This is a genomic window from Cedecea sp. AS113, assembly GCF_037152415.1.
GTDB lineage: Bacteria > Pseudomonadota > Gammaproteobacteria > Enterobacterales > Enterobacteriaceae > Cedecea.
This window is the reverse complement of the sequence record NZ_JBBCMI010000001.1, coordinates 56788-168666: the sequence shown is the minus strand read 5'-3', so window position 1 is coordinate 168666 and position 111879 is coordinate 56788. Positions and strand designations below refer to the sequence as shown.

General features: G+C 55.5%; 109 protein-coding genes, 4 tRNA genes, 2 pseudogenes and 1 riboswitch (2 of these 116 cut by a window edge). Of the genes and pseudogenes, 58 read left to right on the top strand and 57 right to left on the bottom strand.

The annotated features are described in order from the left end of the window. The 4 genes from WFN87_RS00875 to puuD all read right to left on the bottom strand — a co-directional run. Positions 1-679, bottom strand: partial view of an NAD(P)/FAD-dependent oxidoreductase gene (locus WFN87_RS00875; protein ID WP_008454965.1) — the 5' portion only. The gene continues 602 nt to the left of window position 1, outside the view; the window shows 679 of its 1281 coding nt (coding positions 1-679); the start codon lies at positions 677-679; its stop codon lies off the left edge, out of view. Then, a complete protein-coding gene (gene puuC / locus WFN87_RS00870) occupies positions 676-2169 on the bottom strand; it encodes an aldehyde dehydrogenase PuuC (RefSeq protein ID WP_336981440.1) in 1494 nt (497 codons plus the stop codon). Before puuC ends, WFN87_RS00875 begins: the two co-directional genes overlap by 4 nt. Positions 2170-2306: 137 nt before the next feature. After that, positions 2307-2864, bottom strand: a complete 558-nt coding sequence (puuR, locus tag WFN87_RS00865) for an HTH-type transcriptional regulator PuuR (protein ID WP_008454961.1) — start codon at positions 2862-2864, stop codon at positions 2307-2309. 25 nt (positions 2865-2889) lie between these two features. Then, positions 2890-3654 (bottom strand): gamma-glutamyl-gamma-aminobutyrate hydrolase, encoded by a 765-nt coding sequence (gene puuD / locus WFN87_RS00860; RefSeq protein ID WP_336981720.1) that lies wholly within the window; start codon positions 3652-3654, stop codon positions 2890-2892. A gap of 212 nt (positions 3655-3866) precedes the next feature. Here puuD and WFN87_RS00855 point away from each other — a divergent pair, with 212 nt between their 5' ends. The 3 genes from WFN87_RS00855 (at position 3867) to WFN87_RS00845 (ending at position 7052) form a co-directional block, all read left to right on the top strand. Beyond that, on the top strand, positions 3867-5285 hold the full coding sequence (locus tag WFN87_RS00855) for a glutamine synthetase family protein (RefSeq protein WP_008454958.1): 1419 nt from the start codon (positions 3867-3869) through the stop codon (positions 5283-5285). A gap of 185 nt (positions 5286-5470) precedes the next feature. Beyond that, on the top strand, positions 5471-5674 hold the full coding sequence (locus tag WFN87_RS00850) for a hypothetical protein (RefSeq protein ID WP_157141374.1): 204 nt from the start codon (positions 5471-5473) through the stop codon (positions 5672-5674). Then, the gene (locus tag WFN87_RS00845; protein ID WP_008454957.1) at positions 5664-7052 is read left to right on the top strand and encodes an APC family permease; all 1389 of its coding nucleotides are present in this window, start codon (positions 5664-5666) and stop codon (positions 7050-7052) included. Before WFN87_RS00850 ends, WFN87_RS00845 begins: the two co-directional genes overlap by 11 nt. A 125-nt stretch (positions 7053-7177) precedes the next feature. Here the strand turns inward: WFN87_RS00845 and WFN87_RS00840 are convergent. From WFN87_RS00840 to WFN87_RS00830, 3 genes are all read right to left on the bottom strand, one after another. Then, a tRNA-Asn gene (locus tag WFN87_RS00840) sits at positions 7178-7253 on the bottom strand. Between the two features lie 131 nt (positions 7254-7384). Next, positions 7385-9163 carry an aminopeptidase P family protein gene (locus tag WFN87_RS00835; RefSeq protein ID WP_336981437.1) on the bottom strand — a complete coding sequence of 593 codons (1779 nt, stop codon included), beginning with the start codon at positions 9161-9163 and terminating at the stop codon, positions 7385-7387. A 21-nt stretch (positions 9164-9184) separates the two neighbouring features. Then, complete coding sequence (locus WFN87_RS00830; RefSeq protein ID WP_008457975.1) at positions 9185-10639, bottom strand: AMP nucleosidase; 1455 nt, start codon at positions 10637-10639, stop codon at positions 9185-9187. A gap of 200 nt (positions 10640-10839) precedes the next feature. Between WFN87_RS00830 and WFN87_RS00825 the strand changes: the two genes are divergently transcribed. Next, entirely contained in the window at positions 10840-12477 is a 1638-nt protein-coding gene (locus tag WFN87_RS00825) for a methyl-accepting chemotaxis protein (protein WP_336981435.1), read from the top strand. Here the strand turns inward: WFN87_RS00825 and WFN87_RS00820 are convergent. Continuing rightward, the gene (locus WFN87_RS00820) at positions 12474-13394 is read right to left on the bottom strand and encodes a LysR family transcriptional regulator (RefSeq protein ID WP_336981433.1); all 921 of its coding nucleotides are present in this window, start codon (positions 13392-13394) and stop codon (positions 12474-12476) included. The genes WFN87_RS00825 and WFN87_RS00820 overlap by 4 nt on opposite strands. Before the next feature lie 111 nt (positions 13395-13505). Here WFN87_RS00820 and WFN87_RS00815 point away from each other — a divergent pair, with 111 nt between their 5' ends. From WFN87_RS00815 to WFN87_RS00800, 4 genes are all read left to right on the top strand, one after another. Beyond that, entirely contained in the window at positions 13506-14513 is a 1008-nt protein-coding gene (locus tag WFN87_RS00815; RefSeq protein ID WP_336709874.1) for a zinc-binding alcohol dehydrogenase family protein, read from the top strand. 1 nt (position 14514) lies between these two features. Next, the gene (locus WFN87_RS00810; protein WP_336981431.1) at positions 14515-14820 is read left to right on the top strand and encodes a putative quinol monooxygenase; all 306 of its coding nucleotides are present in this window, start codon (positions 14515-14517) and stop codon (positions 14818-14820) included. Positions 14821-14882: 62 nt separating this feature from the next. After that, positions 14883-15536: an oxygen-insensitive NAD(P)H nitroreductase gene (gene nfsB, locus WFN87_RS00805; RefSeq protein WP_166991387.1), complete on the top strand. Its 654-nt coding sequence runs from the start codon at positions 14883-14885 to the stop codon at positions 15534-15536. A gap of 151 nt (positions 15537-15687) precedes the next feature. Continuing rightward, positions 15688-16392 carry a helix-turn-helix transcriptional regulator gene (locus WFN87_RS00800; RefSeq protein ID WP_336818010.1) on the top strand — a complete coding sequence of 235 codons (705 nt, stop codon included), beginning with the start codon at positions 15688-15690 and terminating at the stop codon, positions 16390-16392. A 9-nt stretch (positions 16393-16401) separates the two neighbouring features. Here WFN87_RS00800 and WFN87_RS00795 read toward each other — a convergent pair whose 3' ends face one another. Further along, a complete protein-coding gene (locus WFN87_RS00795) occupies positions 16402-17037 on the bottom strand; it encodes an acyl-homoserine-lactone synthase (RefSeq protein WP_008457988.1) in 636 nt (211 codons plus the stop codon). Positions 17038-17595: 558 nt separating this feature from the next. Beyond that, positions 17596-17671, bottom strand: a tRNA-Asn gene (locus WFN87_RS00790). 191 nt (positions 17672-17862) lie between these two features. On the opposite strand from WFN87_RS00790, the gene WFN87_RS00785 reads away from it, so the two are divergent. The 8 genes from WFN87_RS00785 to zigA all read left to right on the top strand — a co-directional run bounded on the left by WFN87_RS00785 (position 17863) and on the right by zigA (position 26794). Beyond that, complete coding sequence (locus WFN87_RS00785; RefSeq protein ID WP_034808929.1) at positions 17863-18228, top strand: hypothetical protein; 366 nt, start codon at positions 17863-17865, stop codon at positions 18226-18228. A 48-nt stretch (positions 18229-18276) separates the two neighbouring features. Next, positions 18277-20163, top strand: coding sequence for a protein-disulfide reductase DsbD family protein (locus tag WFN87_RS00780; protein WP_336981427.1), 1887 nt, complete (start codon positions 18277-18279; stop codon positions 20161-20163). Beyond that, positions 20160-20789 (top strand): DsbA family protein, encoded by a 630-nt coding sequence (locus WFN87_RS00775; protein ID WP_008457994.1) that lies wholly within the window; start codon positions 20160-20162, stop codon positions 20787-20789. Before WFN87_RS00780 ends, WFN87_RS00775 begins: the two co-directional genes overlap by 4 nt. Further along, positions 20779-21282 carry a protein disulfide oxidoreductase gene (locus tag WFN87_RS00770; protein ID WP_008457996.1) on the top strand — a complete coding sequence of 168 codons (504 nt, stop codon included), beginning with the start codon at positions 20779-20781 and terminating at the stop codon, positions 21280-21282. Before WFN87_RS00775 ends, WFN87_RS00770 begins: the two co-directional genes overlap by 11 nt. Positions 21283-21533: 251 nt before the next feature. After that, positions 21534-22451, top strand: a complete 918-nt coding sequence (gene nac, locus WFN87_RS00765; protein ID WP_008458002.1) for a nitrogen assimilation transcriptional regulator NAC — start codon at positions 21534-21536, stop codon at positions 22449-22451. Between the two features lie 106 nt (positions 22452-22557). Continuing rightward, complete coding sequence (cbl, locus tag WFN87_RS00760; RefSeq protein WP_336981424.1) at positions 22558-23502, top strand: HTH-type transcriptional regulator Cbl; 945 nt, start codon at positions 22558-22560, stop codon at positions 23500-23502. Between the two features lie 385 nt (positions 23503-23887). Continuing rightward, positions 23888-25432 (top strand): methyl-accepting chemotaxis protein, encoded by a 1545-nt coding sequence (locus tag WFN87_RS00755; RefSeq protein WP_336981422.1) that lies wholly within the window; start codon positions 23888-23890, stop codon positions 25430-25432. A gap of 141 nt (positions 25433-25573) precedes the next feature. Beyond that, positions 25574-26794: a zinc metallochaperone GTPase ZigA gene (zigA, locus tag WFN87_RS00750; RefSeq protein WP_008458009.1), complete on the top strand. Its 1221-nt coding sequence runs from the start codon at positions 25574-25576 to the stop codon at positions 26792-26794. A gap of 43 nt (positions 26795-26837) precedes the next feature. Here zigA and WFN87_RS00745 read toward each other — a convergent pair whose 3' ends face one another. From WFN87_RS00745 to WFN87_RS00730, 4 genes are read right to left on the bottom strand one after another with little or no spacing between them, the layout of a single operon-like run. Then, the gene (locus WFN87_RS00745) at positions 26838-27770 is read right to left on the bottom strand and encodes an ABC transporter substrate-binding protein (protein WP_166991404.1); all 933 of its coding nucleotides are present in this window, start codon (positions 27768-27770) and stop codon (positions 26838-26840) included. A 25-nt stretch (positions 27771-27795) separates the two neighbouring features. Further along, the gene (locus tag WFN87_RS00740; protein WP_336981418.1) at positions 27796-28566 is read right to left on the bottom strand and encodes an ABC transporter permease; all 771 of its coding nucleotides are present in this window, start codon (positions 28564-28566) and stop codon (positions 27796-27798) included. Next, on the bottom strand, positions 28563-29303 hold the full coding sequence (locus tag WFN87_RS00735; protein ID WP_336981416.1) for an ABC transporter ATP-binding protein: 741 nt from the start codon (positions 29301-29303) through the stop codon (positions 28563-28565). Before WFN87_RS00735 ends, WFN87_RS00740 begins: the two co-directional genes overlap by 4 nt. After that, positions 29300-29980, bottom strand: coding sequence for a TenA family protein (locus WFN87_RS00730; protein ID WP_008458016.1), 681 nt, complete (start codon positions 29978-29980; stop codon positions 29300-29302). The genes WFN87_RS00735 and WFN87_RS00730 overlap by 4 nt, the downstream gene beginning before the upstream one ends. Positions 29981-30039: 59 nt before the next feature. Next, positions 30040-30141, bottom strand: a riboswitch (TPP riboswitch). Between the two features lie 163 nt (positions 30142-30304). Between WFN87_RS00730 and WFN87_RS00725 the strand changes: the two genes are divergently transcribed. From WFN87_RS00725 to WFN87_RS00675, 11 genes are all read left to right on the top strand, one after another. Further along, positions 30305-31327 carry an LLM class flavin-dependent oxidoreductase gene (locus WFN87_RS00725; RefSeq protein WP_166991413.1) on the top strand — a complete coding sequence of 341 codons (1023 nt, stop codon included), beginning with the start codon at positions 30305-30307 and terminating at the stop codon, positions 31325-31327. A gap of 24 nt (positions 31328-31351) precedes the next feature. After that, complete coding sequence (locus WFN87_RS00720; RefSeq protein WP_166991416.1) at positions 31352-31927, top strand: DUF1349 domain-containing protein; 576 nt, start codon at positions 31352-31354, stop codon at positions 31925-31927. A gap of 192 nt (positions 31928-32119) precedes the next feature. Further along, positions 32120-32848 carry a MerR family transcriptional regulator gene (locus WFN87_RS00715; protein ID WP_166991419.1) on the top strand — a complete coding sequence of 243 codons (729 nt, stop codon included), beginning with the start codon at positions 32120-32122 and terminating at the stop codon, positions 32846-32848. Positions 32849-33076: 228 nt separating this feature from the next. Further along, positions 33077-33511, top strand: a complete 435-nt coding sequence (locus WFN87_RS00710; RefSeq protein ID WP_166991422.1) for a nuclear transport factor 2 family protein — start codon at positions 33077-33079, stop codon at positions 33509-33511. Further along, positions 33508-34227 (top strand): SDR family NAD(P)-dependent oxidoreductase, encoded by a 720-nt coding sequence (locus WFN87_RS00705; protein ID WP_336981412.1) that lies wholly within the window; start codon positions 33508-33510, stop codon positions 34225-34227. The genes WFN87_RS00710 and WFN87_RS00705 overlap by 4 nt, the downstream gene beginning before the upstream one ends. Next, the gene (locus WFN87_RS00700) at positions 34224-35483 is read left to right on the top strand and encodes an NAD(P)/FAD-dependent oxidoreductase (RefSeq protein ID WP_336981411.1); all 1260 of its coding nucleotides are present in this window, start codon (positions 34224-34226) and stop codon (positions 35481-35483) included. The genes WFN87_RS00705 and WFN87_RS00700 overlap by 4 nt, the downstream gene beginning before the upstream one ends. 1 nt (position 35484) lies before the next feature. Further along, complete coding sequence (locus WFN87_RS00695; RefSeq protein ID WP_336981409.1) at positions 35485-36207, top strand: DUF1365 domain-containing protein; 723 nt, start codon at positions 35485-35487, stop codon at positions 36205-36207. Then, positions 36204-37424 (top strand): cyclopropane-fatty-acyl-phospholipid synthase family protein, encoded by a 1221-nt coding sequence (locus WFN87_RS00690; protein ID WP_336981407.1) that lies wholly within the window; start codon positions 36204-36206, stop codon positions 37422-37424. Before WFN87_RS00695 ends, WFN87_RS00690 begins: the two co-directional genes overlap by 4 nt. Next, positions 37421-37954 carry a hypothetical protein gene (locus tag WFN87_RS00685; protein ID WP_336981405.1) on the top strand — a complete coding sequence of 178 codons (534 nt, stop codon included), beginning with the start codon at positions 37421-37423 and terminating at the stop codon, positions 37952-37954. Before WFN87_RS00690 ends, WFN87_RS00685 begins: the two co-directional genes overlap by 4 nt. Next, a complete protein-coding gene (locus tag WFN87_RS00680) occupies positions 37951-38478 on the top strand; it encodes a DUF3833 domain-containing protein (RefSeq protein WP_008458041.1) in 528 nt (175 codons plus the stop codon). The genes WFN87_RS00685 and WFN87_RS00680 overlap by 4 nt, the downstream gene beginning before the upstream one ends. A 17-nt stretch (positions 38479-38495) precedes the next feature. Beyond that, positions 38496-39455 (top strand): DUF1722 domain-containing protein, encoded by a 960-nt coding sequence (locus WFN87_RS00675; protein WP_166991441.1) that lies wholly within the window; start codon positions 38496-38498, stop codon positions 39453-39455. 42 nt (positions 39456-39497) lie between these two features. Here WFN87_RS00675 and WFN87_RS00670 read toward each other — a convergent pair whose 3' ends face one another. Beyond that, positions 39498-39827 carry a gamma-glutamylcyclotransferase family protein gene (locus WFN87_RS00670; protein WP_336981403.1) on the bottom strand — a complete coding sequence of 110 codons (330 nt, stop codon included), beginning with the start codon at positions 39825-39827 and terminating at the stop codon, positions 39498-39500. Between the two features lie 688 nt (positions 39828-40515). Here WFN87_RS00670 and WFN87_RS00665 point away from each other — a divergent pair. Together WFN87_RS00665 and WFN87_RS00660 are read left to right on the top strand one after the other, a co-directional pair. After that, positions 40516-41436 (top strand): peptidoglycan-binding protein, encoded by a 921-nt coding sequence (locus WFN87_RS00665; protein WP_336981401.1) that lies wholly within the window; start codon positions 40516-40518, stop codon positions 41434-41436. Further along, complete coding sequence (locus WFN87_RS00660; RefSeq protein ID WP_336981399.1) at positions 41433-41885, top strand: lysozyme inhibitor LprI family protein; 453 nt, start codon at positions 41433-41435, stop codon at positions 41883-41885. The genes WFN87_RS00665 and WFN87_RS00660 overlap by 4 nt, the downstream gene beginning before the upstream one ends. 31 nt (positions 41886-41916) lie before the next feature. On the opposite strand, the pseudogene WFN87_RS00655 reads toward WFN87_RS00660, so the two are convergent. The 3 genes and pseudogenes from WFN87_RS00655 to mtfA form a co-directional block, all read right to left on the bottom strand. Then, positions 41917-42229, bottom strand: a pseudogene (locus WFN87_RS00655) (Arm DNA-binding domain-containing protein); the annotation flags it as partial. A 179-nt stretch (positions 42230-42408) separates the two neighbouring features. Next, a tRNA-Asn gene (locus WFN87_RS00650) sits at positions 42409-42484 on the bottom strand. A gap of 100 nt (positions 42485-42584) precedes the next feature. Then, the gene (mtfA, locus tag WFN87_RS00645) at positions 42585-43382 is read right to left on the bottom strand and encodes a DgsA anti-repressor MtfA (protein ID WP_008458051.1); all 798 of its coding nucleotides are present in this window, start codon (positions 43380-43382) and stop codon (positions 42585-42587) included. A 94-nt stretch (positions 43383-43476) separates the two neighbouring features. On the opposite strand from mtfA, the gene WFN87_RS00640 reads away from it, so the two are divergent. Both WFN87_RS00640 and WFN87_RS00635 read left to right on the top strand, forming a co-directional pair. Further along, positions 43477-43566: transfer RNA gene (locus WFN87_RS00640), tRNA-Ser, on the top strand. 175 nt (positions 43567-43741) lie between these two features. Further along, positions 43742-44077 carry an SMR family transporter gene (locus WFN87_RS00635; RefSeq protein WP_336981396.1) on the top strand — a complete coding sequence of 112 codons (336 nt, stop codon included), beginning with the start codon at positions 43742-43744 and terminating at the stop codon, positions 44075-44077. A 16-nt stretch (positions 44078-44093) separates the two neighbouring features. Here the strand turns inward: WFN87_RS00635 and WFN87_RS00630 are convergent, their stop codons facing one another. The 8 genes from WFN87_RS00630 to WFN87_RS00595 all read right to left on the bottom strand — a co-directional run bounded on the left by WFN87_RS00630 (position 44094) and on the right by WFN87_RS00595 (position 52424). Beyond that, positions 44094-45419 carry an HdeD family acid-resistance protein gene (locus WFN87_RS00630; protein ID WP_336981718.1) on the bottom strand — a complete coding sequence of 442 codons (1326 nt, stop codon included), beginning with the start codon at positions 45417-45419 and terminating at the stop codon, positions 44094-44096. Positions 45420-45456: 37 nt separating this feature from the next. Beyond that, positions 45457-46725, bottom strand: a complete 1269-nt coding sequence (locus WFN87_RS00625) for an MASE1 domain-containing protein (protein WP_336707565.1) — start codon at positions 46723-46725, stop codon at positions 45457-45459. 114 nt (positions 46726-46839) lie between these two features. Next, the gene (locus WFN87_RS00620; protein ID WP_286184347.1) at positions 46840-47472 is read right to left on the bottom strand and encodes a hypothetical protein; all 633 of its coding nucleotides are present in this window, start codon (positions 47470-47472) and stop codon (positions 46840-46842) included. A gap of 319 nt (positions 47473-47791) precedes the next feature. Beyond that, positions 47792-48940, bottom strand: coding sequence for an acetylornithine deacetylase (argE, locus tag WFN87_RS00615; RefSeq protein WP_336983405.1), 1149 nt, complete (start codon positions 48938-48940; stop codon positions 47792-47794). Further along, entirely contained in the window at positions 48933-49607 is a 675-nt protein-coding gene (locus tag WFN87_RS00610; protein WP_336983404.1) for a DUF1028 domain-containing protein, read from the bottom strand. Before WFN87_RS00610 ends, argE begins: the two co-directional genes overlap by 8 nt. Continuing rightward, positions 49604-50032, bottom strand: a complete 429-nt coding sequence (locus WFN87_RS00605; protein ID WP_008458066.1) for a RidA family protein — start codon at positions 50030-50032, stop codon at positions 49604-49606. The genes WFN87_RS00610 and WFN87_RS00605 overlap by 4 nt, the downstream gene beginning before the upstream one ends. Before the next feature lie 26 nt (positions 50033-50058). Continuing rightward, on the bottom strand, positions 50059-51324 hold the full coding sequence (locus tag WFN87_RS00600; RefSeq protein ID WP_336983403.1) for a flavin-containing monooxygenase: 1266 nt from the start codon (positions 51322-51324) through the stop codon (positions 50059-50061). Between the two features lie 176 nt (positions 51325-51500). Beyond that, positions 51501-52424, bottom strand: coding sequence for a LysR substrate-binding domain-containing protein (locus tag WFN87_RS00595; RefSeq protein WP_166872829.1), 924 nt, complete (start codon positions 52422-52424; stop codon positions 51501-51503). Between the two features lie 530 nt (positions 52425-52954). On the opposite strand from WFN87_RS00595, the gene WFN87_RS00590 reads away from it, so the two are divergent. Together WFN87_RS00590 and WFN87_RS00585 are read left to right on the top strand one after the other, a co-directional pair. Continuing rightward, positions 52955-53782 (top strand): ABC transporter substrate-binding protein, encoded by an 828-nt coding sequence (locus WFN87_RS00590; RefSeq protein ID WP_336983402.1) that lies wholly within the window; start codon positions 52955-52957, stop codon positions 53780-53782. Between the two features lie 24 nt (positions 53783-53806). Beyond that, positions 53807-55339: an amino acid ABC transporter permease/ATP-binding protein gene (locus WFN87_RS00585; RefSeq protein WP_008458074.1), complete on the top strand. Its 1533-nt coding sequence runs from the start codon at positions 53807-53809 to the stop codon at positions 55337-55339. 44 nt (positions 55340-55383) lie between these two features. On the opposite strand, the gene WFN87_RS00580 is transcribed toward WFN87_RS00585, so the two are convergent. The 4 genes from WFN87_RS00580 to mgtA form a co-directional block, all read right to left on the bottom strand. Next, positions 55384-55725, bottom strand: coding sequence for a DUF2493 domain-containing protein (locus WFN87_RS00580; RefSeq protein WP_008458076.1), 342 nt, complete (start codon positions 55723-55725; stop codon positions 55384-55386). A 67-nt stretch (positions 55726-55792) separates the two neighbouring features. Beyond that, a complete protein-coding gene (locus tag WFN87_RS00575; protein WP_336983401.1) occupies positions 55793-57445 on the bottom strand; it encodes a Na/Pi cotransporter family protein in 1653 nt (550 codons plus the stop codon). Positions 57446-57447: 2 nt separating this feature from the next. After that, the gene (locus WFN87_RS00570) at positions 57448-57684 is read right to left on the bottom strand and encodes a hypothetical protein (protein WP_008458080.1); all 237 of its coding nucleotides are present in this window, start codon (positions 57682-57684) and stop codon (positions 57448-57450) included. Between the two features lie 75 nt (positions 57685-57759). After that, a complete protein-coding gene (gene mgtA, locus WFN87_RS00565) occupies positions 57760-60453 on the bottom strand; it encodes a magnesium-translocating P-type ATPase (RefSeq protein ID WP_166991473.1) in 2694 nt (897 codons plus the stop codon). 1342 nt (positions 60454-61795) lie between these two features. Between mgtA and drpB the strand changes: the two genes are divergently transcribed. Next, positions 61796-62068 (top strand): cell division protein DrpB, encoded by a 273-nt coding sequence (drpB, locus tag WFN87_RS00560; RefSeq protein ID WP_008458086.1) that lies wholly within the window; start codon positions 61796-61798, stop codon positions 62066-62068. A gap of 487 nt (positions 62069-62555) precedes the next feature. On the opposite strand, the gene WFN87_RS00555 is transcribed toward drpB, so the two are convergent. Continuing rightward, positions 62556-62708: a hypothetical protein gene (locus WFN87_RS00555; RefSeq protein ID WP_336983400.1), complete on the bottom strand. Its 153-nt coding sequence runs from the start codon at positions 62706-62708 to the stop codon at positions 62556-62558. Between the two features lie 79 nt (positions 62709-62787). Here WFN87_RS00555 and WFN87_RS00550 point away from each other — a divergent pair, with 79 nt between their 5' ends. From WFN87_RS00550 to WFN87_RS00520, 7 genes are all read left to right on the top strand, one after another. After that, on the top strand, positions 62788-63102 hold the full coding sequence (locus WFN87_RS00550; protein WP_008458091.1) for a PTS fructose transporter subunit IIB: 315 nt from the start codon (positions 62788-62790) through the stop codon (positions 63100-63102). Continuing rightward, a complete protein-coding gene (locus WFN87_RS00545; protein WP_166991479.1) occupies positions 63095-64210 on the top strand; it encodes a fructose-specific PTS transporter subunit EIIC in 1116 nt (371 codons plus the stop codon). The genes WFN87_RS00550 and WFN87_RS00545 overlap by 8 nt, the downstream gene beginning before the upstream one ends. Before the next feature lie 109 nt (positions 64211-64319). Beyond that, positions 64320-66908: a glycoside hydrolase family 38 C-terminal domain-containing protein gene (locus WFN87_RS00540; protein WP_336983399.1), complete on the top strand. Its 2589-nt coding sequence runs from the start codon at positions 64320-64322 to the stop codon at positions 66906-66908. 12 nt (positions 66909-66920) lie between these two features. After that, on the top strand, positions 66921-68459 hold the full coding sequence (locus WFN87_RS00535; protein ID WP_336983398.1) for a fructose PTS transporter subunit IIA: 1539 nt from the start codon (positions 66921-66923) through the stop codon (positions 68457-68459). 49 nt (positions 68460-68508) lie between these two features. Further along, complete coding sequence (locus WFN87_RS00530; RefSeq protein WP_008458100.1) at positions 68509-69204, top strand: phosphohydrolase; 696 nt, start codon at positions 68509-68511, stop codon at positions 69202-69204. A 97-nt stretch (positions 69205-69301) separates the two neighbouring features. Next, positions 69302-70711, top strand: coding sequence for a DNA cytosine methyltransferase (locus tag WFN87_RS00525; RefSeq protein WP_166872854.1), 1410 nt, complete (start codon positions 69302-69304; stop codon positions 70709-70711). A gap of 12 nt (positions 70712-70723) precedes the next feature. Next, positions 70724-71224 carry a DNA mismatch endonuclease Vsr gene (locus tag WFN87_RS00520; protein WP_166991488.1) on the top strand — a complete coding sequence of 167 codons (501 nt, stop codon included), beginning with the start codon at positions 70724-70726 and terminating at the stop codon, positions 71222-71224. On the opposite strand, the gene yedA is transcribed toward WFN87_RS00520, so the two are convergent. Next, a complete protein-coding gene (yedA, locus tag WFN87_RS00515) occupies positions 71225-72142 on the bottom strand; it encodes a drug/metabolite exporter YedA (protein ID WP_008458105.1) in 918 nt (305 codons plus the stop codon). It abuts the gene before it with no gap. Between the two features lie 172 nt (positions 72143-72314). On the opposite strand from yedA, the gene WFN87_RS00510 reads away from it, so the two are divergent. The 3 genes from WFN87_RS00510 to dgcQ all read left to right on the top strand — a co-directional run bounded on the left by WFN87_RS00510 (position 72315) and on the right by dgcQ (position 75355). Beyond that, complete coding sequence (locus tag WFN87_RS00510; protein WP_166991494.1) at positions 72315-73229, top strand: DUF808 family protein; 915 nt, start codon at positions 72315-72317, stop codon at positions 73227-73229. 92 nt (positions 73230-73321) lie between these two features. Further along, complete coding sequence (locus tag WFN87_RS00505; protein ID WP_008458110.1) at positions 73322-73501, top strand: YodC family protein; 180 nt, start codon at positions 73322-73324, stop codon at positions 73499-73501. Positions 73502-73687: 186 nt separating this feature from the next. Next, positions 73688-75355 carry a cellulose biosynthesis regulator diguanylate cyclase DgcQ gene (gene dgcQ, locus WFN87_RS00500; protein WP_336707588.1) on the top strand — a complete coding sequence of 556 codons (1668 nt, stop codon included), beginning with the start codon at positions 73688-73690 and terminating at the stop codon, positions 75353-75355. Positions 75356-75792: 437 nt separating this feature from the next. On the opposite strand, the gene yodD is transcribed toward dgcQ, so the two are convergent. Beyond that, positions 75793-76026 (bottom strand): YodD family peroxide/acid resistance protein, encoded by a 234-nt coding sequence (gene yodD, locus WFN87_RS00495; RefSeq protein ID WP_008458114.1) that lies wholly within the window; start codon positions 76024-76026, stop codon positions 75793-75795. A gap of 129 nt (positions 76027-76155) precedes the next feature. Here yodD and dsrB point away from each other — a divergent pair, with 129 nt between their 5' ends. Beyond that, positions 76156-76344, top strand: a complete 189-nt coding sequence (dsrB, locus tag WFN87_RS00490; protein WP_008458116.1) for a protein DsrB — start codon at positions 76156-76158, stop codon at positions 76342-76344. A gap of 107 nt (positions 76345-76451) precedes the next feature. Here dsrB and lpxO read toward each other — a convergent pair whose 3' ends face one another. The 15 genes and pseudogenes from lpxO to fliF form a co-directional block, all read right to left on the bottom strand. Further along, on the bottom strand, positions 76452-77360 hold the full coding sequence (lpxO, locus tag WFN87_RS00485) for a lipid A hydroxylase LpxO (protein WP_008458118.1): 909 nt from the start codon (positions 77358-77360) through the stop codon (positions 76452-76454). 182 nt (positions 77361-77542) lie between these two features. Next, positions 77543-78166 carry a transcriptional regulator RcsA gene (gene rcsA / locus WFN87_RS00480; protein ID WP_008458120.1) on the bottom strand — a complete coding sequence of 208 codons (624 nt, stop codon included), beginning with the start codon at positions 78164-78166 and terminating at the stop codon, positions 77543-77545. Positions 78167-78508: 342 nt separating this feature from the next. Further along, a pseudogene (gene fliR / locus WFN87_RS00475) lies at positions 78509-79301 on the bottom strand (flagellar biosynthetic protein FliR); the annotation flags it as partial. Continuing rightward, positions 79298-79567: a flagellar biosynthesis protein FliQ gene (fliQ, locus tag WFN87_RS00470; RefSeq protein ID WP_008458124.1), complete on the bottom strand. Its 270-nt coding sequence runs from the start codon at positions 79565-79567 to the stop codon at positions 79298-79300. The pseudogene fliR and the gene fliQ, both read right to left, overlap by 4 nt. A 12-nt stretch (positions 79568-79579) precedes the next feature. Then, complete coding sequence (gene fliP / locus WFN87_RS00465; protein ID WP_008458126.1) at positions 79580-80320, bottom strand: flagellar type III secretion system pore protein FliP; 741 nt, start codon at positions 80318-80320, stop codon at positions 79580-79582. Further along, positions 80320-80700: a flagellar biosynthetic protein FliO gene (gene fliO / locus WFN87_RS00460; RefSeq protein WP_336983397.1), complete on the bottom strand. Its 381-nt coding sequence runs from the start codon at positions 80698-80700 to the stop codon at positions 80320-80322. Before fliO ends, fliP begins: the two co-directional genes overlap by 1 nt. Continuing rightward, positions 80701-81111, bottom strand: a complete 411-nt coding sequence (gene fliN / locus WFN87_RS00455) for a flagellar motor switch protein FliN (RefSeq protein ID WP_008458131.1) — start codon at positions 81109-81111, stop codon at positions 80701-80703. Then, a complete protein-coding gene (gene fliM / locus WFN87_RS00450) occupies positions 81108-82112 on the bottom strand; it encodes a flagellar motor switch protein FliM (RefSeq protein WP_166872879.1) in 1005 nt (334 codons plus the stop codon). Before fliM ends, fliN begins: the two co-directional genes overlap by 4 nt. Before the next feature lie 4 nt (positions 82113-82116). After that, the gene (fliL, locus tag WFN87_RS00445) at positions 82117-82584 is read right to left on the bottom strand and encodes a flagellar basal body-associated protein FliL (RefSeq protein ID WP_008458135.1); all 468 of its coding nucleotides are present in this window, start codon (positions 82582-82584) and stop codon (positions 82117-82119) included. 121 nt (positions 82585-82705) lie between these two features. Then, positions 82706-83947 carry a flagellar hook-length control protein FliK gene (locus WFN87_RS00440; RefSeq protein ID WP_336983396.1) on the bottom strand — a complete coding sequence of 414 codons (1242 nt, stop codon included), beginning with the start codon at positions 83945-83947 and terminating at the stop codon, positions 82706-82708. Further along, a complete protein-coding gene (gene fliJ / locus WFN87_RS00435; RefSeq protein ID WP_008458139.1) occupies positions 83944-84387 on the bottom strand; it encodes a flagellar export protein FliJ in 444 nt (147 codons plus the stop codon). Before fliJ ends, WFN87_RS00440 begins: the two co-directional genes overlap by 4 nt. 12 nt (positions 84388-84399) lie before the next feature. Continuing rightward, positions 84400-85758 carry a flagellar protein export ATPase FliI gene (gene fliI / locus WFN87_RS00430; protein WP_336983395.1) on the bottom strand — a complete coding sequence of 453 codons (1359 nt, stop codon included), beginning with the start codon at positions 85756-85758 and terminating at the stop codon, positions 84400-84402. Further along, entirely contained in the window at positions 85758-86453 is a 696-nt protein-coding gene (gene fliH, locus WFN87_RS00425) for a flagellar assembly protein FliH (protein ID WP_008458143.1), read from the bottom strand. The genes fliI and fliH overlap by 1 nt, the downstream gene beginning before the upstream one ends. Continuing rightward, entirely contained in the window at positions 86446-87438 is a 993-nt protein-coding gene (fliG, locus tag WFN87_RS00420; protein ID WP_008458144.1) for a flagellar motor switch protein FliG, read from the bottom strand. The genes fliH and fliG overlap by 8 nt, the downstream gene beginning before the upstream one ends. After that, positions 87435-89126: a flagellar basal-body MS-ring/collar protein FliF gene (gene fliF / locus WFN87_RS00415; RefSeq protein WP_336983394.1), complete on the bottom strand. Its 1692-nt coding sequence runs from the start codon at positions 89124-89126 to the stop codon at positions 87435-87437. The genes fliG and fliF overlap by 4 nt, the downstream gene beginning before the upstream one ends. 229 nt (positions 89127-89355) lie before the next feature. Here fliF and fliE point away from each other — a divergent pair, with 229 nt between their 5' ends. Both fliE and WFN87_RS00405 read left to right on the top strand, forming a co-directional pair. Continuing rightward, a complete protein-coding gene (gene fliE, locus WFN87_RS00410) occupies positions 89356-89673 on the top strand; it encodes a flagellar hook-basal body complex protein FliE (protein ID WP_008458146.1) in 318 nt (105 codons plus the stop codon). A gap of 310 nt (positions 89674-89983) precedes the next feature. Further along, entirely contained in the window at positions 89984-90838 is an 855-nt protein-coding gene (locus WFN87_RS00405) for a MurR/RpiR family transcriptional regulator (protein WP_336983393.1), read from the top strand. A 29-nt stretch (positions 90839-90867) separates the two neighbouring features. Here the strand turns inward: WFN87_RS00405 and yedF are convergent, their stop codons facing one another. Then, positions 90868-91104 (bottom strand): sulfurtransferase-like selenium metabolism protein YedF, encoded by a 237-nt coding sequence (gene yedF, locus WFN87_RS00400; RefSeq protein WP_336983392.1) that lies wholly within the window; start codon positions 91102-91104, stop codon positions 90868-90870. Next, positions 91101-92315, bottom strand: coding sequence for a selenium metabolism membrane protein YedE/FdhT (yedE, locus tag WFN87_RS00395; RefSeq protein ID WP_336983391.1), 1215 nt, complete (start codon positions 92313-92315; stop codon positions 91101-91103). The genes yedF and yedE overlap by 4 nt, the downstream gene beginning before the upstream one ends. A gap of 195 nt (positions 92316-92510) precedes the next feature. On the opposite strand from yedE, the gene yedD reads away from it, so the two are divergent. Next, the gene (gene yedD / locus WFN87_RS00390) at positions 92511-92930 is read left to right on the top strand and encodes a lipoprotein YedD (protein WP_008459981.1); all 420 of its coding nucleotides are present in this window, start codon (positions 92511-92513) and stop codon (positions 92928-92930) included. Between the two features lie 469 nt (positions 92931-93399). Here yedD and amyA read toward each other — a convergent pair whose 3' ends face one another. The 4 genes from amyA to fliD all read right to left on the bottom strand — a co-directional run bounded on the left by amyA (position 93400) and on the right by fliD (position 97160). After that, the gene (amyA, locus tag WFN87_RS00385) at positions 93400-94887 is read right to left on the bottom strand and encodes an alpha-amylase (protein WP_336983390.1); all 1488 of its coding nucleotides are present in this window, start codon (positions 94885-94887) and stop codon (positions 93400-93402) included. 69 nt (positions 94888-94956) lie between these two features. Then, positions 94957-95319: a flagella biosynthesis regulatory protein FliT gene (gene fliT / locus WFN87_RS00380; RefSeq protein WP_008453799.1), complete on the bottom strand. Its 363-nt coding sequence runs from the start codon at positions 95317-95319 to the stop codon at positions 94957-94959. Continuing rightward, positions 95319-95729 carry a flagellar export chaperone FliS gene (fliS, locus tag WFN87_RS00375; protein ID WP_008453801.1) on the bottom strand — a complete coding sequence of 137 codons (411 nt, stop codon included), beginning with the start codon at positions 95727-95729 and terminating at the stop codon, positions 95319-95321. Before fliS ends, fliT begins: the two co-directional genes overlap by 1 nt. Before the next feature lie 9 nt (positions 95730-95738). Next, on the bottom strand, positions 95739-97160 hold the full coding sequence (fliD, locus tag WFN87_RS00370; protein ID WP_205246345.1) for a flagellar filament capping protein FliD: 1422 nt from the start codon (positions 97158-97160) through the stop codon (positions 95739-95741). Positions 97161-97560: 400 nt separating this feature from the next. Between fliD and WFN87_RS00365 the strand changes: the two genes are divergently transcribed. From WFN87_RS00365 to WFN87_RS00350, 4 genes are all read left to right on the top strand, one after another. Further along, positions 97561-98397, top strand: a complete 837-nt coding sequence (locus WFN87_RS00365; RefSeq protein WP_166991523.1) for a flagellin N-terminal helical domain-containing protein — start codon at positions 97561-97563, stop codon at positions 98395-98397. A 198-nt stretch (positions 98398-98595) separates the two neighbouring features. Continuing rightward, positions 98596-100023, top strand: a complete 1428-nt coding sequence (locus tag WFN87_RS00360) for a hypothetical protein (protein ID WP_336983389.1) — start codon at positions 98596-98598, stop codon at positions 100021-100023. Positions 100024-100062: 39 nt separating this feature from the next. Next, a complete protein-coding gene (locus WFN87_RS00355) occupies positions 100063-103416 on the top strand; it encodes an O-linked N-acetylglucosamine transferase family protein (RefSeq protein ID WP_336983388.1) in 3354 nt (1117 codons plus the stop codon). A 40-nt stretch (positions 103417-103456) separates the two neighbouring features. Beyond that, on the top strand, positions 103457-104584 hold the full coding sequence (locus WFN87_RS00350; RefSeq protein ID WP_336983387.1) for a DegT/DnrJ/EryC1/StrS family aminotransferase: 1128 nt from the start codon (positions 103457-103459) through the stop codon (positions 104582-104584). A gap of 72 nt (positions 104585-104656) precedes the next feature. Here WFN87_RS00350 and WFN87_RS00345 read toward each other — a convergent pair whose 3' ends face one another. Together WFN87_RS00345 and WFN87_RS00340 are read right to left on the bottom strand one after the other, a co-directional pair. Further along, positions 104657-105373: a methyltransferase domain-containing protein gene (locus WFN87_RS00345; RefSeq protein WP_166991536.1), complete on the bottom strand. Its 717-nt coding sequence runs from the start codon at positions 105371-105373 to the stop codon at positions 104657-104659. Between the two features lie 4 nt (positions 105374-105377). Continuing rightward, complete coding sequence (locus WFN87_RS00340) at positions 105378-106334, bottom strand: ATP-grasp domain-containing protein (RefSeq protein ID WP_336983386.1); 957 nt, start codon at positions 106332-106334, stop codon at positions 105378-105380. A 387-nt stretch (positions 106335-106721) separates the two neighbouring features. Between WFN87_RS00340 and fliA the strand changes: the two genes are divergently transcribed. The 6 genes from fliA to tcyN all read left to right on the top strand — a co-directional run bounded on the left by fliA (position 106722) and on the right by tcyN (position 111467). Beyond that, a complete protein-coding gene (fliA, locus tag WFN87_RS00335) occupies positions 106722-107441 on the top strand; it encodes an RNA polymerase sigma factor FliA (protein WP_008453816.1) in 720 nt (239 codons plus the stop codon). A 38-nt stretch (positions 107442-107479) separates the two neighbouring features. Next, positions 107480-108025 (top strand): flagella biosynthesis regulatory protein FliZ, encoded by a 546-nt coding sequence (fliZ, locus tag WFN87_RS00330; protein ID WP_336983385.1) that lies wholly within the window; start codon positions 107480-107482, stop codon positions 108023-108025. Positions 108026-108110: 85 nt separating this feature from the next. Beyond that, positions 108111-108911: a cystine ABC transporter substrate-binding protein gene (gene tcyJ, locus WFN87_RS00325; RefSeq protein ID WP_008453821.1), complete on the top strand. Its 801-nt coding sequence runs from the start codon at positions 108111-108113 to the stop codon at positions 108909-108911. A gap of 118 nt (positions 108912-109029) precedes the next feature. Then, on the top strand, positions 109030-110016 hold the full coding sequence (dcyD, locus tag WFN87_RS00320) for a D-cysteine desulfhydrase (protein WP_008453823.1): 987 nt from the start codon (positions 109030-109032) through the stop codon (positions 110014-110016). A 33-nt stretch (positions 110017-110049) separates the two neighbouring features. Next, positions 110050-110718 (top strand): cystine ABC transporter permease, encoded by a 669-nt coding sequence (gene tcyL / locus WFN87_RS00315; protein ID WP_008453825.1) that lies wholly within the window; start codon positions 110050-110052, stop codon positions 110716-110718. Further along, a complete protein-coding gene (gene tcyN / locus WFN87_RS00310; protein ID WP_008453828.1) occupies positions 110715-111467 on the top strand; it encodes an L-cystine ABC transporter ATP-binding protein TcyN in 753 nt (250 codons plus the stop codon). Before tcyL ends, tcyN begins: the two co-directional genes overlap by 4 nt. Positions 111468-111486: 19 nt before the next feature. Here the strand turns inward: tcyN and WFN87_RS00305 are convergent, their stop codons facing one another. After that, positions 111487-111879: the 3' end of a CoA transferase gene (locus tag WFN87_RS00305; protein WP_336983384.1), read on the bottom strand. The gene runs 969 nt beyond the window's last position; only the last 393 of its 1362 coding nucleotides appear in the window; its start codon lies off the right edge, out of view; the stop codon is at positions 111487-111489.

Genomic DNA, 111879 nt, shown 5'->3' with positions numbered 1-111879 from the left:
CCGTGACCTTGCCTTTCTCCGTGCTGACGATGGCCGGGCTGGCGTGCTCAATGTGGGTCACCGGGGACTGTTCGAAAATGCGCCCACCGTTCAGGCGAATTGCATTAGCCTCGCCAATGGCCAGGTTGAGCGGGTGAATATGGCCGCCGCTGTGGTCGAGCAGAGCGCCGACGTAGCGGTCGCTGTTCACTTCCCGCTTCAGTTCGCTGGCGTCCAGCAGTTCAAGCTGGGTGTTGCCGTAGCGCTCCCAGTTGGCCTTTTGCTCTTCGAGGGTTTCCATTTGCTTATGGTTCATCGCCACAAACAGGCCGCCCGGACGATAATCGCAGTCAATCTGGTAGCGCTTGATGCGCTCGCGAATAATTTCCCCGCCTTCGAACATCATACTGCCGAGCATTTTGGCCGCTTCCGGGCCATAGCGGCGCTCAATCACGTCGATGTCGCGGCTGTAGGAGTTCACCAGTTGCCCGCCGTTGCGCCCGCTGGCACCAAAGCCGATGCGTGCAGACTCCAGCAGCACCACGTCATAACCCATTTCAGACAGATGCAGTGCAGACGAAAGGCCGGTATAGCCGCCGCCAACCACGCACACGTCGCAGGTCACGGATTCATTCAGCTGTGGGAACGGCTCATAGTGGTTGGCGCTGGCCGCGTAATAGCTGGTGGTATGTTCAGTCATGATGAAGGCTCCAGGGCAATCCAGATGGTTTTCAGTTCGCTAAATTTCTCAAGGGCATGCAGGGATTTATCGCGGCCGTTGCCGCTCTGCTTGTAGCCGCCGAACGGGACGGTCATATCGCCGTCGTTGTAGTTATTGACGAAAACGGAACCGGCTTTAAGGCTGCGGCTCATGCGGTGGGCGCGGGAGAGATCCCGGGTCCACACGGCAGCACCGAGGCCATAATCGCTGTCGTTGGCAAGGGCGAGCGCCTGGGCTTCGGAGGTGAAGCGGGTGACGACGAGCACCGGGCCGAAGATCTCTTCCCGGCCCACACGCGCATCCGCCGCCGTATCGGTAAAAATCGTCGGGCCGATAGCCGCCGGGTGAGCGTTGTTCCGCCCGTCGAGCGCCAGCTTGCCCTGGCTTTCCCCATCGCGAATAAAGCCGTGAACGTTGTCGGCGTGGGCGCAGTCGATCAGCGTCCCCATGGTGGTTTCCGGGTTGAGCGGGTTGCCGGGCTGCCAGTTTTTTGCCTGCTCTTTCAGCAGGGCAATAAACTCGTCGGCGATGCTCTCTTCCAGCAGCAGGCGAGTCCCGGCGATGCAAACCTGGCCCTGGTTATAGAAAATACCGGCGGCGGTGGTTGCCGCGGCTTTGTGCAGATCCGGGCAGTCGGCAAAAACGATATTGGCGCTTTTCCCGCCGGCTTCGAGCCAGACGCGTTTCATGTTGCTGTCGCCCGCATCTTTCAGCAGCTGTTTACCGGTGCGGGTGGAGCCGGTGAAGGTAATCACGTCCACGTCCGGGTGCTGAGCCAACGCCTGGCCCGCTTCGTGACCAAACCCGGTCACGACGTTAAACACGCCGTCCGGCAGGCCAGCTTCTTTAGCCAGCGCCGCAAGACGGATTGCCGACAGCGGTGATTTTTCAGAAGGTTTAAGGATCACGCTGTTGCCCGCCGCCAGCGCCGGGCCTAGCTTCCAGCAGGCCAGCAGCAGCGGGAAGTTCCACGGCACAACGGCGGCAATTACGCCAATGGGTTCGCGCACAATCAGCGCCAGTTCGTTGACGCCGGTGGTGGCTACTTCGCCGTAGACTTTGTCGATGGCCTCGGCGTACCAGCGAATAGCGCGGGCGCTGCCCGGAATATCATCGCGCAGGCTATGGCGAATAGGTTTGCCGGTGTCGAGCGTTTCCAGCAGCGCCAGCTCCTCGCGATGCTGCTCCATTAAATCTGCCAGCCTGCCGAGCACGGCTTTGCGTTTGGCCGGGGAAGCCTGCGCCCAGTCGCCGCGATTAAAGACATCGCGGGCGACCTTCACCGCAATATCGACGTCCGCTTTTTTGCCTCGCGCCACTTCGGCAAGGTCACGCTGGACAAAAGGATCGACGGTACTAAATGTTTCGCCGTCCTGTGCCGCGCAATATTCGCCGTTAATAAACAAGCGCGTTTCCGGCGAGGTATTTTTGGCTTTCTCCTGCCAGTAATTAAGATGCTGAAAGTCCATGATGACTCCTTTTATTCAATCGGATAAATGGCCTTACTGGGTTCTTCAGGCAAATTTGGGCTGCAAAAAGCCCCAGGAAATAAGTCCTGTTAAAAAAGGTTTTGAAATAAGGCCTGATTACTCAGGCCTGAAAATAATTAGAACGTGGTGGGGGTATGGGCGCTGATAATGCGGCAGATGCCTGCCGAGGTGTTGCTGAAGCTGTGCGGCATGCCGGTATTAATGGCATAGCTTTGCCCCGCAACCAGGTGCCAGGTCTGGCCGTTTACGGTCAAAACCACTTCACCTTCCAGTATCGTGCCTGTCTCCTCACCCTGGTGTTTGATCCTCTCGCCGGTGGTGGTTCCCGGCTGATAGGTCTCAATGATCATCGCCAGCGTACGGTTAGGATTCCCATTGTGTATTAATTTCATTGAAACACCCTGACTGCCTATTTCAATCAGATCGTCGTAATTAATCACGACCTGCGGCTCATCAGGTTTTTCCGGTTCCGCGAAGAACTCGGAGAGCGACAGCCCGTAGACTTTCAGCAGCTTCTGCAGCGTACTGATAGCAGGACTGACTTTGTCCTGTTCTATGGTGCTGATGGCGCTATGCGTTAATCCAGACAGTTCGGCGGCACGACGTTGAGAGAGACCCAGTTGCTGGCGGATCGCTGACAAACGTTTACCCGGCGCCAGGCCGTCATCGCTCATAATGGCATTTCCTTAACGGTAGTGGTCAGAGCCGCTGCTTTTCAGCGAGGTGGTTCTGACTGGCGGTGATAAAACCCTCAAGCAACAAACGCGATAGTGCATATTCGCTACTGTTCCATTCCGGATGCCACTGAACCCCGAGGGCAAAAGGATGATCGTGAACGCTCGCGGCCTCCACCAGACCATCCTGTGAACGCGCCTCGACGCGCAGCAGCGGACCCAGCGTTTTCGCTCCCTGGCCATGTAATGAATTCACCCAAAACGTGTTGCAGCCCGGTATCAACTGCGAAAGCAATCCTCCCTCATGAACCTGGACTTCGTGTGATGGGGCATACTGCTGCTCCACCGGGAGTTCCGGATCTTCACGGTGCTCCAGAAACTCGGGACAATCGCTCAGGCGACGATACAGAGTCCCGCCGGTGGCGACAACAAGTTCCTGTAAACCCCGGCAGATGGCGAAAATGGGGATGCGCCTTTTGAGCCCGGCGGCGATAAGCGCCATGCTCAGTTCATCACGCCCGGGGTCGGCGTCAGGCTCATCGCCGTTTTCACCATAGAGGTGCGGCTGCACGTTGCTGGGGCTGCCCGGCAGGAAGATCCCGTCCAGTTTTGGCAGCAGCGCTTCCAGCAGTTCCGGCTCTGCCAGCGCGTGGGGCAGGGCAATGGGCAAGCCGCCCGCATTCAATACCGCGTTCAGGTACTTTTCTTGCAATGTTTGGGTCAGATGACCCTTAAGCCTGTTTCTGCACATCACAACGCCGATTAACGGCTTGTCAAATATATCGACCATGATCAACCTCACATTCTGGACTAAATTATTTCCAAACGATTCCATGTTGGCCATTTCCGTTCAATATTTTCTCAACTTAGCAGTGGTTTAACTGTCTTGCAAACTTAAATTAACATTTGACAAACATTTTGTTTCACACCATTGTCGATAAGTGGACATTATATTTAACGGTCGACATCAGCGACCGGCATCCAACGCAACGGCGGTGAATCATGGAAACCAATATCGTAGAAGTTGAGAATTTTGTTCAGCATTCCGAAGAGAGACGAAGTAGCGCGTTTGCACGCGAAGTGAATACCTTCCTTGAACGTTATCCCAATACCCAATATGTCGATGTCCTGCTCACTGACCTGAACGGCTGCTTCCGGGGGAAACGTATTCCGGTGGCCGGGCTGCGTAAGGTAGAGAAGGGCTGTTACTTCCCGGCGTCCGTGTTTGCCATGGATATTCTCGGGAACGTAGTAGAAGAGGCCGGGCTGGGGCAGGAGCTGGGCGAGCCGGACCGCCGCTGCGTGCCGGTGCTGGGCACGCTGACCCCTTCGGCGGCTGACCCGGAATTTATCGGCCAGATGATGCTGACCATGCTGGATGAAGATGGCGCTCCCTTTGACGTTGAGCCGCGGAACGTGCTGAACCGACTCTGGCAGCAGCTGCGCCAGCGTGGTCTATTCCCCGTGGTAGCGGTAGAGCTGGAGTTCTATTTAATTGACCGCCAGCGCGACGCCGAAGGCTACCTGCAGCCGCCCTGCGCGCCGGGCACCGACGATCGCAATACCCAAAGCCAGGTCTACTCCGTCGATAACCTTAACCACTTCGCCGACGTGCTGACCGACATCGACGACCTGGCCCGCCTGCAGCTGATCCCCGCCGATGGCGCGGTGGCGGAAGCCTCGCCGGGGCAGTTCGAAATCAACCTGCACCACACCGATAACGTGCTGGATGCCTGCGATGATGCGCTGGCGTTAAAACGCCTGGTGCGAACTGTCGCCGAGAAGCATAAGATGCACGCCACTTTTATGGCGAAGCCGTATGAAGAGCATGCGGGCAGCGGGATGCATATCCACATCAGCGTGCTGAATAACAAAGGTGAAAACGTGCTGGCGGACGCCGACGGCGAAGACTCAGCGCTGCTGAAGCGCGCGCTGGCGGGCATGATCCACCTGATGCCTTCTTCTATGGCGCTGCTAGCCCCGAACGTGAATTCATGGCGCCGTTTCCAGCCGGGGATGTACGTCCCGACTCAGGCGTCGTGGGGGCATAACAACCGCACCGTGGCGCTGCGTATTCCTTGTGGCGACAGAGACAACCATCGCGTGGAGTATCGCGTGGCGGGGGCGGATGCCAACCCGTATCTGGTGATGGCGACTATTCTGGCCGGGATTTTACATGGGCTGGATAACGACCTGCCGCTGCAGGAAGAGGTAGAGGGCAACGGGCTGGAGCAGGAAGGGCTGCCGTTCCCGATCCGCCAGAGCGACGCGCTTTGGGAATTCACCCAGAACGATCGTCTGCGCGACCTGCTGGGCGAGCGTTTCAGCCACGTTTTCCATGCGTGCAAGCACGATGAGCTGGTGCAGTTTGAGCGTTTAATCACAGAAACTGAAATTGAGTGGATGCTGAAAAACGCCTGAGTGTGGCGCCTGCCCGGCAGAGCTTACGTGTCCGGGCACGCGAATAAATAAGTAGCATCATACGGACTGAGCGGAGCCAGGCCGGACGTTTTGCAGGGCAACCTGCCATTTCCCGAAGTCGCGTAATGGAGCGCGGGCGGCAACGGGTCTTCAGTTAACGACAATGTGTACGACGAGGAAATGAAATGATGCAGATGCAAATGTTTAAATATCCGCACGGCGAGGGCGAACGCTGCTGCCGTATTGACAACGACGGGCCAGTGGCCTGCGTGAACCCCATTGCCGTTCCCCGACAGTTACGATTAACCCCCAGGCTAAGCAGGTTTGCCCGAACGAACAACGTTTCGCAAACCTGTATTCGCGTGGGGGGACATCGTCATGGCGACTAACTCTTCCGCAGATATTGTTTCGCAGGCGGGAAAACCGCAGCTGCGTAAATCTCTGAAACTCTGGCAGGTGGTGGTGATGGGCCTGGCCTATCTCACGCCGATGTCGGTGTTTGATACCTTCGGGATTGTGTCCGGCATCAGCGACGGCCATGTCCCGGCATCCTACCTGCTTGCGCTGGCGGGCGTGCTGTTTACCGCCATCAGCTACGGCAAACTGGTGCGCCAGTTCCCGCAGGCCGGATCAGCTTATACCTACGCCCAAAAGGCCATTAGTCCGCACGTAGGCTTTATGGTGGGCTGGTCATCGTTACTGGATTATCTGTTCCTGCCGATGATTAACGTCCTGCTGGCAAAAATCTACCTTTCGGCGCTGTTCCCGGAAGTCCCGCCGTGGATCTGGGTGGTCGGTTTTGTCTGTATCCTGACGGCGGCCAACCTGAAGAGCGTCAATCTGGTGGCGAACTTCAACACTCTGTTTGTGCTGGTCCAAATCGCCATTATGGTGGTGTTTATCATTCTGGTGGTGCAGGGGCTGCACAAAGGCGAAGGCGTGGGCACCGTCTGGTCGCTGCAGCCGTTTATCAGCGAAAATGCGCACCTGATCCCGGTGATTACCGGCGCGACGATAGTCTGCTTCTCGTTCCTCGGCTTCGATGCGGTGACCACGCTGTCGGAAGAGACGCCCGATGCGGCGCGCACCATCCCGAAAGCGATTTTCCTGACTGCGGCCTACGGCGGCATTATCTTTATCGTTGCCTCGTTCTTTATGCAGCTGTTCTTCCCGGACATCAGCCGCTTTAAAAACCCGGACGCAGCGCTGCCGGAGATTGCGCTGTACGTTGGCGGCAAGCTGTTCCAGTCGATTTTCCTCTGCACCACCTTCGTTAACACTTTGGCATCCGGGCTGGCCTCCCACGCCAGCGTTTCGCGCCTGCTTTATGTGATGGGCCGCGACAACGTCTTCCCGGAAAAATACTTCGGCTACGTACACCCGAAATGGCGCACCCCGGCGCTGAACGTGATCATGGTCGGGATCGTGGCCCTGTCCGCGCTGTTCTTTGACCTGGTGACGGCGACGGCGCTGATCAACTTCGGCGCGCTGGTGGCCTTTACCTTCGTGAATCTGTCGGTGTTTAACCACTTCTGGCGTCGTGAAGGCCGCAACAAAACCTGGCGCGAGAAGCTGCATTACCTCATTCTGCCGCTGATTGGCGCGGCGACGGTGGCGGTGCTGTGGGTGAACCTGGAAGTGACGTCCCTGACGCTGGGGCTGGTGTGGGCGGCGGTCGGTATTCTGTATCTGGCCTTCCTCACACGCCGCTTCCGCAGGCCACCGCCGGTGTTTGACGCCACGAAGGCCGAGCGCGCCTGGGAGTAAGGGAAGGTTGCGTTAGAGAAGAAGAAGCTCGCTTAATATGCATTAAGCGGGCTTTTTTGTTCCAGATTTTGTCAGCTCAGAAAAGCAAAAAGCCCGCTTAGTTTCCTAAGCAGGCTTCTTAAATATGGCTCCTCTGACTGGACTCGAACCAGTGACATACGGATTAACAGTCCGCCGTTCTACCGACTGAACTACAGAGGAATCGTGTGAACGGGGCGAATACTAACGGCGTGAGTTCGGGTTGTCAAAGGCTGTTTTGGTGAAATGCGTTCAACTGCCGATTAATCCAGCAAATCAATGAAAAAGGCCGCAAACGCGGCCTTGAAAGGTTACTACTTGCACAACTGGCCGACGGGCTGTGTGGCGGCCTCAAGCCACTCCCGAACCTCTCCGTTCACGCGCGGGGAGAGCGTTTCCCGCACCTGCCGGTGGTAATCGTCCAGCCAGGCGATGTCCTGTGAGCTGAGCAAATCAACGTCAACGGCGGACAGATCGATAGGGATCAGCGTCAGCGACGAGAACTTGCAGAAGCCAGGCAGGGAGGCAATGACCTCGACCTGGTTTTCGATGCGGATCCCGTGGCTGTCCGCCAGGTAATAACCCGGCTCAATGGTGAGGATGTTGCCCGGCAGCATCGGCCACGGGTTTACCTTCTTCGCCATGCGGTGCGGATTTTCGTGGATCATCAGCCGGTGGCCGACGCCGTGCCCGGTGCCGTGGTCGTAGTCCAGTCCCAGCTCCCAGAGCGGAGCGCGGGCAAAGGCATCGAGCTGGTGGCCCTGAGTCCCCTGCGGGAACTGCAGCGAGATCAGCGCCAGGAAGCCTTTCAGCACGGCGGTGTAGTGCAGGCGGCGGGTCGCATCCAACTCGCCAAAACTGAGCGTACGGGTGGCGTCCGTCGTGCCGTTGATATACTGCCCGCCGGAATCATTGAGGTAGAACTGCGCGGCGGTTAGGGCGAAGTTCGTTTCCGGCGAAGAGTGGTAGTGGCACATCGCGGCGTTGCTGCCCGCGGCAGAAATGGTGCTAAAGCTTTGCTCGGTAAAGGTGGAGCCCTGCTGGCGGAAGCTCAGCTGTTTTTCCTGCGCCTCCAGCTCGGTGACCGGGTTACCTGCGGCTTCGCGGCGCGGCACTTCTCGGGTCAGCCAGGCAAGGAAATTCACCCAGGCCACGCCGTCTTCGATGTGGCTGTCGCGGTAGCCTGCCAGTTCGGTTTCGTTCTTATTGGCTTTGATTAGCGTGACAGGATCCGGCGCCCACAGCACCCTGCCTCCGCCTTGCTCCACGGCAAAGCGCACGGCGACCGGCGCAGAGTCCGCGTCGATGAGGGTATGTTTCCCGGTTGCCAACTGCTGGCAGCGGGCAAGGAATTCACTCATCGGGCGGAGCGTGATGCCGTTGAGCCAGGCTTTATCCAGCTTCCGCAGTTTTTCTTCCGCTACAAACCATTCAATGTCACCCCTGGCGCTCAACAGTGCGAAGGAGTGCGGCACCGGGCTCATTGGAATATCCGAGCCACGTACGTTCAGCAGCCAGGCGATATTGTCCGGCTGCGTCAGCGCCAGATAATCCGCCCCGGCTGCGCTCAGCACCTGGGCGATCCGCTCACGCTTTGACGCAGCGCTTTCGCCACTGATTTCATCCGGCATGGCGATGATTTCCCCGCAGGGTGCTGCCGGGCGATCGGGCCAGATAGCATCAAGCGGATCGTCATCTAACGCCACCAGATCGCAGCCGCTGGTACGCAGGCTTTCGTACTGGCTGTTGACCATCAGCAGCGGTTCGAAGGCGATGCGTTTACCTGCCGGAAGATTATCGCGGAGCCAAAGGTGCAGCGGCTCGTCGTGCAGATGATGAATCTCGAACTCTGCCAGATTCACCTGATGGCGAGCCTGAACCTGGTAGCGCCCGTCTACAAACAGCAGGGCGCGGTCAGCAAGCACTAGCGCCAGCCCGGCGGAACCGGTAAAGCCGCTGATAAACTCGAGTTTATTGTCATAAGGCGCACAGTATTCGCTTTGATGGGCATCGGCGCGCGGCACGATGATCCCATCCAGCTCGCGCTCCCGGAGCAGCGCCCGCAGTGCGCCGAGTGATGAAGTGTGTTGCATCCAGCTTCCTTATTCTTTTTATTAACGGAACGGAGGTTCGTTGAAGGTACGCAGCTTGCGCGAGTGTAGCTTTTCACCTTCGGCACGCAGCAAATCAATGGCCCGAATGCCAATCTGCAGGTGCTCGGAAATCGCCCCTTCATAGAAACGGTTGGCCTGGCCCGGCAGCTTGATTTCGCCGTGCAAGGGTTTGTCTGAAACGCACAGCAGCGTGCCGTAAGGCACCCGGAAGCGATAACCCTGTGCGGCAATCGTCGCACTTTCCATATCGATAGCCACCGCGCGGCTGAGGTTGAAGCGCAGCGCAGAAGCTGAATAGCGAAGCTCCCAGTTGCGGTCATCGGTGGTGACCACCGTGCCGGTGCGCAGGCGCTGTTTCACTTCTTCGCCCGGCATGCCGCTGACCTGCTTGGTGGCGTCATAAAGGGCGCGCTGCACCTCCGCGATGCTTGGAATAGGAATATCCGGCGGCAGCACAGCATCCAGTACGTGATCGTCACGCAGGTAGGCGTGAGCCAGCACGTAGTCGCCAATTTGCTGGCTTTCACGTAGGCCGCCGCAGTGGCCAATCATCAGCCAGGCATCCGGGCGCAGCACCGCGAGGTGGTCGCAGATGGTTTTGGCGTTGGACGGGCCTACGCCAATGTTAATCAGCGTAATGCCGCTGCCGTTTTTATCGATCAGGTGCCAGGCCGGCATCTGGTGTTTCTTCCACGCCAGGTCGGAAATCGCCTCTTCCGGGGCTTCGGTTTCGGCGGTCAGCCAGGTGCCTCCGGCGCAGGACAGGGCGATATACGGGCTGTCCGGGTCGAGGATTTGCTGGCAGCCCCAGCGGACAAACTCGTCCACATAGCGGGTGTAGTTGGTGAACAGCACGAAGGGCTGGAAGTGCTCCACCGGCGTGCCGGTGTAGTGGCGCAGGCGAGCCAGCGAGAAATCCACGCGGCGGGCGTCAAAGTGCGACAGCGGCCAGGCTTCCGTCGGGTGGAACAGGCCGTCGGCAGTTTCATCGCCAATCTGTGACAGCTCGGTGGTTGGGAAATGGCGCGTCAGTCCGGCGCTCATCGTGCGGTCGAGGTTCAGGCCGTCAATCACGTATGGGTAAGGGATCTCATGCTGAGAAGGGCCAACCTCAATGTGCACGCCGTAGTCTTCACTCAGCAGGTTCAACTGTTCGTGCAGGTAGCTCTTAAACAGCGCGGGACGGGTCACCGTGGTGGTGTAGCTGCCGGAGTGGGTAAAGCGGGCATAGGAGCGGGTATTTTTCGGGCCACGGGGAACGCCGTCCCAGCTCACCCGCAGTTCGGGGTAGACAAACAGCCCGTCGGAACGCGCGTCTACGTCCGGCAGCGTGCCATGTTGGGTGTAGAGGGCAATCGCATCGCGAAGGGCGGTTACTGAACTTTCGTACAATGCTTCCAGCTTGTCCAGGGCTTCAGCAGGCGTCAGCCCCTGGCATACAACGTTATTATTCATTGATTCTCCTTTACCGGTTCTCGCCGGGTTAGTGTCTCAGTATGTCATGCCGGGCGCAGAACGGAAGCGGAAGACGGGAAGAGTTGCGAGCCTCATAAAAAATTCATCACAAAAAAATGAATACCCGCGCAGAGGCTGCCGATAACCCCATTGATACCCGAGCTTGATGGGATAACGACAATAACGATGAGGGGAACGACATGGGAATGTTAAAGAATTTTACCGTACGCCGGGTGCTGCTCACCGTGCTGGGGCTGTTCTGCCTGCTGTGGTCAGCCGTGGGCGTGTTTACCGTTTATTCGCTGGCGAAGCTGGGGGACGGCAACGCCGTTGACCATCAGCTGGTGTCGCAGATGACGATACTCAGCAAAGGCAACGACCAGTATTTTCGCTTTATTACGCGTCTTTCGCGGGTGATGGAGGCGAAGGCGGCGGGGGAAGCTGCCGATTTTAAGCCCGTGCAGGAAGCGCTGGATAACATGAAAAGCGAGCTTGAGCGTCTGAAGAGCGTTTCGCCTGGGCCAATGGATCCGGCCGTTTCCGCCGACGTGATCGAAAAATGGCAGCAGCTTTTAGATAACGGCGTGGCGGCGCAGATGCAGCTTGCCCAGCAGGGAAGCGCGTCGGATTATCGCCAGCAGGCCACCCAGGTCACGCCGCCGCTCAGCCGTGCCTTCGGAGCCAGCAGCAGCAAGTTTACCGCCGTGGCCGAAGAACGACTGGACCGGACGCGGGTTGCCGTGGATTCTCTGACTCGCCTGATGAAAATCACCGTGCTGGTGGCGATTGTGATTGGGCTGCTGATCCTGCTGTTTACCGATCGTTATCTGGTGAACCTGCTGGTGAAACCGCTGGACCGCATTCGGGATCATTTCTCGGTCATTGCGAAAGGCGACCTCAGCCATCCGGTGGAGGACTTTGGGCGGAACTGCGTCGGCAAACTGTTCCCGCTGCTGGCCGAGATGCAGGGCAGCCTGCGTGATGCGGTGAGTGCGATTCGCAGCGGCACGGAGAACATTTATCGTGGCTCGGCGGAGATCTCTTCCGGCAATAACGACCTCTCTTCACGCACCGAAGAACAGGCCGCTGCGCTGGAAGAAACCGCCGCCAGCATGGAGCAGCTCACGGCCACGGTTAAATTCAACGCCGAGAATGCGCGCCAGGCCAGCAGCATTGCGGAAAAAGCTTCACAAACCGCCAGCCGCAGCGGCAAGCTGGTGGGCGATGTGGTGGTCACGATGGAAGGGATCTCCGACAGTTCCCGCAAAATCAGTGAGATCACCAGCGTCATCAACAGCATTGCCTTCCAGACCAACATTCTGGCGCTAAACGCTGCCGTTGAGGCCGCCCGCGCGGGTGAACAGGGCAGAGGTTTTGCCGTGGTAGCGGGGGAAGTGCGCAACCTGGCCAGCCGCAGTGCGGGCGCGGCGAAAGAGATTGAAACGCTGATTGCCGACTCGGTAAACCGGGTGAACAGCGGCGCGGCGCTGGTCAACGAGGCAGGCAACACCATGAAAGAGGTGCTGAAGGCGGTGTCTGACACCACGCAAATTATGAAGCAGATTGCCTCGGCAACGGACGAGCAAAGCAAAGGTATTTCTCAGGTGAGCGTGGCGGTTAGCGAAATGGACAGCGTGACGCAGCAAAACGCCGCGCTGGTGGAGCAGATCTCGGCGGCGGCGGCGGCGCTCGAAGGCCAGACTGAAATGCTGCAAAAAGCGGTGGCGCGTTTCCGTCTGTCCGGGCGCGAAGAACACGCCGTGGTGGAAACGAAAGTCAAACCTCAGGCAAAAGCCGCAGCAGCCACCACGGCAGGAGATGACTGGGTCACGTTTTAAGTTTCGATAGCGGGCAGGGTGCGCATCGCGTTTTCGCAGCGCGTCTTGACCGCTTCGTGCAGCAGCCGCACCGTGGTCGACAGTTGCTTACGGTGCGGGCAAATCAGATTCAGTGGAATGCTGTCCCCTTCATACTGTGGCAGCAGCAGCTTTAAACGGCCTGCCTGCACATCCTCGCTGACATCCAGCCAGGATTTGTAGGTAATACCTTCCCCTTTTACCGCCAGCCGGTGAATGACTTCCGCATCATCGCTCATCATCGAACCTTTCACCGCCACCTGCTGCATTTTGCCACGCAGGCTGAACGACCAGCTATTGTGCACCCGCCCGCGAAGCACAAACGTCAGCGCATTGTGCTGGGCCAGGTCGGCAAGGGTTTGGGGTTCGCCATAGCGTGCCAGATAGGCGGGAGATGCAACCAGCACGCGGCGGTTTTCTGGCGCGACCGGCAGGGCGATGTAAGACGCATCATCGTTATTGCCGTAGCGAAAAGCCACATCCACCGGATCTTTAAACACGTCGGTGATTCGATCGGAAAACAGAAGTTTCAGGCTTAGCGCCGGGTAAGTGCTGCGAAATTGCTGAAAAACATCCAACAGGAGATTTCGCCCAAGATCCGAAGGGACGGCGATTTGCAGCGTGCCGCGTACTTCGTCGCTGGGGGGCTGGATCTGTTCATACCCGGCATCCAGCGTCTGCAGCACCTGCTGGGCGTATGGCAGCCAGGCTTCACCTTCGGGCGTCAGGCGCAGGCTGCGCGTTGAGCGGGCGAACAGGCGAATATTGAGGTTCTGCTCCAGGCGCTTAATGGCGGTGCTGACCTGGGCTGGCTGCAGCCCGGCTTCCCTGGCGGTATCGCTAAAACTGTTTAACGCCGCCGCCCTGACAAACAGCGCAAGGTCTTCCAGCCTGAGCATTTTCACTCTCCGAGTATAAGTGTTGTTTCCTGACGCCGGTTTTTCACCTGACGCGCTCCTTGTACCATGATTTTACTCAATTGATGAACCCATTACCTTATTGGAGCTGCTATGAAAGCTATTGCTATTACACACGCCGCAAAAGACGGCAGCAATATTGATGCGCTGCAGGACATCACGCTGCCGAAGCCCGTTGCTCAGGGGCACGACATTCTGGTGGCGGTGAACGCCATTTCCGTGAACCCCGTTGATACCAAAGTTCGCAGTGGCTTTAGTAGCGAAACCCCTCGCGTACTGGGCTGGGACGCCGTGGGTACCGTTGTGGAAGTGGGTGAAGCCGTCACGCTGTTCAAGCCTGGCGATACCGTGTGGTACGCCGGGTCGCTGACTCGCCCGGGCAGCAACAGTGAGTTTCAGCTGGTGGACGAACGCATTGCGGCACTTAAGCCTCAGTCCGTGGAAAATGCCGCTGCTGCCGCATTACCGCTGACGGCAATTACCGCGTGGGAAATGCTTTTCGACCGCCTGGGTATTCAGGAAAACGGCAGTGAAGATGCCGTGCTGTTGATTGTGGGCGCGGCCGGCGGCGTGGGCTCAATTCTGACCCAGCTTGCCCGCAGGCTGACAAAAGCCACCGTGATTGGCACCGCCTCTCGCCCTGAAAGCCAAAAGTGGGTGAACGAACTCGGCGCCCACCACGTTATCGACCACAGCCAGCCTCTGACGGAAGAATTACAGCGTATTGGCGTGAAGCACGTTACGCACGTTGCCAGCCTGACCAATACCGAACAACATTATGCCCAGCTGATTGAGGCGCTCATCCCGCAGGGGAAATTTGCGCTAATTGATGATCCGACCGCGCTGGACGTTCGCGCCTTGAAGGCCAAAAGTATTTCGCTGCACTGGGAGTTTATGTTCACCCGTTCGATGTTCGTCACCAGCGATATTATTGAGCAGCATAATCTGCTGACGCGCGTGGCCACGCTTATCGACCAGGGCGTGTTAAGAACTACGCTCGGCGAACACTATGGCACAATCAACGCGGGCAACCTTCGCCGCGCCCATGCGCTGCTGGAAACCGGGCGTGCGGTGGGTAAAATTGTGCTGGAGGGATTCTGATATGGCAGCGACAGAAACCCTGACGATTATTGCCATGCTGAAGGCGAAAGCTGGCCAGCAGGAAAACCTGAAAGCCGCGTTGAAAGCGCTGGTCGTGCCGAGCCGCCTTGAGCCAGGCTGCCTCGACTACACCCTGTTTCAGCTTCAGCAAGAGCCGGATACGTTTTACGTTCGCGAGTCATGGCGCGAGCAGCAGGCGCTCGACCTGCACAATACGCTGCCTCACTTCCAGGCCTTTGTGAAACAAATGGACGCCCTGCTGGCGGAACCGCTGAAGCTGGTTCCGCTGGACGAAGTTGCCGTTTAACACTTTACTCGCGGCGGCCAGGCTGGCCGCTGCAAAACACAACGACTTATTCAGGAAAAATAATGAACATTGTTGATGCTGCCTCCCGGCGCTATGCCACGAAAGCTTTTGATGCGTCTAAAAAAATTGCCGCTGAAGACGTGGATAAAATCAAAAATCTGCTGCGACTGAGCCCGTCGAGCACCAACTCGCAGCCGTGGCATTTCTTGCTGGTAAGCAGTGATGAAGGCAAGGCGCGTATTGCCAAAGCGACCACCGGGCCTTACGCGGCAAACGAGCCTAAAGTGCTGAATGCTTCACATGTCGTGGTGTTCTGCGCCAAAACAGTTTATGACGATGCGCACCTGCAAACATTGCTGCAAAAAGAGCAGGATGATGGGCGCTTTGCCACGGAACAGGCCAAAGAAGGGCAGCACAAAGGCCGCTCTTTCTATGCCAATAAACACCGGTTTGACCTGAAAGATGCGCAGCACTGGATGGAGAAACAGGTTTACCTCAACCTCGGTACGCTGCTGCTGGGCGTTTCCACCCTGAACATTGATGCCGTGCCGATTGAAGGTTTTGATGCCGCCGCGCTGGACGCAGAGTTTGGCCTGCGCGAGAAGGGCCTGACCAGCGTGGTGATGGTGGCGCTGGGCTATCGCAGCGTGGAGGACTTTAACGCTGGACTGCCAAAGTCGCGCCTCGATTTCAGTCAGATCCTGACCGAAATCTAAGGCGTGATAATAACTTGATTTAACTTTTCCTGGCTGACGCAGGAATGGATATTAGGCCATTCCTGCGTTTATTCATCAAATCGGTGGCATTGAGGTGTGGCAAGCGAAGGGAAATGATCTATACTTTGTTCTCTTAATTCTACGGACGGCGATGGTTGTGAAGGACACGTATTATAATGACAGCAAAGTAAATTCATTAATTCAGCGCGAACTTGATGAATTTATTCTGGATTACAAACATACGACCTACGCGTATGCTGTGATGAATAAGAAAGACCCTTCCCAAATGCGTATTATTAATAACAATCCGCAATGGTTTAACATTTATCTCGAGAATAAATATCAATTTATTGACCCAGTGATTGTCCGGTCTCTCAGCACCCTGGAGGATTTTTCATGGGACAGCGGGATGATGGTCTCTTCCGGGTATACGCTGAAGCGTATTTTTGACGAAGGTTCACAGCACAATATTGTGCAGGGGCATACTTATCCGCTCCACGACTATGTGAACAATCTTGCGGTGCTTTCGCTGATTAGCCATCAGCCTTCAGATGTTAACCTCACTGAAAACCGTGAGGCGGCGATCGCTTTCTTTATCAAGCTGCACCAAAAAATGCTGAATTTATACAGCGATATTCGGCAGAAAAAGAATGTTTTCTTGTCACCGCGTGAGCAGCAAATTTTGCAATGGGTCTATACCGGAAAAACCTATGCCGAGATTGCAACTATCTTGTCCATTACCGAGCGCACGGTGAAATTCCACATGGGCAATGCCATGAAAAAGCTTGGCGTTAACAATGCGCGTCACGCGGTTAAACTAAGTATCGAACTCAGGCTGTTGGATCTGGGTGCCTGACCGACGAGGTTACAGGTTATTGAGCTGGGTGAGCGTCTCACGCAACCATGCGCTGTTTTTATCTTTATTAATAATATCTTCTATAACCTGTTGATTAGCAGGCATGTAAATATAATAAACCGCTTCGCCCTTTTCTGAGAGCCCCTTCTGCAGCACATCAACTTTCCAGTTGGCCTGACGGAAAATGGCGTACATTCCCCGACTTGTCACCGCGTGCATACCGGGATAGCCATTTTTCATGCAATACATAATCATCGCCAGAAATAATGCTTTACTGGCGGGTAGGGTGCGTAAATTACCTTCGTCACGACGATCTTTGTCGAGGAATAATCGGGTAATTTCACAGCATGGAATATCTTTTGGTAAACTAATGTTATTAAAATATTGATAAAATATTTCATCTGTCATTGTCGGATGTTTGGCATCAATAAAGCGTGCGCCGCAAAATAATTTACCTTCCAACATGCCCATTAAATAAGTTGTATTTGCGTTATCGAATTGATCTCTTTCCTGATTATCTTCACATTCCACTTTCCATTCGAGCCGTTCGTGAAATGTTTTTTTGCGTAACGCATACAATTCCCGGGCGAGACCGGGGTGTAAATCATTATGATTACTTATAAAAAATTCAATTGCAGAACACATCGCGTATCCCTGTATGTGGAGGTCCCCTGTACTTAAAGACAGCTTTTTTTTGCCTAAGGCCTTCTCTAAACTTAAAAAAAACCTGACCGGCCGCGCCAACACGCAAGCGGGTCAGGCGGTCAAAGACCTGAGCAACACCAAGGGAAATGTTCACAGATTATTATCTAGTACACCGATTTCCCGATGCACAAGATTGTAAGCACTTGTAATTTTACATTACAAAAAATAAAAATAAAGAAAATTAAGCCCCTGCATTTGCGGGGGCTTTTCTTTTATATCGATTAAGAAGCCTGCTCGTTCAATGCAGTTCCCTGCAATATGCTGCAATTCTCCGCGAAAATTTACTAACATAACGGCCTGCATGTGGGGTAAATATTTTATAACGCGGCGGGGCTGGGTTGCGTGAAAAGCGTACGGTATAACTGAATAGTAGCCGACTAATTTAAAAAGTGAACGGCTGATGCAGAGGAAAAATGAATTTTGTGAAGGAAAGAAAACTTTGTGAAAAATCAAAAGCAAAAAGCCCGCTTAAGTTTCCTTAAGCGGGCTTCTTAAATATGGCTCCTCTGACTGGACTCGAACCAGTGACATACGGATTAACAGTCCGCCGTTCTACCGACTGAACTACAGAGGAATCGTGTGAACGGGCCGCATATTAGCGAGGCCACACGGCCTTGTCAAAGCCTCCAAAGCGTCTTTTGTATCGTTTGCCGATAAAACAAGCAAAAATTGCCAGAAAACAGGCTCAGACATAACTTTACAGCACAAAGATTGCCAATCTTTCGCCAGCCGCTAAGATAAGCCGGGTTAAACAGTGAGGACCTGATGGTAAAACAGCGGCGTATAGGGATTTGGTTTCTTTGCCTGGCATGTGTTGTGGTACTGGTTTGTACCGCGCAGCGCATGGCGGGCCTGCACGCGTTGCAGATGGAAACCGCGGCCAGCGCCGTTGCTGCCCAGGCGGATAACCCGCAGGCTGACGCTGACTCGCCGGTCACGCCGTGCGAACTTAGCGCTAAATCATTATTGAGCGTGCCGCCAGTCTTGTTTGATGGGGCGTTGTTCGCACTTTGCCTGCTGCTTTCCTTGCTGGCGCCCGTGCGTTCCACGCGAATGCCGTTTTCAGCTCCAAGAGCGACTTCACCTCCCACCCTCAGGGTACATCTTCGTTTCTGCGTCTTCCGTGAATGACAGACCGGCTGTTTCCGACAGTTAGTTAATCATTTATGGAGAAAAAACATGTTTATTCGCTTCAGGCAGGCGCTGCTGTGCCTGCTCATGCTTTGGTTGCCCGTGTCCTGGGCAGCAGAGTCAGGCTGGCTGCAATCGCCGGATAACGATCACGCCAGCGTCAGGCTGCGCGCAGATACCTCGGGCAGTAACGAAACGCGTCTTTTGCTGGACGTGAAGCTCGAAAAAGGATGGAAAACCTACTGGCGATCCCCAGGGGAAGGCGGCGTTGCGCCAGCTATTGCCTGGCAGGGTGAGATGCCCAAAGTAGAGTGGTTCTGGCCGACGCCTGCGCGTTTTGACGTCGCCGGGATCACGACCCAGGGCTACCACGATCGGGTCACCATTCCGATGGTGTTTCACGGCCCGGTGCCGGCGACTATCCGCGGCGTGCTGACGCTTTCTACCTGCAGCAACGTCTGCCTGCTGACCGATTATTCCTTTAGCGTCACGCCTTCCGCGGCAAATGCTCAGTTTGCCCATGATTTCGCTCAGGCGATGGGGCAGGTGCCGGTTGAAAGCGGATTGACCGACTCGCTCAAAGCCGATTATCGTCCGGGAAGCCTGGTAATTAATGCCGTGCGTGCCGGAGGCTGGACAAGTCCGGGCCTTTATCTTGACCCGCCGGAAGAGGCCGATCTTGGCAAGCCTGCGTTCCGCATCGACGGCGACTCGCTGCAGGCCACCGTACCGGTCAGCGACAGTTGGGGAGAAGGTGCGCCAGATTTGCGAGGGAAATCAGTCACCCTGGTGCTGGCCGACAACGGCATTGCTCAGCAAAACACGCTCACCATTGGTTCAGCACCCGCCGCGGCAGGGGGAAATGATGCCTTCCCGCTTTGGCAGGTCGTGCTGATGGCGCTGGCGGGCGGCCTAATCCTTAACCTGATGCCGTGCGTACTCCCGGTACTGGGCATGAAGCTGGGCTCTATTCTGCTGGTGCAGCAAAAAGACCGGGGCCTCGTGCGCCGCCAGTTTTTAGCCTCGGTGGCGGGGATCATCGCTTCATTTATGGCGCTGGCGCTGCTGATGACCGTCCTGCGGCTGACCAACCAGGCGCTGGGCTGGGGCATTCAGTTCCAGAACCCGTGGTTCATCGGTTTTATGGCGCTGGTGATGCTGGTGTTCAGCGCGAACCTGTTCGGCCTGTTTGAATTCAGGCTCTCTTCCAATATGAACACCCGGCTGGCAACGCAGGGCGGCAATGGCATGGCCGGGCATTTCTGGCAGGGCGCTTTCGCCACGCTGCTGGCGACGCCGTGTAGCGCGCCTTTCCTCGGCACGGCGGTGGCGGTGGCACTCACGGCTTCTTACCCGGTGCTGTGGGGGCTGTTCCTGGCCTTAGGGCTGGGGATGAGTCTGCCGTGGCTGCTGATAGCGTTCCGTCCCGGTCTGGCGATGCGTTTGCCCCGCCCGGGCAAGTGGATGACCTGGCTGCGCCGCGTGCTTGGCCTGCTGATGTTAGGTTCGGCGATTTGGCTGGCAAGCCTGCTGCTGGTGCATTTCGGTGTTTCGACTAGCAAACCAGCGCAGGAAAATATCGCCTGGCAGCCGCTCAGCGAGCAGGCGATTCAGGACGCGCTGGCGCAGCATAAGCGCGTTTTTATTGATGTCACCGCTGACTGGTGCATTACCTGTAAAGCCAACAAATACAACGTGCTCAGCAAAGAGGACGTGCAGGCTGCACTACAGGCACCGGATGTGGTTGCCCTGCGCGGCGACTGGACGCTGCCGTCCCAGCAAATCACTGACTTTTTGAGAAGCCGCGGCCAGGTTGCCGTGCCGTTCAACCAAATTTATGGCCCAGGCCTGCCGGAAGGCAAAGTGCTGCCGACGCTGCTCTCCCGAGATTCGGTGCTGACAACCCTGGATGATGCCAAAGGAGCGAAACCATGAAATACGCTTTTATTTTAATCCTCTCGCTGTTCTCCGGCCTGGCGCTGGCGGCAAAAGAAGTCCCCGCGCCGTTTTCCGCCGATCAACAAAAGCAGCTGGAAGTGCTGATTGAACAGGCGCTGTTTAACGATCCGGCCAGTCCGCGATTTGGTGCTAAAAAGCCCGTGTTAACCCTCGTGAACTTCACCGATTACAACTGCCCGTACTGCAAACAGCTCGATCCGATGCTGGAAAAAATTGTGGAGAAATACCCGGATGTGGCGGTGATCGTGAAGCCGTTGCCGTTTAAAGGGGAAAGTTCCGTGCTGTCGGCGCGTACTGTCCTGACGACCTGGCGCCAGCATCCAGATCAGTTCCTGGCGCTGCATGAAAAACTGATGCAGAAGAAGGGCTATCACGATGCGGCGAGCATTGCGGCTGCGGTTGAAAAGAGCGGGGCAACGCCGGTCACCCCGGATGAAAAAAGTATGGAAACCTTAAGCACCAACCTTCAGCTAGCGCGTATCGTGGGCGTGCAGGGCACACCAGCCACCATTATTGGCGATGAAATGATCCCTGGGGCGGTTCCGTGGGAAACGCTGGAAGAGGTAGTAAAAGAAAAACTGGCGGCTGCCCATGGCAAGTAAGCTGCGGCGCTGGCTGCGGGAAGGCTTAATTCTGCTGATTTTGCTGGCGGGGGTGATGCTGGTGATGGACTGGTGGCGTGCGCCCCAGTCCCCAGTGGCTTTTGATGCCACGCCGCTGCACACGCTGGACGGGCAGGATGTCACGCTCGGCGCGCTGAGCGCGGAACGCCCGCTGCTGGTCTATTTCTGGGCCAGCTGGTGCGCAGTTTGCCGTTTTACCACGCCGGACGTGGCGAAGCTGCAGGCTGAAGGGCAGAACGTGATAACCATTGCGCTACGCTCAGGTAATGAACGCGAGGTTTCCCGCTGGCTGGCGCGTAAAGGCGTCCAGTTCCCGGTGGTCAATGATGCCGATGGCGCCATTTCCCGCAGCTGGCAAATTGGCGTCACGCCGACATTCGTCATCGTCGATAAAGGCCAGGTCGTGTCCACTACCAGCGGCTGGACGAGCTACTGGGGAATGAAAATTCGCCTGTGGTGGGCCGGCGTGTGATTCATCGTGCCGGCTTATCACCGGCACGCAGTTTTTTCCTGAAATGCACCATCGCGGTGCATTTGTATCTCTTATGGGGCATAAGTAAGCCTCCTGTTTCGTTAATCCTCGTGGGGGCTTTATCAGTTTCTCTTATTATCCAGCCTGTTATCTCGTTTGCGCCGTAAACGAAAAATGTGGCAAGCATATTGCAAAACCTTTTACGACATCACAGCCATGACTGGCACTGGCATTCCGTAATAGGGGGCAAAATGAATTTAAGACGACTGAAGTACTTCGTAAAAATTGTTGATATTGGCAGCCTGACCCAGGCCGCAGAAGTACTGCACATCGCACAGCCGGCGCTCAGCCAGCAGGTTGCCACTCTGGAAGGGGAGCTGGATCAGCAGCTGTTGATCCGCACCAAACGCGGCGTCACGCCGACGGAAGCCGGGAAGATTTTGTATGCCCACGCGCGGACGATTCTGCGCCAGTGTGAGCAGGCTCAGCTGGCGGTGAATAACGTGGGCCAGACTATGCAAGGCCTCGTCTCGATTGGTCTTGCGCCGGGGATGGCGGCATCCTCTATTACCATGCCGCTGCTGCAGGCCGTGCGTGCCGAACTGCCGGATGTGCAGGTGTATTTGCATGAGAATAGCGGTTCACAGCTGAATGACAAACTGCTCAGCGGACAGCTTGATATGGCCGTGCTGTATGACCGCACGCCAACGGCGGGGCTGACCAGCCAGCCGCTGCTCAAAGAGGATTTGTTCCTCGTGGGCACCCGTGACTGTCCGGGTAACAGCGTTGATTTGTCGGACGTTGCCGCCATGAATCTTTTCCTGCCCCGCGACTACAGCGCGGTTCGCAAGCGCGTGGATGAGGCTTTCTCCCTGCGCCGCCTGACGGCAAAAATTATCGGCGAGATCGAATCTATTTCGACCTTAACTGCGGCTATTGCCAGCGGTATGGGCGTGACCGTGCTGCCGGAATCCGCTGCACGTTCACTTGCCGATTCAGCCGGTGGCTGGATGGCACGCATTACCAGCCCGTCGTTAAATTTACCGCTGTCGCTGAACCTGTCCGCACGTTTACCGCTTTCACCTCAGGCCCAGGCGGTAAAAGAAATTCTTATGTCTCTGGTCACCCGCCCGGCGCTGGAAAATCGCGAACTGATGCTGGTGGGCTAACTCCGCTTATTACTAAATGGAATAGGTTGCTGGTTTTTATTATTTGTCCCGCCGGGGCTGTGACTTTAACAATGGTGTAAAGAACAGTCACGATCCCGGGGGCGATGTGAATTTCCAGCAACTAAAAATAATCCGCGAGGCGGCGCGACGGGACTACAATCTCACCGAAGTCGCCAATATGCTTTTCACCTCTCAGTCTGGCGTCAGCCGCCATATTCGCGAGCTGGAAGAAGAGCTGGGGATTGAAATATTCATCCGCCGCGGCAAACGGTTATTAGGTATGACCGAACCGGGTAAAGCCCTGTTGGTGATTGCCGAACGTATTCTCAACGAAGCCAGCAACGTGCGTCGCCTGGCGGATCTTTTTACCAACGACACCAGCGGTGTCCTGACTATCGCCACCACCCACACACAGGCTCGCTATAGCCTACCGGTGGTGATCAAAGCCTTCCGCGCCTTATTCCCTGAAGTTCGCCTCGAGCTGATTCAGGGCACGCCTCAGGAAATCGAATCGCTGCTGCACAGCGGCGCGGCGGATATTGGCATCGCCAGCGAACGTCTGAGCACCGATCCTCTGGTGGTGGCCTACCCGTGGTTCCGCTGGTATCACAGCCTGCTGGTTCCGCAGGGACATCCGTTAATTCATACCAGCCCGCTCACGCTGCACGATATCAGTCGCTGGCCGCTGATCACTTACCGGCAGGGTATCACCGGGCGTTCTCGTATAGACGAAGCGTTTGCCCGGCGTGGTTTAACGGCTGATGTTGTGCTTAGCGCGCAGGATTCCGACGTGGTTAAAACCTACGTTGAACTCGGCCTGGGTATTGGGCTGGTGGCCGACCAGGCCAGTGGGGAAGAAGGGAGCCTGGTGCGGCTGGACACTCGCCACCTGTTTGACGCGAACACCGTCTGGCTCGGGATCCGCCGTGGGCAACTGCAGCGGAACTATGTCTGGCGCTTTATTGAGCTGTGTAACCCTGAGCTGTCGGTCGAGGAAATTAAGCGCCTGGCACTGGAGCCAGAAGAACCCGCCATCGATTATCAAATCTGATATTTCCCTGCCCTGAAAAGGGTAATTCAGTATTGTTAATGAAATATTAAATAATTAAATAAACCGGCGCGGGGTGAATTTATATTTACCTCGCGCTTGCTGTATTTAAAAAAATAGTGTTTGGCAAAGTATGGCTCCCCTAAAAATAGAATAAAAAAACGTTCCTTATCGCAAATCATCGATCAATCGCAAATCAATTAATAGCTTTCAGCTATCTATCTGGCCTGACCATAAGAAAAAACCGATCAAATTCATAAAGTTAATCTGAATATATCCGATAAGCCTGTACGAGGTGCTTCCATCCCTTTGTGCTATTTATTCTCTGTTGTTTAGGCGGCAGAGGATTTTGCGCATTCATAAAAATACGCTTCTCAAGGGAGAAAAAATGTCACTACATGATGTAAAAATTCGCAGCAAGTTAACGCTGACTATTGCTATTTTTATTGTGCTGATGGTCTTCAGCTCAGGGCTTTCTTTACTTAGCCTGAGCAGAGCAAATACCGGCATTCAAACCATTGTTAACGATGATTACCCGACGACCGTTAAAGCCAACGATCTGATTGATAGTTTCCAGGAGTTCGTGAATACGCAGCAGCTGATGCTGCTGGATGAAGCCGGTGTATTTCGTCAGAAGTCGGAAAAACACCTTGCGGAGATCAGTGCGCATATTACAGCGCTGCTGGCGGACCTGAACAAATCCAGTACCGACGCTGCGTCACAAAAAGCGCTGCGGGAGCTGGCCGATATTCGTAAACAGTATCTGGACTCGCGTTTCCGTATTTTACAGGCGGTGCAACAAAACGATCGCGCCGCCGCGCTGCAGGAAATGATGGCCACCACCATCCAGATTCAGGAAAAATATAAAGATAAGGTGCAAGAGCTTATCGTTATCCAGAATCAAAAAATGTCCGCTGCTGGCCAGCAGGTTGATAAAGATTACCACTCTAACCGGTTGGTCACTGTGCTTCTGACTTTGCTGAGTATCGCCCTGGGTAGCCTCATCGGTATGTTTGTGGTGCGCTCTATTACTCGCCCGCTGGTTCGCGCCGTTGAATTTGCCGGGGCGATTGCCGAAGGCGACCTTACGGGCAGTATCACGGTTACCCATAAAGATGAAACAGGCGAACTGCTGCAGGCGCTGATGAGCATGAAAGTCCGCCTGCAAGAGATTGTCCATCAGGTTCAGCAGGGATCGGAAACTATCTCTTCTGCCGCCGCGCAAATTGTCGCCGGGAACCAGGATCTTGCTGCTCGCACCGAAGAGCAGGCCAGCTCCGTAGAGGAAACGGCGGCTTCCATGGAGCAGATCACCTCCACGGTGAAAAACACCTTTGAGCACACCAACGAGGCAACCAAGCTCTCTTCCGAAGCCGCAACGGTGGTGAAAAACAACGGCCAGATGATGTCTCAGGTCACCAGCAAAATGCGCGTGATTAATGAAACCTCCAACCGTATGTCGGACATCATTAACCTCATCGACTCCATCGCGTTCCAGACTAACATTCTGGCGCTGAATGCGGCGGTGGAAGCGGCTCGTGCCGGGGAGCATGGCCGTGGTTTTGCCGTGGTTGCCGGGGAAGTTCGCCAGCTGGCGCAAAAAAGTGCTTCATCTGCGAGCGAGATCAGAAGCCTGATTGAGAACTCAACCACCCAGACTCGCGAGGGCATGGGGCTGGTGGAAAAAGCGAATGCCCAGATTGCCGGTATGATCGAAAACGTGCAGGAAATGAACACCATCCTCGGGGAGATCAAACAGGCAAGTCAGGAGCAAACCGACGGCATTTCCCAGATCAACAGCGCCATTGGTATGATTGATTCCACCACCCAGCAAAACTCCGCGCTGGTGGAAGAATCGGTTGCCGCCGCGGCATCTCTGAATGACCAGGCGAAGCAGCTGCGTGACCTGGTGCGGGTGTTCCGCCTGCAGTAATTCAGCTTTCCTTCTCAAAGCCAGCGTTAGCTGGCTTTTTTCATTTCTACGCACGGTTTTTATCTCCGGCATGACAATGCCACTTATTATTGTTATGTTATAACATATCAATAATAACTGCGCAGTCAGTAAGGAGTTGCAATGTCATCGTTAACACAGGCCCACAATCGGCCAAAGAAACTGCCCGTTACCGTGCTGTCCGGTTTTTTGGGTGCCGGTAAAACCACTTTGCTGAATCATATTTTAAATAACCGGGAAGGGCGGCGGGTGGCGGTGATCGTCAACGATATGTCCGAGGTGAATATTGACGCTGCGCTGGTGCGTGAGGGCGGTTCAAGCCTGACGCGCACCGATGAAAAGCTGGTGGAGATGAGCAACGGCTGCATTTGCTGCACCCTGCGTGAAGATCTGCTGGTGGAAATCAGCCAGCTTGCCCGGGAAGGGCGTTTCGATAACCTGGTCATCGAATCTACCGGTATTTCTGAACCGCTGCCCGTGGCGGAAACGTTCACCTTTGTGGACGACAAGGGGGAAAGCCTGTCCGATATCGCCCGGCTCGACACCATGGTGACGGTGGTGGACGGCTTTAACTTCCTTCGGGATTATGAATCCTACGACAGCATTCAGTCTCGCGGCGAGTCCATGGGCGAAGGGGACGAGCGCACCGTGGTCGACCTGCTGATTGACCAGATAGAATTTTGCGACGTGCTTGTACTTAACAAAACGGATCTTATTGGCGACGCGGAGAAGCGCCGCCTGATGTCCGTGCTGCATTCCCTTAACCCACGCGCAAAAATCATCACTTCGGCGTTTAGCCAGGTTAGTCTTGATCAGGTTCTTGATACCGGGCTGTTTGACTTCGATGCCGCCGCTCAGGCGCCGGGCTGGCTAAAAGAGCTGCGCGGCGAACATACGCCGGAAACCGAAGAATACGGCATTCGTAATTTTGTTTTTCGTGCCCGGCGTCCCTTCCACCCGGCGCGTTTCCAGATGGTGACCGACGGCGGTCTGAAAGGCGTTATTCGCTCCAAAGGCTTTTTCTGGCTGGCAAGTCGCCCTCAGCATGCCGGATCCTGGTCCCACGCGGGCGGCGTGATGCGCCAGGGGCTGGCAGGGATGTGGTGGGCCAGCATTCCCCGTGAACAGTGGCCGCAGGATGCCGACAGCCTCCGGCACATTTTAAAGCACTGGGAAGACGGTATTGGCGATGCGCGCCAGGAGATTGTTTTCATCGGCATTGATATGGACGAGGCGAGCCTGCGCGAGAAGCTGGAGTATGCCTTACTCACCGATGCCGAAATGGCAGAAGGGCCTAAAGCTTGGGCACGGTATTACGATCCGATTGATGCCTGGTTCGACTGACTGAAGTCCGGCTGCCCGTTGGCAGGCAACCGGGCAACCTGGCCTAGTGCAGCTCTACGGCGTAGTCATCCACCGGGGTGATTTTCTTGATCAGCTTGTTATCAAACAGGAACTGTTCGTAGGCCTGGTAGCGGGCGCGGTCGAGTTTAGCCGGGTCAGTTGCAAACAGCGGCAGGCTTGCCTGCCAGGCCTGCTTATTCAGCTCGGTATTCAGCTCCGCATGGGCTTTGGCAAAGGCCTGCCAGGTTTCCTGCGGATGTGCCTGCAGGTACTCGTTGCCTTTTTTCAGCGCGGCGAAGAATTTTTTGATCTTCGGTTCATTCGCCGTTTTACGATTCGCCACAAAAATCAGCTCATCGTAGGCGGGGACGCCGTAGTCCTCGACGTTAAACACCACCGGGGGTTTACCCTGAAGCTTCAGCTCGATCGCTTCGATATTGCGGTAGCCGCCGATCACCGCATCCACCTGGCCCGCCAGCAGGGCGCTGGTGAGCTGGAAGTTGACGTTGATGAGCTTCATCTCTTCTGGTTTGACGTGCTCATGCTCAAGCAGGGTGGCAAGCGTCGCCTGCTCGATACCGCTGACGGAATAGCCGATTTTTTTGCCTTTAAGATCCGCTGGTGATTTGATGGTCTGATCCAGCGTCATCACCGTATTCAGCGGGGTGTTAATCAGCGTCCCGACGCGCACCAGCGGCAGCCCCTGATCGGCAAAGAAATGCAGCTGTGGTTGGTAGGTAATGGCCAGATCGGCCTGCCCGGCGGCAACCAGGCGCGGCGGCAACGCCGGGTCAGACGGCGGGATGATCTTCACGTCCAGCCCTTCGGCCTTAAAAGCGCCAATTTGTTCGGCCACCATAATGGGTGCGTGATCGGGGTTAATGTACCAGTCCAGCACCAGGGTCAGCTTTTCAGCGGCGGAGGCCTGAGCGGCAAAGGCGGCGGTGAGCAGCAGGCCACACAGCGTTTTTTTCATCTTCTTAATTCCTTAATTAAGGCGGTTATTCGTTGTTTTCAGGCGACCAGACAATCAGCCGCCGCAGCAGGGCATCGACCGCCAGCCAAAGCAGGACGGTCATCAGGACTAAAATAAACAGCGCGGCAAAGCAGACGTCGGTTTGCATGCGGGCGTTGGCATTCAGCATGACGTAGCCCAGCCCTTCGGCAGAGCCCACCCATTCGCCAATAATTGCCCCGATGGGGGCGACGGCGGCGGCCATGCGCAGCCCCGAGCCAAAAGCAGGCAGCGCCGCCATCAACCGGACGTGCCTCAGCTGCGCCCAGCGTGAAGCCCCCATCGTGCGGGCCAGATCCAGATAGTCGTTATTCACCCGGCGCAGTCCGTCAAAGAACGACGACACCACCGGGAAGAAAATCACCAGCACCGCCATCGCCACTTTGGCGCTCATGCCAAAGCCGAACCACAGCACCAGCAGCGGTGCGAGGGCAAACACAGGGATTGCCTGACTGGTGAGTACCAGCGGCATCAGCCAGCGCTGGAGGCGGGGGGAAAACATCATGCCCAGCGCCAGGCCTGCACCGAGGAGTACGCCCAGAATTAGCCCGCTGATAATCTCTGAGGCGGTGACCAGCGTGTGCCAGGCGAGATAATCGCGGCCATCCCATAACGCCAGTGCCACCGAAGCGGGAGAGGGCAAAAGAAAGGCGGGAATATAGCCGAGGGCAAGCAGATACCAAAGTAGCAGCAGCCCGGCAAAGACGGTCAGCCCGCGGCGCAGGCGTGTAGCAGGGGTGTCTGAAGTCAGCTTCATTCGGCGGCCCTGATCAACTGTTGCAGCAGCCCGGCCTGGCTTTGGAGTAGATCTACATCGTCCGGCACGCGGGGCGGCTGCCCGGCAATAACATGCGTATCGTCGATGCCCGCAGGCCAGCGGGAGAGCACCAGCAGGCGGTGGCTGAGCCGACAGGCTTCCATCGGATCGTGAGTGATCAGCAACACGGTATTTTTTGCCAGCAGCCTGGCCGCCAGGTCCTGAATGGCCGTGCGGGTGATGGAATCCAGCGCCGAAAACGGCTCATCCATCAGCACTATCGGGCGCTTTTCGTAAAGCGTTCTGGCGATGGCGGCACGTTGCCTCATCCCACCCGATAGCGAAGCTGGCAGGACTTTGGCATAGCCAGCCAGCCCGACCTGCTCAATCAAATGTTCCGTCCATTGTCTGTCGACCGCCTCACCACGCAGGCGAGCTCCGAGGGCCACGTTCTGCTCAATGCTGAGCCACGGGTAGAGCAAATCTTTCTGCCCCATCCAGGCGATACGCCCGGCAACCGGCAGACCGTCGCTGCAGGTCACGCTTCCGCCACTGGCCTGCGCCAGCCCGGCGATAATCTTTAGCAGGCTGGTTTTACCGGCCCCGCTCGCGCCCAGCAGGGCAACGAAGCTGCTGCCGGGAATATCAAAATTCAGCCGCTCAAAAATGGTCTGCTGGCCAAAGCGCAGGCTGAGATCGCGCACCTGAATGCCCGGCGAAGTCGCGCTGTCGGTCATGAGGCATTCAGCCCCATCTGCCAGAACGCGGATTCAAGCTGCGTCGCGGTGGTAAAAATCTGTGATAGCTCTGAGAAACGGCTTTCCGCGCCACGCTGGTGGCCTACGTTTTCGAGCAACTGCACAGCGGCCCGCACGCCGGTGAGGTAGCCTTCATCGCCATAGTTACGGATCCAGTTCGCGTAGGGATTGCCTGCCATCACCGTGTCGGGGCTATGCAGCAGGCCAAGGCCGATTTCTGCATATCCGGCCACGCAGGGCAGCAGCGCAGCCAGCAGATCGAGCGCGTCGCCTGAATGGCCAATATCCAGCACGTAACGGGTGTAATTCATGGTTTCTGGCGCTTCCGCCTCGGCCACTATTTGCGCTTCGTCCAGGCCCCAGCTTCGACAGTAAGCCACATGGAGCGGCAGCTCGGAGACAATGGCATTCAGCGATGCGGTCGCGGTGCGCATTTCCGGCAGCGTGCGAAGCTTGCTGACCAGCAGGGCGTAGGCGCGGGCAAAATGAATCAGGAAAAGATAATCCTGGGTCAGATAGCGCTTGAATGCGGCTTCAGGCAGCGTGCCGACAGCAAGCTGCTGCAGAAAAGGGTGATCGACGTAATCCTGCCAGTGCTGGCCGGCCTGCTCGCGCAGTCGTCCGTAAAGACCGTTTTCGAAAAGTGGGGTGTACATGGGACCTCCTGGGTAAGTGGAGATCCGGGCGCGCAGAGGTATGAACAGACAATAACAGAGCTGTGATTGCCGACCGTCCCTTCGCTGGCATGACCCAGATCAGGTTCAAAGGGTTCGGCTTACGCCATCTCAGCCCATACAGGACACCCCTCGGAGGTGCCTGTTATACGACATTTACTTTTTGATTACAATCGCCGGGCGCTGTGTCTGACCTTGCTGAAAGCGACGATCCGTTTAGTGCGGTATCGCAATATTTTGCTGGCACTCGGGGCGGGAATTTTGTCACTGTAGGCCGGTTACCTACGAGTCTAAGGATGATATCCGATGAAAAAGATTGGTTTTCTCTCGTTTGGCCACTGGTCGCCTGCCGCCCAGTCCGGCACGCACTCTGCGGCGGATACGCTGCTGCAGTCCATCGATCTTGCCGTTGCTGCAGAAGAGCTTGGCGCGGACGGCGCTTACTTCCGCGTGCACCATTTTGCTCGTCAGCTAAGCTCGCCTTTCCCGCTGCTGGCGGCCATCGGGGCAAAAACCAAACGCATTGAAATCGGCACCGGCGTGATCGATATGCGCTATGAAAATCCGCTTTACATGGTGGAGGACGCGGGGGCGGCGGACTTGATATCCGGGGGCCGCCTGCAGCTTGGAATTAGCCGTGGCTCGCCGGAGCAGGTGATCGACGGCTGGCGATATTTTGGCTATGTGCCGGGCGAAGGAGAGACCGAAGCCGATATGGCGCGCCGTCATACCGAAGTGTTCCTCGAGGCGCTGAAAGGGGACGGTTTTGCCGAACCTAACCCGCAGCCGATGTTTCCTAATCCGCCGGGGTTGCTGCGTCTGGAGCCGTTTTCTGCCGGGCTGCGGGAGCGAATCTGGTGGGGAGCCAGCTCCAACGCGACCTCGGAGTGGGCCGCGAAGTTAGGGATGAACCTGCAAAGCTCCACGCTGAAAACCGATGAATCCGGCGAGCCGTTTCATATCCAGCAGGCGAAGCAAATCCGTGCTTATCGGGCCGCGTGGAAAGAGGCGGGCCATACGCGTGAGCCACGCGTTTCCGTCAGCCGCAGCATCTTCGCGTTAATGGACCAGCGCGACCGCAACTACTTCGGCGGCAGCGGCAAAGAAGGCGATCAGGTTGGCTACATCGAGCCACAAACCCGGGCCATTTTCGGCCGCAGCTATGCCGCTGAACCGGAACTGCTCATTAAGCAACTGGCGCAGGATGAAGCGATTGCTGAAGCCGACACGCTGCTGTTAACCGTGCCAAACCAGCTGGGCGTGGATTATAACGCGCACGTCATCGAATCTATTCTGAAGCACGTTGCACCAGAGTTGGGCTGGCGCTAAATAAAACAGGGAAAAGGTCATGCTATGAGCGAGGATTTTTACTGGATTAATGAGCCAAAAGTCTGGCAAGAAGGCGACGGCGGGCTGACGGTTGTCACCGATGAACAAACCGACTTCTGGCGCAAAACATGGTACGGGTTTGAGCGTTTCTCCGGCCATTTTTATGGCTGCAACGTGCGGGGGGATTTTACTTTCCAGGTGAAGGTCAAAGCTGAATTTAGCGCACTCTACGACCAGGCCGGCATCATGCTGCTGGGGGATGAATCCCACTGGCTAAAAGCGGGCATCGAGTTTAACGACGACGCGCCTGCCATTGGCAGCGTGCTGACGCAGGGCCACTCCGACTGGGCAACCGGCGTCTTTCCCGGTCAAGCAAATCTGTTCTGGATGCGCCTGACCCGAAAAGGGGACAGCCTGCGGCTGCAGTATTCCGTTGACGGCAAAAGCTGGCCGCTGCTGAGACTGGCGCATTTCCCCGGATTCGACGCATGCAGGGTAGGCGTGATGTGCTGCACCCCGCAGCGTGGCGGGCTGGCGGTGAACTTCGAAGAAATGATGCTGAGTGCCGCGCTGGATAAAGGACTGCACGATTTAAGTTAATCAGCCGTTTAGTCGGGCGGCGCCCCGCCAGACATTTGCCAGGCAGGGTTTCTCCTGGCGGGGACAAAGCCGGTAACGGGGCAAATGTTTTTCCGTTGGGCATTGAAAATAAAGTGCAAACGCTTCGCGCTTCATTCAGCCCGGTATAATTCGTAGTATATTGTGAGTATTGATGGTTATCAGGTGCTCTTCATGTCTTACTCCATCGGCGAATTTGCCCGGCTCTGCGGGATAAACGCCACCACGCTCCGTGCCTGGCAGCGTCGTTACGGCCTGCTCAAGCCGATGCGAACTGATGGCGGTCATCGGCAGTACAGCGACGAAGATATCCAGCAGGCGCTTAACATTCTCGACTGGGTGAAAAAAGGGGTGCCGGTCAGCCAGGTTAAACCGCTGCTGGCCCGGCCTGAAACGCGCCGGGCGAACAACTGGCTTGGCCTGCAGGAGAGTATGTTGCAGCGGCTGAATGAGGGGAAAATCGAATCTCTTCGCCAGCTTCTCTACGATGCAGGTCGGGAATATCCGCGCGCGGAACTGGTGACGGAAGTGTTGCGCCCGCTGCGCAGTAAAGTCTCGGCTAACGTACCGGCCATCATGACCCTGCGCGAAATTCTCGACGGCATCATTATCGCCTACACCTCGTTTTGCCTTGAAGGGGATAAAAGAGCCCCCGGTGACAACTGCCTGATTACCGGCTGGCATCTGAGTGACCCCTGCGAAATCTGGCTGGAGGCGCTCAGGCGAACCGGCCAGGGACACCGCATCGACGTGCTTCCCGTTCCGCCTGCCGTCCTTGCCCTGGAAATCTTTCCCGATCGAAAATGGCTGCTGGTCACTTCCGGTAAGCTGACGGCGACACGTAAAAAGCAGCTTGAACTCTGGCAGCAGCAGGGCGCTACGCTCGAGGTCATTCCCCTCTAGGCCCGTTTTCCCCTCCACAATATCCTCCTCCAGCGGCCCGCTGAAAACGCGGTGGGCCGAGCTGTGCTATCAAAAAATGAAAATCTACCGCATCGCTTGCCTGTTTGTAATTAATTGAAATTGTTATCTTTTTGAAAATATCACAATCAAAACTTGGACAAATCTAAGTATTTGTGCAAGTTTTAATTATACGATAACGTCAGGTGCTTCACCGCGAGGGTGAAACTCATGGGCACAACGCCAACCGCCATTCATCGCTTTGTTGATTATTACGCCGGGCTGGACAAGCAGTCGCCCTCGGCGCTGGCCGGGCTTTACGCCTCCGAGGCCATACTCATCGATCCGTTTGGCGAGCATCGCGGGTTGCCTGAGATCCAGCGCTACTTCGCCCACCTGCTGGCCAGCGTGGCGTACTGCCGCTTTGCTATTGATCCCCCGCTATGTGATGAGGCGCGTTTTGCCGTCGGTTGGACAATGCACTGGTCTCACCCGAAGGTCGCCGGTGGAAAAGGGCTGTCCTTGCCTGGCTGTTCGGTGGTTGATCTCAAGAACGACCTGATTATTCGTCAGCGCGACTACTACGATGCCGGAGAAATGCTGTACGAACATCTGCCCCTGCTGGGTTGGGCGGTTCGCAGCGTGAAAAGAAGGGTGCGCCCATGATGACTGTCCTTATTACGGGCGCAAGCTCCGGCATCGGCGCCGGGCTGGCAAAATCCTGGGCCGATGAGGGCCATCGCGTCATTGCCTGCGGCAGAGATGCGGCGCGGCTGGCAACCTTGCAGCAGCACAGTTCAAACATCGCGGTACGCCAGTTCGATATGACCGACCGGGATGCCAGCCGCGAGGCGCTGGCCGACTGCCGGGCGGATCTGGTTATCCTTTGCGCGGGAACCTGTGAGTATCTGGATCGCGGCCAGGTGGATGCCGCGCTGGTTGAGCGGGTGATGGCGACCAATTTTCTTGGGCCGGTCAACTGCCTGGCCGCGCTTCAACCTCGGCTTGTTGCCGGCAACCGCGTCGTGCTGGTCAGCTCGATGGCCCACTGGTTGCCATTTCCACGGGCAGAAGCCTATGGCGCTTCGAAAGCCGCGCTGACCTGGTTTGCCAATAGCCTGCGCCTGGACTGGGAGCCGAAAGGGATTGCCGTCACGGTGGTTTCACCGGGATTTGTGGACACACCGTTAACTCAAAAAAACGATTTTTCCATGCCTGGCCGGGTAAGCGTTGATGCTGCGGTGAGGGCGATTCGCCGTGGCCTGGCTAAAGGCCGCGATGACATTGCTTTCCCGACGGGATTCGGCCTGGTGATGCGCCTGCTGGCGGGGTTACCCGTAGGTCTACAGCGCCTCTTTTTGCGCAGGATGGTTCGCGCATGAACATCGCTATTATCGGCGGCGGTATCGCCGGGCTGACCTGCGCCTGGCGGCTCGCCGGACATCATCAGGTCACCCTCTTTGAGGCGGGTTCCAGCGTGGGAGGCCACACTGCCACCGTGGATGTTGCTACGCCGCAGGGAACCTATGCCATAGACACCGGATTTATTGTCTATAACGACAGGACTTATCCGCGGTTTATGGGCCTGTTGAGCGAGCTTGGCATCCGTGGGCAAAAAACGCAGATGAGTTTTTCGGTGCATAACCCGCAAAACGGGCTGGAATATAACGGCCACACATTTAGCTCGCTGTTCGCCCAGCGTCGTAACCTTTTTAACCCGTTATTTTGGGGACTGTTAAAAGAGATTGTCCGTTTTAACCGGCAGGCAAAAGCCGCGCTGGCGGGAGAGATTGATCCCCTGGCGACGTTGCAGGACTTCCTCGCTCAGCGGCAGTTCAGCGCCTTTTTTGCACGTCACTACATTTTGCCCATGGGTGCCGCTATCTGGTCCTCGTCGCTGGAAGAGATGCGCCGTTTTCCTCTGGCGCTGTTTCTGCGCTTCTTTGAGCACCATGGCCTGCTGGATATTACTCAGCGTCCCCAGTGGTACGTGGTACCCGGTGGTTCTCGGGAATACATCCGGGCGATGCTGGCACAGCTGGGTGAAAGGCTGACCGTGCATCTCAACTCGCCGGTACAGTGCGTTGTCCGTCATCATGACGGCGTTAACATCCAACTGGAACACGCAAGCCAGGCGTTCGATCAGGTGATTTTTGCCTGCCACTCGGCTCAGGCGCTGGCGATGATTGAGCACCCCACTCAGGCCGAGCACGAAGTGTTGGGCGATATTGGCTGGCAGCGTAACGAGGTGGTGTTACACAGCGATCGCCGCTGGCTGCCGGAGCGCGAACGCGCCTGGGCAAGCTGGAACTATCGCTTGAGTTCGCAGGAGCAGGCCAGCGCCTGCGTCACTTACAACATGAACATTCTGCAGGGGTTGCCGAAAGAAGCGCCGCTGTTTTGCGTGACGCTTAACCCGGAAACGCCCATCGATTCCCGTTTCGTCTGGCAGCGGTTTGTTTATGAGCACCCGCTCTTTAACCCTCAAAGCTGGCGTGCGCAGGCGCGTCGCGGCGAGATTAACGGCCACCAGCGAAGCTGGTTCTGTGGTGCCTACTGGTACAGCGGTTTTCATGAAGATGGCGTGCACAGTGCGCTGGATGTGGTGCAAGGCATTGCGGCCAGAGGAGGGCAATAAGATGAACAGTTGCCTTTATGAGGGGATCTTGCGCCACCGCCGCCTTCAGCCTAAAACGCACCACTTTACCTATCGCGTGTTCATGGCCTGGCTTGATTTAGACGAGCTTGATGCGCTGCCGGGGATTGGCATCCGCCGTAACCGCTTCGCCGCAGCCGCTTTTCACGATGTGGATTACCCGCTGGGTACGCCGCTCAAAGAGAAAGTCCTTGCGCGGGTGAAAGACCTGACGGGGGAGCAGCCTGCAGGGCGAGTTATGCTTCTGACCCAGCTGCGTTACTACGGTTTCCACTTTAACCCGGTCAATTTTTACTACTGCTATGACGGCGATAACACCCTGCGCTGGGTGCTTGCCGAGGTGCGTAATACTCCCTGGAACGAGCGCCATTACTATGCCGTGGATGGACAGGCGTCACGTCCGATTGAAAAAGCCTTCCACGTTTCGCCGTTTAACCCGATGGACATGGTGTACCACTGGCGTTTTAACCCCCCCGGCAAAACGCTGCACATGCATATTGAAAATCATCAGGCCTCGAAAGTGTTTGATGCCACGCTGTTGCTGCGCCGTCAGGCCCTGACGCGCAAAAATCTGACGTCCATGCTGCTGCGTTTCCCGGCGATGACGTTAAAAACTGCGGTCGCCATTTACTGGCAGGCGCTGCGGCTGTGGCTCAAACGTGTGCCTGTTTACAATCATCCGGCCAGCAGGAGTGAACGTTCATGACCAGTCCCGCCTTTGCGCTTGAACCTGATGTGCCGCGCAGCGTCCGTATCGCACGCTGGCTGTTGTTTCGCTTGTTGAGCGGTATAGAGCAAGGGTCTGTCACCGTGCGTGAAGGATCGCAGACCTTCCATTTTGGTGATGCAGCCGCCTCACTTAGCGCCGGGGTGCAGGTTATCTCCCCGAGAGTTTACTGGCGAGTGCTCACCGGCGGGAGCCTGGCGGCCGCCGAAGCCTGGATGGACGGTGACTGGGAGAGCGAAGAGTTAACCCCGTTACTGCAAATTCTGGCGCTAAACGGGCGTGTTTTAGGGCGGCTGGAAAACGGTTTCCGCCTGCTGGGTAAACCCGTGGAGCGTTTTCGCCACTGGACGCGGCGTAATCACCGGGAGCAGGCGCGGGAAAACATCGCCGCACATTATGATTTGGGCAATACCTTTTACTCGCTATTTCTCGATCAAGAACTGCTCTACTCCAGCGCGCTGTTTGCCTCTGAGGAGCAGGATCTGGTTCAAGCCCAGCGTGCAAAAATGGCGCGCCTGTGTGAACAGCTGACGTTAAAGGCAAGCGATCATCTGCTGGAGATTGGCACCGGCTGGGGGGCGATGGCGGAGTTCGCCGCGTCTCACTATGGCTGCCGGGTTACCACCACCACGCTGTCCCAGGAGCAATACGACTGGGCGAAGGCACGCATCGCTCGTGCGGGACTGCAGGACAGAGTCGAAGTGCTGCTTTGCGATTATCGCGATTTGACCGGGCAATATGACAAGCTGGTTTCGATAGAGATGATCGAGGCAGTAGGGCAGCGCTATCTGCCCGCGTTCTTTCGCACCTGCCAGGCACGCCTGCGCCCGGGAGGAAAAATGGCGATTCAGGCCATCACCATTCAGGACCAGCGCTACCGGGACTACAGCAAAAGCGTCGACTTTATCCAGCGCTACATATTTCCCGGCGGTTTCTTACCCAGCGTGACGGTGATGAGCGACCTGATGACCCGCCACACCGACTTTGTGGTGCGTAACTTGTTTGATATGGGCCCCGATTATGCCCGCACGCTGGCGCACTGGCGGCAGCGTTTTATTCATGCCTGGCAGGAGATTGAGGCGCTGGGGTTTGACGCCCGCTTCCGCCGGATGTGGCTTTATTACTTCGGCTACTGTGAGGCCGGATTCAACGCCCGCACCATCAGCGTGGTGCAGCTGACCGCAGAGCGGGTATGAAACGCTATCTGCAAGTTTGTCTGCTGCTGTGTCTGAGCGCGCTTTCGTCAGCGGCCCACGCTGCCGACTGGCTTAGCTGGCGTAAAGTGGGAGACGCGACCCTGACCTGGGGGCCGTTTACCGTCTATACCTCTCAGCTGCGCACGCCGGATGGGCGCTATCAGGGGCTGAAGCAAGATCAGGCGTTGATCATTACCTATAAGCGCGATATCGACCGCCAGGCGCTGGTGGATGCCACCCGCGAGCAGTGGCAGGCGCAGGGTATCCTGGCGAGCGAACCGCGAAGTGAGGCCTGGCTGCGGATGCTGCAAACATTTTGGCCGGATGTCACCACAGATGCGCAGCTGGCTTTTGTCCTGACTGACGGGCAGGGCCAGTTCTGGTATCGCGCCTCTGCGGCGCAAAAAAGCTTTACGCCACTAGGGCCGCGCCAGACTGCTGATTTCAGTACGCGCTTTCTGGCCATCTGGCTGGGACCCCGAACGCAATACCCTGAGCTGCGCCAGCAGCTGACCGGAGGTGAAAAATGAAACGCATACTGTTACTCACTCTGGGGATGCTGATGCTGTTGGCTGGCTGTAGCACCGAGATTACTGATTATCGTCACCAGCAGCCTACGCTAGACATCTTCCATTATTTCCAGGGCAAAACTGAGGCGTGGGGCATGGTGCAGGATCGCAGCGGGAAACAGCTGCGCCGCTTTCACGTTGAGGTCGACGGCAATGTGGTGGGGGACACCCTGACGCTGAATGAACATTTCCTCTATGACGATGGGGAACAGCAGCAGCGGGTGTGGCGCATCCGCCGCGTCAGCGCGGAACGCTTCGAGGGTACGGCCGGGGATATCGACGGCGTGGCGACGGGCCAGGCCGCAGGCAACGCTTTTAACTGGCGCTACAGCATGAATGTTAAAGCCAACGGCAGCACCTGGCTGCTGCACTTTGACGACTGGATGTACCTCCAGGACGACAAACATATCTTCAATAAAACCGAGATGAAAAAATTCGGGGTTACCGTAGGCACAGTCACGCTGTTCTTCACCCGAAAAATTTAGTCAGAGAGGATAAAGCGATGAGCACCAAACCTGTGATTGGGATCAGCGGCTGTTTAACCGGTTCTGCCGTGCGATTTGATGGCGGGCACAAGCGAATGGCCTTTGTCATGGAGGAGCTGGCGCAGAGCGTGACCTTCAAACCGGTCTGCCCGGAAATGGCTATTGGTCTGCCTGTTCCCCGGCCCGCTCTTCGCCTGGTGAAACTGGGCGAAGGGGAGATCAGAATGCGTTTTAGCCAGGCGCCGCATGACGACGTCACGGAGAAAATGGCTGATTTCGCCACAAACTACGTCTCGGGTCTGGATGGGCTGGCTGGATTTATCGTTTGTGCTAAATCACCGAGCTGCGGGATGGAACGTGTCAGGCTGTACGACGTGAAGGGCAACCCTGGCCGCAAGGAGGGCGTGGGGACGTTCACCCAGGCGTTGCTGGAGACATTCCCCTGGCTGCCGGTGGAAGAAGACGGCCGCCTGCACGATCCGATGCTGAGGGAGAACTTTGTGGAGCGCGTTTTCGCGCTGCATGAACTGAACACGCTGCGGGCTAACGGCCTGAGCCGCCGCGCGTTACTCGATTTCCATAGTCGGTACAAACTTCAACTGCTGGCGCACCATCAGGCGGGCTACCGCGAGATTGGCCCTTTCGTCGCCTCGCTGCATGAGTGGGACGAGCTCGACAGCTTCTTTGTGGCCTACCGTGAGAAGCTGATGGCAATCCTTAAAACGCCCGCCTCGCGGAAGAATCACACCAATGTGTTGATGCATATTCAGGGGTATTTTCGTCCCAGGCTGAATACTCGCCAGCGCGGTGAGCTGCGGGATGTGATCCTGCATTATCGCGACGGGTTGTTGCCGATCCTGGCGCCTCTGACGCTGCTGAAACATTATCTGGCGGAGTACCCGGATCGCTATCTGCTGACGCAGAATTACTTTAATCCTTATCCGGATTATTTAGCGCTGCGGCTCGGCGTAAATTAACCAACCAAATGAAGGAGGCCGAACCTGCATTCGGTCTCCGGTCTAACGCTTCGGCTGCAACTCATAAATCCACGCGGTGACGATGCGGCCATCAGGCGTGGTGACCTCGACTTCTACCCGGTCGTATCCGTCTTCAAATTCATCCAGCATCGGCCAGTGCTCGCTCAGGTTTTGGGATAAAAACAGATAGCCGTGAACCTCCGGGCCATTTTTATCCAGCACGATGCCGGGGAAGTCGGCGGCAGCACCCCAGCCGCGTTGGTAGAAAGTGCCGCGCACATAGCCCGGCAGCCACTCGCCGCCGATGTTTTCCATAATATGGACGTTAACGTGCCCGGGACGAAGCGTGCCGTAAACAAACAGTGATTCCATTTTTCCTCAACGCGTAAAGCCGCTAAATCAGGACCAGAGCAGGGGATTCAACATACGGCGTATTGCGGCGGCTGGCAACGGGAAAGCAGGGGGATTAATTTAAGGGATGCATGCTGATGAAAATCGTCGGCATCCTGGTACTGTTCAGAGGCTGTGTCGTGATAGTTACTCCGTTTATTTAAACCCTGGGCAAGAACATAAACATCACCCGTTGCTGGAGATACAGCTTCCGGTAACATGAACTGACCCCGGAACTGCTGGCAACAATGGATCAATCCTCGTTTACGGCGGAACTGCTGGCCGGAATGAATGATGAAACGCGAATGCTCATCTCTGACCAGCAGGAATATTGTCGCCAGTATCCTGTTAATACCATATATCGTAGCAGCCTTATCAGAGAGAGCGGAAAAGTTCGGGCTGCCTACAATGGAAAACAGATCAAAATTTCAGGCGGCAGAAAGGTTAAGGTTAGAAGGTGATGAAATTGGAAAAAATTGAATTAACGGGAGTTGCTGATGTGGATCATAAATCGTATATAGCGATTGCTTAGGCTTAATCCTTATATGATTATTTCTCACCCCCAAGAATTTAGCCTGGGCAATATTCTAATTCGATGTATCTTTTGGGACTTGTAAAGGGATAGTAATTACAATTAGTTGTTAGATTTATGATGATTAGGGAGATTGTCATGTCAAAATATCACGAGCCTATGTTGCTACATCCCTCTCGATTATTTTCATCTGTCGGGACCTGCGGTACCAATGCTTCTGAAGATGTAAAAAATATCCAGAAAATGATGCTGGATGCTGGTTATCAGCAAGCTACAGGGAGACATCTACGTATAAATGGGCAGTGTGGTCAGCAAACCATAGAGGCTATTCGTTGGTATCAGCGTTTGCTGAACATGCATCCGTCTGGATTAGTTCATCCAGTGGACAGTGCATTTATGGTGGCGCTTGAGAATGCTGCTCCGGGCTGGCGACCAAGACACCAGCATGGACCATTAAGGGTAATGGAAGGGCAGATCACTTTTGATGCGGAGGGCGCTGATTATGTTACCGCTGTGGCACCGTTCAGACAGCACCGAACGCCTTACTTTTCGAGGATACTTCACTGGCCGACTGATGTTTCGTCCGGTGTTACTCTGGGGCGCGGCTATGATATGGGAAATCGTTCCACTGGCGAAGTCTTTGCAGCATTGCGTGGAGCAGGATTGGAAGAGTATAAGGCAAGGCTTTGTTCCAGAGCTGCCGGGCTTAAGGGGAGGCTAGCAGGTGAGTTTGTGAAGGTGTACGGGCCATTAGTGGGAGAAATCACCCATCAGCAGCAAATCAGGCTCTTTGAAATTGCGTACAGAGAAAAGCTCGAATATACAAGGAGCGTCTATAGCCGGGTATCAAGGCGAATACCTGATGCTCCAGCATGGCAAAGTTTTGAACAACGGATAAGAGATGTTTTGGTTGATATATTTTTCCAAGGGGTGGAGAATGCTGAAGTATTATTCAGAGCGGCAATAAAAGGAAAGTCCGCCCTAATTGAACTTATCCGAGCATCATCTATTTATATGTCATATGAAAGCAACAGGAAAAGGTTAAGGTATTTGAAATGAAAGAAAAAATATTTTCATTAATAGTGGTGATGATGTTTTCCTTGCCTTCCTATGCGGCGTTGTCAACCGGAAATGAAAGAGACGCCTGTTTTAAAGAGCATAAGGAAATTGCTGATGCATATAATTGTCTCTATCAAAAACGGGTAGAGAGTGATAATCAGTTAGATGTTTTGATATCTGAGATCAGTAAAAAAATTATATCCAACTATGATTATCCCACAGAGAAATCTGATAGTTCTGATGAAACTGTTGGCTCCGTATATAATAAATATTTTTTAGATTCTCAGAAAGCCTGGATGACTTACAAGAAAAATCTTTGTCTCGGTGTGGCAAGTTCAATCGGGGAGGCGGCGCGTGATTATCAATCATATAAAGATCAGTGTGAGATAAACCTGAACAAGCGTCATATAGAAGAACTTCATATCATGGATTTACCTCCTGCCAGGTAAACATACAGGGGAGCATATTCGGGGTCAGGGTCACTACACTGAAAGAGCGTGTTTTATCACGCCTGGCCTTTAGCTCTTTAACCTCTGCCTGTTTCTTTGCATTAGGTCAATGCCCTGAGCAAAGAGTCTTTTAGCTTCATCACGGCGCTGCCTTGCATCAGCAAGTGAAACAGCAGGGTAGACACCTATAGAGAAGATTTTTTGCTTCCCGTCGAAGCGGTAAGCATTTGCCAGTATTTGGAACCTTTAGGGCTAACGCGAAGGAACATACCAAAGCCATCGGTCAGCTTGTATTCCTTATCAAGGGGTTTGGCGTTTTTTACTTTAGTATCAGGAAGTGGCATAACGGCATACCCCGCTTGTTGGTAAAAACGGAATCGAACTACCATTACCAACATATTTACCAGCTAATAGGTATGGCTTCGGGGGGTTTTTAGTGAACGAGGGTGAACCTGAAGAAGGGGATAACCAACTGATAGAAATGCAGAAAGCAGACGTCAGTGAACGTCTGCTCCCTTAAATATGGCTCCTCTGACTGGACTCGAACCAGTGACATACGGATTAACAGTCCGCCGTTCTACCGACTGAACTACAGAGGAATCGTGTGAACGGGGCGAATATTAGCGTCGGCCATAAAACCTGTCAACAGTAAAAGTAACGCATTAATTCATATGGTTAAATTTACGCCTCGTTGCTGATTTAATGCACCGTATTTCCGGCAGTGCCGGGGGAGTTTTCACGCTCAACCAGGCGCTGGAGCGGATCCTGCCCATAGAACTGGCAAAAACGCTGGTAAAGCGAGGCGAAACGCGGCGTGAACAGCTGCGGCGCGCTGAAGAAATATTCGGAAAGCACGGCAAAACATTCAGCTGGATCGGTAGCGGCATAGGCGTCGATGCTGGCGGCATTTTCGCCCACCATGTCGATTTCATCCTGAATGCTGTCCATCGCGGCGTGGAGGTCGTGTTCCCAGCCGGCCACATCCCGCAAAGCAATTAACGGCACGCCGCTGGCGCGGTCGCCGTTGCGGCTGTCCAGCTTGTGGGCAACTTCGTGAATAATCAGGTTAAAGCCGGAGGCATCGAAGGAGTCCTGCACGTCCAGCCAGTTAAGCACGATAGGGCCCTGCTGCCAGCTTTGCCCGGACTGCACCACCCGCTGGCTATGCACCAGGCCGAAGTCGTCCTGCCATTCGTCATCCACAATAAACGGCGCAGGGTAGAGCAAAATTTCGTGGAAACCGTCCAGCCATTCAATGCCCAGTTCCAGCACCGGCAGGCAGAACAGAAGTGCAATACGTGTGCACTTCAGATCATCCAGCTCAAAACCCTGCAGCGGAACCAGCCGTTTTTGCTGTAAAAAACGGTCTGCAAGGCCAATTAATTTCTGCTGCTCGGTTTCACTGAGTGATGCCAGCACGGGAATGGCTAACGCTTGCTCCCACGGTAACGCGGGGGCGGCGCTTGAATCGGTTGCTTTCCAGGGCCACTTAATCATGTTACTTGCTCGCAAAGTCATCGTTTGAACTGAAACGAAAGAACCCAGACTGTTAAAATGCCGCATAACCTGGCATGATGGCAACCACCAGAACGGAGAGATGCCGGAGCGGCTGAACGGACCGGTCTCGAAAACCGGAGTAGGGGTAACTCTACCGGGGGTTCAAATCCCCCTCTCTCCGCCAATTATTCAAGCACTTATCGCATTTCATTTCAGTGACCAATCTCTCGCTCCCGCAATACAGGTAACCTTATGTGTGACAGTAACGCCTGGCATCGGCTGCGATTTCCCTGTTGTTGAAATACCGCCGCGCATTAAGTTCTATACTCTCCCGAGGATTTTGTACAACGGGAAAAAATATGCTTAATACTTACGTTATCCTTGCCATCTCTATATGTGCAGAAACGCTGGCGACCACCATGATGAAAGCCTCTGACGGGTTCAGCCGTCTGGTTCCCAGCGTGGTGGTGGTGGTGGGCTACGCAATTTCATTCTATGGCCTCTCCCAAGTGGTGAAGACCATGAATATTGGTATCGCCTATGCGATCTGGGCGGGGATGGGAATCTTCCTGGTTTCGGTGATGTCATTTCTGTTTTATAAACAAAAACTCGATCTTCCGGCTATCTCAGGCATGTTGTTTATTGCCGTGGGCATCATGATTATTCAACTTTTCTCAAAGTCTGTTACCCACTGACCGCCGTTAATAACGGCTATTCCCCGGCCTTACTGTTGTCGCGCCACTTGAAGGTGACGCGCTGATACCATGGCTCGGGGACAGGGTGAACAATGCTGCGTAGTGCTCTGGCGTAATCCATCACCAGCCCCGGAGTCCAGGCCATAGAAGTGGCACGTTTACGCACCTGGGCGGCTATCCAGAGCTCGGGCATCGCGAGCGTTCTGAGTATGGACAACCAGCTTCGCGTATGTTTTGAAAGCACGCCATCCAGCGACGCTTCAAGAGCGTAAGCAACGCTGCTCGAGCAATTACGGTAGGTGAGGTTGTAAGTTTTTGTCAGCCTGTAGGCACTCCAGAAACGCTGTAAGGCTTTGCCATTGTAATGATGGAAATAGATCTTGCGATCTGACTGGCACCACTCTGCGGATTCAGTGGCATAGTCAGGCTGATACGTTCCCGGCACATCATTATCGCGTGTGGCCTTAAGCGTATTCAAAAACTCGGCTGGCGACCTATCAATGTCTTCTGCAGGATAAAGGCTGATGTAAAGATCAGGTGGGACTTCAAGCGCGGCGTGGCCCGTTGATATAACACCTTCGGAGTCTACTGCGGCGATATAGCGGTTGATGACCGGCCGTGGAATTGTTGACGCGCTGGCTGTACCTTCCGGGGTCCAGATATGTACGGTTAGCGGTTCACGAAAATCAACGTTCGCGGGTTCGGCGAGTTTAGGCTTGATATTCGTGCCTTTTTTCACTTCAACACCTATTCCTGCAGGCACTAAAAGGTCGAAGACCGAGATACCTTCTCGCAGCCTTGCAACGCGAAGTGCAAGACGTACGGTATGGATCCCGCTGAAAATCATCAGTGTTCCCAGGAAGAACGATACCGTAGCTTTATAATGTGTAGGCCAGGGGCTGAACATAAAAAAGGCGAACATAATTTGCGCGAAACCGGTGATCAGGGTGCCCTTCCAGTGGGGGAAACGTACAATCCACGCCGAGAAAATAACGAACAGGCCAATGACGAAATAAGCAAAACCAAACACGATGGCCAGCAGCAAATTGCTGTAGGGCTGGTTGGATAAGATAAGCAGCGAGACGAAACAAAAAATCCCCCCCTTAAAGTAAAGCACGGCTTTTTGCGCTCCGACTCCGCCGGAAGCGATGCTCAGCGTTACCAGACTTTCCAGCAGCAAAAGCAGGCCAAAAAAGCGCAACGGGAAATACGTCACGCCGTCCAGACCGTCCAGGAAAATAGCCAGTCCGAGCAGGCTCCAAAGACTCCCCAGCAGGATCAGATATTTAACCCTTGAGCGCATAAAGTCGACGCCGAACAGTAACAACGCAATCTGAATCACAAGTTTGTCTCTCCTTAAAAAGTGCTCACGTCCGTGTTTAGATAGCCAGATCGTAATGGCTGACCTGCCAGTTTCCGACAATAATGCTTGTCCCGCCGTTGGACATAGCAACGCCGCCGCTGTCAACCAGCGTGAGCCATTCATCCTTATTCACCTTGATACGAAATATCAGGGGTTTGCTTTTGTTCGGAACAGGGGAGAGCCAATGCTGCCGAAGTTTTTCCCGATCTGAGGGATGTACCTGCGCCAGGACTCGCTCGATGGTGTCGAACGCCTGGGGCGAAGTTGAACCCAGGAGTGAAGAGAGATCGTTTTCCCAGTTGAAAATACCGGTTTCAGGCTCCAGTCGATAAAGTATGCCATTACCCGCCAGTCGGCCAGTGTCCGGATTGAAACGCGTCGTAGAGCGGCTTAACACTCGCACAAAGACGACCAGTAAGGCGGTCGCAGAGAGATAGCTCAGCGCCAGCAGCAGGGATTCGGTGAAGCTAAGGCCGTGGAGAAAGAAGGGCCCCTGATGCTGGTCGGTAAAGTGGATAACAATCGCCCCCAGTGTCAGCAGGCCAATCGAGCCTCCACGATTCCCCCAGACCAGGGAAAGCATTAGCGTCAGCACAATCGGTAAGCAAGAAAGGGCAAAATAGAGCGCGGCGGCTTCGGTTCTGAGCCAGGTCCCGCTGTAGTCGAAAATAAACACCGTTGCGGCACAAATCAGCAGTAACAGCGCCAGACCTGTCAGACGGGAAGACCAGGTAAGAGCGGCCTGGAGGCCACGCTTATTCACGAAGCCCATGACGACGGTTGTTGCGAAGAAAATCCCGGTCACGTCGGCAACGAATCCATTCCAGATGGTCTTTGTTATCGGCTGGTCGGTGAAATACGCGTAGCCTCCGCCGACGATTAGCGCATCGAACAGGCTGACAATAAAGGTGGCGCAGATCCACAGCAGGATGACGTGCAGGTCGTCATTGGGCCGAGAGAAACGGCGTACCAGCCAGGCAATAAGCACGTTGGCAGGCATCGCCAGCAGCGAATAACCCAGCGTGGTTAAAAAAAGAGGCAGGCTGTGCCAGGCTTCGTCCTGCAGGATGCTTGCTACCGCGAAGATAAGGATAAGAGCAGGGTAGTCACGCCAGCGGGCAGACAATAAAGCCGCTACGGCAACGCCCGATGGGAACCAGACAATCGCTATTGCGGAGTTCGGGTCGTCAAATTTTAGCGAGATAAGTCCGGACAGATAATAGACCAGCCCCCACAAAAGCAGGATAGCGGTTTGCTGCAGCCAGGAAGGGAAATACGTTTTCATTTCTCGTCCATTTTTGATTCAGGAATGCGCGCAGCATTCCGCTGTCGGGCGTTATTTTACGTAAAGGCTAACAACCCTTGGCTGAAAACACAAAATAGGGCCATTTACTAGACTTCAGACTGCATGCCGCGCATCGACTTTCTCTGCTGAGAAAATAGTCCTGACGTTAGCCGCTGAAGGTTGTATTTGCCCTTCATGTTGATGATTGTCTTCTATATCTTGCTCGTGGGTCTGCCCATGCGATCCGGTTTCTGCCACGATGCTTTGCTTATAAAGATCGGGGCGTTCTTCGGCTCCCGGGCATATGCAGTGGGAAGCGGGAGAGGGGATCAAAGCGGTACGCAGAGATTCCCGAAGTTCGCGTTGCACCCATTTCATGGCCTGATTTGGCATCGCTGAGACGGACATTTTCCCTGCCAAAAGACAGGGCTTCACGTTCCAGACCATCAATAAAATATCCTTGCGGGTCCCTGCATCGGTCGAATGATAAATTTTCGCGGATGTCAGGTGCGAGCTGGCCTGATCTTCCCAGCTATAAACCAGCAGGGCAGCAGTATCACTTCGGTCATTCAGCGGCTTTACCGTGGGTTTAAAAATGCCGATGACAATCAGTGCGGCCAGCATACTAAGCAGTAAGCCACTGCACAATAACAGCAGGCGTTGGCTGTTTTTATTAAGTAAAAATAAGCGTGTTTTGAACCCGGACATCCCAACCAACTCCAGGGCTGAATTGGTCGTTTCCAACAAGAAAATGCCCCTCATCCAACCCGAATTTAATAAGCGAAACAGCAAAACCTTTATGTAAAAATTAGATTAATTTATTGTGAATGAAATGCTCTGAAAGCAGAGGGTTATTACTATTAATCCTCCACGATCATCCTCCTTAAGAGTAAATAATGGCTCAACGATAAGGAATAAACCCAGAATTATACTGGTTATTTGCCGCCGTCCTTTCCTTTCCTGGAGTTAATGATTTAAATGGTGATGTATTTAAGTGGGATGTTCTGTTGGTTTGCTGTTGATTGGCATAAATTATCTGTTTTTCCCTGCAGACGCTACGCAGCGATCAAGCGCGCATCCACTGGCGCAGGTTTTCCAGCATCGCCATGCACTTTTGCAGCTGCTCTTCGGCAACAAACTCATCGGGCTTGTGCCCCTGGTCCATGCTACCGGGGCCACAAATCAGCGTGGCAATCCCGGCTTCGTCAAAAAGTCCGCCTTCGGTGCCAAATGCCACGGTGCTGAAATCAGCGCTGTCGCACCACTGCGCCAGCCATCGGGCAAATTCTGACTGGGCATCCGTCAGCAGGCCGGGGTAGTGGCTCAAGGGAGTAAACCGGATGGCGCTTGCCGGGGAGATGTTTTGCATGGCGGGCACCAGTTTTTGCTGCGCATAGCCCTGAATGTCGGCGATCGCCGCCGTGACTTCGACGCCCGGCAGGTAGCGGATCTCAAAATCAAACTGGCATTCCTGCGGCACAATGTTCAGCGCGCTGCCGCCGTGAATGGTGCCAACCTGGAGCGTACTGAACGGGGGATCAAAGCGGGCATCCGTCTTTTGGGTCAGCGCCTCGCGAACTTCTCCCAGTTTGCCGATAAGCCGGGCGGCATATTCAATGGCGTTCACCCCTTCTGGCGCATAGGCAGAATGGCAGGCCAGGCCGTGCACCTCGCAGCGGATGGCAATTTTCCCTTTGTGCCCGTAAACCGGGCGCATTTCGGTTGGCTCTCCAACAATACACAGCGCGGGTTTCTCTTTGGAGGCACGGAGGTGCTCCACCAGGCTGCGCACGCCAAGGCAACCGACCTCTTCGTCGTAGGAGAAGGCGAGGTGCAGCGGTATTTTCAGCGGCTGTGAAAGAAACGCCGGGACGGAGGCCAGCACGCAGGCGATAAAGCCCTTCATGTCCGCTGCCCCGCGCCCATAATAGCGGCCATCCCGGTAAGTCATGTCGAAAGGAGGGACGCTCCACTGTTGCCCGTCCACCGGCACCACGTCGGTATGGCCGGAGAGCATCACACCGCCGCCGCCTGCCGGGCCAAACACCGCATAAAGATTGGCTTTACGCCCGTCCTCACTGTGAAACAGCTCCGCACTGATGCCCCATTCGGCAAGGTAATCGCGAATATCCTCGATCAGCGCCAGGTTCGACTCGCGGCTGGTGGTGTCTCGCGCCAGTAACTTCTGCAATAAAGGAATCAGTTGGCTATTCATCGCCTGGCACACCATAGCTGGGGGCTTCTCGCGGATCGAGTGCACGGATCAGGTAATCCTGCATTTGTGGTTTATAGGCCAGCCAGAGCGAATGCAGCGCGGCAATCGGGTTATCGTCCGCCCAGTCAACGCGCAGGTCGACTACCGGCCAGGCGACGGTGTCCACTACCTTTAATGCGGCCGAGTGTACCGGCCCGGCTTCACCCCCTTTTTCCAGCGCCGCTTCAAGGGCGGTCATTAGCCTGTCAGCCAACGGGCCGGGGCATTGTTCGAAGCGTTCGATCATGGCGTTAATTACTGACGTATCGGCCAGCATATTGCCCGCCGCCACGCAGTTGTCCCCCTCCACGGCGTGGTAAATGCCCAGTGAATTAATGCCACTGTGGCAGGCGGTTTTGCCGTGGCTGTCGATGACCGTCACCTGCCGGTAGTCGCCGTGCAGATGTTCACTGGCGACCAGCTTTAGCGCCTCCTGCGGCGTGGCACCTTCGCCCAGCTTCGACAGCACCATCGGGCCCAGCGCGGGCAGGGTAATATTCTGGCTCGACACCGCGCCGACGCCCGGCACCAGCCACGGGCAGCGAGCGCCGACCGCGATGCTGGACGAGCTAATGGCGATGCCAAGCTGGCCGGTGTCCCGGCAGCGTGCGGCGATGGAAAAGGTCATTTTTCCCCCTGAGTATCGCCCGGGATCACCGCGATAACATCGATTTCCATTAGCCACTGCGGCTGGCCGAGGGCGGAAACCACCAGCCCGGTGGAGATCGGGAAGACGCCTCTCAGCCATTTACCGACTTCCTGATACACCGGTTCGCGGTAGCGCGGGTCGATAATGTAAGTCGTGGTTTTCACTATGTGGGAGAGATCGCTCCCGGCTTCCTCCAGCAGTTGCTTAACGTTTTTCATGGCCTGCTCAGCCTGCGCCTGCGGGTCGCCCAGCCCAATCAAATTCCCTTCAAAATCCGTCCCGACCTGGCCGCGCACATACACGGTATTCCCGGCGCGTACCGCCTGGCAGAGATCGTTGTTCAGCGACTGATTAGGGTAAGTCTCTTTGGTGTTAAACATGCGAATACGGGTATGCGTGGGCATCGGTTAATTCCTTGTTGGCAAAAAGGTTAGCGCTGGGAAGCGTCGAGATAGCGGCTGTACTTGCGCTGGGTTTCAATGTGGTCGGCGACGTATTTCGCGTCATGCCACACGCCCCAGATAAACGTTGAGCCCCGGCGGGAAAGCCACGGCAGGCCGAGAAAATAGACGCCCGGCTCGCTGGACACGCCGCGCTGGTGGCGTGGTTTGCCCTGAGCATCAAAAGCATCCACGTTGAGCCAGCCGTAGTCCGGGGCGTATCCGGTCGCCCAGATAATCGAGGTGATGCCCGCTTCGGCCAGGTTCAATTCCAGCGTGGGCTGGGTGACGCAAAGCGGATCGGCCGGGAAGACTCGGGCCTGCGGCTCTTCAGGCAGATCGATCCCGTTGCGGGTAATCCACGCATCGGCGGCGTCCAGCAGGGCCAGGTAACTTTCATCCCCCTGGCGGATGTTGTGTGCCAGATTATCTTCAAAAAAGACTTTCCCCTCGGCGAAGCGCTGGGTCAGGCCGACGAGGTGAATGCCCTGGTGTGCGAGTGCCCGGAAATCAACGGTGTGGCCGCCGCGAGCGCCACTCACCGCAATGGTGACGTGTTCTTTGCCAGGCTGATTGGCCGCCGCATCCCACAGCCCAAGCACCCCCAGCCACCAGCAGAAGTCCCGGTTGCGGTAGGCGCGGGGAGGGCGGTCGTGGGCACCCACGGAAAGGTAAACCTGCTTGCCCGCACGCTGTAGCTCATCGGCGATTTGTACCCCGGAAGAGCCAGCCCCCACCACAAGCACCGCGCCAGCCGGTAGCTGAGCCGGGTTTTTGTAGGTGGCGGAATGAATCTGGTTTAGCCCGTCATCTGCCGGGGCAATAGCCGGGATGACCGGGCGCTGGAAAGGCCCGGTGGCGGCCACGATATGCTTTGCTTCGACAATACCGTCGCTGGTTTCCACTGTGAAACCCGGCCTGCCATGATGGCGCGTCACGCTTTTCACTTCCACGCCGGTTTTTACCGGCGCTTCAAATTTCCGGGCGTAGTTTTGGAAGTAGTTCGCCACCTCGTCTTTGGGGATAAAACTGTCCGGATCGGCGGCGTCAAATTCAAGGCCAGGAAAGCGGTCGTGCCAGGCCGGGCCGTTGGCAACCAGCGAATCCCAGCGGCCGCTGCGCCAGGCTTCGGCGATGCGGTTTTTCTCCAGCACCAGATGGGGAATACCGAGGCGCGTCAGGTGCTCGCTCATGGCGATCCCGGCCTGGCCGGCACCAATCACAAGGGTATCTGTCTGTATTTTTATTTCGGTCATGTCTGTTTCCTTGATGCTCGGGAAATAAGGTTCAGCGCAGCTTCGCGATGGCACAAGGTTATTAAGCGGCAGACATTCCGTAAAATATTATAAATCTAGGGATAAGGTATAAATAAAGTAGTCTCCATCTATGGGCTATGAATTTCCTGTATTTTAAGACGGTGAAACTCCACTTTTTAATTTTCGCCCAGGGTTTTCGGCATCAGCTCAAAGGTGCGGCAGTAATCCATAAATAAGCGCGTCGGCCGGGTCGGCTCGTTATTGCGTAAATAAGCCATCACCAGCGTAGAGGCCGCCATATCATCAATGATTTCCACCTGCTTAACGCGCTGGCCGTCATAGGTTATGTCGGTGCAGGGGCGGGTGACCAGCACCGAAAATCCCATGCCCTGGCCGACCATGCAGCGCACCATTTCAATCGACGGCGAACTGTAGGCCACCTCCGGGTGCAGGCCTTTGTCGGTGAAAATGTTCATGAAGTAGCTTTTGCTGGGAATAACGTCCAGCAGGATCATCGGTTCGCGGCTGAGTTCTTTGAGCGTGACGGTGGTTTTTTTCGCCAGCGGATGAGCCGCAGGCAGCAGAGCGTAAGGCTTCTGCGGGGCGTTCAGTTTTTCGGTATGCAGCGTGCTCTCTAACTCCAGGTTGTACATAAAGGCGAGGTCGAAGCGCCCGCGGTGCAGCCCGTGGGTCAGTTCATTTTGCTCCCCGTCGTACAGTCGGATGGTTATGTCAGGATAAAGCTTGCGAAACCCGGCGATGAGCCTCGGCAGATAAAGCGGGGCCGCGGACTCGAAGCAGCCGATGGCGATGGTGCCGGAAACCAGGTCGTTATCCGCTTTGGCATTTTGCTCAAACTGGTATGAAAGCCGCAGCAGCTCGCGAGCTTTTTCATAAAACCGCAGCCCGCCGGGCGTGAGCGAAACGCCCTGCGCGTGGTGGCGAATAAAAAACTGCTGCTCAAAAGTGTCTTCCAGGTTTTTGATGGCAATGGAAACGGAAGGCTGGGCGATATGCAGCTGCCTTGAGGCTTCAGCGATGCTCTGCGCCTCCACGACGGTGACAAAGTACTTGAGCTGCTTGAGCGTGAAATGTGTCATGGCGCTAACCCCGCTTTTTTATTGTCAATGCAGCCTTGAAGAGAGCTTCAGGCTATTCAGTCAGTTTGCAGCAAGGCTCATGCCAGGTGTAACAGTGGTGGACACAAACGGTAAAATTATGCCCTGAAAAAATATTTTTATTTTTATTGGCCACGAATTATCCCCAAAAAGTGGCAGACGAAAAATAATCCGCACCTTTTTGGTGCGGGTGAATATTTTGAGCCGCTATTATCTGCCTGAAATATGTCTTTATTGGCTTTTCTTCGGCGAATTAATATCTTGCGCTGCGCTGGTGCAAAAAAATAACCATTGCATTAAAACAATTTTTTATAGAGGTAAGGCATATTTTTCGTCCTTTATCCCGACGCGCTTCTGCTGCAGCATGGCCCCATCGCAAACGCTCATCGAGTGATTATCGTCCTGGCGAATATATTGCAAGGCATTCCCCGGCGCGAAAATCATCCGTTGTTTCAGGTGCCGCCGTTGGGGCATCCATAAAAATGATTAACCACCTGCACTGGAGTCATCGCATGTTTACATCCTCACACAGCAAGGCGTTATTTTCCTGCATGGCGGCGGCGCTGCCTTTACTGCTCAGCGGCGGGGCTCAGGCGGCCGTGATGACCCCCGGTCAGCTTACGGTGGGGAGCGATATTACCTTCCCGCCTTACGAATACCTCGACGGCAAAACCCCGGCGGGTTTCGATATTGAATTTATCAACGGCGTGGCCGAAGCGATGAAGCTGCAGCCCAATTACGTGGATACCCGCTTCACCAGCCTGATCCCCGGCCTGCAGGCGAAACGCTTCGAGCTGATTGCTTCCGCGCTGTTTATCACCCCGGAGCGCCAGAAGGTGATCGACATGGTGCCTTACCTGAAAACCGGCGAGTCGCTGCTGACGCTGAGCAATGCCAGCTTCAAGCCAACCAAGCCGGAAGAGCTTTGCGGGCATAAAGTCGGGTCGATGCAGGGCACTTACTGGCTGGAAAAACTGCGCACGCTGTCGGCGGATTACTGCGTGAAGCAGGGGCTGAAGCCGATTACGGTTAGCGAATTCTCAACTGACCCGCAGACAACCCAGGCGCTGCTTTCCCTCGCGGTTGAAGTGCAGATGACCGATGCCGCCGTGGCAAGTCAGGTGGTGGACAAAATGAAAGGGCGACTGGCGGTGACCTCGACCGACCTGCTGTACCCGGTGCTGGTGGGGCTTGGGGTGAGTAAAACCAACCCGGAGCTGAAAAAAGCGCTGAACGACGGCATTGCAGCCTTTAAAGCGAGCGGCAAGTACTCGGCATTAGTGAAAAAGTATAACCTGGCGGAGCCGTCCGAAGCCGAAATTCAGGCCAGCAGTTTGTAATCATTATCGCCGGGGAGTACAGATATGTCGTTTGACTGGAACTATTTATTCAGCCTGTTTAGCAATGCCGATTTTTGGCAGGCAACCTGGACCGTGATTAAGCTGAGCCTGCTGAGCTGGGTCATCAGCATTGGCTTTGGCTTTCTTCTGGCGCTGGGCAAACAGGCGGCGTCTCCCTGGCTCTCTTTACCGGCGCGGGCCTATATCTGGCTGTTCCGCAGCCTGCCGCTGCTGGTGCTGCTGATTTTTGTCTATAACCTGCCTCAGGCGCTGCCCGGCAGCTCGGCCTTGTTAAGCGACCCGTTCTGGGCCGGGCTTATCGCGCTGGTGCTGAGTGAAACGGCCTATATTGCCGAGATTCACCGTGGTGGCCTGCTGGCTATCCCTCGCGGGCAGCGTGAGGCCGCCCATGCCCTGGGGCTGCGCTACGCCGGCATTCAGTGGCTGGTCATTGTGCCGCAGGCGCTGCGGGTGGCGCTGCCGTCGCTGGCGAACGAATACATCTCCATTGTGAAACTTAGCTCGCTGGTTTCGGTGATTTCACTGACCGAGATCCTGATGGTTGGGCAGCGGCTTTACTCGCAAAACTTCCTGGTGATGGAGACCATGGCGGCGGTGGCTTTCTATTATGTGTTTATCGTGACCGTTTTTGATTTCCTGCTAAAGCTGCTGGAAAAACGGCTGGATGTCACCCAGCGCAAAACCGCACGCCTGCCTGAAGCCGAACTGGAAGCGATGGCGGCGCAGGAAAGCGGGCTGGTTGCTCGCCCGGCTCTGGCAGTGAATGTTCCCGCGCTGCAGGCCCGCAAGCTGCACAAGGCCTACAACAACGTGGAGGTGCTTGGTGCGGTGAACCTGGACATCAAGCCCGGTGAAGTGGTGTCCGTCATTGGTCCGTCAGGTTCCGGCAAAACCACACTGATTCGTCTGCTGAACGGCCTCGAGCAGTTGGATAACGGCGAGATCCTGATCAACGGCCAGCCGTTTATTCGCCTGGAAAAACACGGGGCCCAGAAGCCGCAGTATTTGGAAAACGCCGCGCACCGGCTGAACATCGGCATGGTGTTTCAGGGCTTTAACCTGTTCCCGCACTTAACGGTGATGAAAAACCTGATGCTGGCCCCGCACTACCATCGCCTGGCGACGGATGCAGAGCTGAAGCGCGATGCCTGCGTGTTGCTGCGCAAAGTCGGCATGCTCGAGCACGCCCACAAATACCCACACCAGCTTTCCGGCGGGCAGCAACAAAGGGTGGCGATTGCCCGGGCTTTAATGATGCGTCCTCAAATTATGCTGTTCGATGAGCCTACCTCGGCGTTGGATCCTGAAAAGGTGAATGAGGTGCTGCAGGTGATTGAGAACCTGGCGGAGGAGGGCATCACGATGGTGATTGTCACCCACGAGATGAACTTCGCGTTCAGCGTGTCGGACAGAATTGTGTTTATGGAAAAAGGGCGAGTCGTTTGCGATGACTCTCCTCAGGCGCTGCGCAGCGGAGAGAACCCACGTATTACCGAATTCCTGAAAGACGTAAACCTGGCCCCTGTTACGGCCTAAAAAAACGGGCTGCGGTAACATTATCCTGCCGCAGCCCGGGTGGATTAAATCTCTATTACCTTCACGCCGGAACTGCGCGCCATTCGTACGCACTCCGCCGTATCTTCTCCCCCAGGAAAGGCCAGCAGCACGTCGGGGCGGCTGTCCTCCAGCATAAACAGATTACGGCGGGTTTCCGCGTATTTGCCGTGCAGCGCCCAGTTGGCCGGGTAGCGAATGACGTGCACGTCGGTGCCGCGTGCCCAGGTTTCAATGGCGCCGCCGAGCGACTGATGTCCCCCGTGGATCAGCACATTCATTGTCTGCGTGCTGGCATATAAATCCAGCACGCGGGTGAGGGTATGGGTGTCGGCATAAAACCGACCTGCGCAAATTAAAACTCTCACTTTTCTGTACCTTAACGTTGCTTTCCTTGAAAAGATGCTTCGTCCACCTTGCGGCGGTTATTGTTTTTTAAGCGTCCGGCGGCGATTCGATAAAGCGCAGCGACTTATCGCCCAGACGGTCAATCACCGGGTAGGCCACGGCCGCGATGTGGTGATGTACGCGGCGGTAGTCCCGCAGCACTCGCTGGAAAATGTCGCCGGATTCCGCCCAGGCATTTTTGTCCTCTCGCAGTTTTGTGAAGTGCTCGCGGCTGGCGGAAGCCTCGAGCTGACGAATGGTTTCCTTGCGCTGCACCAGCTGATGGGCAGCGGATAAATCTTCACGCATAAACGCGGCGATGCCGAGGCGCAGGCTGGTGAGGGTCTCCGCGTGCAGCAGGCGAATATTGTGTAATTCAAAGTCGCTGAACAGTTCGCCACGGCGAGCGCGGCGCGTAGCTAACTGGGTCAGGTTGCTGGAAAGAATGTCCCCAGCATGCTCGAAGTTGATGATGAACATCAGGATCTCCTGGGCGCGATCGGCATCCGCGTCATTCAGCCCGTCATGGCTGATATCGGCCAGGTAAGCACGCACCGCCGCGCTGAGCAGATCCACCGACTGATCAAGTTGGCGAATCTCATCGGCGGCCTGCTTTTCCTGGGTGACAAACAACACCAGCAGGCGGTCCAGCATGATGGTCAGCATGTCGGCTGCGCGCAGCGATTCACGGACTGAATTAGACAGGCCGATGTAAGCCACTTCGAGGCCGGCATCGTCCAGATACATCGGCATCCCAGGGTCGCCCACGCGCTCTTCTTCCGGGAACAAACGCTCCAGGAAACGAGCCATCGGCGCGGTCAGACCGATAAACAACAGCGCAAGCACGGCGCTAAAGGCCGTGTGGAACCACACCACCAGCTGCGGCGTGCTCAACCCGGACTTCTGCGCAAGATCCGTCAGCAGCGGAAGCATTAAGAGCGCCAGCGCGCAGCCGACCAGGCGAACAATCAGGTTGCCAACCGGCAGGCGACGAGCCACGGCGGAGCCCGCGTTCAGCACCGGCGGCAACGCCCCACCAATATTGGCTCCCATCACCAGGATCAGCGCTGTTTCTGGCCCCATCGCGCCGGTGGCCGCGAGGGAAGCGATCAGCAAAATGATCGCCACGCTGGAGTGGCACAGCAGCGTCAGGATCGCGGCCACCAGCAGGGCGATTAAGATATCGCCCTGCAGCCCCTGCATCACGGCGTGAAACACCGGCGTGACTTCGATTTCCGCCAGTGTGCCGCTCAGTAAATGCAGGGCAAGCAGCATCAGGCCGAGGCCAATCAGGGCGCAGCCCACGCTCTCAAAGTTGGAATGGTCGCGCAGCTTGAAGACCACAAACCCGGCCAGCAGAAGCAGCGGGATGGCCATTTCCATGTCGAAGCTCATCAGCTGCACCACCAGCGTAGAGCCGATATTAGCGCCGAGCATCACCGCCAGGGCTGGGGCAAGGCTCAGCGTCCCTGCGGCGGTGAACGACGTCGCCATCATGCTTACCGCGGTGCTGCTTTGCAGAACGCCGGTAATGCCGATCCCGGCGAGCAGGGCCGTCCAGCGGCTGGTGAGGTGGCGTCCCATCCAGTTGCGCAGCGGCGTGCCGAAGCCGCGCTGCAGCGCAGTTGAAATCATATGGCTGCCCCAGAGCAGCAAAGCGATGGCGCCAGCCAGGTTAATTAACAGAGTAGTTCCGGACATAATCAATTCCCCCTCTTCAGGGCGGGTGGTGTAACAAAACGCAGTAACCTGATCGAAAAACGATGTATGGCGCTGGCGAGGTTTAGTAACGCTTTCGCGTGTCGATAGTTGATTTTCCCTCCGGCGAACCAGGCCAGGGCGTGGACGCGAAGGGTGCGGGTTATTTTCATTAAAAATAAGACAACCAGTGCGATGGTCTTATTTTTAATCAGGAAAATAATGGAATGTTGCTTTTCCATAATGCTTTCCAGCTTGTGTTACTTGCCTGAAAGGTGCCGCCGAAGCGGCACTTTTTTACCTTACTTAACGCAGCGTTAGTGCCACTGCTTGAAGCGACGCATGTAGAACGTTTTCATGCCCTGAGCCACGCAGCAGTAGGCGAGCAGGGTAGCCACCAGCCACGGGAAGTACTGCCACGGCAGCGCCTGCAGCCCAACCAACGGCCCGAGCGGAGAGAACGGTACGTAAATCCCAATCGCCATAATCAGCCCGGTCATCATGAGTACCGGCCAGGCGGCAGTGCTCTGAATGAACGGAATTTTCTGGGTACGCAGCATGTGCACCACCAGCGTCTGCGACAGCAGGCCTTCAACGAACCAGCCGGACTGGAACAGGGTCTGCATGTGCTCGCTGTTGGCGCTGAACACAAACCACATCAGCGCGAAGGTGGTCATGTCAAAAATGGACGACGTCGGGCCAATCCAGACCATGAAGCGGCCAATGTTTTTGGCATCCCACTTGCGCGGCTTGCTCAGGAACTCTTTGTCCGTTTTGTCCCACGGCAGCGCGAGCTGGGAAATGTCGTACATCAGGTTTTGCAGCAGCAGCTGGATCGCAAGCATCGGCAGGAACGGGATGAATGCGCTGGCGACCAGCACCGAGAACACGTTGCCGAAGTTGGAGCTGGCGGTCATGTTCAGGTACTTCATGATGTTGCCAAAAGTCTCGCGGCCTTTGATCACGCCTTCTTCCAGCACCATCAGGCTCTTTTCCAGCAGGATGATGTCGGCGGATTCCTTGGCAATATCGGTGCCGCTGTCGACCGAGATACCGACGTCGGCATCACGCAGGGCTGGGGCGTCGTTAATCCCGTCGCCCAGGAAGCCCACGGTATGGCCGTTGGCCTGCAGCGCCTTCAGCACGCGAGACTTCTGCAGCGGCGTCAGCTTGGCAAACACGGTGCGCTCTTCCACCAGCTGTTGGAGGGAGGCGTCGCTCAGTTGCTCAATCTGCGGGCCGAGTACCGGCTCACCCGGCTCCAGCCCGACCTGGCGGCAGATGCGGGTGGTGACGATGGCGTTATCGCCGGTCAGCACTTTCACCGCTACGCCAATGTCCATCAGAGCAGCAATTGCCGGGCCTGCACTCTCTTTCGGTGGATCGAGGAAGGTGAGGAAACCTCGGATAATCAGGTCGTGCTCATCGTCGGTGCCGTACTGTTTTTTCGCCTCGGCTTTAGGAATATCGCGAGTGGCCACCACCAGGACGCGGAAACCGTCTTTGTTGTAGTCATTGGTCATTGCCAGCATGGCGTCACGGCGCTGATTATCCAGCGCGACTACCTTGCCGTTCTCTTCCATGTGGGTGGCAATGCTCAGCATCTCTTCCACGGCGCCTTTGCACACCAGCAGGTGATTGCTCTGGCTGTCCTTCACCACAATCGACAGGCGGCGGCGGACGAAATCAAACGGCATCTCGTCGACTTTGCTGTAGCCCTGCGGTTTGACGAAGTTTGGCTCATTGTCAGAGAAGTAAATGACTGCCTGATCCATCAGGTTTTTGATGCCGCTTTGGTGGTAGCTGTTCAGCCAGGCCAGCCCCAGCACGGACTCGTTTTTCTGGCCGTTGGTGCCCACGTGATGCTCGAGGATGATCTTATCCTGCGTCAGCGTCCCGGTTTTGTCGGTGCACAGCACGTCCATTGCGCCCAGGTTCTGGATAGCGTTCAGGCGCTTAACCACCACTTTACGCTTCGCCATAGCCACCGCGCCTTTGGCGAGGTTGGCGCTGACGATCATCGGCAGCATTTCAGGCGTTAACCCTACGGCTACCGCCAGTGCAAACAGCAGGGCATCCCACCATTCGCCTTTCAGCAGGCCGTTAATCAGGAACACCACAGGCACCATCACCAGCATAAAGCGGATCAGCAGCCAGCTGACGCTGTTCACGCCGCGGTCGAAGGCCGTTTGTGCGCGGCTGCCGACAATCGCTTTAGCCAGCGAGCCAAAGTAAGTCCGTGGCCCGGTTGCGACCACCACCGCCTGCGCGGTACCGCTGACCACGTTGGTGCCCATAAAGCAGATGTTCGGGATATCCAGCAGGTTTTCGCTGTCGATCGCCTTATCGTGCGCGGACTTTTGCGCCACGTCGCCCAGGGTGTCGTATTTCTCAATCGGCAGCGCTTCGCCGGTCAGCACGGCCTGGCTGATAAACAGATCCCGGGACTCAATGAGGCGCACGTCTGCCGGGATCATATCCCCCGCATAGAGCTGCACGATGTCGCCCACGACCAGTTCGCGCATCGGGATCTCGCGCGGGGTTCCTTTTTGCCCTGCGTGTTCACGACGCACAACCGTGGCGGTGGTGCGAACCATCGCTTTCAGCGCCTCGGCAGACTTCGCCGAGCGGTGTTCCTGCCAGAAACGCACCAGGCCGCTGAGTGCTACCATGGTGCCGATGATAATCACCGTCGTCAGGTCACCGTCTTCGCCGTGGCTGGTGGGCAGCCAGTAATCGGTAAAGAAGCTGATCCCGGCGAGAATGCCGAGCACGTAGATAAACGGGTTATTGAATGCCATCAGCAGCTGAACCAGCGCGTGAGGCGGTTTGTCATGGGCAACCTCGTTCAGGCCATCCCGCTCCAGCCGGGCGCTGGCGTGGGCTTCCTGCAGCCCTTCCCGGGTGGTGTTCAGGTTGACCAGGGTTTCTGCGATGCCGTTTTTGGCTTCCTGGGCGGCACGCATAGACAGCGTGCTTTTTTTATTACGGTTCTTGGTTTGTACAGTCATGGTGGTGCTCCTGTCGCCGGACGGCAGCAGACTCTTTAAGGTAAACGCCAGATTAAGGGCGACCGAAAATAGCCCGATGCCGCATGAGCGATCGGTTTTAAATTAATTTCGCACAGGGTTTCTCACTATTTATTTATTAAAAATAAACAGGTGAGAAATTTATATTTTCTTTTCTCGGGACGTGTTTATTCCTGCTGAGAAATATGCCAGAAGGCATCAGCGAATAAACAGGTACCAGCAGTGACGTAACTCAGCGAGGCGCACGGAAGCGGGCTGCGGCATAGCGCGCAGACGAACCTACGGCGTAACGGCTGAATCAGGCTACGAAGGGTCGACTTTGAGGGTCTTCGCCATCAGAGAAGCTGCAACGACGCTCCAGCTGGCCGGTGACAGGACTGACACGCCAGTTAGTGATGCGTTGATTCAACTCGCTGATTTTCGAAGAGAAAATTGAGTTTGACTGTTTTTTGCGTGCGGACAACACCCGATCGCGGGGCGGCCGGACACGCAGCGTTGATGTCACTGTTTTGACACCAGGAAAAAGGGTAGATTTGAAGTTCATAACACACCTCGGGACCGTGAAAACCCTGGTCGAGGTGGGACAACACGAGAGCATCAGGCTCCGGCGAGACACACCAAAACGAAGAAGTGATCACAATCGATTTCATGTTTACTTTCCCGAACCGCCATTAAGGCCATGTTCGGGCAGCTACTAAATTCAGTATCCATTAGTCTCTTATGTCAGGTTAGGAAAGGCCGCAACTTCGGCCCGTGAAATCTACCCATGGGCAGTACTATTGTCAACCCGCGAGTGGAAATTAAATGTGTTCGTTTATATTTCAGTGAGGGAATATTGAGGGAGGAGAATAAAGGGTATTTTTTATCTCACTCCCTAGTTGTGTTTTTTTCTAACTTGTAAACGGCCTGGGGATCGCCGTCATTCCCTGATACCCGGTGTTCTCGTTACTGACCCTAACCCTCTCCCTGGAAGGGAGAGGGAACAAATTGAACACTCCAGAAAGGGAGAGGGAACAGATTACGTATTGTTCTGACCTGCAGTTTTCTCCCTCGCCCCTTTGGGGAGAGGGCTGAGGTGAGGGGAGGATTTGTGCCCGATTCTTGTTTAGACGAGAGATATCGTCACCATTAATATTTTCCTTAAACTAAATCAAAACTTGCGGGCAAAGCCGGTTTTTGCCCCTCGCGCTTTGATTTGAAACAAAATTTAACGCTTATAGCGGTTCATCTGCTTCGTTAGTGTGATAAAAATCACATTAAGACAGCGGGGGAACTGCCGTCGACAACCCGTTTTTGTTTCAGTTGAATAGTTAGGTCGAACGTTATGGATGCGAAACCAACTCGCAGCCCCGGCGGCAAAATTGCGCTGTGGCTGTTCTATGCTTTTTGTTTGTACATCGTTTGGGCGATGGTGCGTTATTTTTGGGTCGTCAGTGGGGTAACCAGCGGCGATTTAGGCACCTTTAGCGGTAAACTCCTCGGGGCGCTGATGGGGTTGCTGGTGTTAGGTTCCGTCGCGGCGGTGCTGGGCTGGATAGCATGGTACACAAGGCCGCGTGCTTATCCTGTTCGCGCCAGAGAAAACCGGCTGCGTTGAAACCAGATTGCCCGATGAGCCACCTGCTTTTGCGTGGCTCAGGCTGTATACCTTCCCGCTGTAAAACTTCCGCTGAAGCCAGCCTATTTATTTCATGCTCTTTCCCGGCATCATTTAATTTTTCTCTGCGCTGCAATACTATTTATTCCTCATTAAAAAGAGGGTTTATCGTATTTATATAACTGTGCGTAAAGTCACGTTTGTTATTTTTCGAACTGTCTACACTGCGGGAAGATTTATGGGGAAAACTATGCACATTCATATTGTTCGAATCATAACGTTTGTTCGCACTATGTTGCCGATGTTCGGCAGCAGGGCGCGCGTTTGGTTGAATAATAGCTGCTGGTTTAATAGCGTGAGCGAACTGGAAAAAGACGACGCCGTTTATTCTGATTCGCTGGATAATGTTTGTGCCGTAAATTGGTTCCGGCTCTGGTGCAGCGCCGGCGTTCTATATCATTCACTTCGCTATTCGCATTCTCCGTCCTTAAAAAAGGAACATACCGCTGTGCGTCCGCGCCGTCTGGCCGTTCGCAAACGCTATGAACTTTCGTTCCTGTGCCGTATTTCCAGCCTGCATCAGCTGATGATGTGTCTTCACGCCGGCGGTGATGCCGGAGACGCCGCGATGCTGGCCCATGTTCGCCCCCAAAGCACAATGCGCTTTTCAGCCATTGTGCTTTTTTTATTGCCTTTCTTCAGCCAGATAAGGAGTTGTTATGTATATCGTTTGTGTTGCAGCTTGCCCTACGGGCATCGCCCATACCTACATGGCTGCGGAGGCCCTGGCCCTGGTGGGTCAGCAGCGTGGGCATGAAGTGAAAGTCGAAACGCAGGGCAGCATGGGCGTTGAAAACGAAATTACCGCCGACGATCTTGCCCGGGCCAATGCGGTGATTCTCGCGGCGGATGTGGCGATTACCGGCAAAGAACGTTTTGACGGCATGATGAAACTGGAGTGCAGCGTGGCCGATCCTATCAAGTTTGGCGAGGCCGTGTTTGAGGCGATAGAGGCGGAGATAGCACATGGCTAAATTCAGGGCTGAGGCGGGGATGTCGACCGGCAAAGAGGTCAAAAATGCCATCATGACCGGGGTGTCATGGATGCTGCCGTTTGTCATTGCCGGGGCGGTGATCATGGGCATCGCGCGCATCGGTGCTTCGCTCTACGGCATCGAAAATATCTGGGATGCCAGCCACGCTCAGGCGGCGAGCATCATTGTGCAGATGCTGCATAAATTCGACGGATTTGGTGGCCTGGCGCTGTCGCTGATGCTGCCGGTGGTCGCCGGGTATATCAGCTTTGCCATCGCCAATAAGCCGGGGCTGGCGCCGGGGATGGTGGGCGGCTTACTGGCCAGCAGCCTGGGAACCGGGTTTCTTGGGGCGCTCGCCGCCGGTTTTGTTGCGGGATACATCGTGCGGGCGCTGGCAACCTGGGTCAAACTGCCTGCTGCGCTGGCCTCGGCTGGCCCTATTTTTATCCTGCCCGTAGGCGGCACGCTGCTGACCTGCATGGTGATGGCTTTTATTATCGGTGGCCCGCTGGCGGCGCTGAATCACGGGATGGAAACCTGGCTGCTGGCGATGTCCGGGACGAACAAAATCATTCTGGCAGCCGTCGTGGGCGGGATGGTGGGCTTTGACCTGGGTGGTCCGGTGAATAAGGCGGCGGTAACCACCGCCATGGCGCTGCTGGCTTCCGGGATTTACGACCCCAACACCGCCGCGCAGGTAGCGATTATCGTCCCGCCGATTGGCCTCGGGGTTGCAACGCTCATCTGGGCTAAGCGCTTCCCGGCTTCGCTGCGCGAGGCGGGCAAGGCTTCGACGCTGATGGGCCTGATTGGCGTATCTGAAGGGGCGATTCCTTTCGCGCTGGCAAACCCCAAAATTATCGTCATCAATGTGGTTGGCTCAGCCACCGGGGCCGCGCTGGCCGTCGGGCTGGGTGCGGTAAACCATGCGCCGATTTCGGGTTTTTACGGCTGGCTGGCGGTAGATAAATGGCCCATTTATGTGCTGTCTATTGCTGTCGGTGCGGGGATTATTGCCGTGGGATCGTTATTAGTGTTTCGGGGTGAAACCGTCGTTGAAAATAAACCTTCGGCTGCCGTGCCTAAATTTAAAGTAGGGCGCTAGCCGCCCGGTTCATTTATTTCAGGCCGTATGGGCTGCGTTTTTACGGTATTTCATGCCGGGGATGACTACGCCTTAAATGTGCCTCATCAGCCGCTAATAAGGTGACATTATGAAGACTGTGCATTTAATTCAGCACACGCACTGGGACAGAGAGTGGTATTTCACCGAGAACGACTCAAAAATCGTGCTCTATTATTTTATGCGGGATTTAATCACCCGGCTGGAACAGGACGAAGCGCTGGGGCCGTTTATTCTGGATGGCCAAACGGTGATGCTGGAGGATTTTTTACAGGTGGCGCCAGAGCACCTGGCTCGTCTGAAAAAATTGATTGCCGACGGGCGGATACTGATTGGCCCGTGGTACACCCAAAGTGACTTCCTGGTGGTGGGCGCGGAGTCGATAACCCGCAATTTGCTGCTTGGGCTGGCGGACTGTAAAACCTGGGGGAGCTACATGCCGGTGGGCTATGTGCCAGACTCTTTCGGGCAAAGCGCACAGTTGCCGATGTTTCTAAGCGAGTTCGCCATTGACAGCGCAGTGCTCTGGCGCGGGTGGTGCGAGCATGATGTGCCGACCAGCGAATTTTGCTGGCAGGCGCAGGGCGGGCAGCAGGTGCTCACCGCCGTGCTTCCCTGGGGTTACGGCTGCGCGAAGTGGCTGCCTACGGCATCGCAGGAACTGGCTGAAAAATTACCGCCGATCCTGGAAAAACAGGGGCGTTTTTCCGCCACGAATCACCTTCTGCTCCCCAACGGCAACGATCAGTCGCCGTTCGAATATGCGGTGCCTGGGGCGCTGGAAAAACTGAATGCCAGCCAGAGCGAATACCATTTCAGGCGCAGTAGCTTCAGCGATTTCTTCGCCGCGCTGCGGGACGACGAGCACACCCTGCCTGTTTTGCGCGGCGAGCTTCTCAGCCCCAAATACATGCGTATTCATCGCGGTATTTTCTCTACCCGAATGGACATTAAGCAGCTTAATGCCTCGCTGGAACAGTTTGTCAGCCAGACGCTGGAGCCCTTGCTGGCGCTCAACTGGCGGCTCGGGCTGCCTTATCCGCAGCAGGCGGTGGAGCACATCTGGCGGGAAGCGATGCAATCTCACGCCCACGACAGCATCGGCGGCTGTAATTCAGACCGCGTTAACCAGATGGTTAAGGGGCGTTTGCAGTCCGGCAAAGAGAGTGCCGGGCAGCTGTTTGAGCTGAACATGAAAATGCTTGTGGAAGGGATTACCGCGAGCCAGCAGGGTAAAAAAATCGTGGTCTTTAACCCGCTACCCGCGCGGCGCGATACGCAGGTGAGCCTCACGCTTTATACCCCGGAAGAGGACTTCCGCATCGTGGATAGCGAGGGCGATCCGTGCCGCTGGCAACTGCTGCACGAAGAGCTTCAGGACATGTCGCTGGTGGTGCAGGAGCTTTCCAACAGCACCACAACCACCAGGTATCGTAAATGCCATATTTTGCTGGAGGCGAAGGCGCTGCCGGCCTGTGGCTACACGACCTTTTACCTGCAGGAAGGGGAAGCCGCCGGGTTTGATAAATCGGCCGGGGAGATTGACTGCCTGGAAAACGCCTGGCTGCGGCTGGAGCATAAAGCCGGAGAGCTTACGCTGACTGATAAACGCACGGGCGAAGTCTACCCGCACATCCTTCGGCTGGTCGATGGCGAAGACGCGGGGGACAACTATAACTATTCGCCGCCGACGGTTGACTGGAAGATTAACAGCGAAGGCTGCCTGCAGCAGGCCAAGCTGATGCGCGGCGTGCTCAAAGACACCCTGCAGCTAACGCTGCACATTCCTGCCCCGGCTGATGCCGATGCACGCGAGGCCAGGCGGTTTGATGCCAGGCTGGACGCGGTAATGACCATCTCCCTGCCGCATGAAAGCGCCTGGCTGGATGTTGTCGTTGACGTTAACAACACGCTGCGTGACCACCGTTTGCAGATTGAACTGCCCACCGGTTTATATCAGTCGACCCATTTTGCCGATCAGCCTTTTGGCCTGATAGAACGTGATAATGTCCCTCGTGCGCTTGAGATCTGGCAGCAGGAAAACTGGGCGGAAGCGCCTGCCTCACTGTGGCCGATGCAGAGCCTGGTGATGATGCACCACGCGCGGCGCGGCGTCTGCGTGGTGACCGCCGGGCTGCGGGAGTACGAAATTCCTGTCGGGCAGCCTGATACGCTGGCGATTACCTTGTTCCGCAGCGTGGGCTGGCTCGGACGGCCCGCGCTGGAATGGCGGCCTGGACGGGCATCTGGCATGGTGCTGCCTGCTCCTGACTCGCAAATACCCGGTCATCACGCGTTTCACCTGGCCGTCATGCCGATGGATAACGGGCAAAGCCCTGCGTTCTGGCAGGCCGTCGAGCAGTGGCGTACCCCGGCTTCGGGCTACCTGGATTCTGGCTGGTCGCGTTTTCGCACCAACCCCCACGGGAAATCCTTCCCGCCGCACTTCAGCGTCTTGAGCTGGGAAAGCCCCCTGCATTTCAGCACCCTGAAAAAAGCGCAAAACGAAGAGGCGTTAGTGCTCAGGGGCTGGAACCCAGGCCTGACGCCGCTCAAAAACGTTCCTCCGACAGCAAACTGCACGCTGGAGCAGGTCACGCTAGCGGAAATTCCGGCCACGCCAACGGGCGCTGTCGAAGCAAGTACGCCGGTTTCCTGGCTCATTCGCTCATTTGAATAAGGCGCAATCCCTATGCAGACATTGTTATTTCGTTGCCCGCTGGTGAATGGACTTCACGCCAGGCCCGCAAGCGCGCTTGAGCGGCAGGCTTCACGCTTTGTTTCCTCGGTGACGCTAGTGAACCAGACTAAGTCGCGCCAGGGGGATGCCAAGAGCGTCCTGGCGCTGGTGGGGGCAGATGTTGCCGCTGGCGATGAATGCCAGCTGCTGATTGAAGGCCCGGACGAGCAGGCGGCCTGGCAGGCGCTCGGCCATTTTATTGGGCATGAGTTCGCGCAGTGTGATTCGCCGCTGGCCGCTGCCGTTGACGAAGAGCAACCGCTGCCGGTGTTCCTTTCCCGAAGTGCATCCCCTGTTTGGCAAGGGAAGGGCGTTAGTCCGGGGGCGGCGCTGGCAAAGGCCGTTTTTGTTGAGCAGATCGATCTCCACGCGCTGGCGCTGCGGCACGATGAAGAACCTTTTCCTCTGCAGCAACAGCGACTGATTGTCGCCCTGCAGGCTGCGCGGATGCGTTTACGGGACGATATCAGCCAGCAGGCGGATGAAGCGGCGCAGATTCTGGATGCGCAAAGTCAGCTGCTGGAGGATGAAACCGTTGAAGAGTGCCTGCTGGACGAGCATGACGCCCGCAATACGCTGGCCGCGTTGGCAAAAGCGCTGGACGTACTGCGGGAGCCTTTCCGGCAAAGCGACAGCGAATATCTCCGCCAGCGGGAGTTGGATGTTTTTGACCTGGGGCTGAGGATTGCGGCCGAACTGACCGGCAATCCGTGGCTGGGGCTGCCGCAACTGGATGAAGACGCGCTGGTGATTGGTGATGGCGTGCTGACGCCGGGCCAGTTGCTCATGCTGCAAGGGCCATTTCTGCGGGGGATTGTGATGCCGACAGGCGGCGAAACGTCCCATACCGCAATACTCGCCCGAGCGTTTGTGACGCCGCTATTGTGCCTGGCCTCGACGAAGCCGCTCTTTGCCGCAGGAGCAGGGGCATACTTGCTGAGCGCCGGACACGGGTTTGTGCTGGCGGCACCCGATGAGGTGGCGCAGCGCTGGTACGCGCTGGAATGCAAAAAGTATGCTGCTGAACCCGTAAGCGAGGAAGCGGACATGTTCAGCCCGGCGCTGGTGTTTCTGGATGAAAAGCTTCATGACAAGCATGAGGTGATTAAACGGCTGACGGATAACCTTGACGTTCAGGGGCGGGCGCTTTCTGCGACGCTCGCCGAGCAGGCCATCTGGCAGCGTGAAGCGGTCTTTACCACCGCGCTGGGCTTTTCCATCGCCATTCCGCACTGTAAGTCTGCCGCGATCTCCCGCAGCAGTATTTCCGTCCTGCGGCTGGCAGAACCGCTGGATTGGGGAGACGGCGTGGCGGTGCGGCTGGTGATTATGCTGACGCTCAGCGAGCAGGAGCAGGCGCAGCATATGCGGATATTCTCAGTTTTAGCCCGACGGCTGATGCATGAATCCTTCCGAGAGAGGCTGCTGGCCGCGGCAACGGCGCAGGCCGTAGTGGATGTGTTCCGCGAGGAAGTCATAATCTTGTCATAAATCTGGTTATACTCAGACTGGCGCTTTTCACGAGAAGGGGAGTACGTGTATGCCGATTGCCCGCTGGCAGCAGCAGTTTGAGAACTATTTGATTGAGAACTGGGCGCAGGATGACAAAGCCCATGACGTGGCGCATTTTCGGCGCGTATGGAAAACCGCCCAGCATATTATGGAAGGGACGGAGGCGGACAGGCTGGTGGTGCTGACCGCCTGCTACTTCCACGACATCGTTAACCTGCCCAAGAACCACCCGGAGCGGCATCTGGCCTCAACGCAGGCGGCGCAGGAGACGCTGCGTATTCTGGAAACGCATTTCCCGGACTTCCCCCGCGAGCTGTATGACGATGTAGCCCATGCGGTGCGGGCCCACAGTTTCAGCGCGGCTATTGCGCCGCAGACGCTGGAAGCGAAAGTAGTGCAGGATGCGGACAGGCTGGAATCGTTGGGCGCGATAGGCCTGGCGCGGGTGTTTTATGTTTCCGGCGCGCTGGGGCGTTCGCTGTTTGACAGCGACGATCCGCTGGCCGATCGCCGTGAACTGGACGATACGCAGTATTCGGTGGACCATTTCCAGAAAAAGCTTCTGCGCCTGCCGGAGTCAATGCAAACCGAAGCCGGACGCGCGCTGGCGCGGCACAATGCAGATTTCCTCGTCGGCTATATGGCAAAGCTGTGCGCCGAGCTGAAAGGCGACTACCTGCAGGTGGACGAGCAGGTCCTGCAGCGTTTTAAATCACAGGCTTAATCCTTCCGGCCCGCAGTCCATTCTGCGGGCTGTTTTCATTTTTTCTGGGTCAAATCGGTGATACAGTTTCACTCCCTTTTCCCATTTTTGGTTCACGATGAACGATCTTGACGCGATAGCAGAACACCTCTCCCTTCAGGCACAGCGCCACAAACAAACTCAACAAGAAGAAGACAATGCGCTGGTCAGCCGTTTACTTGAAATCTACGATCAAAAAACCGTTGCGCTCCGCCTGCGTCAGGTGGGAGGCGACTGGACGCGTGAGTCCCTGAACCGCTGGTATAACGGCAAGTCTGCGCCTCGTGGTTTAACCGAAGTGGAAGTGCAGATGCTGCAAAGTATGCTGCCGTCGCCGCCGGCGCATCACGGGCGCTATGCTTTTCGTTTTATCGACCTGTTTGCCGGGATAGGCGGGATCCGCAGCGGCTTTGAGGCCATCGGCGGCCAGTGCGTGTTTACCAGCGAATGGAATAAATACGCGGTGAGGACCTACAAGGCAAACTGGTACTGCGACCCGACGCAGCACCAGTTTAATGAAGACATCCGCGACGTGACGCTCAGCAACCGTGGCGACGTCACGGACGAGCAGGCGACGGCCCACATCCAGGCCACGCTGCCCGACCATGATGTGCTGCTGGCCGGTTTCCCCTGCCAGCCGTTTTCTCTGGCTGGCGTGTCGAAGAAAAATGCCCTTGGGCGCGCGCACGGTTTTGCCTGTGAAACGCAGGGCACGCTGTTCTTCGACGTGGCGCGGATCATTGCCGCCAAACGTCCCCCGGTTTTTGTGCTGGAGAACGTTAAGAACCTGAAGAGCCATGATAAAGGCAATACGTTCCGCATTATCATGCAGACCCTGGACGAGCTGGGTTACGACGTGGCTGATGCCGCGGTTTCCGGGCGTGACGATCCGAAAATTGTCGACGGTAAAAATTTCCTGCCGCAGCACCGGGAACGCATTGTGCTGGTCGGCACGCGCCGCGATTTGAAACTGGATACGGCGGTGACGTTGGCGAAACTGAGCGAATTCTATCCGGCTCGTCGCCCGACCTTTGGCGAGCTGCTGGACGATGAGGTTGACGCGAAATATGTGCTGACCCCAACGCTGTGGAAATACCTCTATAACTACGCGAAGAAGCATCAGGCCAAGGGCAACGGCTTTGGTTACGGCCTGGTTGACCCGAAAAACCCGGCAAGCGTAGCAAGAACGCTGTCGGCTCGTTATTTCAAAGATGGCGCGGAGATCCTGGTCGATCGCGGCTGGGACATGGCGCTGGGCGAGGCAGATTTTAACCATCCTGATAACCAGGTGAACAGGCCGCGTCGCCTGACGCCGCGCGAGTGCGCCAGGCTGATGGGGTTTGAAGCGCCGAAAGGGAAAGCGTTCCGCATCCCGGTGTCTGACACTCAGGCTTATCGCCAGTTTGGTAACTCCGTCGTCGTTCCCGCGTTTGCCGCGGTGGCTAAACTGCTGGAGCCGGTGATCAAGCAAGCGGTGAAAAAGCGCTAAGCGGAGAAAGAAATGGCGGATGTACACAGCAAGGCGATACGCAGTAAAAACATGCGGGCGATTGCCACGCGTGACACCGCCATTGAAAAACGTCTGGCTGGACTGCTGGCAGAGTGCGGGTTTAGCTTTCGCGTGCAGGATGCCGCATTGCCCGGCAAACCTGATTTTGTGGTGGATGAATACCGCTGCGTTATCTTTACCCACGGCTGTTTCTGGCATCATCACGACTGCTATTTGTTTAAAGTCCCGGCCACGCGCACCGAGTTCTGGCTGGAAAAAATAGGCCGCAACGTTGTGCGGGATAAGCGAGACACGGCGCTTTTGCTGGCGCAGGGCTGGCGAGTTTTAATTGTCTGGGAATGCGCGCTGCGTGGCCGTGAGAAAATGCAGGATCGGGCGCTGTGTGAACGGTTAGAAGAGTGGATTTGCAGCGGCGGGCGTAGCGCGGAAATTAACGTGACCGGGATTCATCAGCGACACGACAGTGGCCAGCAGAGGCTGGCCACTGACTAACTATTTTTCGACTTCACACGTCTCAATCACCGGTTTGGCCGGGAACAGGTATTTACCCAGCGTGACCAGCACCACGGCAAAAATAATGATCCCCAGCGCCAGCCATTCAATTGCCGACAGGCTTTCCCCCGCAAAGGTGGTGCCCAGCAGCACGGCCACAACCGGGTTGACGTAGGCATAGCTGGTCGCCACCGCCGGGGAGACATTTCGAATCAGGTACATATAGGCGCTGATGGAGATCATCGAGCCAAACAGCGCGAGATAGCCCAGCGCCAGCCAGCCGGAGGTGTCCGGCATCGTTGTCAGCCGTTCGCCGGTGAGCGCCGCAAGGCTGAGCGCCACAATCCCGGCTGCCAGCATTTCCACCGCGCCCGCCATCATGCCTTCGGGCAGTTCGATGCGCGACCCGTAAACCGATCCAAACGCCCAGCTCAGGGAGCCAATAAGAATTAAAACAGCGCCGAATGGGTTACCGCTGAGATTGCCGCCGCTGTTCAGCAGCACAATACCCGCGAGGCCAATGGCAATGCCGAGCCACTCCAGCTTGCGCGTTTTAATGCCGAACAGGCGGCTGAAGCAGAGGGTAAACAGCGGCACGGTGGCGACCATGACGGCGGCAATGCCGGAAGGGACGTGCTGGTGCTCGGCCACCGTGACGCAGCCGTTGCCGATGGCCAACAGAAGCACGCCGATAAGGGCGGCGTTAAGCGTCGGGCGCAGCTTGGGCAGCTTGTGGCCGCGAAGCAGGAGAATGCCCATCAGCAGCGAACCCGCAAGCATAAAGCGCGTACCAGCGAGGATAAACGGCGGCCAGGTTTTTACCCCGATAGCCAGCGCCAAATAGGTTGAACCCCAGATGATGTACAACGCAAACAGCGCCGCTATCAGCGGCACTAATTGACCAGAACGAGCTCGCATAATCCCTCACCAGACACCAATTTCAGGCCGACAGTTAACGCCAAAAGTGGGCGGATAGCGAGCTTTATACTTGTTGATGTAATGTTAATTTTTATTGACAAGCGCGGCGATTTTTCGCGGCGCGCTTTTTGCTTCATACTCTTGGGTATCGACATCAATAAGGACAGATATTTTGGCTGGAAGTAGCTTACTCACTTTGCTCGACGACATCGCCACGCTGCTGGACGACATTTCAGTTATGGGCAAACTCGCGGCAAAAAAAACGGCAGGCGTCCTGGGCGATGACCTCTCGCTGAATGCTCAGCAGGTTTCTGGCCTGCGCGCGAATCGGGAACTGCCTGTCGTCTGGAGCGTGGCAAAAGGATCGTTTCTAAATAAGCTTATCCTGGTGCCTCTGGCACTGGTTATTAGCGCCTTTGCGCCCTGGGCAATTACGCCGCTGCTGATGGTGGGCGGCGCGTTTTTATGTTTTGAAGGCGTGGAAAAAGTGCTGCACAGCCTGCAGGCGAGAAAACGCAAAGAAAGCGCGGAGGAAAAGCAGGCGAGGCTGGAGGCCGTTGCCGCCCAGGACCCGCTGGCCTTTGAAAAAGATAAGGTGAAAGGCGCGGTGCGCACGGACTTTATTCTTTCGGCGGAAATCGTTGCCATCACGCTTGGCATTGTGGCGGAAGCGCCGCTGCTAAATCAGGTGTTAATCCTGGCAGGAATAGCCATTCTGGTGACTATCGGCGTGTACGGCCTGGTCGGGATGATTGTGAAAATTGACGATCTCGGATACTGGCTGGCGGATAAGCGTGCGGCGCTGGCACAGGCGGTGGGGAAAGGGCTGCTTATTCTTGCTCCCTGGCTAATGAAAACCCTCACGTTTGTCGGGACGCTGGCGATGTTCCTCGTCGGCGGCGGTATCCTGGTGCACGGCGTGCCCGTGCTTCATCACGGCATTGAGCAATGGATGGGGCAGTTTGGCGGCGTGGTTGAGCTTGCCGGTCCGACGCTTGCCAACCTGGTGCTCGGCTTTATTGCGGGCGGTGTTGTGCTGCTGGTGGTGAACGGCATAAATCACCTTCGCGGGAGCGCTTCACACTAAGTTCGAGATGAAAAATAACGCTTTAGTCAGGAAAAAACGCTGACCATTGACTATACCTTTAGAGGTTTTCACCCCTAACGCCGGAGGCGGCTATGGTTTATGTGGTCAGCGATGAAGTCCGGCGTAAGAATGGCGGTCCACGCATGATTGTCACGGGTTATTCCAGTGGCATGGTGGAGTGCCGTTGGTACGACGGATACGGCGTAAAGCGCGAGGCGTTTCGTGAGGATGACCTTGCGCCAGCGGAAACCAGAGAGCATCAGCAGGCGTGATGTGTCTGGTTTTTTAACGGAACCCGGCTATGCCGGGTTTTTTTATCCTCGGCTAAGGCGCTTTTCGGCAGGCCAGCTTCGACAAAGCGCTGTCGCGGTGGCAAAATCTGTAAAGACTTCATTCTTCCGGGGTTTTCGGAAGGAACTGATAACCGCGGCCGGGTCGTCCGCCAGGGAGGATCCCCCTTGATCGGTACTACATTTGAGCGGTTTATCAGCCGCTATAAAAGACCGCAGCGGGTGGTAAACCTCTGTTTTATTGTTGTGTTTCTATGCTCAACGCTGCTGACCTGGCGTGAAGTGGCGGTGCTGGAGTCCGCCTATATTTCTAACCAGCGTAACAGCCTCGATAATATTGCCACCGCGCTGGACCGGCAGCTGCAGCACAGCATTGATAGCCTGCTGTTTTACCGCAACACCATGCATTATGCGCTGCAGTCTCCTATTTCCACCGATATTTCACGTCAGGCGTTGGCGGATTTTGCCGTCCAGCGAACGCAGCCTTACTGGCAATTAAAGCTGGATCTTAATCGCGGGATGCCGATTAACGGCGTTTCCGACGAGTTTGTCAGCCACAGCCACGTGCTCGACCGCGATGAGCGCTGGCTTTATCCTGAGCTGGAGGCGGCGCTGGAGTTCAGCTATATCATGCAGCTAGCTGACGACAAGCGAGACCTGCAAAGGCGCGTGTTCTACGCTTCGCGGGCGGGCTTTTTCCTCTCAAGTACGCCCCCGGAAAACGATCCGGGCCTTGTGTCACTCTATTATCGGCTCATTGCTCAGCCCTATTTTGGCGCTCAGTCGCCGCAAAATAACCCAGGCCGTGGCCTGCAGTGGACGCATACCTATAACCCAGTCAGTCCAAATGGGCAGATTATTACCGCGGCTGTACCGCTGGATCTGAATCAGCGCTGGTATGGCGTGCTGGCGATGGATTTTCCCGTCAGCGGGATGCATGCATTCCTTCAGGAACTGTCTCACGATCGCTATGAAGGCACCGTGATGCTGTTTGACAGGCATTTCTCGCTCATTGCCACCGCGGCGAACAGCGCGCCGCAGACGCCGGTGTTTAGCGCCAAACAGCAGGCTGAGATTACCCGCTCCATGGAAAGCGGAGAAGAAGGCGAGCTGCGGATGGACAGCCGTTTCGTGACGTGGGCAAAGCTGATGAACTTTGACGGCGTGCTGATTAAAGTGCATACCCTCGGCGAGGGCGTGCAGGGAGAATTTGGTCGAATCAGCATTGTGCTAACGCTGCTCTGGCTGCTCTTTACGCTGATGTTGTTCATCTCATGGCGGGTGATTCGGCGGCTGGTGAGCAATATGTTGACGCTGCAGCAAACGCTGAGCTGGCGCGCAAATTACGATACCCTGACCCGGCTCTACAACCGCGGCGCCTTCTTCGATATTGCTCACGGAATGGCGCTGGACTGCCAACGCGAGGAAAAACCGTTCTCTGTGATCCAGATGGACCTCGATTTCTTTAAAGGCATTAACGATCGCTACGGGCATCACGCCGGCGACAAGGTGTTGTCTCATGCCGCCGCGCTGCTTGCTTCCTCCCTTCGGGAAGAGGATGTTGCCGGGCGCGTGGGCGGGGAAGAGTTCTGCGTGCTGCTTCCAGGCACGAAGCTTCCGGAGGCGGCAGCCGTCGCCGAGCGGATTCGGCACCGCATCAATACCAAAGAGCTGCTTTTGCAGGCCGGACAGACCCTCAAAATCAGCGCCTCGTTTGGCGTGAGCTGCGCCCATGAGCGCCACGATTATGATTTTGAGCATTTGCAGTCCATTGCCGACCGGCGACTGTACAAGGCGAAGCAGAACGGACGCAACCAGGTTTGCACCCAGGACTGATTTCCCGTCGGGCGTAGCCGCTATATCATATAAGCCCTGCTGATGTTTTATTCGGTTACCGAAGGGGCGGCTCGCTAAAGCAAGCGTAATGTTTTTGTCACGTAGTGGGCGAGGCTGACGCGCGTTTATTTTTTATTCGCCCCAGTACGGCAGGCGAAATCAGAACGTTCAGTTTAGGATAAATCTTAATTTATTCAGCGCTCAAATGGCCCTTTGATGCGGGCTTCAGGTTTAAAAAAACGATTTAACAAGGTATTGGACTCAAATTGATTGCGTCAATGAGTGCAGTTATAGACATTCCTGAAAAGAATATATCCTTGTATTCAATAAAATTTAAGGTAATGTGGTCAACACATCAGATTTCCTGATGTAACGAATTTCAAGTGCTTCTTGCTTCAGCAAGTTTTCATCCCGGCTCCCCGGCCGGGATGCTTTTCTTAGCGATTAATTTCATTCACGCTAAAATCCCGAATATCCAGCTCAAAAGCATCCGCCAGCTCCTTATAGCTATGCCAGTCTCGCCCATCCACGCTCACTCGCTGCGGGTGTTCCTCGCTGCTGGCGTGCCGGATATCGCTTTCGCTAATTTCGTTGATGGCGGCAAGCAGTGCGTCAACATCCACTTCCGTTGTCTGATGCGCCGCGCTGCCGCTGATTTTCACGCTCTTCATCACTTTACCCTCGCTGACTACCACCCTTAAGTATAGCCGTTTCAGATAATGCGCCAGGTGGCCCGGAGTAAGGGCGCTCAAGGTGTTTTTGATCTACAATGGCAGGCAATGTCTCTGGAGGAAATAACCATGAAAATCAATGATCGGGTGACCGTAAAGACCGATGGCGGCCCGCGGCGTTCGGGGATCGTTCTGGCGGTGGAGCCATTTAACGAAGGAACGATGTATCTTGTGTCGCTGGAGGATTATCCGCTGGGGATCTGGTTCTTTAATGAGTCAGGCCACCCGGACGGCATTTTTGTGGAGCGCGAAGAGTAGGGTAAAGGATGTATGACCCTCACCCCGGCCCTCTCCCTGGAAGGGAGAGGGGGAAATCTATCAGGTGAACGCTGGACAGTCTCCTCGCTTTCGGGGAGCGGCAATCTTTACACCACGCTAGGCACAATAATCGCCGCAAAAATCACCGTAATCACCGAATATTTCATCGCGTAATATACTTTCCGGTTTCTCTTCTTCAGGTTTTGCCCGCTGTCGCGCAGCGCGTGAACATACTTGAAGATGCGGTTCAGCCCGCCTGTGCGGTCGCTGTCGCTATTTGGCGAGCTGGCGGCTGACATCAGTGTGGTGCCTACCCAGTGGTTAACGGCCTGCGCCCAGCGCCATTTCATCGGGCGCTCAATATCGCAGAACAGAATAATACGGGTCTGTTCGCTCTTATTTTCCGCCCAGTGTACGTAGGTTTCATCAAAAATTACCGCTTCGCCATCGCGCCAGCTGTGGCGTTGCCGGTCGACCTCAATAAAGCAGCGGTCGTCGTTGGGCGTGGCAAGCCCAAGGTGGTAACGCACCGATCCGGCATACGGATCCCGGTGCTTGCCCAGGTAAGAACCTGCAGGGAGTTCGGCGAACATCGCCGCTTTAACAGACGGAATTTCGCTGACCAGCTTTGTGGTGATCGGGCAAAGCTCATGCGCAGACGGGTGTGCATCGCTGTACCACTTCAGGTAAAAACGCTTCCAGCCCCGCTTGAAGAACGTATTAAACCCGGCATCGTTGTGGCTTTCTGCCGCTTTAATGTGGCCCTGCAGGCGCAGCGCTTCCTCTCGAATGATTTCCCAGTTGTCCGTCAGCTTTTGCAGTTCCGGAAAGTCACTGGTCGGGAAATACGGCTGTTCAGGCGGTAGACGCGAGAAACGCGTCATGAACATATTGACCGGGGCCATAAAGGTCGAGTGGTCAAAAAGCTGGCGGGAAAACTTCTGTTTTTCGACACCGCGGGAGTGGGCGTAAAAGACGCTGATAATAAAAATGCCAAGAACAATAACGGCTACCATAGCAACAAATCTCTCCATGTATACTTGTATGGCGTAAGTCTAGTGAGATTTTTCTGCTTTTTTTAGCAAAGGTTGCGGTTTTGTTACAGGAAAGAGTGTCGTTTAACTTGTATTTAATCTCTGACGGGCGTCAGAGATTAAATACTGCGGCCAAAGTGGCGTAGGGATGCAGAGTAAGTCAGCTACCGGAGGTTAACAAAAATACCGTTGGTGACGTTGTCGGTGAGACGAACTACATGATATATCACTTGCTTGTTATGGGTCTTGATTTTGCGTTTAATATTTCCTTTATGAGACGAAACGGTTTTTGCCTTGATGTTCATTTGATCAGAGATTTGAATCGTTCCCTGTCCTGACATCCACATTTTTAGCATGCTGGACTCTGTGCGACTAAGAGAAAGTGTCGGCAAATTAATATGTCCAATACATTGTGCATTTTTTGCTAAGTATTCCGCTAAAATATCGTCTAAAGATTCTGGCTTGATGGATTTCGAGCTGATCAGCAGATTTTCTCTGACCAGAAGATATTCATCAAAGTGAATATTAGCAATCGCCATAAAGACTAAAAATAGCGTCCCTGGATGTTGATTTATGATCTGCTTAATTCTCTGACTGCTTTCCGGGTCATGAATAAAACAGTCTTCATTAATAAACACCACGCTGGGTGCCTGCGACTGGCATGCCTGTGCCAGCTGTTCTACCGTTTCTACATCTGCAATATGCCGTTTTCTAACCCCGCGGCTGGCTAAGTAGCCGACAAGCCCCAGCCGGGTATAGCTGCATAAGTCCATAATAATCGTTGACATAGCAAACCCTCACTAAGCGCGTTATACCCGTAATAATCAGGAGCGCAGATTGAAAGCTGTACTGGTTTTGTACCGCGAGTGACAATGTCAGTCCCAGGGCAAAGCCAATCCGCCGCATTTTCCGCAGTTCTAATTATTTATGGGTAACCATTATTAATAATTTAAAAGGCGAAATCACTATCCCGGAAAGTTGCCTATAATTTGCCAGGAATGTTCTTAAAGTAAAGTGAATGTTGTGTATTGTGAGCAAGGTAAAAACTTATATTCCGCGCCAGATATATCTTGGCGGATGTTATTAACATATTTTTTTAGGAATATCCTCATAGAGGCAGTATGAAAATCAGGGTTATTAATTTGCGGGGATTTCACTGACAATATCCGCGAGCAGATCAAAAATCTCGCCGAATAAATGTTCGGTAAAGGGGGCGATAAGCGGCATCATTACCATAAAAATAAGCATGCCGATAGATAAGGTGACGGGGAAACCGATAACAAATACCGATAGCTGGGGAGCCATACGGTTTAACAGTCCCAGGGCGATGTTAAGCGTTAGTAACAAAGTGATTAACGGCAGGGCCAGCATCAGGCCATTGAGAAAGATCAGACCGCCCGCTCGGGTCAGCGCCATAAACGCGTTGCTGTTGATCGGTTCGCCGCCGATCGGCAGGGTATGAAAAGTATCGACCAGCATCGAAATCAGCCATAAATGGCCGTTAAAGGTCAGGAACAGCAGCATCGCCAGAATATCAAGAAAGCGGGCCAGAACCGGCATATTGAGGCGGCTGCCCGGATCGAAGAAGGTGGCGAAAGAGAGTCCCATTTGCAGGCCCACAAGTTCCCCGGCGGTACGCACGGCAGCAAAAGCGAACTGCATAGTAAAACCCAGCGCCACACCGATAAGAATTTGTTGTATTGCCAGCCAGAAACCCGCGGCAGAAAAGATCGTCACCCCTGTTGCGGGCAGGGAAGGCGCGATGATAAAGGTGATCATCAGCCCGAGCCCAAGCTTAACCCGCTTGGGGATCGATCGCTCGCTCAGGATGGGGGCGGTCATGATCAGCGCCAGTACGCGCAGCAGCGGCCAGAAATAGAGGCTTAGCCAGTTTAGCCACTGGGTGCTGTCAACGTGGATCATCCAATGGTGTTCGGCAGATTGGTCAGCAGGGAACGCATGTAATCCAGCAGCAGGTTAAGCATCCACGGCCCGGCAATGACGATGGTCACGAACACGGCCAGAATTTTTGGAATAAACGACAGCGTCATTTCGTTGATCTGCGTGGCCGCCTGCAGCAGGCTGATAACCAGGCCGCTTATCAGCGCAACCAGCAGCAGCGGGGCCGCAAGGGCAAGGGCCACCTTCATCGCTTCGGTGCCCATCATCATGACCGATTCTGGCGTCATTTTCTTTCTCCGCTAGCTGTAAAAACTTTGCGCCAAGGAACCCACCAACAGCTGCCAGCCGTCGACCAGCACGAAAAGCATCAGCTTAAAGGGCAGGGCAATTGTCGCGGGGGGAACCATCATCATCCCGAGCGCCATCAGGACGCTGGCGATCACGAGGTCGATAATCAGGAACGGGATAAATACGGTAAAACCAATCTGGAACGCGGTTTTCAGCTCGCTGGTGACATAGGCAGGCAGCAGAATACGCATTGGCACGGCTTCCGGTCCCTGCAGCGGCTGAGTGTTCGCCAGACGTGCAAACAGCGCCAGATCGGCTTCACGGGTCTGGCGCAGCATAAATTCGCGCAGCGGCTGAGCGCCTTTATCCATCGCCACTTCCATCGAGATCTTGTCTTCGCTGAAGGGCTGGTAGGCGTCGGTATAAATTTTGTCGAACACCGGTGACATAATAAAAAAGGTCAAAAACAGCGCCAGGCCAACCAGCACCTGGTTAGGCGGGGCGGACGGTGTGCCCAGGGCGTTACGCAGCAGGCCAAAAACGATGATGATGCGCGTAAAGCTGGTCATCATCAGCAAAATGGCCGGCAGGAAGGTCAGGGAGGTAATAAAGACCAGCGTCTGCACCGGCAAGGACCAGCTCTGCCCGCCGTTGGCGAGGGGCTGGCTTATCAGGCCCGGTAATTGTGCGAAGGCGGCCGCAGGGAGAAGCAAAAATAGGCCCGGTAACGAGAGCGTCAGCAAACGTTTCATCAATCTTTCCCGTTACGTTTAAGCAGGTTCTTCATCAGTTTCTGGAAATCGGCAGGCGCGGGGGCTTTTTCAACCATATCTGTGACCGGCGCAGGAGGCAGAGTGTGCAGGTGAGTGATTTGGCTGGCGGTGACGCCGAGGACCAGACGAGCGTCTTCGACGTCCACCACCACAACGCGCTCGCGCGGGCCTACGCTCACGCTGGCGCTAATGTTTAGCGACTTCTTTACGCCGACGCCCGACCCGTGAAAACCAAAGCGCTTTGCCAGCCATGCGGCCACCAGAATAAAAATAACAATGCCGGCCAACGCCCCGCTGACCTGAACAAGCGGCGAGCTGGCGTTGACGCTGGGCTGAGTGACGGTGGCCTGGGTTGTCATTTAGCGGCTCAGGCGACGCATACGTTCTGATGGGGTGATGATGTCGGTAATTCGCACGCCGTATTTGTCGGCGACGACAACCACTTCCCCCTGGGCAATCAGGTAACCGTTGATCAGAATATCCAGCGGCTCGCCGGCCAGTCCGTCAAGCGCGACCACGGAACCCTGCGTCAGGCGCAGCAGCTCTTTGATGGTCATGCGGGTACGGCCCAGTTCGACGGTCAGCTTGACCGGAATGTCCATGATCAGGTCGATATCCTGCACGTTGCCGGCAATGTCATTGCCTTCCAGCGCGCGGAATACGTTATCCGCGGTACTTTTCCCGGAACTTTTCTGCTCGTTTAACGCATCAGCCCACAGATCGTCCACTGAGCCTGCATTGTCATCGGACGGTTGATTAATATCACTCATTTGGGCTGTTCCTCATTCAGCGAATTCAATATCGGGTTGATCAAATGTTCGACGCGCAGGGCATACTGGCCGTTAATGGTGCCGTACTGGCTGGTCAGGACCGGTACGCCATCCACGTGCGCGATAATACGATCTGGCTTTTCGATGGGCAGCACATCGCCAGGTTTCAGTTTTAGGATTTGGGATAACCGCAGCGGGATATCGGCGAAGTTCGCCACCAATTCCAGCTCGGAATGCTGCACCTGACGCACCAGGGTGTCGCGCCAGCTTTGATCTTCCTGACGGGAGTTCTCCAGCGGAGGGTTCACCAGCAGCTCGCGCAGCGGTTCAATCATGCTGAACGGCAGGCAGATGTTGAACTCCCCGGTCAGGTTGCCAATTTCGACGTGGAACGGGGTGTTAACCACGATGTCGTTAGGCGACGTGGTGATGTTGGTAAATTTAACCTGCATCTCCGAACGAACGTATTCCACGTCCAGCGGGTAAATCGCCTTCCACGCGTCGCTGTAGGATTCCAGCGCCAGCTTCAGCATACGGTTGATCACGCGCTGTTCGGTGTGGGTAAACTCCCGGCCTTCCACTTTCGTTGGGAAGCGGCCATCCCCGCCAAACAGGTTGTCTACCGCAATAAACACCAGGCTGGGTGAAAAGACGAACAGCCCGGTGCCGCGCAGCGGTTTCAGGTGAATCAGGTTCAGGTTAGTTGGTACCGGCAGGTTGCGGGCAAACTCATGATACGGCTGGATACGGATGGCCCCGACGGTGATGTCCGGGCTACGACGCAACAGGTTAAACAGCCCCATACGGAACTGACGAGAAAAACGCTCGTTAATAATTTCCAGCGCCTGCAGGCGCTCACGCACCACGCGACGCTGGGTATTCGGGTCATAGGGACGAATATCGGATTCGCCCGGCGCCCCGGCCTTCGGCTCGTCGTTATTCTCACTGTCGCCGTTTAACAGCGCATCGATTTCGGCCTGAGAAAGAATACTGTCGCCCATGGACTTACCGCAAGATAAAGGCGGTATACAGCACGTCGCTGACTACCTGTTGAGGTTGCCCGGCGACCAGAGGCGGCGCCAGAGTAGTTTTAATCGCTTCCACCAGCTTCTGCTTACCGGCATCGGTAGCAAGCTGATTGGCGTCCTGGCGAGAGAACAGCAGCAACAGACGGCTGCGGACTTCCGGCAGGAATTCGCTCAGGCGCTGGCGGGTCGCTTCATCTTTCAAACGCAGCGTGACGCCGATGTACAACACGCGATCCGCATCACCCAGATTGACGGTAAACGTATCCAGAGCGAAGAACACTGGCGCAGGCGGCGGCTCAGGCGTTTTAGCCTGGGCTGTGGCTGGCGTTTGCTGCATGCGCCAGTAGCTGTAGCCTGCGGTGGCGCACGCGGCGAGTGTAATAAGAACCAGTATCGGCACCCAGATGGCGCGTTTACGGCCTTTCGTGATAGCGGTATCAGTCATTGAACGCTTTATTCCTGTATCGGTACTGCTGAATAGCAATTATCCCGTGTCTCCGGGCGGTCAAAGCCCGGAAAACACACGTTTATTGTCGCTAGCTCTGGCGTTTACCCTTTAACGGGGCTCAGGCGAAGATATCCACCGCACCGTTGCTGCTGGCCAGACGCTGCAGGCTATCGGCCACCGGGAGCGGTTCGACGTCATTGCCATTAAGGGAAAAACGTTCCCCGCCGCGGGTGCTTTGCTGCTGTTGCTGCTGGCCGGACTGCTGCTGAGCGAAGCTTTCGCTGCTGATGTTGCTCTGGCCAAGCTGGATACCGCTTTCCGCCAGCGCAGTACGCAGTGACGGCAGCGCGGCTTCAAGCGCGGCGCGCACGTGACTGTGCGGCGACATCATCTGCAGCTGCGCCTGGTTATCTTCTAGTTTTAGACTAATTTGCACCTGACCGAGATCTTCCGGGTGCAATCTCAGCTCGGCGCTGTGCTGGCCCTGACGGGTAAACAGCGTAACGTGCTGAGAAATCTGCTGTTGCCACTCATGGCTTCCTAACTGGGCGCTGATCATCGGTGCCGTAGGGGTAGCGATGTGCGTTGTGGTTGGAGCCGCAACGGTGGCGCTGCTGATGGCTGGGGTTATCTGCGCGGTGACAGGGGCGGTGTTATTTGCCTGCGGCGACGCGTTGTCACGACTGTCAGGGGTGTTGGTAGCGACCAGTTGGGCTTTGTCATCCCCCTGCGGTTGGGCTACTGCCGGCGCGTTGGCAGCAGCGGATTTACTGTCCGCAAGCGTTGCGCCCACCGGGGCGCTTTTCTTCCCGCTGCCGCCAGCAGGCAGCAGGCTGTCCGCGGTATTTTTGCCTGCGGTATTCCCTGCCGCAGAGGTCAGGGCGGACAGCGATGCCGTGTCGGTAGCTGTTTTAGCTAGCGCCGCAGGCTGTGCAGCGGTCACGGGCTGCGGCAGCATCGCAAACAGCGCGCTGAGCGTTTGCAGCTCCGCGTCGCTCAGAGGCTTATCGGTTTTGGCGTCTTTCAGCTCCGCCTCTGGCTTATCACCCGTTTCTGTTTTGCCGAGGGAAGTGAGCAGGGTGGAAAGCGCTTCAGGTTGCTCCGGTGAGTTCAGCAGTTCAGCGAGAGCTGCCTGGCCGTCCTGGGTCTCACCTTTAGCGGCATTGGCCGCGGCAACTTTGCTTAACGCCGCGCCCAGAGGCAGCGATTTGCCGTCCTCCAAAGCGACGTTTGCCGGCAAAGCTTTGCCCAGCAGCGTCAGGAAGTCTTCACCGAAGCCTTTGCCGTCCGCGACTTTTGCATCCCCGGCTGCAGCGGTATCGGCCCCGGTGTTTAACAGAATTTTTGGCAATGTGATCATTCACCTTTCCTCAATGTGGCCCGCTGGGCGTATTCGTCCATCTGCTTCTGATCGAGTCTGTTCTCTGCGAGCAACAGCTCCGCTGCCTTTCTGTCCTGCAGGGTTTGCCATGCCTGCAGGCGCTTTTGTTTTTCCTGCCATGCGCCCAATGCCTGATCAACTTTATTGGACCACTGCATCAGCTGCTGGCGGTGCTGTTCGATGGCTTTTTCCAGCGTGCGTATAAACTGCTGGTAGTTCTGCCAGCGGGTGCTGGCAATCCCCTGGCTCATGTTGTCATTCAGGCTGTTGCTGTACTCAAACTGATAGTTAATCAGCATGTTGAGTTGCTCTTCCGCCTGCTGGCAACCCCGGCGCATCTCCCCTAAACGAATCGCCGCTTTTTCCACTTCCTGGGCGGCGAGTTCACGCAAAGTATCCAGTGCGCTGTTTTGGTTCATGGTCACCTCTCATCAAACCGTGGGGAAAAGCGTCTCCAGTGCGAGGCTGGCTTCTTCCCAGTTTGCGCGTTCAAAAATGCCTTGTTGCAGGAAGGCTTCAAGATGCGGCCACAGTTCAATGGCCTTATCGAGCATCGGATCGCTGCCTTTGGCGTAAGCCCCCACGCTCACCAAATCACGGTTGCGCTGGAAGCTGGATAACAACTGTTTGAAACGACGTACCCGGGCGTAATGCTGCTCGGTAATCAACGATGTCATGGCACGGCTGATAGAAGCTTCGATGTCGATGGCCGGGTAGTGGCCCGCTTCTGCCAGGCGGCGCGACAGCACAATGTGGCCGTCAAGAATGGCTCGCGCGGAGTCGGCGATCGGGTCCTGCTGATCGTCGCCTTCGGTGAGTACGGTATAAAACGCGGTAATCGAGCCGCCGCCGTGTATGCCGTTCCCCGCACGTTCAACCAGCGCCGGGAGCTTGGCAAAGACCGAAGGCGGATAGCCTTTGGTCGCCGGAGGTTCGCCAATGGCGAGGGCGATTTCACGCTGGGCCATGGCGTAACGTGTCAGTGAATCCATGATCAGCAGGACGTGCTGGCCGCGATCGCGGAAGTCTTCGGCGATTCTTGTCGCATAGGCGGCACCCTGCATACGCAGCAGCGGAGAAACGTCCGCCGGGGCGGCAATCACAACGGAACGCGCCCGGCCTTCGGCACCGAGAATGTTCTCGATAAAGTCTTTTACTTCGCGGCCACGCTCGCCAATCAGGCCCACGACGATCACGTCAGCCTGGGTATAACGCGCCATCATGCCGAGCAGGACGCTTTTCCCCACGCCTGAACCGGCAAACAGGCCCATACGCTGCCCGCGACCTACCGTCAGCAGGGCATTAATCGGGCGAACGCCAACGTCAAGAACATGTTCAATCGCGGTACGCTGGAGCGGGTTAAACGGGGCTGCACCCAGCGCGCCCATCAGGTCGGAATCCGGCGAAGGCAGTCCGTCGAGCGGGCGGCCGCTGCCGTCGAGCACGCGGCCGAGCAGGGCGGGGCCGAGCGGCAGTTTTTTACCGCTGTGCAGGCCTTCCGCCGTCGCCGAGCGGGCATAAACCCGGGCGCCAGGCAAAATGCCTTCCACTTCTTCCAGCGGCATCAGAAACAGTTTGTGACCGTTGAAGCCCACGACTTCACATTCGACTTCGCGATCGTGCTGTTCAATGATGCAGGTCGCGCCCAGCGCCAGCTGCAGGCCAGTTGCCTCCAGGACCAGGCCGGTGGCGCGGGTCAGGCGGCCGTAGCGGCGAACGGTCGGCAGTTCGACCATCCGCGCTTCAAAATTGTCGAGCGTGTTCAGCCAGCGGGTCAGGCGCGCGGTCATCAGAGCACTCCTGGCGCGGCCAGACGGCACAGCTCTTGCCAGCGAGTGGCCACGCTGGCGTCAAGGTCGCCTTCATCGGCGGAGACTTTGCAGCCGCCCTGGTGCAGGCTTGGGTCGCCGCGCAAACGCCAGCCGTGCAGGCTTAGCGTGGCACCCAGCATCTCTTCCACCCGCTGTAAGTCATCCGGGTGTACGCGCAGCTGCGGCTTACCGCTGAACAGCGGTTCCTGCATCAGCAGGCCCTGAATCTGTTTGATCAGCGCGTTGTTATCTACGGCAGGCGTCTGGCCAATGACCTGCCGCGCGGCTTCCAGCGCCATTTGCATCAGGCGGGAAGCAATCACGCTGTCCAGCGCATCCAGCGTGTACTGGAATTCGCTCACCAGCTGCTGCATCCGGGCGTGAACCGGTGCCTGCTGCTGACGGGCTTCATTGATGCCTTGCTCAAGGCCTTGCTGGAAGCCCGCTTTACGGCCTTCTTCCACGCCCTGATCGTGCCCGGCGGCAAAGCCCGCGCTGTGTCCCTGTTCTCGGGCCTGAGCCTGCATCATCGCCAGCGTTTGCTGGAGGTCCGGCTCACTTTCCGGCTCTTCCTGCTCGGCCGTCGCTTCCGGCATCACAATCTCTTCGAACACCGGCGTAGGGAAGGCGAGGTTTTCAGGCGTCCAGAGTTTCCATGGCAGCGTATTAGACATAGGTATCCTCGCTGGTGCCGATCACCATCTCGCCGGTCTCCGCCAGGCGACGCACGATAAGCAGGATAGCTTTCTGTTCGTTTTCCACCTGCGACAGACGTACCGGGCCACGGTTGGCGAGGTCGTCGCGCAGGATGTCGGCAGCACGCTGGGACATGTTGCGCAGGAACTTCTCGCGCAGCGCCTGTTCTGCACCTTTGAGGGCGATAAGCAGAGATTCGGACTCCACTTCCTGCAGAAGACGCTGAATGCTGCGGTCGTCCACGGCCACAAGGTTTTCGAACAGGAACATCTCGTCGATGATTTTCTGCGCCAGTTCGCCGTCGAAGTCGCGCACGGCGGTAATAACGGCTTCTTCCTGCTGGGTTTTCATCAGGTTGATAATTTCCGCTGCCGTTCTCACGCCGCCCATTTTGCTGCGCTTGAGGTTCTGGCCGTCGAGCAGGTTGTTCAGCACTTCGGTCAGTTCTGCCAGCGCGGCCGGCTGAACGCCGCCAAAGGTGGCGATACGCAGCATCACGTCGTTGCGCAGGCGTTCGTCGAACAGCGCCAGAATGTCCGCCGCCTGGCCACGCTTGAGGTGAACCAGGATGGTGGCGATGATCTGCGGGTGTTCGTCGCGAATAAGATCGGCGGCGCTCTGCGGCTCCATAAAGTTGAGCGTTTCGATGCCGCTGGTGGTATCGCGGGTTTCGAGAATATCTTCCAGCAGGCTGGAGGCACGCTCTTCGCCCAGCGCTTTGATCAATACGGTACGCAGATAGTCGTTGGCATTGATGCTCAGTGCGGCGAACTGTTCGGCTTCTTGTTCAAACTCGGCCAACACTTCGGTCAGCAGTTTGTTTGAAATTTGATGGGTGTTAGCCATCGCCGCACTTAAATGCTGTACTTCACGCGGGCTGAGGTGCTTGAACACCTCAGCGGCACGGTCTTCGCCAATGGTCATCAGCAGGATGGCGCTCTTTTCTGTTCCGGTAATACTCATATTTCAGTACTCATCCATTGGCGGATCACCAGCGCAACTACGCGAGGATCGTTGTCGGACATATCACGAATACGCTGACTCATGACTTCGGCGCTCAGGCGCTGGTTAGCTTTACGCTGCTGCTGTTGCTCGTCGCGGCTTAGCGTAACGGCCACGGCTTCTTCTTCGGCTTTAGCGCTCTGCTTCGCTTCGTTAGTGGCTTTCAGAATTTCCGCGCGGCGGGTGAGCTGAGGACGAATCGCTTTCCGCCATATCAGCCAGGCGACAATCAGCACAATCAGCCAGCGACCCGCTGAGAGCAGCATGTCGAAGAAGGCCGGAGACTTCCAGAATGGCAGGCTGCTGCCGCTGTCGTCTTCGGTGGCGGTGAACTGAGAGTTGACCACGTTCAGGGTATCGCCGCGGGATTCGGAATAGCCCATCGCTTCACGGGTCAGGTTCTCGATCTGCTTCATCTGGTCGGCGGTGAGCGGTAAAGGTTTCCCGTCGGCAAGCTGGCGGTAGTTCACTACCACGGCCACGGAAAGACGCTGAATATCCCCCACGTTCAGTTTGGTGTGACGGATGGTGCGGTCCACTTCATAGTTGGTGGTTTCGTCACGCGAAGTGTTGCTGCTGCCGTTCTGACCGGTGGTGCTGGCCTGGTTCTGCTGGCCGTTGTTGGCCTGCTGGTTAGCCTGGTTGTTCTGCGGCGGCGTCGAAATCGGTGCCGTGTTCGCTGGCGCCGGCTGGTTGGAAAGCGCGCCCGGCACGCCGCCCGGGAACTGACCGTTAACCTGAGAGGTCTGGTTCAACTGGCGAGAGCGGACCGCGGTCTGGGCCGGATCGCTATTAGGGTGATACTGCTCTTCGGTTTGTTCTTTGTTGGCAAAATCGATCTGCGCGGTGACCTGAGCATGCACGTTGCCGTTGCCGACAATCGGGCCAAGGATAGATTCAATGCGGCGCTGGTAGCGGCTCTCTACGTCAGTCGCGTACTTGAGCTGGGCGTCGTTAAGGTCACGGCCAGCGTTGTTAGACTGCGTCAGCAAATGGCCACCCTGATCGACCAGCGTGACGTTACCCGGCGGTAAACCAGCCACGGCGCTGGAAACCATATGCACCACGGCATTAATTTGCCCTTCATCCAGCGCGCGGCCAGGTTCGAGGCTAAGGGTAACGGAAGCAGAAGGGGACTTTTGTTCACGAACAAACAGGGATGGTTTTGGCATGGCGAGATGCACGCGGGCATTCTTCACCGGGCCAAGCGTTTCAATGGTGCGGGCCAGTTCGCCTTCCAGCGCCCGCTGGTAGTTCACCTGCTCGCTAAACTGACTGATACCAAACTTTTCCTGATCCAGAAGCTCGAAGCCGACGGCACCGCCCTTAGGCAGGCCCTGCTGAGCCAGGCGCAGACGCAGATCGTAGACGTTGTCTGCCGGGACCATGATGGCGCTACCGTTGTCTGAGAAGCGGTAGGGAATATTCATTTGTTGAAGCTGGGTAACAATCGCGCCCCCGTCCTGATCGGCGAGGTTGCTGTACAGCACGCGGTAATCGGGAGATTTTGCCCAAAGCACCAGGGCCACCAGCACGGCAACGGCGGCGGCACCGCCCACTATCAGCGGGATTCTGGGATTAGCACGAAGGCGATTCAACCACTCAAGAGTCTTGTTTTGCGGCGTTTGCGCCTGAGCAGCAGTGGTCATTCCACACCTCGCGGCTTAGCGTTGACAGAATTTTTAGAGTAATGAGTGAACAAGACTGACTCCCGGGTCGACAAACACGACAAAAGTTCCATATGGATGGCAGTGTCATTATTTTCGTTTCAGGAATTTTCGATGGCTGAATTAGCTCTATTTTTTACGTCTATTTAACGCCTTTATCCTATTGACAAGGTGGTAATCTTCCTCGGCTTAATACACATGGGGCGTAAAAATGGCTATTCAGGGTATCGAAGGCGTACTGCAACAACTTCAGGCGACCGCGCTGTCGGCGACCAATCCCGCAGCTTCGGCTGCCTCCGCGCCAACGGTAAGTTTTGCCGGCGAGCTGCAGGCCGCTTTGGGACGGATAAGCGAAACCTCCAACACCGCGCGTGCCCAGGCGGAAAAATTTGCTCTCGGCACGCCAGGCGTGGCGCTGAACGATGTCATGGTGGATTTGCAGAAATCTTCCGTTTCACTGGCGATGGGCATTCAGGTGCGCAACAAGCTGGTTGCAGCTTACCAGGAAGTGATGAACATGCAGGTTTAGTGCATGGGCTGATTGATTTCAGACGGGAGCAAGCCTTGTTTGCTCTTGTCTGGTATTTGACCGTGCGTTGTATTTTTGCCCCGCCTTTGACTCTTTCATTCATCCAGCTTGTGTCTTACCTGCACGTTAAGCGACGCACATCCGCGTTTTCACAACGTTAGTATGTTAAGTAAAATAGCGTTTTAACGCTAATCCCTGCCTGATACCCTTATTTATTTGACGTCAAAAGTAATTTCACTGCACTATCAGGACGATACCTTCAAGACACCGGAAGGGATTTCCGGTCTAAATGGGAGCGTCCTGTCAGCCTATGACCCCGCAACAAAAGCTAGAAGAACATTACGAGACATTAACCCCCGAGCTGCAGCGGGCCGCAGAGTTGAGCCTGCATAACATGAAGGACTTAATTGCGCTTTCGATGCGGGCATTTGCCACACGCATTGGCGTCAAGCCCGCCACGCTGCTGCGCCTGGCTCAGCGTCTGGGCTATGTCGGCTGGGGAGAGTTCAAAGCCGCCGTTATTCAGGAGCTTGGCCTCAATATTGAAACCCATCAGGCAAGGGCCGAAAAGCTGGTCGATAAGGGCAGCACGGCGTCGCTCTATCAGGAAGTGTTTGACGCCCATGCGGCAAATCTATCCCATACCGAGGCTGAAAATCCGCAGGCAATGGAACAGGCGGTTGATGTCCTGGATGCGGCCGAACATGTTTATGTGTGCGGCTTTCGGGCCAGCTATTCGGTGGCCTACACGCTGTTCTATATCTATCGCCTGTTTAATAAGAACGTGTCGCTTATCGACGGCCAGGCGAGCAATTACGAAATTTTCACCCGCGAGCTGACGCCCAAAGATGTGGTGTTGATGATAGGATTTGCCCCTTACTCGCGTGAGTCGCTGGACGTGCTGGGCGCGGCGCGGCAGGCCGGAAGCAAAATTGTTGCGCTGACAGACTCTCCACTCTCCCCACTCGCGAAACACGCCGCCAGCACGCTTTATTTCTCCGCGCACAGCCCGTCGTTCTTTCCTTCCGTAGTGTCGGCCATGGGCATTGCCGAGTGCTTGCTGGCGATGCTGGTGGCTAAACACGGAGACAGCGCGGTACAGAAAATTGCCAGCGCAGAGCGTTTCCTGCTGGATTCCGGGGCGTGGGTGAAGCCGGTTCGTTGAAATAAGGGGCAGCTTTGCCCCTTGCATGATTAACGCTGAATAAGATAGCGAATGGTGGGGCCGTCCTGCTGAATATCCAACACCGTGTAGCCGTGGTTTTTGGCGTCCAGCGGGATGTTATTGATGGACTGCGGGCAGTCGCTGATCACTTCCAGAATCTCGCCTTTTTTCAGCTGCGGCATCGCCTCCAGCGTGGCAACAGCCGGGTAAGGGCAAGGCTCACCTACCATGTCCAGGCGGTAATCCGGGATAATGTTCTGACTCATGCGGTTTCTCCTGTTGTGGTGCCGATAGCCTGGTTTTTACGGCGAAAGAAGCGTTTTTCCCAGCCGACAATCAGCAGATAAGCGACGAGCAGCATCAGGTAAGTCACCAGCAGCCCGCCCAGTGGCCCAAAGGTATTCAGCAGGTTGACTTTATCCCAGCTGGTGGCCAGCGCCGGAGAAATATCATCCCAGAACCAGGCCAGCAGCGTAGAGCCAATCACGTTGCCGAGACCGACCCACCAGTAGTGAACCTGACCTTCGACCGCGCGATACATCCAGCCCGTTTCGCAGCCTCCGGCCAGCACGATACCAAAGCCAAACAACAGCCCGCCGATGATGGCGTTTGGCCCTGCCCACATGATTTTGGCTTCTACGCCAAGCTGAACATAGCTAAAGATGCCAATGGCGCTGACCGCCATCCCCAGAATAATTGCTTTGGCCATCTGGGTTCGGCCGGTGATCCACATGTCGCGGAAGGCGGAGGTGAAGCAAATCTGTGCGCGTTCGATAAGCAGGCCAAAGCCGACGCCAAACAGCATGGCGAGGCCGAGTTTTGGCTGGTTTATGGCGGTGAAACCCGCCCAGCCGAGCATGCCGATAAACACCAGCATTCCCATACGGAAACGGCGCTTAGCGCGATCCGTCTGCTGGGTGAGCGGGGAGGCAGCGGAGACTTTTTGCAGTTTGACCGGAATGCGGAACATCGGCAGCAGCGTGAAGCGCGCGCCAAACCAGCAGCCGATGGCGGTGGCAAGGGCGAAGAACCAGGCGTGCAGCGAAAACTGTGGGATCCCGGTAAAGAACGCCGCGAGGTTGCAGCCCATTGCCAGTCGTGCGCCGAAGCCAGCAATGATCCCGCCGAGCACGGCCTGAATGATGCGAATGCGGTGCTGGGGCAGGCGAAGTTTAACGTTATTCGCCCACAGTGCGGCGGCGAAACAGCCGCCAAACATGCCGATGATCATCATGCCGTCAATGCGGGTCAGCGGGCTGCCGTCGAGGTGAATTAGCTTGTAGTAGCCCCATTCTTCGGCGTGAACGCCCATCAGCTGCAGGAGCTGGCCGCCCCAGCGGGTGAATTCGCCGGTCACGGCCCAGAAAGTGCCGGTGATGCCGAAGTAATAAGTGGAGAGGATCCCGGCCGCGATCACCGCGGGCATCGGTTTCCAGAAGGTTACCAGGTATTGGTGTTTAAAGGAGTGCCAGGTCATTGTTTTCGCCTCTGAACTCAGAAGAACGTGCCGCTATGGGCAAAAGAAGGCGCCATCATACGCCCATCGTTTGGGCTTAACAGGCTGAAAAGACGAAAAAACAATCTGGATCAATTTTTGTGCCCCAGGCGGAATTGCTGGCAGGCATCGGGCTTTAATGCCAGAATTATTTTTTCTCCGCAGTCAGGATAGACGATGAAGAAGCTTTTAGTATTGGCGGCGCTGGTAGCACTGGGCGGCTGCACCGAGATCAGAGATTATAAGCAGGTCGTTCGTACCGAAGCACCGGCGGGTATGGCGGGCTACTGGCAGTCCAGCGGGCCGCAGAGCGAGCTGGTTAGCCCGGAGGCGATTGCTTCGCTGGTGGTCACGCCCCAGGGCGATACGCTGGATTGCCGCCAGTGGCAGCGGGTGATTGGGGTTCCGGGTAAGCTGACGCATTTGTCTGGCGATCTGCGTAATGTCACCGTCAAGCGTGAGATTTACGACATCGGCCTAAACGGCGACACGCTGGAGTACGCCGGGATGACGTTGAAGCGTGTGGATCGTTTGACGCCGGAATGCGCTGATTTCCTGGCTAAAAATCCTTTAGATAGCCAACTGTCGAAAGGCTAAGGGAGAATGCCTCTCACTCCAGAGAGGTGAGAGGGCTGGTGCTCAACGCTGTGGCTGCGATTTCATTCTCTTACTTTTTTGGGGCTGTCTTGTAGTGACCAATAAGTTCTATGGAGGAACGGCTAAGCTTCCGTTCACTTTAATCCTCATTCCTATGTAGCTTCTGAGCTTGTGAACGTCTCAGGGGAGTCACCGTTACTCCCCTGAGAACCCGGAGTCCCGGCGAAATAAATCGACCGCGTGAGCGGCAAACCTCCGTTTTATCTCCCAGTCCTGGGTCGGCTGAGATGCGTTCCCGACGCTCTCAGCCTCCGGCCGTTCCCGACGCCCGGCCCCTGGCCAGTCGGAGAGAAAACGGAGGCGATTTAAGCCGGACACGTTCACCGTGCAGTAAACGTGTCGGGAAAACAGGTCTACGGGTGAACGGAACAGCTCCCGGATTAAAGAGATCTCCCAAAAGATGTCAAATTCACAGCACATCCTCCAGCACCCAAACGCTAACGCTGCCGCCGTGACAGGTAAAGGTTGCGCTGCCGCCCGCGTCGGTGTGAATCGTTTCCTCGCGATTGCCGAGATAATCACGCCAGTTTTTCTCAGCGAAATCTTCCCCCAAGGTGACGTGCTTTTCGCCGTCATCGCCGTTGGACATGATGACTACGCAGCCTGGGGCTTCTGCCGTGCCGCTGCGGCTAAAGCCAATGCAGTTAGGGTGATCGAACCATAAAGTCTGCACACCGTGGGCAAAGCGCTCCCGGGCGTGAATCAGGTCATCCAGCTGTTCGATGACCGGCATATCAATGTGGTAGTTCTGCCCGTCGCCGCCTTTATCGTCGTAACTTGCACCAAAAAGATCCGGGTAGAACACCGACGGTACGCCGTTTTCGCGCAGCAGAATTAGCGCATAGGCCAGCGGTTTAAACCAGGCTTCTACGGGCGCTTCAAGCGCCTGCAGCGGCTGGGTGTCGTGGTTAGCCACCAGCGTGACGGCGTGGAACGGGTCGGCCTCAACCAGCGTGCCGGTGAAAATCTGGCTCATGTCGTAGTCACGCCCAAGCCGGGATGCCTCATGGAATTTCATTTGTAGAGGGGCATCAAACAGCATCGTTTTGCCCTCTACCTGGGCGATGTATTCCAGCAGTTTGTCCACTTCATGGGACCAGTATTCCGCCACGATAAACAGCGGCGTTTCCGTCACGTCCTGGACGTGCTCAATCCACTCTTTATAAAACCAGGCGGGAATGTGTTTGACGGCATCGAGCCGAAAGCCGTTGCACTGCGTCTGGGCCATCACCCAGCGCGCCCAGTATTTAAGCTCTTCGGTTACCGCATGGTTGCGGAAGTCGATATTGGCGCCCATCAGATAATCGAAATTCCCCAGCTCGTCGTCCACCTGGTCGTTCCAGCCGTCGCCGGTGTAGTCATTGACGATTTTGAAGATGCCGTCTTCATCGGGGTTTTCAATATGATCGACGCCGCTGAAGCATTTGTAGTCCCAGATGAACTGTGAGTATTGTCCGGCACGGGCGGGGAAGGTGTAGCGGGTCCAGGCCTCGCAGTCGATAACCTCGGGCGAGATCTCGTTGCGATTATCGGCATTTACCCGGTTGACGCGGATGTGCTCTTTTTCGTCGGCGCCCATTTTATGGTTCACGACAACGTCCAGCAGCACCGAAACTCCGTTGTCCCGTAGGGCTTTTATGGCCGCCAGCAGCTGTGCTTTATCCCCGTACTTGGTGGCGATGCTACCTTTCTGGTCAAACTCACCGAGGTCAAAGAGATCGTAACTGTCGTAGCCAACCGAATAACCGCCCGCGCTGCCTTTATACGCAGGGGGAAGCCAAACCATGTTGATGCCGATGTCGCTGAGGCTGGCCGCACGGTCGGCCACTTCTGACCAGAGCGTTCCGTCGCCGGGGGTGTACCAGTGAAAAAATTGTAACAGGGTGGGGTTCGTCATCTTGTCCGTGCTCCAGAAGTCATTTAGCTGACCTCTGGAGTATGGAATAAGAATCGAAATACGGCAGGTTTACTGGTTCAGATCGCTCGGTGTTAACACGTTGCCGGAGAGAAAACCGTAGGTGTTGTTCAGTGATTTCTGACGGCCGCTCTGGTCAATCAGGTCGCGAAGCTCACTCAGACGGCTGTTAAGCAGCCCTTTAATCTCATTTTCATTGGCGAGAATCAGATCAAGCAGCGCCTTAGCTTCTTCCTGACTTCTTTGGCTTGACTGCGCAATTGGGTTGCTGGCAATCGACTCTACCAGTTGAACATATTTAACCTCATGATCAATCAGCTCATCCCACCTTCCGCTATGGGCAAGGTCAAGCATGGTTTGACTGAGGGCGAGCAGGGCACGCCATCCATTGAGGGATGAGATGAAATCATTCATCAGATAGCATCCTGAAATGTAGGGGAAGTAGGGCCGATTTGCTTCCATGCATCCGCGATGTTTGCAAGTAATCTTTCGACTTCGGCGATGGCCTCTACGTCATTACGCAAATTAGCGTGTAGGAGACGCCTGACCATGTAATCGTAAAGATTCGCGAGGTTAGCGGGCAAATCTCCTCCGACATCCATATTCAGGCCGGCTTTCAGGCCATTATCAATAATGTTAATGGCTTTTGAGAGCGCCTCGCCTTTTTGCGGTATTTGTTCCTGTTCAAGAAACAAGCGAGCACGAACCAGGGCACTGAGTGCCCCATCGAACAACATCACCACGAGCTGGTGTGGACTGGCACTCATAACGGCGCTTTCCAGACCGACCTGTTGATAGGCTTGTACACCAGAACTCTTGTACATACAAAATCCTTAGCTTTTGTTGAATTGCTGCGCCAGATAGTTCCCCATGTTTGTCATCGAGTTAACAAGACTTGCCAGAGAAGTAAACTGTGCCTTGTAACGCGCCATGGTTTCGTCGATGCTGTCACTCATCGCCTGTTTACGATCGGCCACGGTTTTCAATGTTGAGGTCAGGCCATCCTGCGCATTTTTAATCACGCCAGCGTTAATGGAGCTGGTGCTCAGCATATTGTTCAGTTTGGTATCCAGCTGTGTCGCAAACCCTGTCGTTTTCCCGTCGCCTACAAAGTAGTTAATAACGCCCTGCGGGTTGTCGGATAACGCTTTGGTTAATTGGGTATCATTGACTTTTAGCTGGCTGGAGCCATCCGGGGCCAGTACGGGATCCTGGGTAATGCCCAACTGCGCCATAATGCTGTAATCGCCGCCCTGTACCTGGGTCAGCATGCTACGGATATCAGCCTGGATACCGCGTACGGTACTGTCCCCGACGAGTGCGCCGTTGTTTGGATCCTGGGCGGAACCTGGGTCAACTTTTACATATTTGGTCACGGTAGCAATCGTTGACTGAAGGGTGTTATAGGCTTTAACCCAGTCATTAATCACTTTCTTGCTGGCATCGCTGGTACGCGCCACGCTCAGCGTTTCATCGGCCGTGCTCTTCGCCTTAAGGTTCAACGTTACGCCCGGCATGGCATCAGAGATGGTGTTGCTCTGACGCTCAATCATGACGCCGTTCACTTTCACCTGAGCATTTTGCGAAGCCGTTTGCTCTGTTAAAGCCCCGGTCTTGCTCGTTGAGTTGTACCCAATCACGCCCTGGAGCTGGTCATCACCGGTGACGGTGATGGTCATATCTGACTGCGTGCCGGTGCTCTTGGAAGCAATCATCAGGCGATAGTCGCCGTCGTTAGCTTTAACCACGGATGCCGAGACGTTTCCGCCCGCGGCGTTAATCGCTTTTGCAATACCGTTTAATGAGGTATCGCCGTCGGCAAGCGTCACGCTCAGTGGCTTAGTGGTGCCAGGCTGAGTAATCGTTATCGTACGTGTACCGCCGGTGGTCGCACCCTGCTGCGCAGTGTTGCTGCTGATGCTGCCGGTTGAGAGCACCTGAGCCTTCGCCATCTGCTGTACGTTAATTGTATAGTCAGCAAGGATAGCGTCACTGGTCGTGGTCGCGCTAAAAGCGGTATTGGTACTGGTGACGGAGGTAGACACCAGAGAACCCTTCGCTGTTAACGCAGCGGTAGCCGTTTCCAGTCCGGAAATCGCGGTTTTCAACTGACCAAAGGCGCTAAACTGGGCTTGATAAGTCTTTGTTTGTGTATCAAAGATGGTTAATTTTGTTTGTTCAGCCGTGTAAAGCTTATCGTAAGTATCCTGGAGGTTCAGGCTGGTACCTGCCCCGAGGCTTGAAATCGATGCCATTGATGTCTTCCTTTAAGTCGCTGGTAGTTTCATTCACTTATCGGCTGACTCAATGAAAAGTTTACAGCCGGGGAAAAAAAATAATCAGCCGAATAGCAGGCAGTGGATCGGCCTTATATGACGATTGTCGGAAAAGACGGTGACATTAATAGCGTGGTCGATGGCGTAAAGGGAGGCAAAGATATATTTTCTCGAATGCGCTAAGCCGCGTTTAAAAGTGCAGGAAAGGTTAAGTTTAGCGCGGGTTGTAAATTTAATTTCTTTATAATTCAGTCATTTGATTTTTTTTTATCATTAATTCTAAAGTTGGCACAGAGGGCGTCGATAACCTTGTTGACGGTGAGAGACGCCGTGAGTGTTAGGCACCGAACCTAAACCCAATTTTTAAGGAATTAATACTATGTCCGTAATCAATACTAACCTGCTGTCCCTGACTACTCAGAACAACCTGAGCAAAGCTCAGTCTTCCCTGGGTACCGCTATCGAGCGTCTGTCTTCCGGTATGCGTATCAACAGCGCGAAAGACGATGCTGCTGGTCAGGCGATTGCCAACCGTATGACTTCCCAGGTTAAGGGTATGACTCAGGCGGCTCGTAACGCTAACGACGGTATCTCTCTGGTTCAGACCGCTGAAGGTAACCTGAACGAGATCAACACCAACTTACAGCGTATCCGTGAACTGTCCCTGCAGGCCGCGAACGACACCAACGGCACCACTGACCTGGCATCCGTACAGACTGAAATCACCCAGCGTCTGTCTGAAATCGACCGCATCGCAGGCGGCGCTTCTTTCAACGGCAAAAACCTGCTGAACGGTTCCGTAACTACTGGCTTGAACATTCAGGTTGGCGCTAACACCACCTCTAACGATACCATCGTTATCGGCAGCGACTCTCTGATCAACGCATCTTCCGGTAGCCTGAGCAGTGGTCTGAGCACCGCTATTACTGACCACTCTACCGCACAGGCTGTTGTTTCTGCTGCTGATGCTGCTATCGCGAAAATCGATACTGCACGTTCTAACATGGGTGCGATTCAGAACCGTTTCGAATCTACCATCAACAACCTGAACAACTCCATCACCAACCTGTCTGCTGCTCAGTCCCGTATCCAGGACGCTGACTACGCGACCGAAGTATCCAACATGAGCCGCGCGCAGATCCTGCAGCAGGCTGGTACTTCTGTACTGTCTCAGGCGAACCAGGTTCCACAGGCAATGCTGTCCCTGCTGCGTTAATTTCGCAGACCGCTACAAGAAAGGTTGCTGGAAACAGCAGCCTTTTTTTGTTTTTGCCAAAAGGAGAGGCGCAGGGCGTTTTTAATATGAAGGTTAAGCCGTTAATTTCGGTTTTGTTCAGCGCATTATGCTTACTGGGCGGGTGCTAGCATCAGACAATCACCCGTCTGGCAAAATATTGCAACCTAAAGGACAGTTATGAATAGTTTCTCCCGCACTCGGGCAATGCATCAATATTACCGCGATCTGTTTACCCGGGCGATTCACCTGCCGGAAGCCGATGCTTTACCTGCGTGGCTGGTGACCGAAGTCCTTAATTTTGCCAATCCTGATTTTGCTGCCCTCGACGATAAATTAAACCAGGCACAGACGGGGTTGAATCTCGAGCAAGACAGAGCGTTAAAGCTGATGATGAGGGCGATTATTCTGTCAAATGTGGCGCTCTGCGGCCCATCTGGAGAAAAGTCGCAGGCGGTTGACGCGGAGAATGTTGAGAAAATCACGCAATGTATCGTTGAAGCGCTTAAGCTTGACGGGAATAAAAATTATCTGGTTGCCGCCGTTCAGATCCTGTTCCGCATTAATGAAATAAACTCCGCCGTTTTCCTTATTTCCAATAATCTTTCCGAGCTCAGTGAGTCACCCGTTGCGCTAAAAATTCTCTTGCTCATCTGCCTGATGGAAGAAGATTTTAATCAGGCCTATGTCATTATTCAGCAGCTCACTGAGAACATGGCGCTTATCGGGGAAGATCCTATGGCGCTGCTGATGGTTGTCACGGCTATCTACAAGCTGGGAGGCCGCCCGGATTCCTTTATCGATTTTAGCCCGTTAGACGTGCCTGACTGGCAGCCTGACGCTGGCCGTTATAGCTGGTTAATTGAGCCGGTAAATAACAATAAAACTACCGTGCTGGTCGCTTGCGATGGCGCCGGCTTTACCGCTCATGGCCTGCCGCTGCTGCTTTCTCTGTTCGACACCAATCGCGACGAGCTTAACGTTCATTTCCATATTTACAACTGTGATGCTGTCCTGGCTCAGCAGATTGCAGGGCTTCGCAACGCGATGCCTGAGCTGGCTATTTCGTTAAGCAGCGAGGCAGTGACTCCAGGAACGGCAGCGAATGTGCAATATGCCAGTCGCCGGCTGGTCTTTTTATCTCATGCGCTGGAAAAAATGACCACGCCTGTCCTGCTGCTCGAGGCGAACAGCCTCGTCAGGAAGTCGTGGGCCGGGATGGAAGGGCAGTTAGATGTGAAAGATTTACTGCTGACCTGGGATGAAACCGCGCCGTTCTGGGCGTCGATTCTGGCGGCGTGTCTCTATTGTGAAGGGGGCGAGCTGTCGACGAAATATCTGGCCGCCGTGGCCCGGTTTATCGATCGCAATTTACAGCGCAACAATGCTGAACGGTTTCTCAATCAAGTGGCACTGGCCGCTGTCGAAAATGAGCTTAGTGCACTGGATAAAATGGCAATAGGCCGGGCTCAGCCGCATACGCTGGTGGATGCGGCACACGGCGAGGACGCGTTTAGTTGGATACTGGCTCACTCCGGGGTTGAGAGTGAGGATTACCGTCGATACAAAGCGTCGCTGTTGGAAAAGTACAGCGCGTTAATCGGTTGAGTCTGCATTTATTTCTTCAAAATAATGGATAAGCATAACGTGAGTCAGTATTACCCGGATCATCGTATTTCGCCCGTTGCTATTCAGTCTTCGGCCTGCGTCTACCATCTTTCTACGGTGGAGCCTGCGCACGCTCGCGTGCTGGAAATAGGGTGCGGCGAGGGAGGATGCATTACGGCCCACGCGCTGGCGTACCCGGAAAGCCAGGTGATGGGGATTGATATTGATGAAAGCTTGATTGCCGCAGGGCAGCGCCATACTCAGGCATTAGGGATCAGCAATATTGAGCTGTTCTCCGCCGGACTTGGGGATATTCTCGCCACCGAAGGCGGGCAGTTTGACTACATCGTGATTCGCGGTGTTTTCTCTTTACTCGGCCGCCAGGAGCGAGAGGCACTCTTGCTCTGGTGCCGCCAAAATCTTTCTGGCTCCGGCGTGGTCTGCCTGCACTGGTATCCCTCCACCGGCGAACCTGAGACCACGGCCATTCGCGAGGCGCTTAGCTACCATGCAGCCCGGGGCGCGAATGCCGATCCTGAGTCTCAGGTTAATGCTGCGCGAGGCATGCTGAGCTATCTGGCGATGACGCTACCGGAAGGGACACTTAAAGCCCAGGTTGAAGAGGCTGAGAAAGAGAGCGATCTTGCCCTGACCCTGCGTTATCTCTCTCCGACCACGGCAGCCTTGTCTTTTACTGAGTTTTGCCATCAGGTCAGCGACCTGGGATTGCACTACGCTGGCGATGCCGTGCCTCAGTATGAGCTGCCGCGCGCTTATGGTGAAAAGGTCGCAACGCTACACGCCCTCGTCGCCGGGCAGCAGCGCATTGCCGCCCAACAATATCTTGATTTTGCGGTATCGCGTACCGAACGCTTTAGTCTGCTCAGTGCGACCAGAGCCGAAGAACACTTTCCGGCATTGCCTGACAGTTCGCGCCTCGAATCACTTCATTGGGCGGGAAACTTTAGCCGCAAAATGAATGAGAATGGGGCGATATACAACGGCCATATTGGCGGGGATGGGCAGCAATCCAGTAGTGAGAATCCGATCACTTTACGCATTCTGGATCTGCTTGGGGCTGCCTGGCCATTCAGCCTGAGCGTTGAACAGTTGGTCATTAACTGCCGCAAGCCGGAAGACAATACCGACGTGCGCGAGGCAGTGCTGAAAGTGCTGGAAGATCTGTATCTCACTCAGCCGGCGGGACTCTACTGGCGCTGTACTCCAGGCGCGTATGATCGGGCTGAAAATGACACGCTACAGCCCATTTTATCGCTGAAAAACGGCTTGCCAGAAGGGAATGCTTCGCAAGTTTATAGAAACCTCTGGGGCGATGAATTTTCTGTCACGCCGGAAGAATGGCGCTATTTGCAACACGGTTTAGCCGGTGTGGATGCCGAGGCGTGGCAGTGTTTTATGTCGCTACGTAAAAAAGGCGCGTTGACGGGGTCTCCGACTGCCTGGAAAAAGCACTACCAGCTTTTTTTACGTACGGGGAAAACACAATTTTTGCTGCCGCTGTTAAACAATTTGCTGCTGCTGAGTGTTTCCATATCGCGAGGTGGCTTGCTTAGCAAAGATGTTAATGACTTACCCCAGCGTGAATCAGAACACGCGGAAGACACTTACGACCGGATTAACCGTTTAATTCGTGAGAAAAAGATCCAGGATGCGAAAACCTGTGCTGAGAAGCTGCTGAAAGAGAACCCGGAGGATATTGCCGCGCTGCGCTGTTATTCGCGAACGCTTGTGCTGTCCAATCGCTGGGATGAAGCAAAAGAAGTGCTTTGTCGGCTGATGGGACACTATTTCTCCAGTCTGGATATTTATTACGATCTGGCGACAGGGCTACAGAAAACAAACCAACATTATTACGCGATTCTTCTTCTGCAGGGGTTGTTAAGGCTGGAAGATAAAAACGTCAATTTCTGGCATAGCCTTGCGTACTCATATTATCAGCTGGGTGAAATGTCCCTGGCGGAAAAATGCTCTCGTGTTTCGTTGCGCTGCGACGAGGTGAAAGCGATTCACTATGCCACGATGGGGGTGATTCTCAGCGATAGCCAAAAACTTGACGAGGCCGCCTGGTTTCTTAACAAAGCGATAGCGCTGGAACCGAGTAATTTTGATTACTTTACCGCACTGCTGTTTGCAATGACCCACGACCATAAGGTCACGGCAGAGCAGCTTTACCAGAAACATCTGCAATACGGTGAGACCGTAGGAGCATGGGCCGCAGCCTGTCATCTGCAACTGCCTTATCGGGGTATAAAGAATCCTGATAAAAAACTGCGCGTGGGCTTTGTTTCCGGAGATTTACGCAAGCATCCCGTGAGCCACTTCCTGGCGCCGTTCTGGGATGGGCTGGACAGAAATCATTTCGAGCTGGTGGGGTACAGCACCTCTTATGTTCATGATGAGGTCACTGAACATTTTGCAGCCGGTTCCGTGCTATGGCGACAGGTGGACAAGCTAAGCAACCAGCAGCTTGCCGAACAGGTTTATCATGACGGGATTGATATTCTGTTTGATCTCTCGGGCCACACCTCTGACAACCGTCTGCCGGCGTTTGCGCTTCGCCCCGCACCGGTGCAAATCTCCTGGATTGGCTACCCTGGCACAACCGGTTTGAAAACGATGGATTACCGCATTGTGACCGCGACGCTCGCTGAGCCAGCCGGTCTTGAACAGCAGCTGACCGAAAGCATCATGTTTATTGAGATGCGTAAGTTCTTCGAGCCCGATCCGCAAAGCCCTGATATCGAAACTCTCCCGGCGCTTAAAAACGGTTACCTCACTTTCGGCAGCTTTAATCGCCCTAAAAAGATCAACGATGAAGTCCTCAGAGTGTGGGCCTCAATTCTGGCACAGTCTCCGGACGCCAAATTTGTTATCGGTTTTATGAACGATGAAAAAATGGTGGCCGAGATGACGAGGAAACTCGAGCTGCTGGGTATTGCACCGTCGCGCCTGATATTCAAGAAAAGAGCGCCGCTGCTTGATTATCTGGCTTACCACAATGAAATCGACATTTTACTGGATGCATTTCCCTACTCTGGCGGTACCACCAGTAACCACGCCTGCTGGATGGGCGTGCCAACGCTGACGCTGTGCGGTGCCACGATGGCTGCCCGACAGGGCGTCGATATTATGCGTATTCATGGACTGGAAAACTTTATTGCCTACAGCGAAGAGGATTACATCCAGAAGGCGCTGAGCTGGGGCGACCGACTCCCTGAACTGAATGAAATACGCATGACAATGCGTGAAAGAATGCCGGCGGAAACCGCGGATGGCTTTAACGTCGCCGGTACATTTGGGCGCGCATTGCGGGAAGCATGGCGAATTTACTGTGCCGGTGAAGCGCACCGTACGTTCACAGTATTGGAATAAGGCGCGGGCCGCGCCAACTGGTTTCACACCGAGGTGTACTATGAAAAATATTTTTGTTACCAGCCCTCTGCTTCCGCCCCTGGAGGAATTTGTTCCTTATCTCGAGCAAATCTGGGGGAACAAGCACCTGACCAACAACGGGCCATTTCATCAGCAGCTTGAGCAGGCGCTGGCCGATTATCTGGGCGTAAAATATCTTTCGCTGTTTTCTAACGGTACGCTGGCGTTGCTGACCGCTTTCCAGACGCTGCGGCTGAGCGGCGAAGTGATAACCACGCCTTACTCATTTGTGGCGACATCGCACAGTCTCTTATGGAATGGCCTGACGCCGGTCTTTGCTGATATTGATCCGCAGACGTTCAATATTAACGCCGACGCGATTGAGGCGCTTATCACCCCACAAACTACGGCCATTATGCCGGTGCACTGTTATGGTATTCCCTGCGACGTGGATAAAATTCAACGTATCGCCGACACCTATGGCCTCAAAGTTATTTACGACGCGGCCCACGCCTTTGGTGTGAAGCAGAACGGCAGCAGCATCCTGAACTGCGGTGATTTGTCTATCCTGAGTTTCCACGCCACCAAAGTGTTTAATACCATCGAAGGCGGGGCGATTATCTGCCCGGATGCCAGAACCAAAAAACGCATTGATTACCTGAAAAACTTCGGTTTTGCCGACGAAACCACGGTAATTGCGCCGGGCATTAACGCGAAAATGAATGAAGTGCAGGCGGCGTTTGGCCTGCTGCAGCTCCAGCATATTGACGGCGCCTTAAGCGCCCGGGCCGACATTTATCAGCGCTACTGTGAAGGTCTGGCCGATATTCCTGGCCTTGAGTTTTATACCCAGAGAAGCGATTACGAGTGGAACCACGCTTACTATCCCGTGCTGATAGATGAACGGTTCCCGGTGAGCCGCGACGCACTTTATGACGCGTTAAAAGAAGAGGGGATTTATACCCGGCGCTATTTCTATCCGCTCATCAGCTCCTTCGCCATGTACCGGCATTTACCGTCCTCCGCCGCGGAGCATCTGCCGGTAGCCAACGACCTGGCTAACAAGGTGCTGTGTTTGCCGATATTCCCGGATCTCGAGGGAGAAGAGCAACAGCGTATTATTACGGCAGTCAGGCGGATTGCTCAGGGGCAAAGCGTTGCCGCCTGACTGGGTTATTGGCGGGAATAAAAAAGGGCTTTGTCTTGCGACAAGGCCCTTTTTTCTGCTTCGACGGTGTCGTTATAGCTCGGCGATACACATCAAGCGCTCGCTGCGCTCAAGGTAGCGCTGGCCGGACAATTTGAACATGCCGTTAATCAATAGTGGATTATGCAGGCCGTGGCGTATTAGCCAGTCTTCGTGCGTTTTTTTGCCTTTGCCGACCGGGATAATGGTAACTTTGCGGGCGACTTTGCCGAGGATTTCCTGCATCTGTTCGACGGTAAAGAAGCGGATGTTAAACAGCGAGTCGGTCCCTTTTTTCACGTTAAAGTAATCAGCAAATGACTGATTATGGGCGTTATGTACCGTGACGATCATTCTGCCGCGAGTGATACGAGCCTGCTCAAGCGCCATTTTTTGGATATCCTCATCCGCAAATAGCCCCCAAAACCCATTGTGGTAACTGATGTCAAAATGCTTGTCCGGGTACTGCAGCTCGAAGGCATTCATCACGGAAAAACGATCCTGCAGGGAAGGATAAAGCTTTTTCGCAAGACTCACGGATTCCGGCGAAAAGTCTATTCCGTGGCCCTCTGCGCCACGCTTCGTCAACTGGACGATATCGCGAAAGCTACCGGCAGCAATCTCCAGAACCCGCTTTTCACGGCTTTTTCTGACCGCATCAATATAGTAGGCGTGGCGAAGATCGTTTTGGTAATGGTCGAAAATACCCTGCCATTTATGGTCCCAGTCCTCGGCCGTGGTGAGCTTTTCAGGCTCTGTTATTTGGCTCATATCTCTATCCTGTGAATGATTTCTCAGCGACGTAGTGGCGCGTAAAGACGGCGTTTTGTACGGCAACTGCGGGTTGAATAGGCTGGCGGGTGAAACAGTGAAGATGATTGGTAATCATGTCGTAGCCTGCCATGACCGAAAATTCGACCCCGGCTGAGAAGCGGGGGTTGATGTCCATCAGGTAATCCCCGGTGGAATGGCGCATAAATTCAATATTGATGCAGCCGTTCAGGTCGAGCAGGCGGGCAACTTCTGCCGCTTTGGCGAGCAGTGCCTCATCCTGGACAATCTCAACGGTTAATCCGGCACCGTTCACGGTGCGCAACAGCTCTTTGCGTGCAACGGCCGCCCATTCGCCGGTCTCGCGCTGCCGGACAATATCAATGACGTGAACATCTCCCGGCAGATACGGCTGGACAATCCAGTCGTTGCCGTTCAGCCGCTGACGTAGCTCAATCAGTTCGGCCTGGGTCTCTACGCGGCGAAGCCCCTCGCTGCTGCGGCCATTCCTCTGTTTAAGGATAACCGGGAAACCAAAGGAAAGCGTTTGGGACTCAGAGAGGGCGACAGTAGGCAGCGAGAGAAACGCCTCGTTATGGGAAAATCGTTGGCTCCAGGTTAGCTTATCCCTGGCAACCGCGATAGATTCTGCTGCCATTAGCGCCAGCATGGCGGACGAACACAGTTCACCCCGGGCATCAGAAAGCGTGTCAACTTCAACATCGGTTAGTGGGATGATGGCGTCAATGCGATGCTGGTCGCAAATCGCATTGATACTTTCGATAAAGGCCTGGCTATTCGTTGCACGCGGAACCTGAACAAAATTGTCGACCAGACGAGAGGCATACACCCATTGCTCGGGGTAGATATCACACCCGATGACGGTGTGGGATGCGCGTTTCAGCGCACTTATCACGGCTGGCGCAGACATTGACCCTATAGCCGTAATTAAAATGTTCATGTAAATGACCTGTCTTGTAATCTGCTTCGCCTGACGGCAGGAGGAAGTTTGCCGCAGAGAAACGACGCGTATATTTATCACTGTATGATAATCCCGCCAGAGATCAGGCCTGGAATAACAGATGATTTTATCCTTTTTTTGCAGGATAGATTCTCCGGCTTAATTTCTCCGGTTTCGCTATAGTATGTGACGTTAATATTTAACAACCAATTGATACTTTTAAGTAAGCCAGAACATGTTTTGCCTTACATTATGGTTAAAATTCCAGGGGGTTATTTCTTCATAACCTCCAAATAACCCCCCATTTCACCCACTATTCATCCGATTAAAACCCCTGCAGAAACGGATAATCATGCCGATAACTCAACTAACGCAGGGCTGTTTATCGTGAATTCACTGTATACCGCTGAAGGTGTAATGGATAAACACTCGCTGTGGCAGCGTTATGTACCGCTTGTGCGTCACGAAGCATTGCGCCTGCAGGTACGTCTGCCGGCGAGTGTGGAGCTCGACGATCTGCTACAGGCAGGCGGCATCGGGTTGTTGAACGCAGTCGAACGTTACGATGCCCTGCAGGGAACGGCATTTACTACCTACGCGGTGCAGCGCATCCGTGGGGCGATGCTTGATGAGTTGCGCAGCCGTGATTGGGTGCCGCGAAGCGTCAGGCGTAACGCTCGCGGTGTGGCACAGGCGATTGGTCAACTGGAGCAAGAGCTGGGGCGTAACGCTACCGAGACGGAAGTCGCGGAGCGGCTGGACATCCCGCTCGAAGAGTATCGCCAGATGTTGCTCGACACCAATAACAGCCAGCTCTTCTCTTATGACGAGTGGCGGGAAGAGCATGGCGATAGCATTGAACTGGTCACCGAGGAACACCAGCAGGCAAACCCGCTACAGCAATTACTGGACAGCAATCTTCGCCAGCGCGTAATGGAAGCCATTGAGGCTTTACCGGAACGCGAACAACTGGTGCTGACGCTTTATTACCAGGAAGAGCTGAATCTGAAAGAGATTGGTGCGGTGCTTGATGTGGGTGAGTCACGGGTTAGCCAGTTGCATAGCCAGGCGATCAAGCGTTTGCGCACCAAACTGGGTAAGTTGTAGGGAGTGCCGCACAATTATCTGACGACCTGGGAATTATCATGACGGTGCAGCAGTCAAAAAGACGGCCATTAAGCCGCTATCTCAAAGATTTCAAACACACCCAGACACATTGTGCACATTGCAGTAAGCTGCTCGACCGCATCACGCTCACGCGCAGCGGGGTGATTATCAATAAAGCCACCATTGCTCAACTTGATACGCTTATTGATGAGGCCACCTGGCTTATCGAGCAGAAAGAGTGGATGGCGCTATGTCGTTTTTGCGGTGATTTGCACTGCAAAGAACAAAACAACTACTTCGATATTATTGGCTTCAAACAGTATCTGTTTGAGCAAACCGAAATGAGCCACGGCACGATCCGTGAGTACGTGGTTCGTCTGCGCCGCCTGGGTAATCATCTGAGTGAGCATAAAGTCCCGCTTCCCGGCTCGCTGCAAGGCCTGCTGGACGAGACGCTGGACGCCTGGCTGCCCCGCACCAGCACCAATAATTACCGCATTGCGTTACGCAAATATTGGCAATTCCAGGTGCAGGGGCATGCGATCCCGAGTCAGGAAATTAGCACAACCTCCGATATATACTAAATTTGCATAAGTTGTAGCGGACTGGTTTTGATATATCCCGAAGCCGCCCGCTACACTACAAAAAACGTAAATAATCGGGGTAAATATGAAATTAAAAATGATCGGGCGTCAGGCGCTGATGGGCGTCCTGGCCGTTGCTCTGGTGGCCGGCGCAAGCGTGAAAACCTTCGCGGCAGAAAATCTTCTGAATAAAGTCAAAGAGCGCGGCACGCTGCTGGTGGGGCTGGAAGGCACTTATCCGCCGTTCAGCTTCCAGGGCGATGACGGCAAGCTGACCGGCTTTGAAGTCGAATTTGCCGAGCAACTGGCTCAGCACCTGGGGGTTAAAGCCGCGCTGAAGCCGACCAAATGGGACGGCATGCTGGCGTCTTTAGATTCTAAACGCATTGATGTGGTGATTAATCAGGTCACCATTTCCGACGAACGTAAGAAAAAATACGACTTCTCTACCCCTTACACCATCTCCGGTATTCAGGCACTGGTGAAGAAGGGCAACGAAGGTGGGATTAAAACCGCCGCCGACCTGAAGGGCAAAAAAGTGGGCGTTGGCCTTGGGACTAACTACGAGCAGTGGCTGCGTGAAAACGTACCGGGCGTAGACATCCGTACCTATGATGATGACCCGACCAAATATCAGGATCTGCGCGTGGGCCGTATTGACGCGATTCTGGTCGACCGCCTCGCCGCGCTGGATCTGGTTAAGAAAACCAACAATACGCTGGCGGTAGCGGGCGATGCGTTCTCCCGTCAGGAAGCGGGCGTTGCCGTGCGTAAAGGCAATGAAGATCTGCTGAAAGCCATCGATGCGGCTATCGCTGAAATGCAGAAAGACGGATCTCTGGCTAAGCTGTCCGATAAATGGTTCGGGGCGGACGTCACTAAGTAGCGCGGTATCACAGTGAAAAGGTGCTGATTTCAGCACCTTTTTTTATTTACTCCAGAGAAGGAAACCGTCTCTCTGGTGCATAATAAAACTGGATATCGATATCGGCTCAGGAGGCCCTATGTCACTGCATCACCTAACGCGTTTTCCTCGTCTGGAATTTATTGGCGCACCGACGCCGCTGGAATATTTGCCGCGCTTTTCGGACTATCTTGGCCGTGAAATTTATATTAAACGTGATGACGTGACGCCGATGGCGATGGGCGGCAACAAGCTGCGCAAGCTTGAGTTTTTGGCGGCGGATGCGCTGCGGGAAGGGGCCGATACGCTGGTCACTGCAGGCGCTATCCAGTCTAACCACGTTCGCCAGACGGCGGCGGTGGCGGCAAAGCTTGGGCTACATTGCGTGGCGCTGCTTGAAAACCCTATCGGGACAAAAGCCGAAAACTACCTGACCAACGGCAACCGTCTGCTGGTCGATCTTTTCAATGTCGAAGTTGAAATGTGCGAGGCGCTGAACGCCCCGGATAAGCAGCTGGAAGCGGTGGCTACGCGTCTGGAAGCGCAGGGATTCCGGCCTTATGTTATTCCGGTCGGCGGCTCTAATGCGTTAGGTGCGCTAGGGTATGTTGAAAGCGCGCTGGAAATTGCTCAGCAGTGTGAGAACGCCGTGAACCTGTCATCCGTGGTGGTTGCCTCCGGCAGCGCGGGGACGCATGCTGGTCTGGCGGTCGGCCTTGAGCAGTTGATGCCGGACGTGGAGCTGATTGGCGTCACTGTGTCCAGAACCGTGGCGCAGCAAAAACCCAAAGTTGTCGCCCTGCAGCAGGCCGTGGCGAAGTCGCTTGAGGTTAGCGCGACCAGCGAAATTATTCTGTGGGATGACTATTTCGCGCCAGGCTACGGCACGCCGAATGAAGAGGGGATGGAAGCGGTGAAGCTGCTGGCCAGACTTGAAGGCATCCTGCTTGACCCGGTCTACACTGGCAAAGCGATGGCCGGGCTTATTGACGGCGTGGCGCAAAAAAGATTTAAGGATCAGGGGCCCATTGCCTTTATTCATACCGGCGGAGCGCCGGCGCTGTTTGCCTACCATCCGCATCTGTAAGACGCGGTCTGGTCTTAATCATCAGGAATCACCATGCAAGAAAGTTTGCAACTGGTGCTGGACTCAGCACCGTATCTGCTAAAAGGGGCGGTTTTCACGCTCCAGCTGAGTATCGGCGGGATGTTTTTTGGCCTGATCCTCGGGTTTATGCTGGCGCTGATGCGCCTGTCGGCGTTTTGGCCTTTTTCGCTGCTGTCGCGTTTTTATGTTTCCATTTTCCGCGGGACGCCGCTTATCGCTCAGCTGTTTATGATTTATTACGGGCTGCCGCAGTTTGGCATTGAGCTGGATCCTATCCCGTCGGCGATGATTGGCCTGTCGTTAAACACGGCGGCTTACGCCTCTGAAACCCTTCGGGCGGCCATTGCCTCTATTGATAAAGGCCAGTGGGAAGCGGCGGCCAGTATCGGGATGACTCGCTGGCAAACGCTGCGCCGCGCGATTCTGCCGCAGTCGGCCCGCGTGGCGCTGCCGCCGCTGGGGAACAGCTTTATCAGCCTGGTGAAGGACACCTCGCTGGCGGCCACCATTCAGGTGCCGGAGCTGTTCCGTCAGGCGCAGCTGATCACCTCCCGCACGCTGGAAGTGTTCACCATGTATCTCGCCGCATCCCTGGTCTACTGGGTAATGGCGACGGTGCTCTCCACGCTGCAAAACTATTTTGAAAACCAGCTTAATCGCCAGGACAGGGAGCCGAAATGAGCGCCATTGACGTTAAAAAACTGGTGAAAAAATTCCACGGGCAGACGGTGCTGCACGGCATAGATCTGGACGTTAAACCTGGCGAAGTGGTGGCGATCATTGGCCCAAGTGGCTCAGGAAAAACCACGCTATTGCGCAGTATTAACCTGCTGGAAGAGCCGGACAGCGGCACGATTCAGGTGGGGAATATCACGATTGATGCCGGACAGTCTCTGGCAAAGCAGAAAGAGAAAATTCGTGCGCTGCGCCAGCAGGTGGGGTTTGTGTTCCAGAGTTTCAATCTTTTCCCACACCGCACGGTGCTGGAAAATATTATTGAAGGCCCGGTCATCGTTAAGGGCGAGCCGAAAGCAGAAGCCATTGTCCGGGCGCGCGAGCTGCTGGAGAAGGTGGGCTTAAGCGGGAAAGAGAACAGCTACCCACGTCGCCTGTCAGGCGGGCAGCAGCAGCGGGTGGCGATTGCCCGTGCGTTGGCCATGCGGCCAGAAGTTATTTTGTTTGATGAACCGACTTCGGCGCTCGATCCTGAGCTGGTGGGAGAAGTGCTGAATACTATTCGCCAACTGGCGAATGAGAAACGCACCATGGTCATTGTGACCCATGAAATGAGCTTCGCCCGGGATGTGGCCGACCGGGCAATATTCATGGATCAGGGCAAGATTGTGGAGCAGGGGCCGGCAAAAGCGCTTTTCGCCAGCCCACAGCAGCCGCGCACGCGGCAATTTCTGGAGAAATTTTTGACCCAGTAACCGCGAGGCAGGCCTGGTTTCACCCCCAGGCGGCTTTCGCGGAGCCGAGTGCCGCCGGTGGTGTGCCCCAGATAACCGGCGTGCCTGCCAGCCTCAGCGGGAACTTCAACCGGTTTCCCAGCCCAAAGGCAGACCACTCCATCGTCGGCTGGTAATCATGCGGGCCGATAGCGGCAAGCGCTGATTGACCTCCTGCCGGGCAAGACATTAATAAAGCGGCCGTTCGGGCGAGCGACAGGCGTGCGCTGTAGCCCTGACGCTGCTCATGTCGGACCTGGAGGCCTTTTAGCACTGCAGCGGCAAGCAGGTAACCCGTGGCGTGATCCAGTGCCTGAACGGGGAGCGGGTGAGGCCGCCCGGTATTTTTCCAGTGCATGCCCGCGTCGGCGATACCGCTGGACATCTGGACCAG

What these genes read in the sequence shown, in the direction of transcription:
- fliF (WP_336983394.1), bottom strand. Translation starts at nt 89,126, where the DNA reads ATGACCACTGCTGCTCAGGCGCAAACGCCGCAAAACAAGACTCTTGAG.
- WFN87_RS00725 (WP_166991413.1), top strand. Translation starts at nt 30,305, where the DNA reads ATGAAAAAGATTGGTTTTCTCTCGTTTGGCCACTGGTCGCCTGCCGCC.
- WFN87_RS00525 (WP_166872854.1), top strand. Translation starts at nt 69,302, where the DNA reads ATGAACGATCTTGACGCGATAGCAGAACACCTCTCCCTTCAGGCACAG.
- dsrB (WP_008458116.1), top strand. Translation starts at nt 76,156, where the DNA reads ATGAAAATCAATGATCGGGTGACCGTAAAGACCGATGGCGGCCCGCGG.
- yedA (WP_008458105.1), bottom strand. Translation starts at nt 72,142, where the DNA reads ATGCGAGCTCGTTCTGGTCAATTAGTGCCGCTGATAGCGGCGCTGTTT.
- WFN87_RS00595 (WP_166872829.1), bottom strand. Translation starts at nt 52,424, where the DNA reads ATGACACATTTCACGCTCAAGCAGCTCAAGTACTTTGTCACCGTCGTG.
- tcyJ (WP_008453821.1), top strand. Translation starts at nt 108,111, where the DNA reads ATGAAATTAAAAATGATCGGGCGTCAGGCGCTGATGGGCGTCCTGGCC.
- fliM (WP_166872879.1), bottom strand. Translation starts at nt 82,112, where the DNA reads ATGGGCGACAGTATTCTTTCTCAGGCCGAAATCGATGCGCTGTTAAAC.
- WFN87_RS00555 (WP_336983400.1), bottom strand. Translation starts at nt 62,708, where the DNA reads ATGGGCCAGCATCGCGGCGTCTCCGGCATCACCGCCGGCGTGAAGACA.
- WFN87_RS00540 (WP_336983399.1), top strand. Translation starts at nt 64,320, where the DNA reads ATGAAGACTGTGCATTTAATTCAGCACACGCACTGGGACAGAGAGTGG.
- WFN87_RS00815 (WP_336709874.1), top strand. Translation starts at nt 13,506, where the DNA reads ATGAAAGCTATTGCTATTACACACGCCGCAAAAGACGGCAGCAATATT.
- lpxO (WP_008458118.1), bottom strand. Translation starts at nt 77,360, where the DNA reads ATGGTAGCCGTTATTGTTCTTGGCATTTTTATTATCAGCGTCTTTTAC.
- WFN87_RS00405 (WP_336983393.1), top strand. Translation starts at nt 89,984, where the DNA reads ATGACCCCGCAACAAAAGCTAGAAGAACATTACGAGACATTAACCCCC.
- yedF (WP_336983392.1), bottom strand. Translation starts at nt 91,104, where the DNA reads ATGAGTCAGAACATTATCCCGGATTACCGCCTGGACATGGTAGGTGAG.
- WFN87_RS00350 (WP_336983387.1), top strand. Translation starts at nt 103,457, where the DNA reads ATGAAAAATATTTTTGTTACCAGCCCTCTGCTTCCGCCCCTGGAGGAA.
- nac (WP_008458002.1), top strand. Translation starts at nt 21,534, where the DNA reads ATGAATTTAAGACGACTGAAGTACTTCGTAAAAATTGTTGATATTGGC.
- WFN87_RS00825 (WP_336981435.1), top strand. Translation starts at nt 10,840, where the DNA reads ATGGGAATGTTAAAGAATTTTACCGTACGCCGGGTGCTGCTCACCGTG.
- WFN87_RS00785 (WP_034808929.1), top strand. Translation starts at nt 17,863, where the DNA reads ATGGTAAAACAGCGGCGTATAGGGATTTGGTTTCTTTGCCTGGCATGT.
- WFN87_RS00680 (WP_008458041.1), top strand. Translation starts at nt 37,951, where the DNA reads ATGAAACGCATACTGTTACTCACTCTGGGGATGCTGATGCTGTTGGCT.
- fliJ (WP_008458139.1), bottom strand. Translation starts at nt 84,387, where the DNA reads ATGAACCAAAACAGCGCACTGGATACTTTGCGTGAACTCGCCGCCCAG.
- WFN87_RS00705 (WP_336981412.1), top strand. Translation starts at nt 33,508, where the DNA reads ATGATGACTGTCCTTATTACGGGCGCAAGCTCCGGCATCGGCGCCGGG.
- nfsB (WP_166991387.1), top strand. Translation starts at nt 14,883, where the DNA reads ATGAACATTGTTGATGCTGCCTCCCGGCGCTATGCCACGAAAGCTTTT.
- fliI (WP_336983395.1), bottom strand. Translation starts at nt 85,758, where the DNA reads ATGACCGCGCGCCTGACCCGCTGGCTGAACACGCTCGACAATTTTGAA.
- rcsA (WP_008458120.1), bottom strand. Translation starts at nt 78,166, where the DNA reads ATGTCAACGATTATTATGGACTTATGCAGCTATACCCGGCTGGGGCTT.
- puuC (WP_336981440.1), bottom strand. Translation starts at nt 2,169, where the DNA reads ATGGACTTTCAGCATCTTAATTACTGGCAGGAGAAAGCCAAAAATACC.
- fliO (WP_336983397.1), bottom strand. Translation starts at nt 80,700, where the DNA reads ATGACAACCCAGGCCACCGTCACTCAGCCCAGCGTCAACGCCAGCTCG.
- amyA (WP_336983390.1), bottom strand. Translation starts at nt 94,887, where the DNA reads ATGACGAACCCCACCCTGTTACAATTTTTTCACTGGTACACCCCCGGC.
- WFN87_RS00780 (WP_336981427.1), top strand. Translation starts at nt 18,277, where the DNA reads ATGTTTATTCGCTTCAGGCAGGCGCTGCTGTGCCTGCTCATGCTTTGG.
- fliE (WP_008458146.1), top strand. Translation starts at nt 89,356, where the DNA reads ATGGCTATTCAGGGTATCGAAGGCGTACTGCAACAACTTCAGGCGACC.
- WFN87_RS00610 (WP_336983404.1), bottom strand. Translation starts at nt 49,607, where the DNA reads ATGACCTTTTCCATCGCCGCACGCTGCCGGGACACCGGCCAGCTTGGC.
- WFN87_RS00520 (WP_166991488.1), top strand. Translation starts at nt 70,724, where the DNA reads ATGGCGGATGTACACAGCAAGGCGATACGCAGTAAAAACATGCGGGCG.
- fliH (WP_008458143.1), bottom strand. Translation starts at nt 86,453, where the DNA reads ATGTCTAATACGCTGCCATGGAAACTCTGGACGCCTGAAAACCTCGCC.
- WFN87_RS00685 (WP_336981405.1), top strand. Translation starts at nt 37,421, where the DNA reads ATGAAACGCTATCTGCAAGTTTGTCTGCTGCTGTGTCTGAGCGCGCTT.
- puuR (WP_008454961.1), bottom strand. Translation starts at nt 2,864, where the DNA reads ATGAGCGATGACGGCCTGGCGCCGGGTAAACGTTTGTCAGCGATCCGC.
- WFN87_RS00670 (WP_336981403.1), bottom strand. Translation starts at nt 39,827, where the DNA reads ATGGAATCACTGTTTGTTTACGGCACGCTTCGTCCCGGGCACGTTAAC.
- tcyL (WP_008453825.1), top strand. Translation starts at nt 110,050, where the DNA reads ATGCAAGAAAGTTTGCAACTGGTGCTGGACTCAGCACCGTATCTGCTA.
- fliT (WP_008453799.1), bottom strand. Translation starts at nt 95,319, where the DNA reads ATGAATGATTTCATCTCATCCCTCAATGGATGGCGTGCCCTGCTCGCC.
- WFN87_RS00755 (WP_336981422.1), top strand. Translation starts at nt 23,888, where the DNA reads ATGTCACTACATGATGTAAAAATTCGCAGCAAGTTAACGCTGACTATT.
- puuD (WP_336981720.1), bottom strand. Translation starts at nt 3,654, where the DNA reads ATGGTCGATATATTTGACAAGCCGTTAATCGGCGTTGTGATGTGCAGA.
- WFN87_RS00550 (WP_008458091.1), top strand. Translation starts at nt 62,788, where the DNA reads ATGTATATCGTTTGTGTTGCAGCTTGCCCTACGGGCATCGCCCATACC.
- fliN (WP_008458131.1), bottom strand. Translation starts at nt 81,111, where the DNA reads ATGAGTGATATTAATCAACCGTCCGATGACAATGCAGGCTCAGTGGAC.
- WFN87_RS00700 (WP_336981411.1), top strand. Translation starts at nt 34,224, where the DNA reads ATGAACATCGCTATTATCGGCGGCGGTATCGCCGGGCTGACCTGCGCC.
- WFN87_RS00690 (WP_336981407.1), top strand. Translation starts at nt 36,204, where the DNA reads ATGACCAGTCCCGCCTTTGCGCTTGAACCTGATGTGCCGCGCAGCGTC.
- WFN87_RS00585 (WP_008458074.1), top strand. Translation starts at nt 53,807, where the DNA reads ATGTCGTTTGACTGGAACTATTTATTCAGCCTGTTTAGCAATGCCGAT.
- WFN87_RS00340 (WP_336983386.1), bottom strand. Translation starts at nt 106,334, where the DNA reads ATGAACATTTTAATTACGGCTATAGGGTCAATGTCTGCGCCAGCCGTG.
- WFN87_RS00345 (WP_166991536.1), bottom strand. Translation starts at nt 105,373, where the DNA reads ATGAGCCAAATAACAGAGCCTGAAAAGCTCACCACGGCCGAGGACTGG.
- WFN87_RS00745 (WP_166991404.1), bottom strand. Translation starts at nt 27,770, where the DNA reads ATGAAAAAAACGCTGTGTGGCCTGCTGCTCACCGCCGCCTTTGCCGCT.
- WFN87_RS00715 (WP_166991419.1), top strand. Translation starts at nt 32,120, where the DNA reads ATGTCTTACTCCATCGGCGAATTTGCCCGGCTCTGCGGGATAAACGCC.
- WFN87_RS00855 (WP_008454958.1), top strand. Translation starts at nt 3,867, where the DNA reads ATGGAAACCAATATCGTAGAAGTTGAGAATTTTGTTCAGCATTCCGAA.
- WFN87_RS00570 (WP_008458080.1), bottom strand. Translation starts at nt 57,684, where the DNA reads ATGGAAAAGCAACATTCCATTATTTTCCTGATTAAAAATAAGACCATC.
- WFN87_RS00775 (WP_008457994.1), top strand. Translation starts at nt 20,160, where the DNA reads ATGAAATACGCTTTTATTTTAATCCTCTCGCTGTTCTCCGGCCTGGCG.
- WFN87_RS00635 (WP_336981396.1), top strand. Translation starts at nt 43,742, where the DNA reads ATGCTTAATACTTACGTTATCCTTGCCATCTCTATATGTGCAGAAACG.
- WFN87_RS00545 (WP_166991479.1), top strand. Translation starts at nt 63,095, where the DNA reads ATGGCTAAATTCAGGGCTGAGGCGGGGATGTCGACCGGCAAAGAGGTC.
- WFN87_RS00735 (WP_336981416.1), bottom strand. Translation starts at nt 29,303, where the DNA reads ATGACCGACAGCGCGACTTCGCCGGGCATTCAGGTGCGCGATCTCAGC.
- WFN87_RS00440 (WP_336983396.1), bottom strand. Translation starts at nt 83,947, where the DNA reads ATGATCACATTGCCAAAAATTCTGTTAAACACCGGGGCCGATACCGCT.
- zigA (WP_008458009.1), top strand. Translation starts at nt 25,574, where the DNA reads ATGTCATCGTTAACACAGGCCCACAATCGGCCAAAGAAACTGCCCGTT.
- fliG (WP_008458144.1), bottom strand. Translation starts at nt 87,438, where the DNA reads ATGAGTATTACCGGAACAGAAAAGAGCGCCATCCTGCTGATGACCATT.
- WFN87_RS00850 (WP_157141374.1), top strand. Translation starts at nt 5,471, where the DNA reads ATGATGCAGATGCAAATGTTTAAATATCCGCACGGCGAGGGCGAACGC.
- WFN87_RS00365 (WP_166991523.1), top strand. Translation starts at nt 97,561, where the DNA reads ATGTCCGTAATCAATACTAACCTGCTGTCCCTGACTACTCAGAACAAC.
- yedD (WP_008459981.1), top strand. Translation starts at nt 92,511, where the DNA reads ATGAAGAAGCTTTTAGTATTGGCGGCGCTGGTAGCACTGGGCGGCTGC.
- WFN87_RS00720 (WP_166991416.1), top strand. Translation starts at nt 31,352, where the DNA reads ATGAGCGAGGATTTTTACTGGATTAATGAGCCAAAAGTCTGGCAAGAA.
- fliQ (WP_008458124.1), bottom strand. Translation starts at nt 79,567, where the DNA reads ATGACGCCAGAATCGGTCATGATGATGGGCACCGAAGCGATGAAGGTG.
- fliD (WP_205246345.1), bottom strand. Translation starts at nt 97,160, where the DNA reads ATGGCATCGATTTCAAGCCTCGGGGCAGGTACCAGCCTGAACCTCCAG.
- WFN87_RS00795 (WP_008457988.1), bottom strand. Translation starts at nt 17,037, where the DNA reads ATGTGTTCTGCAATTGAATTTTTTATAAGTAATCATAATGATTTACAC.
- fliS (WP_008453801.1), bottom strand. Translation starts at nt 95,729, where the DNA reads ATGTACAAGAGTTCTGGTGTACAAGCCTATCAACAGGTCGGTCTGGAA.
- WFN87_RS00665 (WP_336981401.1), top strand. Translation starts at nt 40,516, where the DNA reads ATGTCAAAATATCACGAGCCTATGTTGCTACATCCCTCTCGATTATTT.
- WFN87_RS00535 (WP_336983398.1), top strand. Translation starts at nt 66,921, where the DNA reads ATGCAGACATTGTTATTTCGTTGCCCGCTGGTGAATGGACTTCACGCC.
- WFN87_RS00740 (WP_336981418.1), bottom strand. Translation starts at nt 28,566, where the DNA reads ATGAAGCTGACTTCAGACACCCCTGCTACACGCCTGCGCCGCGGGCTG.
- WFN87_RS00770 (WP_008457996.1), top strand. Translation starts at nt 20,779, where the DNA reads ATGGCAAGTAAGCTGCGGCGCTGGCTGCGGGAAGGCTTAATTCTGCTG.
- fliZ (WP_336983385.1), top strand. Translation starts at nt 107,480, where the DNA reads ATGACGGTGCAGCAGTCAAAAAGACGGCCATTAAGCCGCTATCTCAAA.
- WFN87_RS00575 (WP_336983401.1), bottom strand. Translation starts at nt 57,445, where the DNA reads ATGTCCGGAACTACTCTGTTAATTAACCTGGCTGGCGCCATCGCTTTG.
- WFN87_RS00820 (WP_336981433.1), bottom strand. Translation starts at nt 13,394, where the DNA reads ATGCTCAGGCTGGAAGACCTTGCGCTGTTTGTCAGGGCGGCGGCGTTA.
- WFN87_RS00830 (WP_008457975.1), bottom strand. Translation starts at nt 10,639, where the DNA reads ATGAATAATAACGTTGTATGCCAGGGGCTGACGCCTGCTGAAGCCCTG.
- WFN87_RS00675 (WP_166991441.1), top strand. Translation starts at nt 38,496, where the DNA reads ATGAGCACCAAACCTGTGATTGGGATCAGCGGCTGTTTAACCGGTTCT.
- WFN87_RS00710 (WP_166991422.1), top strand. Translation starts at nt 33,077, where the DNA reads ATGGGCACAACGCCAACCGCCATTCATCGCTTTGTTGATTATTACGCC.
- drpB (WP_008458086.1), top strand. Translation starts at nt 61,796, where the DNA reads ATGGATGCGAAACCAACTCGCAGCCCCGGCGGCAAAATTGCGCTGTGG.
- fliP (WP_008458126.1), bottom strand. Translation starts at nt 80,320, where the DNA reads ATGAAACGTTTGCTGACGCTCTCGTTACCGGGCCTATTTTTGCTTCTC.
- WFN87_RS00800 (WP_336818010.1), top strand. Translation starts at nt 15,688, where the DNA reads ATGGTTGTGAAGGACACGTATTATAATGACAGCAAAGTAAATTCATTA.
- argE (WP_336983405.1), bottom strand. Translation starts at nt 48,940, where the DNA reads ATGAATAGCCAACTGATTCCTTTATTGCAGAAGTTACTGGCGCGAGAC.
- WFN87_RS00625 (WP_336707565.1), bottom strand. Translation starts at nt 46,725, where the DNA reads ATGAAAACGTATTTCCCTTCCTGGCTGCAGCAAACCGCTATCCTGCTT.
- WFN87_RS00600 (WP_336983403.1), bottom strand. Translation starts at nt 51,324, where the DNA reads ATGACCGAAATAAAAATACAGACAGATACCCTTGTGATTGGTGCCGGC.
- WFN87_RS00590 (WP_336983402.1), top strand. Translation starts at nt 52,955, where the DNA reads ATGTTTACATCCTCACACAGCAAGGCGTTATTTTCCTGCATGGCGGCG.
- mgtA (WP_166991473.1), bottom strand. Translation starts at nt 60,453, where the DNA reads ATGACTGTACAAACCAAGAACCGTAATAAAAAAAGCACGCTGTCTATG.
- WFN87_RS00505 (WP_008458110.1), top strand. Translation starts at nt 73,322, where the DNA reads ATGGTTTATGTGGTCAGCGATGAAGTCCGGCGTAAGAATGGCGGTCCA.
- dcyD (WP_008453823.1), top strand. Translation starts at nt 109,030, where the DNA reads ATGTCACTGCATCACCTAACGCGTTTTCCTCGTCTGGAATTTATTGGC.
- WFN87_RS00845 (WP_008454957.1), top strand. Translation starts at nt 5,664, where the DNA reads ATGGCGACTAACTCTTCCGCAGATATTGTTTCGCAGGCGGGAAAACCG.
- WFN87_RS00730 (WP_008458016.1), bottom strand. Translation starts at nt 29,980, where the DNA reads ATGTACACCCCACTTTTCGAAAACGGTCTTTACGGACGACTGCGCGAG.
- WFN87_RS00605 (WP_008458066.1), bottom strand. Translation starts at nt 50,032, where the DNA reads ATGCCCACGCATACCCGTATTCGCATGTTTAACACCAAAGAGACTTAC.
- yedE (WP_336983391.1), bottom strand. Translation starts at nt 92,315, where the DNA reads ATGACCTGGCACTCCTTTAAACACCAATACCTGGTAACCTTCTGGAAA.
- tcyN (WP_008453828.1), top strand. Translation starts at nt 110,715, where the DNA reads ATGAGCGCCATTGACGTTAAAAAACTGGTGAAAAAATTCCACGGGCAG.
- yodD (WP_008458114.1), bottom strand. Translation starts at nt 76,026, where the DNA reads ATGAAGAGCGTGAAAATCAGCGGCAGCGCGGCGCATCAGACAACGGAA.
- WFN87_RS00835 (WP_336981437.1), bottom strand. Translation starts at nt 9,163, where the DNA reads ATGCAACACACTTCATCACTCGGCGCACTGCGGGCGCTGCTCCGGGAG.
- WFN87_RS00360 (WP_336983389.1), top strand. Translation starts at nt 98,596, where the DNA reads ATGAATAGTTTCTCCCGCACTCGGGCAATGCATCAATATTACCGCGAT.
- WFN87_RS00660 (WP_336981399.1), top strand. Translation starts at nt 41,433, where the DNA reads ATGAAAGAAAAAATATTTTCATTAATAGTGGTGATGATGTTTTCCTTG.
- mtfA (WP_008458051.1), bottom strand. Translation starts at nt 43,382, where the DNA reads ATGATTAAGTGGCCCTGGAAAGCAACCGATTCAAGCGCCGCCCCCGCG.
- WFN87_RS00530 (WP_008458100.1), top strand. Translation starts at nt 68,509, where the DNA reads ATGCCGATTGCCCGCTGGCAGCAGCAGTTTGAGAACTATTTGATTGAG.
- WFN87_RS00695 (WP_336981409.1), top strand. Translation starts at nt 35,485, where the DNA reads ATGAACAGTTGCCTTTATGAGGGGATCTTGCGCCACCGCCGCCTTCAG.
- WFN87_RS00810 (WP_336981431.1), top strand. Translation starts at nt 14,515, where the DNA reads ATGGCAGCGACAGAAACCCTGACGATTATTGCCATGCTGAAGGCGAAA.
- fliL (WP_008458135.1), bottom strand. Translation starts at nt 82,584, where the DNA reads ATGACTGATACCGCTATCACGAAAGGCCGTAAACGCGCCATCTGGGTG.